The organism is Chitinophaga chungangae (assembly GCF_017742215.1).
Classification (GTDB): domain Bacteria; phylum Bacteroidota; class Bacteroidia; order Chitinophagales; family Chitinophagaceae; genus Chitinophaga; species Chitinophaga chungangae.
In genome coordinates, this window is sequence record NZ_JAGHKP010000003.1 from 540990 (window position 1) to 656332 (window position 115343).

A 115343-nucleotide genomic window follows, 5' to 3' on the forward strand; every position below is an offset into this window, starting at 1 on the left:
TCATCATTTTTAACGACGCGTCCGCGGGAAAACTGAATACCAGGTGCTGGGAAGGCGCTGCATTGCTGGTTTGGGCCCTGAGCCCGGCCGCCGGATAAAAGCATAGCCAGGCCACAGCCAGGAAGAGTAGCTGAATTGTTCGCATTTGGGTTGATTTTGGTAGTTAAACGAATTACACGTTGCTTATCACGCTCATCAATCTACCATTTCAAATGCTTTTTCGTATTGTACCTGTGTTTAATATGACATTCGTATGTCAGGCGTAAAGCCCCGGCGGGAAAAAGGGAGGCGTTTTGATACATTGGGGTGACAAACGGAAGATCTTCCTTCCCCGAACTGCGGACATGCCGCACCGTTATGTTTGCGGACCGGCCGGCCCCAGGAATTTCAGGTTCCTTCGGATACCCGCGTATTTACTGCGTTTCAGCGGCGATTTGGCGAAGATCCGTTTAAATTCTTCCTCGGTCATTTCCTCCCACTGCGCGGTCGTGAAGTTAAGCACCTCGGGAATGGGGCTGAATTCGGTATTGGGACGTGAAAAACGGTTCCAGGGGCATACGTCCTGGCAAATGTCGCAACCGAACATCCAGTTCTCGAACTTCCCCTGCATGTCCGAAGGAATAAGCAGGTCTTTCAATTCAATGGTATAATAAGAAATACACCGGCTGCCATCCACCACCGTGGGCGATACCAGCGCGCCGGTAGGGCATGCGTCCAGGCAGCGGGTACAGGAGCCGCAATAGTCGCCCGCCGGGCCGTCGTACACCAGCGGAATGTCCACGATCAGCGTGGCGATAAAGAAAAAGCTCCCGGCCTGTTTATGGATCAGGTTGCCGTTTTTGCCGATCCACCCCAAACCGCTCCGCTGCGCCCAGCTTCGCTCCAGCACCGGCGCCGAATCCACGAACCCCCGGCCCTGGATGTCGCCGATCTCCGCCCGCAGCTCCGCCAGCAGGTTGTTCAGCTTTTCCCGGATAATGTCGTGATAATCCCGGCCATACGCGTATTTGGCCACTTTCGGCGCTTCCGGCTGCTGCATTTCAGCCGGGTAATAGTTCAGCAGCAGCGTGATCACGGACTGCGCCCCGTCTACCAGCAGCCTCGGGTCTATCCGTTTGTCGAAATAGTTCTCCATGTACTGCATATTCCCGTGCATACCTGCATGCAGCCACTGTTCCAGCCGGTAGGCGTCTTCCGTCAGCTGCTCCGCCCTGGCGATGCCGCAATGGTCAAACCCCAGGGAACGGGCCTTTTGCTTGATCAGCATGGTATTTTTCTCGGGCGTCCGCATTTCTGGCGCAAGTTACGATATTCGCCGCCGCCGGCCCGCGGCTTTGTGCACTCCGGAAAAAATATATACATTTACGGTTGTATATACACCACCCTTTACCTAATCTACGAGTAATGCCTCCAAGATCCTTATTACTGCTGTTGGGGATTTTCCTCCCTGTTTGTTTGGTTAACGCGCAGGATAAAACGCCCGTTTCCTTCGGAAAAATTAAACCGGAAGACTTTCAAAAAGCGCCCTATAAGATCGATTCCTCGGCCAGCGCCGTCGTGATCGCGGATGTAGGCTCCACTTCCTTCGAATCCGGCAACGACGATTTTATGCAGGTGTACAAAGTATACCAGCGCATCCACATCCTCAACAAAAACGGGTACGACGCCGCCAACGTTTCCGTTTACCTTCATTCCAACGGTACGGACGACGAGCGGATGGTAAACCTCAAAGCCGTGACCTACAACCTGGAAAACGGGAAAGTGGTGCAAACCAAACTGGAAAGTAAATCCGTGTTCACCGAAAAGCTGAACAAAAACGATATCGTTAAAAAATTTACCCTGCCCGCCGTGAAGGAAGGCTCCATCATCGAATACTCCTACACCATCAATTCCGAGTTCCCGATCTACCTGCGCCCCTGGGCTTTTCAGTCCACCTCCGCGCCCGTGCTCTGGAGCGAATACGAAGTAACCGTGCCCGAATATTTCGAATACATTTTCCTCAGCCAGGGGTATCACCCGTTTTTTATCAAAGACAGTGAGAACGACCGCAAAACCTTCAGCTTCCGCGTGCCCGAAGACGGCGGTTACGGCGGCAACAGCGGTACGCGTTCCAGCACCGTGACCGTTTCTCCCGGCATCACCCGCCACCGCTGGGTGATGAAAGACGTGCCAGCGCTGAAGGAAGAGAATTATGTGACCACGCTTTCCAACCACGTTAGTTACATCGAGTTCCAGCTCGCGGCCGTCCGTTTCCCGCAGGCGCCCGTGCGGCAGATCCTCGGCACCTGGCAGAAGTATACGGAAGAGCTGCTGAAAGACGAAGATTACGGCGCCGATCTCAGTAAAAACAACGGGTTCCTTTCAGACCAGGTGGAAGCGCTCACCAAAGACGCCGCCACGCCGAAAGAAAAAGCGGAAAAGATCTACAATTACGTGCGCGACAATTATACCTGCACCGATTACTCTTCCCTGTACACCTCGCAGCCCATGAAAAACGTGTTCAGCAAACGGAACGGCAACGTGGCGGATATCAACCTGCTGCTCACCGCCATGATGCGCAAAGCCGGGCTGGAAGCGGTTCCTGTGGTGCTCAGCACGCGTTCTCACGGCAAAACGTATCCCATCTATCCCATCCGTTCCAAGCTCAACTATACCATCGTAGAGCTGCGCCTGGACGGTAAGGAATATTTTATGGACGCCACCCGTCCTTTCCTTGGCTTCGGCAAGCTGCATTCTTCCGCCTATAACGGCCACGCGCGTATGGTAGACGCCGGCGCCACGCCGGTGAGCTTCGAATCGGATTCGCTCCGCGAAGCGGCGGTGACGGGCATTTTTATCACGCCCGACGAAAAAGGGGAAATGAACGGCCACTACCAGCGCCAGCTTACTTATTTTGAATCGTACGACCTGCGCCAGCGCATCAGGGAAAAAGGGGAGGAAGATTATTTTAAGGAAGTAGCGAAAGGGTTTATGACCGACATCGACCTGAAAAACGGCAAGATCGGTTATCTCAAAGATTATAGCGAACAGGCCGTGGTGGAATACGATTTTAAGCTCAACGGAACAGACGAAGGCGGCATGCTTTACCTGCACCCGATGTTCTCCGAATCGCTCCGCGCCAACCCGTTCAAATCCGCCGAACGCACCTATCCCGTCGAAATGCCTTCCGTGCGCGACATCAACTATACGCTCAGTTTCCAGGTGCCGGATAATTACACCATCGAAGAAGTGCCGAAGTCGGCCATCGTAAAATATAACGACGGCGAAGGCATCTTCCAGTACATCGTGCAGCAGCAGGGCAATCTCATCCAGCTGCGCTCCCGCGTGCGGCTCAGCCGCGCCCTGTATGCGCCGGAAGAGTACAATTCACTCCGCGACTTCTTCGATATGGTGGTGAAAAAACAAGCGGAACAGATCGTTTTAAAGAAAAAATCATGAGACTGACTGCCTTATTATTACTCATCGGCCTTTCAGCTTCCGCCGCTGATCCTGAGTTTCCCGTGAGCGCCATCCCGGCGGCATTGCTCAAAAACGCGGACGTGGTGCAGCGCCTCGAGGAAGTGACCATCAAAATGAACAGCCTCCGCGATGTGCGCATGACGCAAAGGATCGTGCTGACCATCCTCAACGAAAAAGGCGACCAATATTCCGGCTTCAGCTCCTGGTACGACAAAGAACGCACCATTACCGGCTTCCACGGCGCATTGTACGACGCTTCGGGCAAACAGATCCGCAAGCTGAAACAAAGTGAAGTGAGAGACGCCAGCGGCGTGAGCGACAATAACCTTTACGACGATAGCCGCATCAAATCCCACGACTTTTATTACAAAGTATACCCGTATACGATAGAATACGAAGTAGAGTTCCGCGACAGGAATTCCGCCATCTTTTCCCCCTGGGTGCCGCAAGGCACGGACAATTACGCGGTGGAGCAAAGCCGCCTGTCCGTGACCGTTCCGGCCGATTACGAGCTCCGTTTCAAACAGTTCAATTACAACGGCCAGCCCGTGCAGGTGCCAGGCAAAAACGATAAGACCTTCGTGTGGGAAGTAAAGGAAATTCCCGCAAAAAGGAAAGAATCGCTCGCCAGCCCCTGGAGAACGCGCTCCGTAATGGTATACCTTGCGCCCAGTGACTTTGCATACGGCAGCTACACCGGGAAAATGAAGTCCTGGGAAGATTTCGGGAAGTTCATCGGCGTGCTGAATGCCGGCCGCGACGTGCTGCCGGCCAATATCAAAACCAAAGTGCACGAGTTGACGGACAACGTGCAGGACCCCCGCGAAAAGATACGCGTGCTGTATGAATACATGCAGCAAAATACCCGCTACATCAGCGTTCAGCTGGGCGTGGGCGGCTGGCAAACCTTCGATGCGGCCTACGTTGCCAGCAACCGCTACGGCGATTGTAAAGCATTGTCCAACTACATGTATTCCCTTTTGAAAGAAGCGGGCATCCGCTCGCATTGGGCGCTGGTAAAGGCGGGAGAAGGCGAAACGGATTTTATGGAAGACTTCGCCGTGAACCAGTTCAACCACATGATCCTCTGCGTGCCGATGCAAAAAGATACCGTTTGGCTGGAATGCACCAGCCAGATCAAACCTGCCGGCTACCTCGGCGATTTTACGGACAACCGGCCCGTACTGCTCGTCACCGAAGACGGCGGCAAGCTGGTGCGCACGCCGGCTTATTCGCTGGACCAGAACCTCCGCTCCGGCATTGTAAAAGCCTCGATCGACGCGGAAGGCAATCTTTCCGGCATCTCGTCCACCCGTTTCACCGGGCCGCAGCAGGACTGGTACCACAGCCTCATCAACAGCGTGTCTCCCGAAAAGCAGCTGCAGATACTGAAAGAAAAACTCAATCTTTCCAGCTACGATATCCGAAAATTCAACTACACCCCGCACCCAGACGCGAAGCCCGTTCCCGAGATCACGGAAGAGCTGGAGATCACTGTTTCCAGTTACGCCAACGTGAGCGGCAAACGCCTGTTCATTACGCCAAACGTGCTGAACCGCGCCACGATCAAATTGTCGCAGGACGGCGAGCGCAAGTCCGACATATGGTTCCCGATCGACACCCGCGAGCTGGACACGGTGGAGATCACTATCCCTGACGGCTACACGCCGGAAAATATTGTGAAGCCCGTTGCCATCGAAACGCGTTTCGGCAAATATTCCGCCAACGTGAAGGTGGAAGGGAAAAAGATCCTTTACATCCGCAGTTGCGAGCTGCGGGCCGGGCAATACCCCGCAAAGGATTATCCCGTGCTGGAAGAGTTTCTCAACTCGATCTACAAAACTGACCGAAACAGGGTCATCCTGGTAAAAAAGGAAGCATAAAAAAGAGAGGGCCGCAAGCCCTCTCTTTCGTTTTTATCGGTCCGGCGGCGGAACTTATTTTTCCCGCACGCTCACGGAAATTCTCCTGTCTTTTTGCCTTTCTTCATCCGGCGCATCGGCCGCGGCTTTGGCGAACTGCGCGCCGTAACCTTCCGCGCCCAGCAGCTGCACCGGTTTTACATTGGCTTCTCCCAGCGCATGGTTCACCGCTTCCGCGCGTTCCTGCGACAGTTGCTGGTTAGCCTTCGCATCGCCGGTTGCGTCCGTATACCCGCCTATTTTAATTTTTGCTTTGGGGAAGGCATTGAGGATGGCGGCGAGATTGCTGATCTGCACCCGGCTTTCAGGGGTGATCTCGGCGCTGCCGGTCTTAAAGTTCAGGTTGTCGAAATCGAACCATTGGTCTTTGCCGCCCTGCGTGTTAGGGTCTTGCAGAAATGCTACCAGCCGGTCTTCGATGCCGCCTTTGTATGCTTCCAGCACCGCGCCGTTCGGCAGCGTCACCTTGATGGGCTCCCGTGTGGCTACCGGTTCGGTGCTCACTGCGCTCACGGCGGAATCTTCCATGCCCGTAACCGTCAGCGAATCTGCAACGGGCGTGTTATGCCCGCCCCCGCAGCCTTTAGCCAGCCAGATGATCAGCAGGATTATGGCGACGGCAACGATCAGCCAGGTGATCCAGCGGTTGCTGCCAGGAGTGCTAACGGTGCCGCCTACACTATTGACCGCATGTTTCAGGGAATCGGTGATGCCGGAAAGGCGGTTGCCGATATCGCCCAGGCTGGGCACGCCCAGCAGGCTTGCCAGGCCGAGGCCCGTAGGCACCGCGGCGAGTATTTTGTCTTTTTGGCTATTGAGAATGTCCATAATGCCGGAAGGGCCGGCATGCTGCGCGGCCGCCTGCTGCCCGATAACGCTCAGCGATGCGGGAGCGGCGGTTTGCAGAAGGGTTTCCGCAGATTGTACCTTGATGCCTGCATAACTGGCGATGGCGCCCGTCAGGTCGCCGGCCTTGTTGCCGAACAGGGAACGCAGGATGTCTGCCCCTTTGGCCAGCAGTCCCGCAGGTAAACCGCTGCTCAAATTGCCTGGCTGTGAAAGATTGACGCTGGTGGCGTCTTTGATCAGGGCGATCAGCCCGCCCGTATCGCCGCTGCCCGCTTTGTTAAGCAGGCCCGTCAGCACTGCCGGGATAATGCCGCCGATCGCCTTTTGTACGCTGGATTCATTTTCGCCGAGCTGCGCGGCCGCCTTATTACTGAATTCGTTGTTGAAAAGGTTTTTCAGGGTGTCGATCAGATCAAAAGCCATAAAATACAGGTTTTGTGGTGAATGATTAGGAGTGCTCAATCCAAGGGGGTACCGTTGTTGTAACTGAACTATAACAGGTTGAAATTCCATACAGTTCAATGTTGAGGACGATTTAATGTTACGGCCGTTGTAAAAGGTTAATAATGAGAGGAATAGACAAAATTACAGTCGAAACACATATAAACTGAAATTAATGCAGGCGCAATAAGGAAATCCTGTCAAAATAACCGGTAAAATAACGTTGGTGTAACATTTGATCACCCTAAACAAATTAAAAAACCAACCGTTAACCTAAAGGAGACAAAGCATAAAATATGAATCTGAATAACTTCACCATCAAATCGCAGGAAACGCTGCAAGCCGCGCAGCAGCTTGCTTTTAATCACCGGAACTCGGCTATCGAAACCGGTCATATATTAAAAGCTTTGTTGCAGGACGAAGACAACAGCGTTGAATACCTGCTGAAAAAAAACGATGTCAATACAGGATTCCTGGACGGCAAGCTCAGCGAGCAGGTGCAGAAATACCCGGTGATCGGCAACGGCGAAGGCGGACAGGTGTTGAGCCGCGAGGCGAACAATGCCATTCTCCGCGCAGGTTCCAGCATCAAGGAATTTAAGGACGAATTTGTGAGCGTGGAACATTTGCTGCTGGGCCTTCTCGGCGGCAGCGACGATACCGCCAAGCTGCTGAAAGACGCAGGGCTTACCGAAAAAGGCCTCAAGTCGGCCATCACGGAGCTTCGTAAAGGAGGCACCGTAAACTCGCAAACGGCGGACGCACAATATAACAGTCTTGAAAAATACGCCAAAAACCTCAACGAACTGGCCCGAGCCGGTAAGCTCGATCCCGTGATCGGCCGCGACGAAGAGATCCGCAGAACGCTGCATATCCTTTCCCGCCGCTCGAAAAACAACCCGATACTCGTGGGCGAGCCCGGCGTTGGTAAAACCGCTATCGCAGAAGGTTTGGCGCACCGCATCATCAACAGCGACGTGCCAGACAACCTGCACAACAAGATCATTTACGCGCTCGATATGGGCGCGCTGATGGCCGGCGCCAAATACCGCGGCGAGTTCGAGGAAAGGCTCAAATCCGTCGTGAAAGAAGTGAGCGAAAGCAACGGCGATATCATCCTGTTCATCGATGAGATCCACACCCTGATCGGTGCCGGCGCGATGGAAGGAGCGATGGACGCTGCCAACATTCTCAAACCCGCGCTGGCACGCGGCGAACTGAGGGCCATCGGCGCCACTACGCTCAACGAATACCAGAAATATTTCGAAAAAGACAAAGCGCTGGAACGCCGCTTCCAGAAAGTGCTCATCGACGAGCCCAGCGTGGAAGACGCGATCTCCATCCTGCGCGGCCTGAAAGAAAGATATGAGAACCACCACCACGTGCTGATCAAAGACGAAGCGATCATCGCCGCAGTGGAGCTTTCTCACCGCTACATCACCGACCGCTTCCTGCCAGACAAGGCCATCGACCTCATCGACGAAAGCGCGGCCAAACTGCGCCTCGAAATGAACTCCATGCCCGAAGAGCTGGACGAGCTGGAACGCCGCATCCGGCAGCTGGAGATCGAGCGCGAAGCGATCAAACGCGAAAACGATAAAGAAAAGCTCGGCGAACTGGCCGCCGAAATAGCGCGCCTGAGCGAAGAGCGCAATACCTTCAAATCCAAATGGCAGCAGGAAAAAGAGCTGGTAGATAAAGTGCAGAACGCAAAGGCCGCCATCGAAAACCTCAAACTGGAAGCCGAACAGGCCGAAAGGAACGGGGACTTCGGAAAGGTGGCGGAGATCCGCTACGGCAAGATCAAGGAACAGGAAAAACTGGTAAATGATCTTTCCCAGGAGCTCGGGTCCCTTTCTTCCAGCCATAAAAGACTGCTCAAGGAAGAAGTAGACGCGGAAGACATTGCCGAAAACGTGGCCAAAGCTACCGGCATCCCCGTTACCCGTATGCTGCAAAGCGAAAAAGACAAGCTGCTGCACCTCGAAGACGAGCTCCATAAAAGGGTAGTAGGGCAGGACGAAGCCATCGTGGCCGTGGCGGACGCCATCCGCAGAAGCCGCGCCGGCCTGAACGATCCAAAACGGCCCATCGGCTCGTTTATATTCCTCGGTACCACCGGTGTGGGTAAAACGGAGCTGGCGAAGGCCCTGGCGGATTTCCTGTTCGACGACGAAAGCATGATGACCCGCATAGACATGAGCGAATACCAGGAAAAACATGCCGTGAGCAGACTGGTGGGCGCGCCTCCGGGATATGTGGGATATGATGAAGGCGGGCAACTCACCGAGGCCGTTCGACGTAAACCATATAGCGTGGTGCTGCTCGACGAGATCGAAAAAGCCCATCCGGATACGTTCAACATCCTGCTGCAGGTGCTCGACGACGGCCGCCTTACGGACAACAAAGGCCGCGTGGTGAATTTTAAGAACACCATCATCATTATGACCAGCAATATGGGCAGCCACATTATCCAGGAAAACTTCGAAAAGATCAACGAAGAAAACCGCGACGAAGTAGTAGACGCAACGAAGGAAGAAGTAATGGGCCTGTTGAAACAGTCCATCCGGCCCGAATTCCTGAACCGTGTGGACGAGGTGATCATGTTCCAGCCGCTGCTGCGCTCAGAAGTGAGAGGAATTATTAACATACAATTACAACAACTGCGCGACCTCGTAGGTAAAAATGGCATGATATTGGAATTCTCCGAATATGCGCTGGACTACCTGGCAGAACAGGGATACGATCCCCAGTTTGGCGCCAGGCCGCTGAAACGCCTGATCCAGAAGGAGATCATCAATCTCCTCAGCAAGAAGATCCTCGCCGGGGAAATCGATAAAACGAAGCCCGTGCTGGTGGATGTGTTTGACGGCGTAGTGGTGATCAGGAACACATAAAATTTGTCTATTCTAATACGACGATATACAGTTACAGGTAATGCCCGGGTGAATCTTCGCCCGGGTTTTTTATTTCCCGCTGAATACTAACATATTGTAAAATGTATCAAATTAATAATTTGTTTAATCTAATATAGCGGGCTATATTGTGCGGAGTACGCAAACGTAACTGCCTCGGTCATTCGGCAAAAAACTTTACGGCTGGCAGTGCCAGTGGTTTATTGAAGATGTGTTGTTAGGATGATGGGGGTTAAAAGGCCTACAGGAAGGGCGCAGCGATCTGCGCCTTCCCCTGTACGGTTACGGAACGCCTTGATTTTCCGTACATTTGAAGTATTAACCCGGAAAAATGGCACGTTTATGTACGAAATCGGAGAAAGGGAAATAAAATTCATGGCGCGGGCGATCGAATTGTCTTTGCAGGGCATGCGCAATGGTGATGGCGGCCCGTTCGGCTCCGTCGTAGTAAAAGGAGACGAAGTAGTGGGTGAAGGCTGGAACCAAGTGCTGACGCACAACGACCCCACTGCGCACGCCGAAGTAGTGGCCATCCGCGATGCATGCAGGCGCCTCGGTACTTTCCAGCTCAGCGACTGCGAGATCTACACCTCCTGCGAGCCCTGCCCCATGTGCCTTGGCGCCATCTACTGGGCCCGCCCGCAAAGGGTTTTTTACGCCAACACCAAAGAAGAGGCCGCAGCCATCCTGTTCGATGATTCCTTTATTTACAGGGAAATAGAATTGCCGCACGGGCAAAGGAAAATACCTTTCATTTCCTTCCCGCAGGAAGCGGCAAGAGAAGTATTCCGCGAGTGGGACCGGAAGGAAAACAAAAAGCTCTACTAAGCCGCCGCTAACGGGCGGAGCCGAAATGGAAGATCCAGAAAAACGCCAGCAGCAGGAATATGACTATCAGCGTAACGATGGCGATGTAGAGATAGGATTCCGATTTCCTTCTTTTTCTTGATTTTTTACGGAGTTTTTGCAGCACGCTTAATTTCGCCTGCCGGAGCCAGTGGGGGATCTGGTCTTTTCTGTCGATAGCCGTCAATCCTTCCACCGCTTCACTGCAAAGATCGCAGTCCTGCAGGTGAAGCTCCACCTCGTGGCGTTCCTCCGCACTCAGTTCCCCTTTTACGTACGCCAACAGCTTATCCTGGCTGGGACAAGCGGTTTCAGTGAATATGTCGGCAAAATGTTCGTTCATATCTTAATGACCGCTACTGCATTTAATTGCAAGTTAGCGTTTATTTTTACTGTACTTTTCCAATAATATTTTGAGGTTCCTTTTTCCATTCTGTATGTAGCTTTTCACCTGTAAAAGGGTGAACCCGGTCTGTTCCGTTATTTCCTGGTAAGATTTTTTTTCGAGGTAAAACATCCGCACGCAAACGCCCTGTTCGCTGTTCAGTTCCCCCAGCGCCCGTTCCATGTTTTCGAGCATGGTATCTTTCTGCACGTAACGCTCCTTCGAAACGTCTTCCTGCTGGGCCGCCCCGGGCATATAATCTTCCTTCAGCTCCACGTCTTTATGATGCCGCAGCTGCATCAGGCAGTGATTGCGGGCCACCTGGTAGATCCAGGCTTTGAAGTACACCACATCGTGTTTGTTGATGTCAGACAATACTTTAAGGAAGATCTGCTGCACACTGTCCCGCGCATCTTCTTCATTTTTCAGGTATTTCATACAAAGACCCAGCAGCAGGATAGCGTACCGGTCGAACAAAATGCCGATCCAATCGCCATTCCCATCGGTTTTATACCGCAGCAGCAATTCCTGATCGCTGAGGCCCTGATATTGATGTTCGGAGGGATTCACCCCATTAAGATAGCTCCTTCTCCTTTTTCCATAAAATTTTCCCTTTTAAATTTTTTAAAAATGAAACTGGGCGTGGTATTCTTTGGCTGGGTGCTCAGTCATTTTAAAAAATTTAAAAGGGAAAATTTCCCATGGGCCAGCCAGGCTTTTATCTGAATGGGATGATTGGGTGTTGGCGGGATGGAGGATATTTTTGGTTTATCCGTTACTGTGATTTTCACTGGCAAAACGAAAGCACTATTATCAGTTAACTTCTTCCGCTTTTCCCTGGCAAAATGGAAACACCATACTGGTTTAACTTCTCCCGTTTTCCTGGATAGCGACGAAGGGGTAGAATTTCAATATCCAAATTTTTATAAAAAGCTGTGCCCGCAGCCACAAAAACCCCGACCCAAGTTCTTTTTATAAAAATTTGGATATTGAAATTCGGACGAAGCCCCTGAGGAGCGCCTAATTAATGTTGTTGAGCTGTGCGATGGCCTGCGCTTTCATATTCCCTTCCATTTTGATGATCTCTTTAAAAAGCCTGCGGGCTTTACCGTTCTGGCCTTTGGTTTTGTAGATCACGGCCAGCTGGTATTTGGCGCGCTCGGAATATTTTTCGTTGCCGGATAGTTTTTTGAACTGGTTGGCGGCTTCGTTGAGGTCGCCTTGCTGCTGGTAGCGCATGGCGGCGCGGAAGAGCGATTCGTCGCCGGAAATGGCGGGTTGTTCTTCTTTTTTGGTGTTGTTGGGTTTGGTGGTTGCGTCGGATTTGTCGGTGACGCTGCCGGTGGTGTTTTTCTCTGCTTCTTTGGTTTGCTGGTTTTCGTCGTCCCGGGCCAGGAATTTCTGGTCTTTGGGTTCGGTTTTGGGTTTAAGCGGATCTTCTTTCGGCGTGCTGGTGATCAGGCGTGTAGTCGTATCCGTGGTGCGTTTGATTACGCTGTCTTTCAGTGTTTTCTTTTTGAGCGCGGCGGTGTCTTTTTTGGGAGGCGCGGTGGGCGCTGCCGGTGGGGCGCTGCCGGCGGTATTTGTTTTATTGATGGTATCGCGGGCGGTGCTGTTGTATTGGGTGTGAATGACGAGCGGTTTCTGTTCCGGCTGTCCCGCTTTGTAATTCGGGTCTATGGCGGCTGCCGGCGCGGCCGCGGGAACGATCAGCGCATCGGAGGTGCGGGCGGGCAATGCCGCAAGGGCAGGCCTGTTCTTGAGATGCTGTTGCAGCAGGAACACGCCGCCTATGCCGATGGCCACGAACATGATCACCCAGAAATAGGAGAGCAGGCTGTCTGCGGTTCTACGCGCGGTGATCTGCCGCTGCTGCTGCTTTTTATCCGGCTGTGGCGGCGGGGCAAACTCCCGGCGGATGAACTGGCTCAGTTCGTGCGAAAGATGATTGTATTGTTCGTGCAGATGGTGGTTACCAAGGGTCTGCAGCGCATCATGACAAAGATCGCAGTCGATGATGTGCTGTTCCACCAGGTGTTTTTCCACGGGCGTCATGCTGCCGCGGTGATAACGCAGCAGTTGGTCCCTGTTGATGCAGCGTACAGGGGTAAAGATCTTAAGGACCCTTTCTTGTCTTGGAGTTTGATTATTCATAAGCCACGTCCTTCAGTTGTGTTGCTATTTTCTTCCTGATGCCTTTCAGGGAGTTTCTTATTTTATCTGCGGTTGTATGCTGGTGCATGGCAAGTTCCTGCAGCGTGAGATGTTCGAGATAAAAACCGGTGATCAGCCGGGCTTCTTCCCCGCTTAAGGTTTGCAGCGCCTGCTCGATGCGCTCGGTGAGCGCGGTTCTTGCTATCGGGTTGTTCCCGGCCTGCTCCACCTGCGATTCCAGCCTTTGGATGGTTTGCACGGGCGAATGGTAGGGAACGTTTGTTTTGTTGCCTTTCGAGAAATAACTTTGAACTATTGCATATACGGTTTCGTTTATTTTACCGAACGAAGAGGAGAGTTGGGCGAACAATTGCCGGGTTAAAACGGGGAATACGGTTTCGGCGGGTTTTTCCTTTGATAACTTCGGCAGGCAGACCGCTACCAGCAGATGACTGTACCGGTCCAGCAGAACGCCGGCGGCTTCGCGGTCCTGCAACTTCCGCATGCGGAGCAGCAATTCCTTGTCATTCAGGTTATTTAACTGGAGGTGCATATGCTTATTATTATATTTACGTAAAACCGGGTCAAATGTTCACCCAGCCCACATATTTCAAACAATTAACATGCCACTCGCCATTACTATCGTGCCGGTGATGCCACTGCGCGCCGAACCTTCTCACAAAAGCGAAATGATTTCCCAGGCGATATTCGGGGAATGTGTTGAAACAGAATCAGTTAATGCAGACGGTTGGATCAGGGTGCGGTTGCAGTACGACGGGTACGAAGGCTGGGTAACTTATTCACACCTGGAGACCATTACCGCGGAACTTTTCGATGCGCCGTACACGCACGTTGCCACCCAATGGGCATCGCGCCTCAGCCTGAACGGCCAGCCGGTGTACATTCCCTACGGCAGTTTGCTCAAACTGGGCAGCGGGCAATGGGGGAATGTGAGCGTTTCCGCGGAAACAGGCATAGAACTTTATACGGCTGCTAAATCACCGCATTTGTCATGGCGCCCCGTCGCGCATACTTTCCTGAATACGGCGTACCTGTGGGGCGGGAAAACGGTTTTTGGCGTGGACTGTTCCGGGTTTACACAAACCGTGTATAAAATCCTCGGTATCCCTTTGCTGCGCGACGCTTACCAGCAGGCTACACAAGGTGAAACGGTATCGTTGATCCAGGAAACAAAGCCCGGCGATCTCGCGTTTTTTGATAACGAAGCGGGAAAGATCACGCATGTAGGGCTGATGCTCAGCGAACAGGAGATCATTCATGCTTCCGGCAAGGTGCGCATCGACCCGATCGATCACCTGGGCATCGTGAATGCGGATACAGGGCTGAGAACGCACAAGCTGCGGCTGATCAAAAGGATGTTCTGAAAAAGATGCATCGCATAAAAAAACGGCCGGGAATTGTTCCCGGCCGTTTTTATAATTGTTTGTAAAGGTTATTGTTTGTTTCCGAAGGTGGTATTGTACAGTTCGAACGCGTCGTTGATGATCTGTTCCGCTTTCGCCTTGTTCTGGAATTCTTCCACCTTTACGGTTTTGTTCTCCAGTTTTTTATATTCTTCGAAGAAGTGACGGATTTCCTCCAGCAGGTGTGGGGGAAGCTCGCTGATGTCGTTGATGTGGTTCACGCTCATGTCGTGCGCCGCAACGGCGATGATCTTATCGTCTGCCTCGCCGCCGTCGATCATTTGCATTACGCCGATCACTTTTGCGTCTACGATGCACAGGGGCACGCAGTCGATCTGTGAAAGGATGAGGATGTCCAGCGGGTCGTTATCGTCGCAGTATGTTTTGGGAATGAAGCCGTAGTTGGCCGGGTAATAAACGGACGAGTACAGCACGCGGTCCAGTTTCAGCAGGCCGCTTTCCTTGTCCAGCTCGTATTTGGCACGGGAGCCTTTCGGTATTTCGATAATGCCGGTTACGGTGTGGGGCACGTTATCACCGGGGCTTACGCTGTGCCATGGATTCGTTGTCGTCATTCAATGCTTCTTTTAAAAAATGAGTATGTGTTTCACGTTTACAATGTATGCATGTACGGGAGGCACGGATAAGGAGGGGATTGGAAACAGGAAGGCCGGTGTTTGGAAGTCAAAGGATCGCTTTGGACTGCCAAAAGCCGGCTCAGCCTTTCCAGGCGCCTGAATATCAGATACCTGCCGGTTTGTAAAGGCGCAAAATTACGGAACAAACCGCTAATAAAATAAAATTATGAAGGGAATCAGTGAGCTGTGGAAGAATCCGTGTTCTGCGGGGCCATTGAGTTCATGTCCATGGAGCCCGGGGCTACGTAGGTAGGCAGGATGCTTTCGAGTGTCAGGGATATTTTCCATTGACCGCTTTCCTTTACCAATTGCAGGGTTTCCTGCTGGCTGGCGGAAGAATTGAGTATGGTTACCGTGGCTTTATCTCCGTTTTCCTGGTGGTTTACCACTTCCAGCTTGGCATTTTTGATCTTTTCGCGTTCGTTCTCGTTGCGTTTGCCGTCAAAAATGGAGTAGAGCAGTATTACCTGTTGTGATTCTTTTGTAGCAAATTCCTTGGCGCGCTCGAAGTTAGATGCCTGAATGGCGTGCATAAATTCCAGCGCAACCTCCTGCGGTTCAGGTCTTTTTTTACAGCCAGTTAAAAATATTCCCGAGACACACATCAAATAAACAATTCGCCTGTAATAGCTCATGTGGTTGATAGGTTAAAGTTATAATGTCATTAACAAAATTAACAGGAATCGCTCAATTGCGCAACTTACGACAAATGGCTGTTAAAACCGTGTTAATTGTCGGTCTTCTTACCCCCTTCATGGTCTTCCGCCGCGGCGTCGTAAGCCCTGATGATGGCCTTTACGAGGCGGTGGCGTACTACGTCTTCCTCATCCAGCTCGAGGTACCCGATGCCGTCGATGTTCCGCAGGATGCGGGTGGCTTTGCCGAGGCCGCTCTTCTGGTTCTTGGGAAGGTCGATCTGGGTAAGGTCGCCCGTAATGATGGCCTTTGCGGAGGAGCCGATGCGGGTCAGGAACATTTTCATCTGCAGGTCGGTGGAGTTTTGCGCCTCGTCGAGCAGGATGAAGGAATTGTCCAGCGTACGGCCGCGCATATATGCCAGGGGCGCGATCTCGATGATCCTGTTGGTCATGAAGTAACTGAGCTTGTCCGGCGGGATCATATCATCCAGCGCGTCGTACAGGGGGCGCAGGTACGGGTCGATCTTTTCTTTCAGGTCGCCGGGCAGAAAACCGAGGCTTTCGCCTGCTTCCACTGCGGGGCGGGTGAGGATGATCTTCCGTACGGCCTTGTTTTTCAGCGCTCTTACGGCGAGTGCTACAGCAGTATAGGTTTTACCCGTACCCGCCGGGCCGATGGCAAACACGATGTCGTTTTTGTCTGCCAGCGCCACCATTTTCTTCTGGTTGGCGGTTTTGGCGCGGATAGTACGGCCGTTGGGGCCAAATACCAGCACATCGTTGGGATTCCGGTCTTTAAAATGATCGATGCCCGTGCCTTCTTCTTCGCCCAGGATCTGCTCGAAATAATTTTCGCTCAGGTGCCCGTTGCGCTCCAGGTAACTTACGATCTGCCCGATCTTTTCTTTAGCGGTGGCCACTTCTTCCGGCGCGCCCGAAAGCTTCAGCTGTGTGCCGCGGCTAAGGATCTTCAATAAAGGGAACTTCTTTTTTAATAAGTCCAGCTTTCCGTTATTCACTCCGAAAAACTCAATGGGATTTACGCTGTCCAGGTTAATGATCGATTCTGTCAAGTGCGGTTCAATTTAATTGTCTGCATTTCGGATCTGGACTGGAAATCCAGGATGCGAAGCCATGGGCCGCGCATCCTGAAATAAAGTGCTAGACCCGGTATCCGTTCTGTTTGAACGCTTCCACGCGTTCTGCAATGTTTTTGTTGCCAAGGGCGAGAATCCTTGCCGCCAGGATGGCCGCATTCCTCGCGCCCGCTTTACCTACCGCCAGGGTGCCCACCGGAAGGCCTGCAGGCATCTGCACGATGGAATAAAGGGCGTCGATGCCGCCGGGAAGGCCCCCGTCTAAGGGAACGCCCAGCACCGGGAGGGAAGTATAGGCAGAAACCACGCCCGGCAATGCCGCCGCCATACCAGCCGCCGCAATAATCACACCATAACCCTGGGGCTGGGCGTTGATCACCAGCTCGCGCACCTTGTCCGGGTTGCGGTGGGCGGATGCCACCACCAGCTCACTTTCGATGCCAAAATATTGGAGATAATTCTGCGATTCCTGCATAACGGGCTTATCGCTTTCCGAGCCCATGATAATTAAAACTTTCATCCTTTTTTTTGAATATTAATTTGCTATAGTTTAACGTAAAAATGAAACTATTGTTTCCTGCTCAAAGATATTTAAAAGTAAGGAGCCCACCGCAAGAAACCCCCTCCGATTTATTCACAAACCTTCATAACCCGCTTTATCACATAATAATAGCATGAATTTGTATAATATAATCCCTACATTTGGCCCATTCCAACCGCCTATGCCAAATTGAACAATTCCATGAACATCGCCCTGCTGAGCCAGGTGGTGGAGGCGCTGCCGGACCCCGTAGCCGTGTTCGACGCACAACTGCGGATCGTATTGCTGAACAGCGCTTTTATTGAGGAAAACAAAACGAACCTGGCGATAGAGCTTAGGGCAGGGGACAGCATGCTCCGCCTTTGTGATGCCGCTCCGCATGTCACAGACCAGGCAATCGGGCACTGGCAGCGCGCCCTCTCCGGCGAACGCTTCAGCCTCGTCGTGCCCTTCGGTCAGCCCCCCCTTCATTATAAAGTCAGCTACAGCCCGCTATACAACGAAACCGGCGACGAAGTACAGGTGATGATGATCATCCGCAACGTGCAACAGGAAACCGAAGCCCGCCGCAACGAACGGTTTTTCCGCAGCGTGCTCGAACACCTGCCCGTTGGCCTGCAGGAATTTACCCCGGACGGCTGGCACCGCAATATGAACCCTGCCCAGCGCCTCATCCTCGGAGACGAACATCCCGCCAGCCACGGCCCCTACAACGTGTTCAACGACGGCATTAATCAACGCAGCGGCCTCACCCGCCTGCTCGAAGAGGTAAAACAGCGCAAAGGCCCGGTGAAACGCGAGATGCTGCTCGGCTACAACGAAGTGCACGACGATAACGTGACCCGCATCCAGCCGCTGTATTACGAAGTAACGGGTTTTCCCGTGCTGGACCTCCAAGGGGAGATCGCCTGCCTGTTCATCATCCTGAGCGAGATCACCGAAAAAAAACTGGCCGTGCTCAGCCTCGAAAAAAGCGAGCGCCTCCTGTACACCATCGTGGAACATCTGCCCGTTGGTTACATCCAGTTCGACAATTTCGGGTTCATCCGCCGGGTGAACCAGACGCAGCGCCGCTTTTTCGCGAGCACCGGGCTGGAAGAGCAGCCAGGCAGCAATCTTATTCAAGACCCTTTCGCACGGCTTTTCGAGCTGGACCAGCTGTTTATCCAGGTGTTGCAGAAAGGCAAAATGATCCGGCTGGAAAAAAAGCTCGAGTTCCAGGTGCTCAGCAACGGAGCCAAAACCGACCGCGAAGTGTTTCTCGACCTTACCCTTTTTCCCGTGGAAGACCCGGTGGACAAAGACCAGATCGTGGTAGCGCTGGTGAACGACATTACCGAGAAAAAACGCCAGGAGCTGGAGAACGTCAAAACCCACGAATTCCTCATGCAAACCGGCGAGATCGGCAAGATCGGAGGCTGGGAAGTGGACATGACGACGCGGCAGATGCGCTGGGGCGCCCAGACCTACAAGATCCACGAACTTCCGCCGTTCACGCATATGACGTACGAAAAGGCCATGTCGTTTTTTTCGGAAGAATCGCGCGAACGCATGGAACAGGCCGTGGGCGCGTGCATGCAGCGGGGCAAGGCTTTCGATCTGCAGATCACCGTCAACACCGCGCGCAACAATACGCTGCAATGCCGCATCATCGGCAAGCCCGAATACCGCAACGGGCGCATGGTGCGCGTATACGGCGTGATCCAGGACGTAACCGAACAATACAGGATCCGCAACCAGCTCACGCGTAACGCGGAACTGATGCGGCTTTTTTTCGATACCATCGATATGGGTTATGCCGTGATGGACAAAGACGGCAAAGTGAATTTCATCAACCGGAAAGCCCAGGAGATCGTGGACCACGGCAAGGTGATCGGCCGGAATATCTTCGAAGTGTTCCCCACGCTGGTGGGCTCCACTTTCGACGCGCGGGTGCGGCAGTGCATGGCGTTGCAGGCCCCCGTGTCTTTCTCCAACTACCTGCCCGCTACGGACAAATGGTACGAGTTCCTGCTGGCGCCGATGCAGGACGGCAACATTTCCATCTTCACCCGCAACATTACCGACAGTAAAAAAATGCAGCGGGAACTACGGAAAGCTAACGACCAGCTGTCGTCGCTCAACAAATACCTCGTAAACCAGAACAAGCAGCTGGAAGATTTCGCGCACATCACTTCCCACAACCTCCGCGCGCCCATCGCCAACCTGAAAGCGCTGATGCAGATCATGAACGACACGGACGGCGAGCAGGAAAAAGAGCTGTACCGCGGCATGTTCCAGGAAGTGATCCGCAATATCGACGAAACGCTCAACGACCTGATCGAGATCGTGCAGATCCGGAAAGACCTGAACGTGGAGCGCGAACGGCTGGTATTTTCCGAAAGGCTGCAGAAAATAAAGGACATTTTGTTCGTGGACATCGAAACGAGCGGGATAGAGCTGCTGGCGGATTTCAGCGAAGCGCCTCATATCGAGTACCCGCGCATTTACCTGGACAGCATCCTGCAAAACCTGCTCACCAACGCCATCAAATATCGGTCTGCCGAAAGAAAGCCGATGCTGAGGCTGCAAAGCCGGGTAGTGGAAGGGGCGGTGATGCTGACGGCGGAAGACAATGGCATGGGGATCGACATGGAACGCTACGGGGCGAAACTTTTCGGGTTCAGGAAAACGTTTCATAAGAACAAGGACGCCAAAGGAATAGGCCTTTTTATTACGAAAACACAAATAGAAGCCATGGGCGGAAGCATTCATGCCGAGAGCCGGCCTGGCGCAGGAACCAAATTTATCATTACCTTCAGCCCCGAATAGTAAATCTATGAAGCCGCTACGATCGATCTTTATAGTAGACGACGACCCCATTCACCAGCAGATCACGGAGATCATGCTGGACAGGTTGCGGGTCACCAACGACGTAAAAAAATTCTCCGATGCCCAGGATGTGCTCGATCACATCCGGCAGCACCTTGCCGAGCCGGCTTCGCTGCCCGACATCATCCTGCTCGATCTCAACATGCCTGTGATGGACGGCTGGGAATTTCTCGAAGCTTTCTCCGTCCTTCGCGGCTCGCTTCCCAAACCAGTGAAAGTGTACGTATTGACCTCATCGATCGATGAAAGGGACCGCCAGCGGGTAAGTATGTTCGACTTCGTGGAGGGTTACCTCACCAAGCCGCTTACCAACGATATCATTCTCGGGCTGGCGCGTTAAAAGGGGAATTTATTCGTTATGCGCCGTGTTTCAGCGCACGGATCATGTCTGCCGGGTTGCCGGCGGAAAACACCGTGTTCCCGGCCACCAGCACGTCCGCGCCCGCTTCCACGATGGCTTTGCAATTATCCATTGTTACGCCGCCGTCCACTTCTATCAGCGCTTTCGATCCGGATGCGTCTATCAGCGCTTTGGCCTGCCTGATCTTTTCATAAGTTCTCTCAATAAAATGTTGCCCGCCGAACCCCGGGTTCACGCTCATCACCAGTACCAGGTCGATGTCTGCAATGATATTTTCCAGCTGGCTTACGGAGGTATGCGGGTTCAGCGCCACGCCGGCCTTCATGCCCAATGTTTTTATCTGCTGGATGTTGCGGTGAAGGTGGCGGCAGGCTTCGATATGCACGGTGAGCACGTTGGCGCCCGCTTTGGCAAAGGCTTCCGCGTATTTCTCCGGCTCTTCGATCATCAGGTGCACGTCGTTCACTTTTTTGCACACTTTGGTAACGGCGGAGATCACGGGAAAACCGAAACTGATATTGGGAACAAAACGCCCGTCCATCACGTCGAGGTGCAGCCAGTCGGCTTCGCTGTTATTGATCATGTCCACGTCTTTGCCGATTTCAAGGAAATTGGCTGAGAGCAGGGAAGGGGCGATAATCGGTGTTTTCATGTCCGGGCGTTGATTTTTAAAGATTACAAACCTAGTGATTTTTAACCGAATCGAGCAGGTGGCGGGCTTCGGGGAAATCTTTCCTGAAAGAAAGCGCTTTGGTAAGATCGTCGATGCCGGCGGGTTTGTTGCCCAGCGCCAGCAATGCGCGCCCGCGCAGGTAAAACGCGTCAGCATTGGTCGGGTCTGCTTTGGCCGCCATGTTGAAGTGAGGCAGGGCTTCTTTCCACTTTCCGTATTTAGATAACAATTCACCTAATGCGATGTAAGCCGGGCTGTACGCCGGGTCGCGCTGCAGGGCGGTCACGAACTGCTGCTTTGCCTGTGTTTCCCTGCCTTGTTTGACGTACACTTCGCCGATGGCATAGCTGGCCTCGGCGGCGGAAGAATCGATGAAAGCAGCCAGGGCATAGAGCTCCATGGCTTTGTTGTACGACCGGGTTTTGAACAGCAGGTCTGCCGTGAGCATCACCGCTTCGTATTCGCTGCTGTCTTTACGGATGCTGATGGCTTTTTCGAGATGATCGATCGCCGCCGCAGTGTCTTCCCGGTTGAGCGCGGAAAGACCGTAAATGTAATATGCATTGGGAAGGGTGGCGGGATGTTTTTCGAGAACGGCCGCCTGGCTGTCTGCCGCGGCATAATTCCCCTGTTCGATGAGCGCGTTGGCGAGATAAATGCGTGTGGCCGCATCCGTTGGCCTCACCTGGAGGTCTTTGCGCATATTGGCGATCGCTACGCTGAGGGAATCAACCGCTTCCGGTGTTTTTTGCTCTGTGCCGCTTTGCTGGCAGGCTGCAAAAAACACCGGGAGACATAACAGTAGAAAACGTTTCATGATCCCAAACATAGGGAATTTTTATCGCATCAGCCATTCCTTCATGGCCGCGTAATCCGCGTTCATCAGCACGGATTCCTTGCCATGGCCGTTCATCTGCTGCACGCGTTCCGGCACGGCGATGGCTTCTTCCAGGCCTTTGGGCATTACGTTGGCGAACTTCACCGGGTGGGCGGTTTCCAGGAAAATACCGGTTACGCCGGGATGCTGGTCCATATACCTTTTCAGGCCGAGATAACCTACCGCGCCGTGCGGGTCCATGAGGTACTGGCTTTCTTTATACACTTTTTTCATAACGGCCACGGTTTCTTCGTCGGTAAAACGGTAGGCAGACAATGTCGCTTTCAGCGCGCGTTCGTTTTGCGAGAACAATTGCAGGATGCGCACGAAATTGCTCGGGTCCGCCACGTCCATGGCGTTAGACAGTGTGGCTACGGCCTGGTGCGGCTCGTATTTGCCGTTTACCAGAAAACGCGGCACCGTGTCGTTCACATTCGTGGCGGCCACGAAATGCTGGATGGGCAGCCCCATGGCCGCGGCCATCATGCCGGAGCAGATGTTGCCGAAATTGCCGCTGGGAACGGAGATCACGGTTTCGCGTTTCCACTGTTTTATTTTGCGGTAGGCCATGAAATAATAAAACATCTGCGGCAGCCAGCGCGCCACGTTGATGGAATTGGCGGAGGTAAGCGGGCGGCGCGCCTGCAGCTCGCTGTCGAGGAAAGCGGTTTTGACCATGCGCTGGCAATCGTCGAAAGTGCCTTTGATCTCCAGCGCGCGGATGTTGCGGCCGAGCGTGGTGAGCTGTTTTTCCTGCAGTTCGCTCACTTTCCCCGAAGGGTACAGTATCACCACTTCCACGCCGGGAACATCGTAAAACCCATGCGCCACGGCGCCGCCTGTATCGCCGGAAGTGGCTACCAGTACGGTTACCGGCTGTTCCGCCGAACGCCTGAAATAACCCAGGCAGCCGGCCATGAATTTTGCGCCCACATCCTTAAACGCGAGGGTAGGGCCGTGGAATAACTCCAGCGCATATACGTTTTCTTCCACTTCGCGCAGCGGGAACGGGAAGGTGAGGGTTTCGCGGATGATCTGCGTGAGGTACTGCACGGGTATGTCTGCCCCCACGAAAGGCTGTATCACTTTACGGGCGATGTATTGCGGGTCGTATTCGTCCAGCCGCTCGATGAAATCCTTGTCCAGCTTCGGTATTTCCGAAGGAAAATACAATCCTTTATCCGGCGCCAGGCCCTGGATCACGGCTTCCCGGAAGGAGGCGCGGTGCTGGTGGTTCTGTAAGCTATAATACTGCATAGGTTAAATGTTTATGGCTTTTACGCCGGCGTTGCCGATGCGGGATACGTAGATCCTGTAATCGACGCCCAGGGGCGCGTAGATGTTCTCCATCATGGCGGCCACGGAGCGGGCGTTGTTTTCGCCTTTGCTCAGCATGAATACGGAAGGGCCGCTGCCGGAAATTCCTCCGCCGAGGGCGCCGGCTTCCTTGCAGCGTATTTTCAGGTCGTGGAAGGCGGGGATCAGGATGGAACGGATGGGCTCCACGATCACGTCTTCCAGCGCGCGGCTGATCAGGTTATAATCTTCGGTGTACAAACCGGATACCAGCGCGCCCACGTTGCCCCATTGACGGATCGCGTCTTTCAGCAGCACCTGTTGTTTCAGGATGCCTCTCGCGTCGGAGGTCTTTACTTCTATCTGCGGATGTATCACGGTCACCCAAAGGTCTTGCGGCGTATGCAGCTTGATCACGTCCAGCGGCTGATAACTGCGCACGAGCGTGAAACCGCCGAGGATGGCGGGGGCCACGTTGTCCGCATGCGGGGTGCCGCAGGCCAGCCTTTCGCCTTCCATGGCAAAACGCACGAGCGCGTCGGTGGAAAAGTAGTTGTCGAGCAGGATGTTACCGCCTACTACCGCGCCTGCCGCGCTGGCCGCACTGGAACCGATGCCACTGCCGGGATGGATGTGTTTTTTGATGGCGATCTCGATGCCGGTCCCCGGTTTGCCGTATTCCTGCAAAAGCGCCGCCAGCGCCACTCCGGCCACATTCTGTGACGCTTCCAGCGGGAGCTCCGCGCCTTCGATGGAAGTGATGCGCACGCCTGGCTGGTCGCTCAGGCGCAGCTCCATTTCGTCGCCCACGCCTTCCAACGCCAGGCCGATCACATCGAAGCCACAGGCCACGTTGGCTACGGTGGCGGGAGAAAATACCTTAACGGATCTGTTGTTTGCTTGGCTCATATCTTTATTTATCGAACGGTTCTGATAATGTCTGCGAATATGCCGGAAGCGGTTACGTCCGCACCGGCGCCCGCGCCTTTTACGATCAGCGGCTGCGCGGAATAACGGCTGGTGGTGAACAGCACGATATTGTCCTTGCCTTCCAGCTGGTAGAAGGGGTGCTGCGGGTTAACGGACTGCAGTCCGACGGACGCTTTCCCGTTATGGTAACGGGCAACGAACTTCAGGCGTTCGCCCTTGTCTGCGGCGGATTTCAGCAGTTGTTTAAAATGGCCGGCGTGTACGTCCAGCTGCTCGTAAAATGCGGGCACGTCTTTGGCGTTCAGGCATTCGTCCGGCAAAAAGGAATGATTCTCGATATCGCCCATTTCCAGCACCGCCCCGCTTTCCCTTGCCAGGATCAATATCTTGCGCATCACGTCTTTCCCGCTCAGGTCTATCCTCGGATCAGGCTCGGTGTATCCCTCATCCTGCGCGGCTTTCACTACCTGCCGGAAGCTGGCGCCGTTCACGAAATGATTGAATACGAAATTGAGACTGCCGCTCAACACCGCTTCGATAGTCTGCACTTTGTCGCCGCTGCGTACGAGGTCGTTCAGGGTGTTGATCACGGGTAAACCTGCGCCCACATTGGTTTCGAAGAGGAAAGAAGCATTGAACTTCCTTGCCAGGTCTTTCAGTTTTTTATAAGCGGCGTATTCAGACGAACAGGCGATCTTATTGCAGGTCACCACCGAAATGCCATGCTGCAGGAAAATAGCGTACATGCCCGCAACGGTGTCGCTGGCGGTGTTATCTACAAACACGCTGTTGCGCAGGTTCAGGTCGAGGATGTGTTTGGCAAAGACTTCCTGGTCCATTTCATGCCCCGCCTCCAGTTCTTCCTTCCAGTTTTCCAGCGCGATGCCGCTTTCGGAGAAACGCATCTTGCGGCTGTTGCCCAGGGCGATCACGCGCACCTGCAGGCCCAGTTCGCGTTGCAGGTAATCCTGCTGGAGCTGCAGCTGTTCGAGCAGCTTGCCGCCCACGTTGCCGGTGCCGGCCACGAATACGTTCACCTGTTTGGTTTCCGATTCGAAGAAAGCTTCGTGTATCACGTTCAGCGCCTTTTTTACATCGCCTTTGTTGATCACGGCGGAAATATTTTTTTCGGTGGAGCCCTGCGCGATAGCTCTTACGTTGATGGCGTTGCGGCCCAGCGCGCCGAACAGTTTGCCGCTCATGCCATGGTGGTTCTTCATGTTATCGCCTACCACGGCCACGATGCAAAGGTCTTTTTCCACGTTCAGCGGCTCGATGCGTTTGTCGTGGATCTCCTGTACGAACTCGCTGTCTACCGCGGCTTTGGCGGCCAGCATGTCGCTTTCGAGGATGCCGACGGTGATGGAGTGTTCCGACGAGCTTTGGGTGATGAGTATCACGTTCACCTTTTCGCGCAGCAATGCGTCGAACAGGCGTTTGGAAAAACCGGGAATACCTACCATGCCGCTGCCTTCCAGCGTAAGCAGGGCGATCTTCTGGATGCCGGAAATGCCGGTAACGGGAAAGGGTTTTTCGCCGTTGTCCTGTATCAGGGTGCCATAATCGTCCGGTGCAAAGGTGTTTTTGATCCAGATGGGAATGCGGCGGTTCATAACGGGCTGAATGGTGGGCGGGTAGATCACCTTGGCGCCGAAGTGGGAAAGCTCCATCGCTTCTTCGTAAGAGATGCGCGGGATGGCGATAGCCTGCGGCACGAGGCGCGGGTCGGCGGTCATCATGCCGCTCACGTCCGTCCAGATCTCGAGCACGCTGGCGTCCATGGCCGCGGCGATAATGGCCGCGGTGTAATCGGAGCCGCCACGGCCAAGGGTGGTGGTGTCTTTATCGGCATTGGAAGCGATGAAACCGGGCAGCACGACGAAGTTGGCGGACTGATGCTGAAAAAAAGCAGTGATCTGGTGATCGGTAACGTCGAAATCCACGAGGGCATGGCCGTGCTGGGCGTCGGTGAAAATGAGGTCGCGGCTGTCTTTCCAGGCGGCGTTAAGCCCCATTTGTTTCAGTTTTTCGGCTACCATCCAGGAGGAGAGCAGTTCGCCGAAACTCATGATCTTGTCCTGGCAGCGTTTGCTGAGCTCGCCTACCTGGAAAATACCGTCGCAGAGGGCTTCCAGCTGGTTGAGCTGTTTTTTCACTTCGCTGAGCAGGCTGCTTTGCACGGTGATAGGAAATAGTGAGCGGATGGTATCGAGATGTTTGGTCTCTATTTCCTGCAAAACGGATTTGTATTGTTCCTGGCATTGCCCGGCCAGCTGCCCGCACTGGATGAGTTTGTCGGTAATGCCGCTCATGGCGCTCACTACGATGGCCATGTCGCCTTTACGTTTGTATTGTGCTACGATGCTGCAAACCTGTTCTATGGCCCTGGTACTGCCAACGGAAGTGCCGCCGAATTTTAAAACCTGCATGTAAAAAGGATGTTGAATGGATATAAAAGGGACGTTCCCTGCTTTGCGGTGTGCCAGTGTAACCTGGCCGGTGGACGATATAAAAAATTAACCCCGCGATGGGGTTGTGGTGGTTGTGGTGGTAATAATAGTGCCGTGCACTCCGGAGGAGAGGGGAGCAATACGGATAATATGTGAGTTGAATAAATGCACTATTATTTTATGACTTTTGTATTACAAAGGTTAGAAATTAAAAGCGGAAATACAAATAGGTTGGGCAAATTTAGAAAACGTCTAAATGCGGGAAAGGCAAGTGTTTTCCTGTTCATTTTTCAATGAAAGTCTTTTCTGTTGCGGGTTTATGGTATGGAGGCCGGGATCGGGAGTTTTTATCTTGGCTTACACTATGTTACAATATTGTGACAAATGTGCTTATTGGTGGATGACGGCTTTGGTTTCTTTTTCCAGTTCGAAGTCTGGTTCTTCTTCGTAAAAGGCGCCGCAGATTAGCCATGTCCAGACGCCGGCGGCGGCAAGCACAATGAAGATGACGAAGAGGGTAGAAGGGACGTGCCAGTTTATGCGAAGGAACTCCCATACCAGATCGAGTATCACGATATTGATATTGTAATACAGCGAACCGGCTGTTGTTAGCATCAGGAAGCCCAGTAGGGCGACGGTAACGATCTGCCGGCTATAGAGCCTTGCTCTTGTGGCTCCGGCGGCTTTAACGAACAGGAGGCCGGCAAGCAGTGGTGCAATGAAAGCGTTGATATTGTAAAGGATCGTCATTAGCCAGAAAAAGAATGCCCGCATGTTTTCCGTATCGTCTGCACCAAGCAAGGAACTTAATGGCCCGTCTGTATAAAGGGAATTCATCCTGTACTGAAAATACATTTCCATCATAATGGGCAGGGTAATAAAGACGGAAAAGCTGAGAAATCTGATCCAGGCGGCGCGCGGCGTTTTTGCGGCAAACTCGCTGAAAGTTGCCGGCGTCTGCGGATGCCTGCTGAAGGCCGCGGCAAGCAGTCCACAGCCGATGATCATCACATGAAGGCCGGTACGCAGGCTGTAGTTCAGCCAGATCCCGGTATCCTCTTCCTCAATTTTCACTGTCAGCGGGAGAAAATAGAGGATCTTCATCGCTAACATTCCAATGCCGGTACCCAGCAGCAGCAGGATGAGGGTGCCTCTGAAGATCAGCCCGGCCCAGTTTTTATAATGCTCACGGGCCAATTTGGCAAAACCGTTGATTGTGTTAATGAAGGATGTCCACATGCTGGTTTAAATTTTTATTCTTGTTTCGCCGGAAGTTTCCGTTTCAAATTCTATTTCTTCTGCTTGCTGTGGGAAAGAGCAAATGAGCAGGCGACTATAGCAAGGCATAGTGATGGAGGTGATAAGAGTGAGTACGATAAAGTCCAAATGAAAAAATATGGGAAACATGATGCCAAACAGGAACCGCGAACGAAAATTGCGGAAAAAGCAATTTAAAAGCCGAGCCGATCGAGCTAAAGATCTGACGCCACATAGGTAATAGGTATATTCACACCAAGTTATAAATTAATTTGCACCGTATCTGAAAAAATACATAATTTTAGCCCGTACAATCCTCGTGCACAGTTCGCTTACATACAAAAACCAGTGCAATTACTGCTTCCTCATGGCCACGCTCGCCATGGATTCGGCTTTATAATCCTCCCCCTTTTCCGGCAGCCCCTGGGCTAAATCCCTGCGAAGTCATCCAAATGGCCGGATACTTGTTATTGATATTATAAACCTGATTATGCCTCATTATCACACATTAGGGCAAATTCCGCATAAGCGGCATACGCAATTCCGTAAGCCGGACGGCAAATTATATTCGGAACAGCTTTTTTCGACGGAAGGTTTTTCCTCGCATTATTCCCTGCTGTACCATTGCCATCCGCCCACCGGGATCATCAAAGTGGACGAACCTTACAGCGCCGCGCCGTCCATAGCGGAAGAAAAAATGCTGAAACACCGCAGCTTCCAGGGCTTCAGCATCCAGCCGGAAACGGATTTTCTTAAAAGCCGCAAACCCGTGCTGGTCAACAACGACTGCCATATTTCACTGGCAGCGCCGCAACACAGCACCAAAGATTATTTCTATAAAAACGCCGATGCCGACGAACTGCTGTTCATTCACGAAGGCAGCGGCATCCTGCGCACGCAATACGGGCAGCTGCCCTTTGGTTACGGCGATTATATCGTAATTCCGCGCGGCACCATTTACCAGGTCGAGTTTTCCAATGCGGGCAACCGCCTGTTTATCGTGGAATCGTTCAGCCCGCTGCGTTTCCCGAAAAGATATCTCAGTCCTTATGGCCAGCTGCTCGAAAATTCGCCCTTCTGCGAACGAGATATCCGCCAGCCGCAGAACCTCGAAACCATCGACCAGGCGGGCGATTTCGTGATACTGGTGAAAAAGAAAGGCGTGATGTACCCGATCCATTACGGGCATCATCCTTTCGACGTGATCGGCTGGGACGGCTGCGAGTACCCGTTCGCGTTGTCTGTCCACGACTTCGAACCCATCACCGGGCGTGTGCATCAGCCGCCGCCGGTGCATCAGACCTTCGAAGGGCACAACTTTGTGGTATGTTCCTTCTGCCCGCGTTTGTTCGATTACCATCCGCTGGCCGTGCCCGCGCCTTACAATCACAGCAATATAGACAGCGACGAAGTGCTGTATTATGTAGACGGTGATTTTATGAGCCGCAAACACGTTACCCGCGGCATGATCACGCTTCACCCCGCCGGTATCCCGCACGGGCCGCACCCGGGCGCGGTGGAAAAAAGCCTCGGCGCGAAGGAAACCAAAGAGCTCGCGGTAATGGTAGACACGTTCCACCCGCTGCAGATCACCAACAACGCGCTGGGCATCGAGGATAAACAATATGTGATGAGCTGGGCAGAATAATTTTCCGGTATTACTTTTAGGGAAAATTTATAAGCATGGAATACAGACAACTCGGAGAAAGCAATCTGAAAGTATCGGCCATCACCTTCGGCGCATGGGCTATCGGCGGCTGGATGTGGGGCGGCACGGAAAGGAAGGACGCGAAAGAGGCCATCAGGGCTTCTGTTGACCTCGGCGTTACTTCCATCGACACCGCGCCCATTTACGGGCAGGGCACCAGCGAAGAGATCGTAGGCGAAGCGCTGGAAGGCATTCAGCGCGATAAAGTGCAGCTCCTGACCAAATTCGGCATGACCTGGGAAGGGACCAAAGGCACCTTTATTTCTAACAGCACCGACAACAACGGGAAAGCCATCGACATTTACAGGTACGCCGGCAAAGAAAGCGTGATCCGCGAATGTGAAGACAGCCTCCGCCGCATGAAAACGGATTACATCGACCTTTACCAGATCCACTGGCCCGACGTAACAACGCCCATCGAAGAAACGTTCGAAGCCGTGCTGCGCCTGCAGGAACAGGGAAAGATCATCGCGGCGGGCGTATGCAACTACAGCGTGGAGCAGATGAAACAGGCGGACGCCGTGATCAAACTCGCTTCCAGCCAGGTGCCGTACAGCATGGTGGAACGCACGATCGAAAAAGAACTGGTGCCTTACTGCATCGAAAATAAAAAAGGCATACTGGCCTATAGCCCGCTGCAGCGCGGTATTCTCAGCGGAAAGATCAAGCCAGATCACCAGTTCGAGGCAGGCGACCACCGGCCCACGACGAAGTTCTACCAGCCGGACAATATCGCGCGCATCAACGCATTCCTCAGCCTCATCAAACCGCTGGCGGAAAGTAAAAACGTTACGCTGGCGCAGCTGGTCATCCGCTGGACCATCGACAGGCCGGGCATTACCGTGGCGCTCGTTGGCGCGAGGAACGCCGCGCAGGCCATTCAGAACGCCAAAGCGATCGATATCAAACTGGCGCCGGAAGAGATCGATTTCATCAACAAACATCTGAACGCATTAACATTAGTATAATCAGAATAATCAAAAAACAACCATCATTACCAAAACAATCTTTTTATGAACAGTGCAGCAGTAAAACCAACACCAGCGCAGGACGAACAGGATTTTCTCCCGCTGCTCGGTACGGATTACGTGGAGTTTTACGTGGGCAATGCCAAACAGGCCGCGCACTTTTACAAAACCGCTTTCGGCTTCCAGTCCCTGGCTTACGCCGGCCCTGAAACCGGCGTGAAAGACCGCGCATCGTACGTGCTGGTGCAGAACAAACTCCGTTTTGTGCTCACCACGCCGATGCGGCCAGGAAACGATATTGCCAGGCATGTAGACGATCACGGCGATGGCGTAAAAGTGCTCGCCATTTGGGTAGACGATGCGCGCAAAACCTTTGAAGAGACCGTAAAGAGAGGCGCAAATCCTTACCTGGAGCCGGTTGTGGAGAAAGACGAATTCGGCGAAGTAGTGCGCAGCGGCATTTACACCTACGGGGAAACCGTGCACATTTTCGTGGAAAGGAAAAATTACAACGGTCCCTTCCTGCCGGGCTACAAAACATGGGAAAGCAAATACAATCCCACCAGCACAGGCCTGCAGTATGTAGATCATTGCGTGGGGAATGTAGGCTGGAACGAAATGAACACCTGGGTGGACTTTTACAGCCGCACCATGGGTTTTCACAACCTCGTGTCTTTCGACGATAAAGACATTTCCACCGAATATTCCGCCCTCATGAGCAAGGTGATGAGCAACGGCAACGGCCGCATCAAATTCCCGATCAACGAGCCGGCGGAAGGCAAGAAAAAATCGCAGATCGAGGAATACCTTGATTTCTACGGCGGGCCCGGCGTGCAGCACATCGCCATCGCCACGAACGACATCGTGCATACCGTAGGCGAACTGCAGCACCGCGGCATCGAATTTCTGACCGTGCCGGCTTCCTATTACGAAGACCTCTCCGCAAGGGTAGGGGACATAGACGAAGACATTGCGCCGCTACGCGACCTCGGCATTCTTGTAGACCGAGACGAGGAAGGATATCTTTTGCAGATATTCACCAAACCGCTGCAGGACAAGCCGACGCTTTTCTTCGAGATCATCCAGCGCAAAGGCGCTAAATCTTTCGGGAAAGGCAACTTTAAGGCCCTGTTCGAATCGATCGAAAGAGAACAGGCGCTGAGGGGCAACCTCTAAATTTTTTTCGCTCAGGTTACAACAAAATCAATTCGGCCCCCGCCGCTCCGATGTATGTCGGGGCGGTTTTTTATTGTTGGTATACGCGGATGTAATCTACCTGCAGCTGCGCCGGAATATGCGCATCGGGTATTGCTTCGCCGCCCTGGCCGAGCGCGAGGTTCACCAGCAAAAAGAAATTTTCGCGGAAAGGATTGTTGCCTTTTTTGTGATTGATGGTTTGGGCGAGGTCCTGCGAATTGATCACTTTCCCGTCGAGCAGGATGTCCATTTTATTTTCGTTCCATTCCAGCGCCCATTCGTGGAAACTTTCCGCCCATTTTTCGCCGCCCCAGGGCGCTACGGGAAATTTGCCGGTGTTCCATTCCACTTTGTTGTTGCCTTCCCAGCACCAGTTCGCCAGCAGGTCGCCGCGGTAAAACTCCATGATGTCTACTTCGCCGCAGGCAGGCCACCCGCCCGCGCCGCGATCGGCGCCCAGCATCCAGAAAGCGGGCCACATGCCTTTGCGCACGTCTATCTTCGCCCGCATTTCCACGCGGCCGTATTTAAAATCGAATTTGCCTTTGGTGATGAGGCAGGCGGACGTGTATTCCGCGTATTCGCGGTTGCGCTGCCAGGCGCTGCTCGAAGGATCGTAGTTCGTGTTCTTCACCTTTTCCCTCCGCGCTTCTATCACCAGCAGCCCGTTGCGGCATATGGCGTTTTGCGGCTGGTACCATTGCGGCTCGCGGTTGCGCACGAACCCTTTTTCGTAATCCCATTTGGTAGGATCGGGCGCGCCGTCGGTATTAAATTCGTCGTTCCAGACCATTTTATAACCCGCGGTACCGGCGGGCAGGTGGGAAGATGCGGCCATCAGGGCGATCAGGAAGGTTGGGAGCAGCATGCAGGTTTGTTTTAGGGTAGACAAAATAATAAAAATCCCGGAAGGCTGTTTATAAGCAAAATATGCGTTTTTACGGCAGTTTTATTGAAGTTTTACCATATTTAACCCCCTTTTACCCACTAAATCTTTATATTTGACGTTAATATTTATGAGTTTAAGAGATCTGTTCGGATATTTATTCATCCTGGCCGGTTTGCTGCAATTATTGACGGCTTACCTGATTTTCGCGGGCCAACGGCATTACGCGCTGCGCTTCGCCAACCGGAAGGTCGGATCAATAATATATGTTATTTTTGCATTTGTACTGTTCTACCTGGCGTATTATTTCCTGGTATGAATTTGGAAAGTTATAAGAATATGAAGCGTTTAATTATCGGTATTTTATCCCTTCTGGGCGCTATGAATGTTCACGCACAGCAATCTTTCCTGGAGAACCAGAAGATGTTCCCGCGGGTTGGAGAAGCTTTCCGTGAAAAAGAACTTGCCCTCAAACAGGAATTTGCCAAAAAAGGCATTGCTTACCCGGCTAAACAGATGTTTATCCGCTCCTTTAAGCTGGACAGTGAGCTGGAGATCTGGGTACGCAACAATGTGGCGGACACCTTCACCCTGCTCAAAACCTACCGCGTATGCTCCCTTTCCGGTAAAATGGGGCCGAAACGCAAGGAAGGCGACCGCCAGGTGCCGGAAGGATTTTATTACATCAACGATTTCAATCCGAACAGCAGTTTTCATTTGTCACTGGGCCTCAACTATCCCAATTTCTCCGACAAGATCCTCAGCGATCAGAAAAAACCGGGCGGCGACATTTATATTCATGGCAACTGCCTGACCATCGGTTGTATCCCTTTAACGGACGAGTTTATCGAAGAAGTATATATAATGGCCGTACACGCCAAGAACAACGGGCAGGATTTTATTCCCGTGCACGTGTTCCCGGTGCGTTTCGGCAACTCCAGGTCTATGGATTACCTCGGCAGCGTTTCCCTGACAGACAACGATTCGCAGAAATTCTGGATCAACCTGAAAGCCGCTTACGATTACTTTGAGAAATACCGCAAATTGCCGGTAGTACTGGTAAACAGCCAGGGCAAATACGTGTATACCAACCCGCAGCAGGCGCCTTCCCTGGCACAGAGCAACGGGACGAAAACAGCCAACGGCAACTGATCGTCAAATATCATTTGAAAAGGGCGTTACTCCGGTAACGCCTTTTTTTTGATGGTATATTGGCCGGCTGCAACCCCGCTGACCCTACTTTGCGTCTCTTCTACACTTTATTTTGCCGATACCCCGATTTTATTTGAAAATCTCAGTATTTTTTCGAAACTTACCATGAAGGTCAAATCAATTTACTAATATGAACAGAAGAGATGCCATCAGGAATGTCGCGATCCTTATGGGAACCGCGCTTTCCGCTTCCACGTTAGCGGCTTTGGAGGGATGTAAATCCAAGCCCGCTACTTATACGTTACAAACGCCGGAAACCAAGGCCCTTTTGGCCGAAATAGCCGAAACCATCATCCCGGAAACCACTACCCCCGGTGCGAAAGCAGCCGGCGTACAGGATTTCATCCAGGTTATGATCAACGACTGCTACGACGAAAAAGCGCAGAAAGTGTTTGAAGCCGGGCTGAACAAGCTCAATGCAGACAGCAAAAGCAAATTCTCCGGGAAAGATTTCATGGAGATCACGCCGGAACAGCGCACCGAACTGCTGACGGCGATCGACAAAGAGCGGTTGGATTATAACAAGAGCAAAAAGAAAGACGATCCGACCCATTACTTCCAGTATATGAAGGAGTTGACCCTGCTGGGTTATTTCACTTCCGAGCCGGGCGCTACCAAAGCGCTGCGCTACATCGCGGTGCCGGGCAGGTACGAAGGCTGCGTGCCTTACAAAAAAGGCGACAAAGCCTGGGCATAACCCATTTCTCTGAACTACTAAACACCAACTCGACATGAACCTGAACATAAAAGCGCATGACCAGAACACGTATGACGCCATCGTAATCGGATCGGGCGTGAGCGGCGGATGGGCTGCCAAAGAACTGACTGAAAAAGGGCTCAAAGTATTGCTGCTCGATCGCGGTAAAAACCTCGAGCACGGCAAATATCCCACCGCCACCAAAGATCCCTGGGAATTTGAGCACCGCGGCCGCATCACGGAAGAACAGCGCAAGACGCATGAAAAGCTCAGCCGCGACTATCCCTACAGCGAGCACAACGAATCTTACTGGATCAACGATAGCGAAAGTCCTTATAAAGAAGACAAACGTTTCGACTGGTACCGCCCTGATATCGTAGGCGGCAAATCCATCATGTGGGGCCGCCAGAGCTACCGCTGGAGCGACCTCGACTTCGAAGCGAACCTGAAAGACGGCATCGCCGTAGACTGGCCGATCCGTTATAAAGACATCAAACCCTGGTACGAATACGTAGAGAAATTCGTCGGCATCAGCGGCCAGGCCGAAAACCTGCCCCAGCTGCCGGACAGCATCTTTATGCCGGCCATGGAAATGAACTGCGTGGAGAAAGATGTGAAAAAACGGGTGGAAGACGCGTTCAAAAGCCGTACGATCACCATTGGCCGCGTGGCCAACATCACGCAGGACCTGCCGGGCCGTACCAAATGCCAGTTCAGGAACCTGTGCAGCAGGGGATGCCCCTTCGGCGCTTATTTCAGCACGCAGTCTTCCACGCTGCCCGCTGCCATGGCTACCGGCAACCTCACGCTGCGCCCGGATTCCATCGTGAACAGCATTGTATACGACGAAGGTAAAAAGAAAGCCACCGGCGTTCGCGTGATCGACAAACACACGAAAGAAATGATCGAATACCATGCGAAGATCATCTTCGTGAACGGTTCCACCCTCGGTTCCACTTTCGTGCTGATGAACTCCATCAGCAACCGCTTCCCCAATGGTTTGGGCAACGACAGCGGCGTGCTCGGCAAATACCTGATGGACCACCATTTCCGTACCGGCGCCTCCGGCGTTGCGGAAGGATATGAAGATAAATACTTCTACGGCCGCCGTGCCAACGGGCTGTATGTTCCCCGTTACCGCAACATCGGTTCCGACAAACGCGATTACCTGCGCGGTTTCGGTTACCAGGGCGGCGCAAGCCGCAGCGGCTGGAGCCGCGGCATCGCGGAAATGGGCGTGGGCAAAGACTTCAAGGAAATGCTTACCGAGCCCGGACAATGGACCATGGGCCTTGGCGGTTTCGGCGAATGCCTGCCTTATGAAGACAACTACGTTGCGCTGGACAACAGCCAGAAAGATGCATGGGGCCAGCCGGTGCTGCGCTTCAATGCGGAGTTCAAAGAAAACGAAGCGAAAATGCGTAAGGACATGATGAACGATGCGGCAGAAATGCTGGAAGCAGCGGGCATCAAAGACGTAAAAACTTACGACCGTGGTTCCTGGCCCGGTATGGCCATCCACGAGATGGGCACCGCGCGTATGGGCCGTGATCCAAAAACGTCTATCCTCAACGGTTTCAACCAGGTGCATTCCGTACCGAACGTATTCGTGACGGATGGCGCGGCCATGACGTCCGCATCCTGCGTGAATCCTTCGCTTACCTATATGGCGCTGACTGCAAGGGCGGCAGACCATGCGGTGAAAGAACTGAAGAAAGGCAATATCTGATCCCCGTAAGATCGGTATATATTTTTACAGAAGAGCCGCCACCAAGTGCGGCTCTTCCTGCTTGCAACATGCATAACTGATAAGTGAACAATTAAATCCACGCTACATGAATCTGAACATCAAGGCGGAGAAGGAACATACCTACGACGCCATCGTGGTTGGCTCCGGCATCAGCGGGGGCTGGGCCGCGAAAGAGCTTTGCGAAAAAGGGCTCAAAACTATCGTGCTCGAGCGAGGCCGCAACGTGGAGCACGTGAAAGATTACACCACCGCCAACTGGAACCCATGGGATTACAAATACCGCGGCTGGCATTCCCCCGAAATGAAAGAAAATCACCCCATTCAAAGCCGCTGTTACGCCTTCGACGAAGCCACGCAGCACTTCTGGGTGAACGATAAAGAAAATCCGTATAACGAGATCAAACCGTTCAACTGGCTGCGCGGTTACCACGTTGGCGGCCGCTCGCTCATGTGGGGGCGGCAGGTGTACCGCTGGAGCGACATCGATTTTGAAGCCAATGCAAAAGACGGTCATGGTACAGACTGGCCTATCCGTTACAAAGACATCGCGCCCTGGTACAGTTATGTGGAGAAGTTCGCCGGCATCAGCGGCCAGGCCGAAGGTTTGCCGCAATTGCCTGACGGCGAGTTCCTGCCGCCGATGGAAATGAACTGTCTGGAAAAACACGTAGCAGCAAGGATCAAAGAAAATTATAAGGACCGCATCATGACCATCGGCCGCGTGGCGCACGTCACCCAAGCGCACAATGGCCGCGGCCCCTGCCAGTACCGCGACCTCTGCGCCCGCGGATGCCCTTTCTCCGGCTATTTCAGCAGCAACGGCGTAACGCTGCCCGCCGCGGAAAAAACCGGTAATCTCACGCTGCGGCCATATTCCATCGTGCTCGAAGTGATCTACGACGAAAACACGCAAAAAGCCAAAGGCGTGCGCATCATGGACGCCGAAACCAAAGAAGTGATGGAGTATTTCGCGAAGATCATTTTCGTCAACGCTTCCACTTTAGGCACCACAGCCATTTTGCTCAACTCCGTGTCCAACCGTTTCCCCACCGGGCTCGGCAACGACAGCGACCAGGTAGGCCGCAACCTGATGGACCATCATTTCGGCGTAGGCGCCGGCGGATCGTTCGACGGGTTTAAAGATCAATACGTATACGGCCGCCGTGCGAACGGCATTTATATCCCGCGTTTCCGCAATGTGAGCGAGGCCACCAAACGCAACGATTATGTGCGCGGTTACGGCTACCAGGGCGGCGCTTCGCGCGGCCGCGCCAATCCATGGGAAGGCATCGGCGTTGAGCTGAAAGAAGGCCAGACCGAAGCCGGTGATTGGGGCATGTGGATCGGCGCCTGGGGCGAGCATTTGCCGTACCAGGACAATACCGTCCGCCTCAACAAAGAGAAAAAAGACATGTACGGCCTGCCCACGCTCGACATCGACTGCAGCTTCCGTGAAAATGAAATGGCGATGCGGAAAGACATGCTGGAAAGCGCGAAGGAAATGCTCGAAGCGGCCGGCCTGAAAAACGTTGGCGGGAACGACGATATGCCGCCTCCCGGCCATTGCATACACGAAATGGGCACGGCGCGCATGGGCCGCGATCCGAAAACCAGCGTGCTGAACGGTTTCAACCAGATGCACGCCGTGAAGAACGTGTTCATCTCAGACGGCGCGTGCATGGCCTCTTCCGCCTGCCAGAACCCATCCATCACGTACATGGCGCTCACGGCGCGCGCGGCGGACCATGCGGTGAGCGAGCTGAAGAAAAATAATATCTGATAAAACAATGGATAACGAAAGCCGCCCGGGGGACTGCCTCCGGCGGTTTTGTTTTGGCGGTCACCAGCCGAAATCCTATCTTTATTCAGACCCTGACAACCCTGCTTATGCCGATACAAAAACAAAAACTTGCGGAAGCCGAAAACATTGCCTCAAAATTGTTTGAAGCCGTAGTGGAACGCGGCCTGATCGTGCCCGGAAAATCCGAGAAAATCCTTAATAGCGAAGTATTCCAGCTGGCTGAAGAATTGTTCGGCATCAAAAAATACTGGCATAAACGGATCGTGCGCGCGGGTGAAAATACCTTGTTGCCTTACGACGAAAACCCACCCGACCTGGTTTTGCAGCCGGACGATATTCTGTTTTTCGATTTCGGGCCAATCGTGGAAGATTGGGAGGCGGATTTCGGGAGAACGTACGTGATCGGCAACGATCCGCTCAAACACAAACTCTGCAACGATATCGGAACCGCATGGCAGGAAGCGAAGGAATGGTTTCACCGGCATTCGTCTTTAACCGGCGCGGCGTACTTCGAATATGTGGCGGGTCTTGCCGCGAAATACGGCTGGGAATTCGGCGGTGAAATAGCGGGCCACTTGGTAGGGGAGTTTCCCCACGAGCGCCTGGAACCGGGTAATTACGGCCTATATGTGCATCCCGGGAACCCCAACGATATGTTCCTTCCGGATGCGAACGGGAACCCGCGCAATTGGATACTGGAAATTCATTTTGTGGACAGGAAAAGGAAGATCGGCGGTTTCTTCGAGCAGTTGCTTACCTGAGCTTAAAACATACAACTATGCATAAGATCGTATTCCTTACCCTGGTCCTGGCGCTGCTGCTGCCGGGAATTTTACTTGCACAAAAAACAGAGGTGGTTTACCTGGATGCGAAAGACAGCACCGCGAATATGTACGTCGCCGTTATCCCCGAAAGCCAACCGAAGGCGTTCCTGTTTCTGCTGGACGGTTTCGGCGCATCCCCCGGGGGCGTGCTGCGGGAGACGGAGATCCCCCTGCAGGCGGCCAGCCAGGGCATCATCACCATCATCCCCCTTCTGAAAACCGGGGCTTTGTATTTCGGTACGGACGATGCCTAGCAGCAATCGTTAAACGAACAGATCGCGCACGTGATAAAACGGTATCACCTGGAAGGAAAAGATTTTTATATCGGCGGGTTTTCCATCGGCGGCGCCTGCGCGGTAAAATATGCGGAACTGGCCGCAGAGAACGATGCGATGGTAAAACCCAAAGCAGTGTTTGGCATAGATCCGCCGCTCGACTGGGAAAGGTTTTACAACTCGGCCAAACGAGTGGTCCGCATTTCGGCGCCGGGGCAGGTGAACCCTGAAGTGACCTATATGATCGGGCGGATCGAAAAGGAAATGAAAGGAACGCCGCAAACCGCGCTGGAAAATTTCCACAACAATTCACCCTATTCATTTTCGGATTCCACGCAACGCGCCGTAAAAACGCTGGTAGACACGCCGCTGATGCTGATCAACGAGCCGGACATTCAATGGTGGATGGCGCAAAGAGGATATGATTATTCTTATCTCAACATGCCCGATCACGCGGCGATGATCAACGAACTGCAGCGTCTCGGAAATAAGAATGCCCAGCTGGTAACCACGACAGACAAAGGTTACCGGATGCCTGGCCATACAAAACACCCGCATTCGTGGAGTATCGCCGAGCCGGCGGCATTGATCGGCTGGCTGCTTCAGCCAAAGCTGTAACCGCCCGGCACGCCGCTTTTCGACAATACCACCTGCCACAACTGGTTGCTGCGCGAACGGAATGCGCCCGCGCAGGACAGCAGGTAATATTTCCACATCCTGAAGAAAGTCGCGTCGTATTTGCCTTTCAATCGTTCCCAGTTGGCAGTGATGTTATCGTACCAGGCCATCAGCGTTTTGTCGTAATCCACGCTGAAATTTTCCCAGTGCTCCATCACGAACAGCCCTTCGATGGCCTCGCCGATCTGTTTGATGGACGGGATCAGCGAATGAGGGAAGATGTATTTGCTGATCCAGGGATCGGTGAGGGTAGACGTGCGGTTGGAACCGATAGTATGCAGCAGGAACAGCCCGTCTTCCTTCAGGTTCTGATGCGCCATTTTCATATACGTGCGGTAGTTTTTATAACCGACGTGCTCGAACATGCCGATAGACACCACCGCGTCGAACTGCTCATGCAAGGATCGGTAATCCATGATGCGGATATCCACCGGCAGCCCGTTGCATAACTGCCGCCCCAGTTCCGCCTGTTCTTTCGAAATGGTGATGCCGGTTACCTTCACGCCGTAATTTTCCGCGGCGAACTTCGCGAAGCTGCCCCATCCGCAACCGATGTCCAGCACATGCATGCCGGGCCGGAGCCTGAGCTTGCGGCAGGTGAGGTCGAGTTTGTTCTCCTGCGCTTCGTTGAGCGTGCGCGCGTTGTTCCAGAAGCCGCAGGTGTAGGTCATGCGTTTGTCCAGCATCAGCACGAACAGGTCGTTGCCGATATCGTAATGCCGGCTGCCGTTGCGGAAAGCGGCGGCGGGCTGCTGGCGGTTGAAGAGATGCGAAAGCATCACGTCCATCTTCAGTTTGATCCCGGGTTTGATCTGGTGTTCGAGGTCGCTGCGCAGGATGCGGGTGATGAACTCGTCTGGCTTCGGGCTTTCCCACCACTGCGACATATACGCCTCCCCAAGTCCCAGCGAGCCTTCGGTCAATGTTTTGCGGTAGAAGCCCTCATGGAGCACCTGTATGTCCCATGCCTCGTTTCCGTTCACCGTAACGCCGGCGGTGGAGAGCAGCCGGGTCAGGATGTTTTTGAACATTTCTTTTCCCATAAATAAGAGTTAACAGCAGGTATCAATGCAAAAATACGTATTCCACGGGAATGAAATGAAGTTACGCGGGTAAGTAAATACGGCTGCCAAAAGCGGCGCATTCATTACTACATTGAGTAGTAAAATCCAGCACGGCCATTGGTAACTTTACGGATATGAAAACCTCCCGCGTATGAAAATCCGTTATTTTCCCCTGTGTTGCCTGCTGCTGGCCGGCTGCATCAAAGATCACGGCCCGGAAGCGCCGCCGGTGCCCGCAAAACCGCAGTGGCTGATCAGCAGGGTCACGATGCTGCACCGGTCCGGCTCGGCCAACCCGCTGCCCGGGGAATCTCCGCAGCGTTTCCTCAAACAGGTGTTCGAATTGCATTACAACCGTTATTTCAAGCCCGAAAGCCGGCATGTTTATTCGGCGGACGGCGACACGCTCAACCTGCAGCTGGCAGAAAGGGATTCTTTGCTGTACGATGCGAATTACCGCGTCAGGCAGGTGGATGCTTACGTCGGCAGCAGCGCAACGGTACGTGAACGGCGGGTATTCGCCTATGCCGGCAACGATACGCTGCCATCTTCCTTTGAAATATGGTACGGCCGGAGCGATTCGCTCTACCGCAGCGGAACGGTAAACTATGCCTACCGGCCGGATACGACGATAGAGACCGGTCTTAACGCGCACGGTGGACAAGACACGACCTGGTACGTTTACACCGGCGGCAACTTTACAAAGCTGATCTCCACCATAGGGTTTGAAGAAGAGCCCTTTAGTCAATACGACAATTCGCCCGGGCTGGAACGTTTGATGAACCTTCAGCATGGCCTGGCATTCCGCATGCCGATGGATTACCGGAGCCTGCCGGTGCTTTCCCGCAACAACTGGATCGGGCAGGGGCCGCAATCCTGGGAGAAAAACGTTTTTGCATATACCGCGGGCGGCACGCTGATCAGCGAGTACGTGATCATTGAGCCATACCCGGAACCGAATTACTGGACTTTTCGCATCGAGTTTTTCACGCCCTGATACATTTCAACCATAAAAAAACATTGCCATGAAAAGCCGTTATCTCCCGTTGTTGTGCCTGTTGCTGACGGGCTGTATCAAAGACCACTGGCCGGGAACGCCCGACCCCGAAGTGCCGCCATTCCTCATCAGCAGGATGATCGCGGTGCAGCATAGCGGCACGCCCGACCCATTGCCTGGCGAGCATCCGGAAAGGTTTTTCAAAGAAGTGAACGAATTTCATTACAACGCCTTTTTTAAACCCGAAAGCCGTTACAGTTACGTGGCCAGCGGCGCAGATACGCTTGCTCTCCGGCTACAGGTGCGCGACACGCTGTATTACGATACCAAACACCGCGTGGTGCAGGTGGACGGTTATATTCCCTCACAGTCAGGCGTACGGGAAAGAAAAAAATTCACCTACGAGGGAAACGACACGCTGCCCGCTACAATGCAGGTGTGGTACAGCGGCATGCCCGAACCGGATTCGTTATACTTCCAGGGCACCACCCGCTTCGCTTATAAGACGGATACGGCGCTGATGATTTCAGTGAATGCACACGGGGGGCTGGATACGATGTTTTATATCTACGCCGGCGGCAATTTCATGCGGCAATATGGCACCACGGGGTATGAAGTCGACGTTTACACCACCTATGATAACGCCACCGGTATCGAGCACCTGATCGGCCTCAGCCATGGCCTGGTTTTCCGCCTGCCGGTGGACAACGTGAAACCGCCGGTGCTGTCGCGCAACAACTGGACCGGTGAGGGACTGCTAACACAGGTAAAAACGATCGCATACCTGCCGGGAGGCAATCTTGTAGACAGCTACACCGTCACTCAAAATGACCAGGTACCTTTAACATGGAAGGTGCGGTTCGAATATTTCATACCCAATCCCTGACAGGGGAAATTGCCATAAGGATGAGAGGGCTTACGTTCGTATGCCCTCTTTTGTTTTTCCGAAATGTTTGTTATCTTCACCCTGCTCTCATTAACCAATAATCCGTTTTTTATTCGTCATTACCCGCCGCCCCCGCCCATGCGCGGATGCAGCGTCGTATGATTATTGGCCATCATCATTTTTTAATTCATGAAACATTTGTTACTGGCTGCGTATATCGTGTTCGTAGCCGCCCTTTCCCTCGCCTGCAAAAAAAGGCCGGAAGAACAGAAAGCTGAAAATCTGCCACAGCTGCGCGTGCTGGGCTACCTGCTCAGCGATAACGACTGGCATACCGCCGTTAATTCCATCGATCTTACGAAGATCACCGATCTTAATCTCGCGTTCCTCAACCCGGAGGCGGATGGTAGTTTTAACATCGATCCCGCTGTGAAACAGGTGACAGACAAAGCGCGGGCGAAGAACGTGCGTGTGTTTATGTCCATCGGCGGCGGCGGCGCACCTGCTTATCTCGCGGAACTGATCAAACCGGGTAAACGCAGCGCTTTTGTGGCGGGCATTCTCGCACAGCTGGAGCAGCATGGTTTCGACGGGGTGGACGTAGACCTGGAAAACGATCTCATCAATGCCGATTACCCCGCTTTTGTAGCGGAGCTGCGCACGGCGCTTACCGCGAGGAACAAACTGATGACGGCCGCGCTCGCTTCCTGGAATGCGGACAAAATTCCGGATGCCACCATCAAAAGTTACGACTTCATTAACATCATGAGCTACGATAAAACAGGCCCCTGGAACCTCAGCCGGCCCGGTCCGCATTCCCCTTATGAAATGGCGGTGGAAGACTTCACGTATTTCAGCCAGCGGCGCGGCGTTGCAGCTGAAAAACTGCTGGTGGGCCTGCCTTTTTACGGGTATGGTTTCGGCGTGAATGCGCCTTCCGGCATCCGGTACAACGAGCTGATCGTGCAGTACCCCGGCGCGGAGAATGCGGATGAAGTAACGGTGAACGGGGGAGGAAAGATCTATTACAACGGCATCAACACGATCCGCCAGAAGGTGGCTTTTGCGCTTAGCAGCAAAGCCGCCGGGGTAATGATCTGGGAACTGACGCAGGACAGCGGCGATGCAAAATCGTTGCTGGGCGCGATCCATACGGAAATGAACAAATAGGGATGGATAAAGGTTCCATTCCCGGCGCGGCCATCGGCCTGGATTCCGGCGGGTCAGACGATGCATTTGCGGCCGAGTGTTCGGCCTGCCGATGGACGAAACGTTCGCAAAAGACCTGCAGCCTTCGAAAGCGGAAGCAGGCAAACCGGGACAGTTCTTTGCCGCAAAGTTCAACCTTGAAAAAACAGGCGATACCTTCATCGACATGAGCGGCTTCAAAAAGGGCGTGGTATGGGTGAACGGCCATAACCTGGGCCGGTATTGGGAGATCGGCCCGCAGAAACGGCTGTATTGCCCGGCAAGCTGGCTGAAAACGGGAGAGAACGACATCCGGGTGTTCGATCTGCATCAAACGGAAGCGGCGGCAGTGTCCGGCTACGCACGGATGGAATAACCATCGCAGCGGCAGTTAACAAACGTCGAAAAAATGTCAAGTATAGATCATTAACTCATAAAAGAAAAAGAGATGAACGCAAAAAAGCGCCCGTCTTTTTTCCTTTTATTTTTTCTTTATGCAGAAAAAAACAGTTAACTTAAAGTTAGGTTTTTCGCACATCGTATTGTTTCACGTTAAAAACAGCTTACCATGGGCAGAGTCAGAAATATCTTGGTGGGCAAAGGTCACGCAGTTTACTCCGTACATCCTGACAGCACAGTTTATGAAGCCCTGAAAGTGCTGGTGGATAAAAATGTGGGAGCCCTCGTAGTTTTAGACAAAGACAGATTTTTAGGTATATTTTCCGAGCGGGATTACGCCCGCAGGGTGATCCTGAAAGGCCGTGCCTCCAAGGAAACGACCATTCGCGAGATCATGACGGAACATCCTATAACCGTTACCGAAGACGAGACCATCGAAAACTGCATGTGCAAAATGACAGACAAAAGGATCCGTCATCTGCCCGTGGTAGACGAGGGCGGCAGGCTGATCGGCGTTATTTCCATCGGGGACGTTGTGAAATACATGATGGACGAGCAGAAGCACATTATTGAAAACCTCGAATGTTACATTAACGGCACTCACCACTAGCCAGGCCATTCCATTCACCGCATTTCAGCCTTTTTATTACTAACCCGGTTGTTTTTTGTTTTATCGTCGGCATCCGGTGCGATGCAGCGCAGCATGGACATACAAAAACAACAAATCGGCTATTGATACCGGATCATACAGATCGACTATAAAACAATCACCATGAACCCAACCTGGCCTTTCCTTGTATTCGGAGCCATCGTGCTTGTATTGGTACTGGCTATCCTGGGTCTGTCCTACATTCTGGGCCAGCGCCATAAAGACCGCGCCACGGGCGAAGCTTACGAATCCGGCATTCTTTCCACCGGTTCCGCCCGCCTTCGCTTCCCTTCGCAGTTTTACCTCGTCGCCATGCTGTTCGTGATATTCGATATCGAAACGGTGTTCATCGTGTCGTGGGCCATCGCGTTCGGTGAACTGGGCTGGCCGGGGTTTATCGGCGTATCCGTATTCATCCTCATCCTGCTGGCGGTGCTCGTGTACGAATGGCGCAACGGCGCGCTCGATTTCGGGCCGGACGGTAAAAAAATACTCAAAGCTTACCGCAAACTGCGGAAAGAAAAAGGATCAACCGCTAAAACAATCTCTCATGAAGTGGTGGTTAACTGAACCGAAAGAAGCGGCCGCGCAGCGTTCCGGCAATTACTCCATGGAAGAATCCGTGAGCCAGGCCGTGATGCTGACCTCCGTAGAGCGGCTGGTTGCCTGGGGCAGGAAAAATTCCATGTGGCCTTTTCACTTCGGCCTGAGCTGCTGTTTCGTGGAAATGGCCACCGGCATGACGCCCAAATACGACCTGGCGCGTTTCGGCGCGGAAGTGATCCGCGGCACGCCGCGCGAGGCAGACGTAATGATCATCGCCGGCACCGTATTCATCAAAATGGCGCCGGTCATTCAACGGTTATACGAACAAATGATGGAGCCGCGCTGGGTGATTTCCATGGGCTCCTGCGCCAATTCGGGCGGGATGTATGATATTTACAGTGTGGTGCAGGGGGTGGACAAATTCCTGCCGGTAGATGTATACGTACCGGGCTGCCCGCCCCGGCCGGATGCTTTCATGCACGGGCTCGTGCTGCTGCAGCAGTCCGTCGGAAAAGAAAAACGCCCCCTCAGCTGGATGATCGGGGAACAGGGCGTCATCAAACCCGAAAAAGTGAGCATGCGCGACCTGAACCGCGAAAAACGCCAGCAAATGACCGAATTCAAAACGCCGGACGAAATATAAAACCTTTCGGCCGGAGCGTTATAAAACTATTAAATGCCGGAAAGCCGAACAGCCTTCCGGGGCTCTATAAAATCATGTACGGATGAGTATCAGGCGGATCACAGAAAATGTGTATGAACTGCAGCTCGGGAAAGTAAATGCTTTCCTGCTGGAAGACGAAAAGCTCACGTTGATAGACACGGGAGTGCCAGACAGCACCGGCCAGATCATTGAAATGATCCGGGAGGTGGGGAGGCAGCCGGAAGAGCTGAAGCACATTTTGCTCACCCACAGCCATCCCGATCATGCGGGAAGCGCAGCGCAGCTGAAAATGATCACCGGCGCGAAAGTGTACATGCACGCTGCGGAGAAAATGAATTTGGAAAAAGGTTTCGTGGCCAAACCGCCCGTGCCTTATTTCACGAGCCTCGCCAATAAACTGATGTACAACCTGTTCATCAAAAACGCGCCGGGGCTGATACCGTCTGCAAAGGCAGATGTGTTGTTGCAGGACGGGGACTGGTTGCCCATAGCGGGCGGCCTTCACGCCATCCACATTCCGGGCCACAGCGCGGGCCAGCTGGCCTTCTTTCTGCCCGGAAGAAAAAATGTGCTGTTTGCCGCGGATGCCGCTGATAACCTGTTCGGACTGGGTTACAGCTGCTTCTACGAAAACTTCACGGAAGCCGAGCGCAGCCTGGAACGGCTGTCTACCTTCGATTTCGACATTGCCTGTTTCGGCCACGGCAAGTCCATTATGCGGGGCGCTTCCGAAAGGTTCAGGAACAAATTCCTGAAACACAAACACAAAGCCCCGACCGTAAAAGAAGCACGGCCTTACCTGGTGGTGGAGAAAGATGCGATCGTGCGGATACAGGAGCCGGAAGAAAAAAATTAATTGCGAATTACAACTGATACAACAAATCTGATCTACCACAGGCTCATTAAAAGCAAGGGACCCAAAAGCTAGGAAAAGCTAAGCATCATGGCGCATTGATACAATCAAAAATGTAATCATGCCAGCTAGCATTTTTTCTGCCCTCTGCTCCCGGTTCGGTGAGAATATCTTCCACGAACAGCTCACCCGGGATGAGACGCCCACCATCTGGACGCCACAAGGGAAAATTATTGCCGTACTGGAATACCTCCGCAGCGATGCGGAACAACCTTTCCGCATGCTCTATGACCTCACGGCCATCGACGAGCGTGCCTGTAAAAGTAAATACAACGGCACCTGCGAATTCACCCTCGTTTATCACCTGTTTTCATTTGAGCGGAACGCCTTCGTAAGACTGAAAGTCGCCCTCCGCGGAGAATTTCCCAACACGCCAAGCTGCACGCACATCTGGCCCGCCGCCAACTGGTACGAAAGGGAAGTGTTCGACATGTTCGGCATCCGCTTCGACGGCCACCCGCTCCTGAAACGCATCTTAATGCCTGTGACCTGGGAGGGTCATCCCCTCCGGAAGGAACATCCGGCCCGGGCTACGGAGATGGGCCCCTTCCGGTTGTTTGCGGCGAAAGAAGACAGGGAACAGGAAGCGCTGCAATTCAGTCCGGAGGAATGGGGGCTTAAACGGCACAGCGAGGATTCGGATTACATGTTTCTCAATATCGGCCCGCAACACCCGGGCACTCACGGCGTTCTCCGCATCATACTCCAGCTCGACGGGGAAGACATTGTAGACGCCGTTCCCGATATCGGCTTCCACCACCGCGGCGCCGAAAAAATGGGAGAACGCCAAAGCTGGCATACCTACATCCCTTATACAGACCGCATCGATTACCTCGGCGGCGTCAACAACAATCTTGCTTATTTACTGTCTGTGGAAAAACTCGCCGGCATCCGCATCCCGGAACGCGCCGAAGTGATCCGCGTGATGCTTTGCGAACTGTTCCGCATCGCCAGCCATCTCGTGTGGTACGGCACCTTCGCGCAGGACGTGGGGCAGCTGTCGCCCGTTTTTTACATGTTCACCGACCGCGAAAAGATATTCAACATCATCGAAGCCGTTTGCGGCGGGCGCATGCACCCCAACTGGTTCCGCATCGGCGGCGTCGCGCAGGACCTGCCGAACGGCTGGGATAAGCTCGTGCGCGATTTCGTGAATTATTTCCCGAAAAAACTCAAAGAGTACGACAAGATGGTGATGCGCAACGCGCTGTTCAAAGCCCGCACCGTTGGCATCGGCGTGTTCACGCAGGAAGAGGCCATCGACTGGGGCGCCACCGGGCCCAACCTGCGCGCCTGCGGCATGGAGTGGGACATGCGGAAAAAACGGCCCTACAGCGGTTACGAAAATTATGAGTTCGACATACCCATTGCGCAGAACGGCGATTGTTACGACCGCGCCGTGGTGCGCGTGAACGAAATGTGGCAAAGCCTGCGCATCGTGGAGCAATGCCTGAACAACATGCCGGCAGGGCCTTACAAATCGGATCACCCGCTGGCCACGCCGCCGCTGAAAGAAATGACGATGAAAGACATCGAAACGCTCATCCACCACTTCCTGCACGTCAGCTGGGGCCCCGTAATACCCGGGGGCGAAGCGATGATCGTAACGGAAGCCACCAAAGGATGGAACAGTTATTACCTCACCAGCGACGGCAACACCGCGCCTTACCGGGTGCGCGTGCGCACGCCTTCGTTCGCCCATATGCAAATGATTCCGTACATCAGCCGCGGGTACACCGTAGCCGACCTGCTGTCTATACTCGGCGCCATGGATTATGTACTGGCCGATATCGACCGCTGACAACGAAAACCTAAAAGCAACCGTTATGCTCAGTACCGCAGAAAAGGAACAGATAGAACACGAGATCGGCATGGTGCCGGTCAAAAAAGCCGCGTGTATCGAAGCGCTGAAGATCGTGCAGCATCACCGCCGCTGGGTGTCTGACGAAGGCATACAGGACGTGGCGGGCATCCTGGACATGAGCCCCGAGGAAGTAGACAGCGTGGCTACTTTTTACAATCTCATTTTCAGGCAGCCCGTTGGCCGGCACATCATTTTATTGTGCGACAGCATCAGCTGTTACGTAATGGGCCTCAACGACCTGCACGAAGAGCTGGTGAGCCTGCTGGGCATACAGTACGGGCAAACCACGGACGACGGCAGGTTCACGCTGCTGCCCAATCCCTGCCTCGGCACCTGCGATCATGCGCCGGCGCTGATGGTAGACAACGACCTGTACCGCGACCTGCGGCCCGAAGCGATTGCAGACATCCTTGAAAAATATTTATGACATGGAACGCCCCCTCACACAACATATCACCTTTCCGCCGCTGGGCCTTCGCCAGTACGAAGCCATAGGCGGCTACCAGGCGGCGCGCAAAGCCATCAAACATATGCAGCCGGCGGAAGTAACGGCGCTCGTGAAAGATTCGGGCATGAAGGGCAGGGGAGGCGCCGGTTTCAGCACCGGCATGAAATGGAGTTTTGTGCCCATGAACGTTCCCGGCCCGAAATACCTCATCTGCAACGCCGATGAAATGGAACCCGGTACCTTCAAAGACCGCTGGCTGCTGGAAGGCAATCCGCATCAGCTCATCGAAGGCATGATAGTGGCCGCTTACGCCATCCAGGCTACGGAATCGTTCGTGTTTCTCCGCTGGGCCTACAAAACAGCCGCACAGGAGATCCGCAAAGCGATACAGGAAGCCTACGACGCGGGATATCTCGGCAGAAACATTCTTGGTACCGGTTATTCGCTCGAAATGCATTTGCACACCGGCGTGGGCCGTTACATGTGCGGCGAAGAAACGGCATTGCTGAACTCGCTGGAAGGCAAACGCGCCACCCCGCGCTCCAAACCGCCGTTCCCGCAGGTAAGCGGGCTGTTTGGCAAACCCACCATCGTGAATAATGTGGAAACACTGAGTTATATCCCGCACATCGTGAACAAAGGCGCGGACTGGTTCCAGAAACTTAGCCTCACGGCTGACGGTGGCACCAAGATCTACGGCGTGAGCGGCCGCGTAAAAAATCCCGGCGCCTGGGAACTGCCCATGGGCATCACGTTGCGCGAACTGCTCGAAGAACATGCCGGCGGAATGCAGGACGGGTATAGTTTCAAAGGCGTATTGCCCGGCGGCGCTTCCACCGATTTCCTGGTGGAAGAACATATGGACGTGAAACTCGATTTTGCAGGCGTAGCCGCGGCGGGCAGCCGTTTAGGCACCGGCACCATGATCGTGCTGGACGATAAGACCTGCCCCGTCGGGTTCGTGCATAACCTCGAGCATTTTTTCGCGCAGGAAAGCTGCGGCTTCTGCACGCCCTGCCGCGAAGGTTTGCCATGGACGGAAAAGCTGCTCTGGGCCATCGAACAGGGCAACGGGCGGATGAAAGATATTGAAATACTGGCTTCGCAAACGAAGCTGCTCGGCCCGGGCAACACTTTCTGCGCGCTCGCGCCCGGCGCTATGGAACCACTGCAAAGCGCGCTCAAATATTTCAGGGAAGATTTTGAAAGGCACATCATAGAAGAAGGCTGCCCGTATAACCATCACCATCACCTTCATTCCACCAGTCATGAACATTTACATCGATAATAAAAAATACGAGATAAAGGAAGGGAAGAACCTGCTGGAAGCATGTTTGCAGCTGGGATTGAACCTCCCTTATTTCTGCTGGCATCCCGCCCTGGGTTCGGTGGGCGCGTGCCGGCAATGCGCTATCAAGCTGTATAAAGACGAAGACGATACAAAAGGCAGGCTGGTAATGGGCTGTATGGAACCGGTGCGCGACAATGTGCGCATTTCGCTGGAAGACCCGGACGCAAAGGGTTTCAGGGAGCAGGTGATCGGCTGGCTGATGACCAACCACCCGCACGACTGCGCCGTGTGCGACGAAGGCGGCGCCTGTCATTTGCAGGACATGACGGTGATGACCGGCCATACTTACCGCGACTATCGTTTCTCCAAACGCACGTACAACAACCAGGACCTCGGCCCGTTCCTGAACCACGAAATGAACCGCTGCATTCAATGTTACCGTTGCGTACGGTATTACAAAGACTACGCCGGCGGAAAAGACCTCGACGTGTTCGCCGCGCACAACCATGTATATTTCGGCCGTTGCGGCAACGGCAAGCTCGAAAGCGAGTTCAGCGGCAATCTTGCCGAAGTATGTCCTACGGGCGTATTTACGGACAAAACCCTGCAATCGCATTACACCCGCAAATGGGACCTGACTTATGCTCCATCTATATGCCAGGGCTGTTCGCTCGGCTGCAACACCAGCGCCGGGGAACGGTACGGCACTTTGCGGCAGATCGCCAACCGCTACAACGGCGACGTGAACGGTTATTTTCTTTGTGACCGCGGGCGTTACGGGTATGAATTCGTGAACAGTCATCAACGTATTTACGAGCCCGCCGTGCGCCCGCATTCCAACGGCGCCGTCAAAAAAGAGCAGGTGGTGGAAGTGGTGGCGGAGAAATTGAAAAAAGGAAGAGTGATCGGCATCGGCTCGCCGCGCGCCAGCCTCGAAAGCAACTTCGCGCTGAAGCAGCTGGTGGGCGCGGAACATTTTTACATCGGCATGTCTGACGCAGACCACGATCACACTGCGCTTGCGTTGAAAATTTTGAAGGAAGGTCCGGCCCGCACGCCGTCGCTGCACGAAATGGAACATGCGGACGCAGTGCTGATACTCGGCGAAGACCTTACCAACACCGCGCCGCTGATGGCATTGGCGGTGCGGCAGGCGGTGCGCCAGCAGCCCATGCACGAAACGGAACAAACGCTGCATCTCGCCCCATGGCAGGATGCGCCGATGCGCGAAGCCATCCAGGACAAAAAAGGCCCGCTGTTCATCCTCCACACATTCCCCACCAAACTCGACGAACTGGCCACGGCCATTCACCGCGGCGCGCCGGACAATCTCGCCCGCATCGCCTTTGCGCTCGCGGCTAAATTAGGGGCGGACGTTGCGCCGGTAGACGACCTGCACGACGAAGAAAAAACGCTCGTGGCCCAAATGGCGGACGCATTGCTGGCCGCGAAAAACCCGCTCATCATCAGCGGCTACGGTTCCGGCTGGGACCACTTCATGAAAGCCGCCGCCAATATCAGTTGGGCTTTGCAGCAGCAGGGCCGTGCGCCCATGCTCAGTTTCACGCTGCCGGAATGCAACAGCCTGGGCCTTGAAATGCTCGGCGGCCACCGCCTCGATTCCGCGATAGACCTGATGGAGAAAGGCGGGGCCGATACGGTCGTAGTGCTGGAAAACGACCTTTACCGCCGCGCGGACGAACATGTGATCGACGCATTGTTCGCCAACGCCAAAGAAGTGATACTCATAGATCACCTGTATAACCAGACCGCCGAAAAAGCGACCGTGTTATTGCCCGCGGGCACATTCGCGGAGGCAGACGGCACCATCGTGAACAACGAAGGACGCGCCCAGCGTTTTTTCCAGGTGTTCGTGCCGAAAGGCTCCGTGCAGGAAAGCTGGCGCTGGCTGTTGCAGATCGCGGAAAAGGCGCAGGTGCCGCGGCTCAGCAGCCTGCAAAACCTCGACGACATCGTGTGGGCCATGTGTGTGGCCGTTCCTTTCTTCGAAAAAGTGCAGCAGATCGCGCCGCATGCGGATTTCAGGATCAACGGGCAGAAGATCCCCCGCGAATCCCACCGCTACAGCGGCCGCACGGCTACGCTGGCCAACGAGAACGTGAGCGAGCCGAAACCCGCGGACGATATCGATACCCCGCTTTCCTTTACCATGGAAGGTTTCAGGGGCGAGCCGCCCGCACCGCTGATCCCGTATTTCTGGTCGCCGGGCTGGAACAGCGTGCAGGCCGTGAACAAATACCAAACAGAGATCGGCGGGCACCTGCATGGCGGCGATCCCGGCCTTCGCCTGCTGGAACCGCACCTGAACGGAAGACCGCATTATTTCAGGGAGGCGCCGGACCGTTACATCCCGATGCCGGGGCATGTGCACATCATGCCGGTCTACAGCATATTCGGCTCCGAAGAACTGAGCATGCACACAAAAGGCATCGCGCAAAGCGCGCAGGATTTTTTCTGCATTTACATGAACCCCGAAGATATGCACCAGTGGAGCATTTCGCCAGGCATATGGGTGAGCTTCGACGTAGACCATCATTCTTACCAGATGGTGGCCGTGCCGAACCATTGGTTGCCGAGAGGCATTGCCGCGCTAAATGCCGGGCTGCCCAAATCGAAGATCATCGACCTGCCGCAATGCGTAAAGCTGAGCGGGGCCGAAGCGTTGCACGCAACACGGTAACGAAAGATTCCATCATGCTGCCCCGGCAGCGTTAAAAATATTGGATATGGAAGCAAATTTCTGGTGGGTGATAGGCGGAGTGCTTTTTGTACTGCTCAACACGGCGGCCGGCCTCATCTGGCTGGAACGGCGCATGCTGGCGCTCTGGCAGGACCGTTACGGCCCCAATCGCGCGGGGCCGCTGGGTTTGCTGATCGTATTGGCGGATACCATCAAACTTTTTTTCAAGGAAGACTGGATACCGCCTTTTTCCGACAAGGTCGTTTTTGTGTTCGCGCCCGCCGTGGTGGTGGCTTCCGTGCTGATGAGCTTTACGGTGATACCGTTCGGGCCGAACGTGGTGGTGGCGGACTGGAATATCGGCCTGCTGTTTTTCCTGGCCATGTCCTCGCTCGGCGTGTACAGCATCGTGTTGGGCGGATGGGCGTCTAACAACAAATACGCGCTGCTGGGCGCCATGCGCGGCGCTTCGCAGATGATCAGCTACGAAGTGTTTATGGGCCTCGCCCTGATGGGCGTGGTGCTGCTGAGCGGCACGTTTAACCTGCGCGAGATCGTGGAAGCGCAGCGCGGGCTGTGGTATTTTATCCCGCAGTTTCTCGGCTTCATCATTTTCCTGATCGCGGGCATCGCCGAAACGCACCGTTTGCCGTTCGATATTCCTGAAGCGGAAAGCGAGCTGGTGGCGGGTTTTCACGCGGAATACTCGGGCATGAAGTTCGGCATGTTCTTCATCGGCGAATACCTCGGCATCACGCTGGTATCGTCCATGATCGTGACGCTGTACTTCGGCGGATGGCTGGGCCCCGCTTTCCTGCCGGGCATCATCTGGTTCGTGATCAAAACCTTTGTTTTTATCTCGCTGTTCATCCTGCTGCGGGCTTCCATGCCCAGACCGCGGTACGACCAGCTGATGGAATACGGATGGAAAGTATTGTTCCCGCTGTCGCTGTTGAATTTGCTGGCGACGGCCGCCATAAAATTAATCCTGACTGACAATTGAAATTACGCGTATGTTCAGTTTAATCAGAAGCATGTGGTTGGTATTCCTGCATATGTTCCACAAGCGGGAGACTTACCAGTACCCGGAAGAAAAAGCCCCGCTGCCCGCACGCTGGCGCGGCCGCATTGCCCTCACCCGCGACCCGGACGGCGGGGAGCGCTGTGTGGGTTGTTATCTCTGCGCCGCGGCATGCCCGGTGGACTGCATCAGCCTGCAGGCCACCGAAGCGCCGGACGGCAGGCGTTACCCGGGATTTTTCCGCATCAACTTTTCCCGCTGCATCTTTTGCGGTTTTTGTGAAGAGGCTTGTCCTACCTACGCCATTCAACTGCTGCCCGATTTCGAAATAGCGGAGTACGACCGGCAGAACCTGGTGTACGAAAAAGAAGACCTCCTCATCAACAGCCAGGGTAAATACCCCGGCTACAACTATTACCGCGTGGCGGGCATGGCGATCGATGGAAAAAACAAAGGCGAAGCCAGCAAAGAAGAACCGCCGGTGGACGTTAAAAGCCTGCTACCTTAAAATATGCACGTATGGGACCAGCATTTTACATCGCCGGGGCGGTAGCCGTATTGTCTACCCTGATGGTGATCACCCGTTACAACATCATGCACGCGCTGTTGTACTTCATCGTGTCGCTGCTGAGCGTGGCCGTTATTTTTTACGTGTACGGCGCGCCGTTCATGGCCGCGCTGGAAGTGATCGTATATGCGGGCGCCATTATGGTGCTGATCATATTTTTCGTAATGATGTTAAACCTCGGCCCGCAGACCGCCGGCGACGAAGCCCGTTGGCTTACGCCGCGTATCTGGATCGGGCCTTCCATCCTTTGTCTTGTTTTACTCGCGGAACTGGTGTACCTCATCCTTCAACCCACCGGCCAGGCCGGGGATGTAATAACGGTGGACCCGAAAGCAGTAGGCATGAGCTTATTCGGTCCTTACATCCTGGCGGTGGAGCTTGCGGGCATGTTGCTGATGGCCGGGATCGTAGGGGCCTATCATCTTGGCCGGCAGAAGAAAAAAATATTGCACAGATTTCTTGAAAGAACTACGGAATGATGAATACAACCATGGAAGGGCTGGTGCTGGCCGGCATTTTATTCGTGCTGGGGCTGATCAGTATGCTGATCAGGCGGAACATTATTTTTATGCTCATCAGCGTGGAAATTATGCTCAACGCGGCCGGGCTGGCCTTTATAGTAGCGGCCGCGCGCTGGGGGCAGCCGGAAGGGCAGGTGATGTTCATGTTCATTCTCGCAATGGCCGCAGCCGAAGTATCGGTGGGCCTTGCGCTGATCCTGCAGATCTATCACCAGCTCAAAACGCTCGACAGCGATGAGGCCAGCAAAATGAGAGGATAATCAAGCTTTAAAACATTCAGCTATGCAGTGGATTTACCTGATACCGGCTTTGCCTTTCCTGGGCGCACTGCTCCTGGTGCTCGCATCGGGGCGCATCGGCAAAACGGGCGTGACCCTCATCGGCTGCGGCAGCGTGGGTATTGCCGCGCTGGTTACCATCGTCGCCGGCCTGCAGTTCATGAACAGCGGGCAGGCGGGGTATGTGCAGCATCTCTGGGACTGGGTCAGCATCGGTACTTTCCGCATCGGCATGGACTTACGGCTGGATGCGCTTTCGCTCGTGTTTACCTTCGTGATCACTTTCGTTGGTTTTCTCATTCATGTATATTCCACGGGTTATATGGCAGACGATCCGGACTTCGCCCGGTTCTTCGCCTGCATGAACCTGTTTGTCGGCGCCATGCTTTTGCTGGTGTTGGGAGACAACCTGCTGCTGTTGTACTTCGGCTGGGAAGGCGTGGGGCTTTGCAGTTACCTGCTGATCGGCTTCTGGTATAAAGATCCCGCTAACGGCGCCGCCGCGCGCAAAGCGTTCATCGTTACGCGCGTGGGCGATACCGCCATGGCCATTGCATTGTTCCTGCTCGTGCAGCATACCGGCAGTTTGCAGCTCGGAACAGTGCTTGCAAGAGCGCAGGAATTATGGACTACGGGCGACCCCACGGTAGTGCTGATCGCCTTTCTTTTACTGGGCGGCGCGGTAGGCAAAAGCGCGCAATTGCCGCTGCAAACCTGGCTGCCAGACGCTATGGCCGGCCCGACGCCCGTGAGCGCGCTCATTCACGCCGCCACGATGGTAACGGCGGGCGTGTATCTCATCGCGCGCACCAATGCGCTGTTCGTGCTTTCTCCTTCCGCGCAGGCGGCCGTGGCCATCGTTGGCGCCATTACCTTATTGCTGGCGGGCTGCAGCGCATTTGTGCAAACGGACATTAAACGGGTGCTGGCGTATTCCACCATCAGCCAGATCGGGTATATGTTCCTCGCGCTGGGCGTGGGCGCATGGAGCGCGGCGATCTTCCATTTTATGACGCACGCGTTTTTCAAAGCATTGCTTTTCCTTGGCGCAGGCGCTATTATCGTAGCCCTGCATCATGAACAGGATATGTTCAAAATGGGCGGTCTCCGCAAATCGCTGCCCGGTGTGTTCCTCGTTTTTTTGATCGGCTCCGCGTCGCTGGCGGCGCTGCCGTTCGTGACCTCCGGTTTTTACAGCAAAGACCAGATCGTTTGGCTGGCGGGCGCCGCGGCGGGCGGTAACGCGTTTTATTCGCTGGCGGCTGTGCTCGGGGCGTTCATCACGGCCGCATATACCGCGCGCATGATCTTCCTCGTGTTTTTCGGGCAGGAAAAAACGCATGTGCATCACAAACCCGGGCCGGTGATGATGGCGCCGTTGTATATACTGGCGGTATTGTCCACGCTCGCGGGTTTTATTGAATTGCCGCATACGCTGGGGCATCTCACGCTGCTTAGCGACTTCGTGTCGCCGGTATTGCCCGGCGTAGTTACCGTTCACGGCGGCGTTGCGCTGGAATGGGGCATGCAGGCGCTTACGCTCGGTCTGGTTGCGCTCGCCACCTGGCTGGCCTGGCGTTTGCTGGCCGCGCCTTTCCCGGACGGGCTGAAACAGTTCCTGAAAAACGGCTGGGGTTTCGACGATGCGTACAATGTGATGTTTGTACAACCTTTCGTGAAACTGGCGAAAATAAACAGGAGGGATGTGATCGATAAAATATACACCGGCCTGGCTGCCGTGACGCGCGGTTTTCACCGGGCGATGTCCGCCACGCAAAGCGGCATTCTCCGCTGGTACGTAATGGGCATCGTGATGGGGGCGGTCATTATTTTGTCCGTGATCATCTGGCGCGAATACGCGGTGTAACGAACGTTAAACAGTACTTAAACTTTTTCTGATATGATGCTTCCCGTATTCATATTATTGCCCGTCCTGGGCGCGTTCCTCGCCTGGCTCGCTTCGGCGGTGAACAAAACGTTGCCGCGCTGGGTGGCCCTGCTGGTGATGCTCGCCGGGCTGGCGATCTCCGCGGGCATGTGGTGGCAGGTGCAGGACGATATCTATTTCATCGGCGACCGCTGGCTGCAAACCTACGAGCTGCCCTGGATGCCACGTTTCGGTATCAGTTTCTCGCTGGCACTGGACGGGCTCAGCCTGCTGATGCTGGTACTTACGTTTTTCCTCGGTGCGCTGTCTGTAATGGTGTCGTGGAAGGAAATAAAGGAACGGTCGGGATTCTTTCATTTTAACCTCCTGTTCGTGATCGGCGGCATTGCGGGCGTGTTTCTCACCATGGACCTTTTCCTGTTTTATTTTTTCTGGGAAGTGATGCTCATTCCCATGTATTTCCTGATCGGCATCTGGGGCCATGGCAACAGGTTGTACGCCGCGCTCAAGTTTTTCCTGTTCACGCAGGCGGGAGGGCTGCTGATGCTGCTGGCGATACTCGGGTTGTATTTCGTACATGCGTCCGCCACCGGCACGTTCACCTTTTCATATTTCGCATTGCTCAATACGCCGATGGCCGTGGAAACGGGCCGCTGGCTGATGCTCGGTTTCCTGGTGGCGTTTATCGTAAAGCTGCCGGCATTTCCTTTCCACACCTGGCTGCCCGATGCGCATACCGAAGCGCCTACCGCCGGTTCGGTGATACTCGCGGGGCTGCTGCTGAAAACAGGCGCTTACGGCATTTTGCGTTTCGTGATCCCCATATTCCCCGAAGCGTCGCAGTTCTTCGCCACCTGGGTGATGCTGCTCGGCGCGATCGGCATTTTGTACGGAGGGAAACTCGCGTACGCGCAAACCGATTTCAAACGGCTGGTGGCCTACACCAGCGTGAGCCATATGGGATTCGTGCTGGTGGGCGCGTTTGCGTTCAACCCGCTGGCCTACCAGGGCGTGGTGATGCAGATGATCACGCACGGCATCAGCACGGGCGCATTGTTCATGATCGCCGGTTCGCTGTACGAAAGGCTGCATACGCGCGAGCTGGAGCAAATGGGCGGCCTGTGGCCGGCGTTGCCGAAGATGGGCGTGGTAACGATGGTATTCGTAATGGCTTCGCTGGGTTTGCCGGGACTGGGCAACTTCATCGCGGAGTTCCTGATACTGGCCGGCAGCTGGCAGGCCGCGCCATGGATCACCGTGGCCGCTACGGCCGGCCTGGTGGTGGCCACCATATACAGCCTGCGCATTATGCAGAAAGTATTTTTCGGCACTTCGTTGCGCGAATACAAACTGCCCGACCTCAGCCTCCGTGAAATGCTGATGATGGCGCCGCTGATCGCCGCCATCATTTGGCTGGGCGTGTACCCGCAACCGGTGATCAACGTAGCGCAAAGGGCGATGCCTTCCGTGGCCGTTCATTCCACCAAATAAAAAAAACAAGCGTATGTCCGCATCAGACCTTCTCAGTTTACTTCCCCTGCTTATTATCAGCGGGGCGGCCGTGATCGCGATATTGCTGGTGGCCATACGCCGCAATCACCGCGTGATGCACGCTTTTACGGTGTTCGCTTTTATCTGCGCGCTGGCGGCTTTGTATTTCCAGCCGTACGCCGTGCCGTACGTGATCGCGCCGCTTTTCGTGGTGGATGCGTTCGCGTTGTTTAATACGGGGCTCATCCTGCTGGCGGGGCTTAGCGTGCTGTTCCTGTCTTACAGTTATTTCGAGCAGCGGGAAGAACGGAAGGAGGAGTATTACATTCTTTTGCTGCTGGCTACGGTGGGCGGCATGGTGCTGGTGATCAGCCAGCATTTTATTTCGCTGTTCCTCGGGCTGGAAACGATGAGCATCAGCCTGTACGGGCTGATCGCATACCTGCGCGCAAGGGAGCGGTCAGACGAAGCGGGGATCAAATACCTGCTGCTGGCGGCGCTTTCTTCCGCCTTTTTGTTGTTCGGCATGGCGCTGGTGTATGCGGAATCGGGGAAGATGGATTTTACCGGCATCGGGGCTTACCTCGAAACGATACATTCCGCCCCCGTGGCCGTAGTGGCCGGTTTCGGGCTGATGGTGATCGGCGTGGGTTTCAAGCTGGGCATTGTGCCGTTCCATATGTGGGCGCCGGATATTTACGAAGGCGCGCCGCTGCCGGTGGCGGCGTATATCGCCACCGTGTCCAAAGGCAGCATGCTGGTGCTGCTGATGCGGTTTTACAGGGATATTAACGGGTATGAATACACGATATTATGGTGGGTGTTCGCCATCATCGCGATGGCGAGCATGTTTGCCGGCAACTGGCTGGCGCTGATGCAGCAGAATGTGAAGCGCCTGCTGGCGTATTCGTCCATCGCGCATATGGGTTACATCCTGATCGCGTTCCTGGCAGGCCAGGAAGCGGGGCAGGAGGCGGTGATATTTTACCTCGTGGCGTACGTGATCACGAGCATCGGTGCATTTGGCGTGCTGGCCCTGATGTCTGACGAAAGGAACGATGCGGAGAACCTGCAGGACTTCAGCGGCCTGTTCTGGCGGCAGCCCTGGCTGGCGGCCATTTTTACGGGCATGTTGCTGTCGCTCGCGGGCATACCGCTCACCGCGGGTTTTATCGGCAAGTTTTACGTAGTGGCTGCCGGCGTGGATGCGGAATTATGGCTGCTGCTGGTGTTGCTGGTGGTGAACAGCGTCATAGGCCTGTTCTATTACATCCGGCTCGTCGCGATCATGTTCCAGCCGCTGCCCGGGCCGGCGGTACGCAAAAGGATGCCTTTTTTCGGCATTTTCGCGCTTTCGGCGCTGATGGTGCTGCTGCTGTGGCTGGGCGTGTATCCTTCCGCCTTGATCTCCGTGATCAGGAATATGATGCTGACCATGGGGTAAACGCAGCCTGCATAAATTAAAATTCGGCACTCATCATACACCGCGCCCGTTCCCCGGAACCGGCTTTTTTATGGCGGAGCGTTCCGGGAGACCTGTAACGACCGGCTCAAGGTGGACATAAGGCCGATCCGGAAGGATTCAAGGCCGATTCAAGGCCGATTCGAGGCCGACTAGAGGCCGTTATGGGCCAATCCATGTGTCGGCTTGCTTCCAGTATCATCGTTGCTTTACGTTCCCTGCACACGGCCTTGCCCTGGTTGCGTTTTACCTGGCTACCGCTCGCGGGTGGCTTAAATGCATTTTTAGACGGCTGAATTTCCCCTCCGGCGTCCGGTTCCGGACATCGATGCCTGCCAACGCCCTTCGTCCTGTTTTTCCGGCCATTTGTCCCAAATACAGCCGTGCGCCTGCCCGTTGGAACCGCTTTTTCCATTATTTTGCACCATTGCCAATTTGATTTTTACCATAACCCAAATCTGCTTATGCTAAATCGACTATTGAAGTTATCCGGCTGGGCGCTGCTCGCCGCAGGTTCCCTTACCGCACAGGCGCAGTCCGGTACGAAACTGCTCCGGAACCCCGCCGTCAGCGAAAAAAACATCGCTTTTATGTACGCCGGGGACATCTGGATCGCTAACCGCGACGGCTCGTCGCCCCTGCGCCTCACCGTGAATCCCGCCTTTGAGCAGGACCCCTACTTTTCGCCCGACGGAAAATGGATTGCATTTACCGGCAACTACGACGGGAATTTCGACGTGTATGTGATACCCGTTGAAGGCGGAGACCCGCAGCGCGTAACGTATCATCCTGCGCGAGACCTGGTGCGCGGCTGGATCGGCAACGACCGCATCCTGTTCGCATCCGGCGCCATTTCGCCCACCATGCGCACCACCCAGCTGTTTTCCGTGAGCATCAAAGGCGGCCTGCCCGAGGTGCATGCAAAGATCCCGGAAGCCACGCAGGGCGCCGTGTCGGCAGACGGCAAGTTCACCGCTTACATCAAAAATCCCGATCCCACCGAAGGCAGCACTACCACCTGGCGGCCGTTCAAACGTTATCGCGGCGGTTATATGCCGAAGATCTGGATCTTCAACAACGCCACCACGCAGATCGAAGAGATACCCGCGGCCAATTCCAATAACGTTCGCCCCGTGTGGGTCGGCAAAAGCGTCTATTTCCTCAGCGACCGTAATCATACCATGAATATTTTCCGGTATGATACGGACAGCAAACAGGTAACGCAGGTGACGAAGTTTACCGGCGCCGATGTTAAAACCCTTACCTCAGACGGTAAAACGCTGGCGTTCGAACAAAACGCGACCATTCACCTGCTGAACCCCGCCGGCAATAACGTCACCGATGTGCCCGTGCTGATCCGTGCGGACATTCCCTACAAACGCCCGCATTATGAAAAGATCAGCGCTTTCGAACGCGTGAACATTTCGCCGACCGGCCAGCGCCTGCTGGTGCAGGGAAGGGGCGAGATCTTCAGCATCCCGAAAGAAAAAGGCGATGTGCGCAACATTTCCAATTCTCCCGGTTCCCACGAACGCGAGCCCGCCTGGTCGCCGGATGGCAAATGGATCTCTTACCTTTCCGATAAAGACGGCAATTATAAACTCGTATTGCGCGATCAGAAAGCGCTGAAAGACCCGGTGGAGATCGAGTTGGGGAAAACCGTGTATTATTTCGGGCCCACCTGGAGCCCGGACAGTAAAAAGATCGTGTTCAGCGACGCGCATTTCAACCTGTTTTACCTCGACGTGGCTTCCAAAAAAGTAACGAAGGTGGACACCTATTCCAACGGTTCCATTCCTTCCGGCAGCTCCAACGTGTTCGCGCCCAGCTGGAGCCCCGATTCTAAATATATTACCTACGTGAACGTGCAGCCCAACGGCTTCGACGCGGTGTATCTCTACAGCATCGCATCCGGCAAAAGCGCCCGGGTGTCCGACGGGATGAGCGACGCCGGCAACCCCACGTTCAGCGCGGACGGCAAATATTTGTTCTTCCCTGCCAGCACCAACAGCGGCATGGCCATCAGCGGGCTGCACATGCTCACCTACGAAAGGAAAGTGACCTCGAATATTTACGCCGCATTGTTATCCAAATCCACCCCCACCATCTTCACCCCCGAAAGCGATGAAGAAACGGTGAAGGATGCGGACAAAGACAAAGAAAAGGAGAAAGACAAAGACAAAAAAGATACTTCCAAAACCGCCAAACCTGCGCCTTCAGACGTGGACTTCGACGGCATCCAGGACAGGATCATCGCCCTGCCGTTGCCCGCGGGCAATTACCGCTCGCTGAATGGGCTGGTGAAAGACAAACTCTTCTTTATTTCCGACGACGAGATCCGTTATTACGACCTGAAAGAACGCAAATCCGAAACCTTCGCGAAAGGTTACGGCTTCATCGTTTCGGCGGACGGTAAAAAGATACTGCTCGCTTCCGGCGGCAATTATCATATTGTGGATGCGGGCCGCAAACCCGGCGCAGGCGAGGGAAAAGTAGACGTTTCCGGCGTAAGCCTGCTGGTCGATCCCGTTGCGGAATGGAAACAGATCTTTGACGAAGTGTACAAGATCGAAAAGGACTTTTTCTATGTAAAAAATATGCACGGCGTAGACTGGGACGCAAACAAAAAACGCTACGAACAGCTGCTGCCGTACGTAAGCAACCGCGCGGACCTTACGTACCTGCTCAACGAAATGATGAGTGAAATGGTGGTAGGCCACAACTACGTTGGGGCAGGCGATTTCCCGCAAGGCCCGAACGTAAGCGGAGGTTTGCTGGGCGCGGATTACGAGATCAGCAACGGCAAATACCGCATCAAAAAGATATACGGCACCGAACGCTGGTACCCCACCAACAAAGCGCCGCTGAGCGTTCCCGGCCTCGATGTGAAAGAAGGCGATTATATCCTGGAAGTGAACGGCAGGGCGTTGACGGAAGACATGAACATTTCCCAGTTGCTGGAAGGCAAAGTAGGCAACCAGGTGTTGCTGAAAGTGTGCGGCCAGCCGAACGGCTCCGGTGCGCGGGAGATCGTGGTGGAGCCGGTTTCGCTGCAGGGCGAACTGGCGCTGCGTTTGTCTGACTGGGTGGAAAGCAACCGCCGCAAGGTAGACCAGCTCAGCAACGGCAAGATCGCTTATGTGTACATGCTGAATACCGGCCAGGAAGGCTACACTTCTTTTAACCGCATGTATTTCGCACAAACGGACAAAAAAGCGTTGCTGCTGGACGAGCGTTTCAACGGCGGCGGTTCCGTGGCGGATTACGTGATAGACATCCTCGACCGCGAAGTGCTCAGCTACTGGGGCGTGCGCGACGGGCGCAGCTTCACCACGCCGGGCAATTCCATCTATGGCCCCAAAGCCATGCTGATCAACGAATACGCGGGCTCCGGCGGCGATATGATGCCCTGGATGTTTTCGCAGAAAAAACTCGGCAAGCTGGTCGGCAAACGCACCATGGGTATTTTGGTGGGCATCAGCGGTTATCCTTCGCTGATAGACGGCGGTTTTGTAACCTCGCCGAGCTTCGGCATCTACGATACCAAAGGCAACTGGATCATCGAAAACTATGGTACGCCCGCCGATGTGGAAGTAGAACAAACGCCCGCGGACGTGATCGCAGGCCGCGACCCGCAGCTTGAAAAAGGCGTGCAGGTATTGCTGGAAGAACTGAAAACAAAATCTTACGAGCCCGTGCCCAAACCGGCGGACCCTGTGAGAGTGAAATAACTGATTGTATTGGTTAGAAAATGAAAGAGGCCGTCCCACGCTGGAGACGGCCTCTTCGTATTATTGACACGCGGGATTTTTACAGCCCGTCAACCCAATTCGGATTCTGGGAGAGATTGGTGTTCAGCTGTCTTTCCTGGATGGGAACAGGCTGAAGGTAATCCCTGTCTTCATTAAAGGTTTTGGTGGTACTGCGGTTGATGATCACATTACCGCCAGCGGCGCCGTTTTCCAGGTCGATCTCGGAGCCCAGTTTGAAGTACTGAACGCCCGCTACCGGCGTGGGTTTGGTGCCTTCATAAATATACACGTCGGTTTTCCCGTTGCGGTCGAGGTCGTACTGGCCAACGCCGGGGAAATACATGCCTTTGAACTGGCGTACCAGGCTTTGGCCGGATTTCCACCGCATGAGGTCGTTCCAGCGGTAGCTTTCCATCACCAGCTCGATCCTCCTCTCGCGGCGGATCTCGAGTATCACGCCTCTGTTCGCGCCCGTTACGCCGGGATATTGCGCTGCCATGTACGGGTCTGCGCTTGCATTGGCGGCGGCAAGGTCCAGGTTGGGCATGCCCACGCGGTCGCGCAGCAGCTTGATGGATTTGTCGATATCCGCCTGTGTGAGCGTGCCCAGTTCCGCTTTGGCTTCAGCAAAGTTGAGCAGCACTTCCGCGTAGCGGAAAATAGGCATGGAATTGATGGAACGGTTGTAAGAATCGAAAGACATGTCCGTTACGAACTTGATCAGCTGGTAGCCGGTCACGCTTGCGCCGAAGTCGGGCACCAGCGGGTTGGTGGTGCCGATGCGGGCGTAACCCGGGGTGCGGATCGTTTGTGACAGGCGCGGGTCGCGGTTCTGGGTTTCAGCGTAAAAAGTGATGGTGTCGTAACGGGGAATGTCCGTAAAACGGGAACCGTCCGCCATCAGGTAGCTGTTCACCAGTTGTTTGTCCAGGCCAGGTTTGCCGTAGGAAGACGTGATCGTATAGTAGTTCACGTTATGCCATACAGACAGCTCGTTGCTGAAATTTTTCGCGAGAATGATCTCGTCCTTGATCGGGGCGATGGAAGCGAAAAGCTCCAGGTACGCTTTTTCCGGCGTAGACGTGTAGATCTTGTATTTTCCGCTCGACATCAGCTGCTCGGCTGCCGCCGCGCCTTTCGTGAGCAGGGCTTCCCAGCCGGTTTCGCCGCGGTATTTTCTCCAGGTGCCTTCGAACAGGCATACGCGGCTCAGCAGCGCCATGGCCGTGTATTTGGTCACCAGCTCGGTGGTGGGGCCTGATATGCCGGGATAGGTAAGGTCGTCTATTTTTTCGATCGCATACTCAAGGTCTTTAACGATGGAATCCACCACGAGGTTACGGGGATCTCTTGCTTTGGTAAGCATCGCCTTGTCTGTTTGCAGAATGGCGGAAGAATACCAGGGCACATCGCCGAAACGCTGCACTTTGTCGAAATAGAAATAGGCGCGGAAAAATTTGGCTACGCCTGCGTAGCGGCCTGCCTGGCTTTCGGGCATCACGCGGTTATAGTTGTCGAGGAAGAAGTTGATCTTGCGCAGCTCCGTCCAAGTCCAGTTGCCGCCGGTAAGCGGTACGGTGCGGCGGCCGGTGATGTTGTCGCCGAGGGACTGTTTTACGACGTTGTCGATGTCTTCGTTATATACGCCTTCCGCGCTGGGAAATGCGCTGTAAAAGGAGTTGAGGTAAAACCTCAGCTCGTTGTCGTTGTTGAAATACTGGTCCGGCGCGATCTGCGACTGCGGCTGACGGTCCATGAATTTCTCGCAGCTGCTGAATAAACCCGCCGCGGCTATTGCTAGTATGGATAATTGCTTTTTCATTTCAATTGCTCGTTTAAGTGATTAGAAAGACAGGTCCAGACCGGCGGAGAATGTTTTGCCGAACGGATAAACGCGGCCGTTTGCTTCGGCGTTGGCCTGCTCCGGATCGATGTATTTGGATTCCAGTTTGGTCCAGGTTACCAGGTTGTCGCCGCTCACATATACGCGGAAGCGGTTTAGCTTCAAGCGTTTGAGCATGTTGTCCGGCAGTGAATAACCGATGGTGAGGTTTTTCAGGCGGAGGTATGCGAGGTCCTGCATGTACCTATCGTTTACGTTGGTGAGCGGGTTGTTGCCATTGAGGGCGATGTAGCCGCGCAGACGGGGGAAGTAGCTGTCCTGCCCTTTCTCCGGTGTCCACACCAGGTCGGGGAAGTTGGTGGGCAGGAAGGAGTAGTAAGGACGGCTGTAGGGGCCCCAGAATTTATCCGCGTTCGCACCGGGGTACCAGTTCCTTTTGCCGATGCCCTGGAAGAAGAAAGACAGGTCAAAGCCATTCCAGCTGGCGCTGCCGTTGAAAGCGTAAGGGTAACGCATCTGGCTGTTGCCGAGGTAAACGAGGTCGCCATGATCCGCAAGGGTGTTCAGGCCCGGACTGATCTTGCCGTCTCCATTGAGGTCCTGGAATTTCAGGTCGCCTGCGCGCAGTTTGTTCCACTGGCCGGAAGCGCTCTTGATGTTGGAGCCAACGAGGTCTTGGTTCACTTTCGCCTGCCATGCGGCTGCTTCTTCATCGCTGTTGAAGTAGCCGTCTGTCATGTAACCCCACATGGCGCCGTATTTCTGCCCAACGTAATAAGTGCTGAGCAAGTTGGTCGGGTTGTCGAACCTGGTGATCACGGACCTGTAGTCGCTCAGGTTAGCGCCGATGCTCCAGATGAAGGGTTTGCCCGCAAGATCGAACTGGTCGTTGTAGCTGATGTTGATCTCAAAACCTTTGGTGCGGAGGTCGGCGGCGTTTTCCTGCGGCTCGCCGGTACCGAATACCACGGGAAGGGTCGGGCCTTTGGTAAGCATGTCTTTCGTATCGCGGATATAATAATCCAGGCTTAAGCTCAGTTTGTTATTGAACAGTCCCGCGTCGATACCGAAGTTTTGCGAAGCCGTTTTTTCCCAGGTAAGAGAGGGAGAAATGGCGTTCGGCGAAGTGAGGTATTCGAGTTTTTTGCCGCCCGCGATCCAGTCCAACGTGCCGCGGTTCAGCAGCGGGATGTAAGGGTAGGGACTGGAAGTTACCTGGTTGCCGAGCTGGCCATAGGAAGCGCGGAATTTCAGGTCGCTGACGATATTTTTAAGCGGTTCGAAGAAATTCTCTTCACTGATTCTCCAGCCTGCGGATACAGAGGGGAAAAAGCCGAAACGCTGGCCTTTCGGGAAACGCGAAGTACCGTCGTAACGACCGTTCGCTTCGAACAGGTATTTGCCTTTATAGTCATAGTTTACACGGGCGAAGAAGCCGAGCAGCGCCCATTCCTGTTGCAGGCCGTTGGTGGTGAAGTAACCGGAGCCGAGGCTGATGTCGTTCAGGTCCTGTGAAAGCAGGTCGCCGCGCTCGGTGTTGATGCGCTTGAACTGTTTCAGCTCCTGGTTGTAACCCGCCATGAATTTTACATTGTGTTTGCCGTAGCTCTTCTGGAATTCGCCATAGGCGTTGGCAACGTGATAATAATCCTGGTTGGTCTCTTCACGCAGGAAGTCCGGCCTGGGCACTTTGCTGATCACGCCGGGATAGATGGAGTACGGGGAAGACGTTTGCCTGAAGCTGGCGGAAGTGGGGTTGTCGTTATCCCTGGCTGGGTTCAGCGTGAAGGTATAGTTAGCGTACAGGTTGATGTTGTCGTTCACCCTGATGGTGGCGCCCCAGGTGCTCATCAGTTCGTTCCAGCGGTCGGTGCCTTTGTTTTTGCCGTACAGCAGGTCGGAGAACAGGCCGTCGCCGATCTGGTAGTTGTTCAGCGCGGTGATGTAGGTGGCCGTGCCGTCCGGGTTCTTGGGAACGTAGGAGGGAAGGGCGTGTACGGTAGTGTTCACGAAGTTCGTGTTCGGGTTCCACCCGGGATAGGTGTATTTGCCGATCATGAACTGGGTGTTGTTCGTGAAGGTCAGCCATTTGTTAGCGCGTACGGTGAGTTTGGTGCGCAGGTTGAATGAATTGTATTCATCGCGGTTGTAGCGCATCATGCCTTTTTTGTTGTACATACGGCCGGAGATCAGGAAGTCCACTTTTTCGGTGCCGCCGGATACGCTCAGGCTGTGCTCCATCCCGTCCTGCGAAGGCAGGAAAAATTCTTTCCACCAGTCCGTGTGGCCGTAATAGATATACTGCTCGCGGCCGTTGCGGATATCGGTTACCACGGTGGGCAGCGATTTGTCCGTCTGGCGTTTTTTCAGCTCTTCCATGTCTGCCGGCGTGTAACGCGTGTAGGTATTACCGGTGGTAACAAGAAACGCTTCGTCGTTCAGCATGGCGGAAGTATAACCGTCTGTGATATAATCTGTACTTACGGTGCTGTACGATTTGGAGAAATTGTTGCCGTAATTCACCGTGAGCTTGCCTTTTTTGGCGGCTTTGGTGGTTACCAGTACTACGCCGAAGGCTGCGCGGGCGCCATAGATGGCGGAAGCGGCTGCGTCTTTCAGGATGGTCACGGTTTCAATATCGCGGGGGTTCACATTGTTCATGGAACCGGGCACGCCGTCGATCAGTACCAGCGGGGTGGCGCCGGAGCTGAGCGGGTTGGTGCCGCGAATGTTGAAGCGGCCGTTGGCGCCGGGGCGGCCGTCGGTGAACGTAATGTTCAGGCCGGGAACCGCGCCCTGCAGGGCCTGCGTTACATTAGCTACAGGCCGGTTTTCCAGCACTTCCGAGCCTACCTGCGAGATCGCGCCGGTAAGGTTCACTTTTTTCTGGGTGCCGTAACCAACCACTACCAGCTCATTGAGCTTCTGGTCCCCTTCTTTGAGCTGAACGGACAGCGTGTTGCCGCCGTTGTTGAGTACTTTGTCCTTGATCACTAAGGGCTCAAATCCGATGAATGAAAAGGTGATCTGCAGGGGAACGCCCGCGGGCAGGTTGGCAATAGAATATTTGCCGTCGGAAAGAGAAGCAGTGCCTTTGCGCTGGCTGCCTGTTTTGACTTCCACCGAAACCCCGGGAAGCTGTTCGCCTTTAGAGCTTGTAATTACGCCGGATAAGCTGGCGCCGGTTTGCTGGGCATTGGCTAATGCCGGGAAAAGGCATAGCAGCAATAGTAACCAGCCGCTGAGTGATCGAAGCGTGGTGAGCATGTTTGAAGGTTTTATAGTTATACAAATACAAAGAGTATGGAAATGTCATGTCCGTTCAGGGCAGGAGCCTGCGCTGTCATTTTTAAAGCGTCAGCAAATACAAGATTGCGGGCGCAAGTTGTGAATAAAAGGAGAGTTTACGCCTCCTTTCAGGTTAAGTAACCATTAAAGAATTGTTAAGGAAATGAAATGCCTTGCTGATCATACGTTTTCACTGTTTTTAGTGGAATTAGATAGTCTGTTAAACCGAGTTTTGGTTGAAAATCCCTTGTATATCGTTTTGGAATATGGTATCGATGTCCAAAATAGTAAGAATTTCGACATTTTAATAAAAAAATAACAAACAAAATGGAAGTAAATTGAAATAAAATGCAATTGGGCGAAAGAACCGTAAAACCTGGGAGAAACCACCGCCTGGCCCCACGGAACCCGTTTTTCAGTGTTTTTGTTTCCGCATAGCCGCTTTTCCGGGTTTTGGCCGGCATGACTTTTACACATGCAGCATCTGCATGCACCGTTCGTTGACTGGTGGATTTGAGGGGACGTTATCTTGAAATTAATTGTAGCGGCAAGGCCCGCCGGTTCGGCCATCCGGTTATGCTGATGGAAAATTTACGCCGGCAGCGTGCTTTCGTTATTTCATAACGAGCTGCACCGTACTGTCCGACCGCTGTTCCAGCAGCACTTTCCTTCCTTTGGTGAGCTCTTCCAGCAAACCGTTTTTGTAATGCCTTACCGTGAGCAGCTCAAGGCCTTCGTTGTAGGAGATCTTGAAACCCTGGTGCAGGGCTTTGATGAGCAGCTCGATCTTTTCGGGGTTATTGTCTATACAGCAGGAAAATGTGATCGCCGCATTTTGCGTGAGGTTGATCTTGATCTTTTTATCGTGGAAGATCTCGTAGATGTCGCTGATCTTGTCTTCGGTGATAAAAGAAAAATCGCGGGAGGTGATGGAAATAAGCACCTGGTTTTTCTTCAGCACGATAATGGGCGGCAGCTTGCGGTTGTCCGCATCCTGACGGATCACCGTGCCGGGAAGTTCTTTGTCCAGGAAACATTTTACGTATAAGGGGATCTGTTTGTTCTGCAACGGTTTGATGGTTTTGGGGTGGATCACCTGCGCGCCGTAATACGCCATCTCGATCACTTCGCCATAGGCGATCTCCGGGATGTTGATGGTGTCTGCGAACAGTTTTGGATCGGCGTTTTTAAGACCTTCCACGTCTTTCCAGATGGTCTGGCTTTCGGCGTTGAGCAGGTTGGCGAACACGGCGGCGGAGAAGTCGCTGCCTTCGCGGCCGAGGGTCACGCTTTCGTTCTGATCGGTGCTGCCGATGAAACCCTGTGCGATCACGATGTTCACGGCGTTGAAGAGCGGCATCACCTTCTGGTTCACCTGCAGTTCGGTCACTTCCCAATTGATGTTCGCGTCGCGGAAATTATCGTCTGTGCGGAACACGTCGCGCACGTCTACCCAGGTGTTGATAATGCCGGCCTGGTTGAAGTAGGCGCTTACGATGGCGGTGCTGAGCAGTTCGCCGAGGCCTACCAGCTGGTCGTAATAATAATCGTAATTGCGGAGGGGTTTTTCGCCGAGCGTCCATTCCGCTTCGGTGAAGAACTGCTGCAGCTGCGTGAACAGCGGATGCTCGCGGGTGCCCAGCAGGTTTTCGGCGGTTTGGATATGCTGCTGCTCGATGTTGTAGAGCAGCTGCGCGGCGATCTCCCTTTTGCGCATAAAATAGTTCCGCGCCACCTTTTCCAGTTCGTTGGTGGTTTTGCCCATGGCCGAGATCACGACCAGGAGTTTGTCGTCCGGGAAAGACTGGATGATTTTGCCGACCTGTTGTATGCGCTCAATAGTTTCTAAACTTGCGCCGCCAAATTTGAAAACCTTCATAAGGAGAATCCTCTTCTTTTAAAAAATATCCCGCAAAATTACATCAATTGTAGAATTGTTTAAAAATCTCTTTGCCGGAAAATGACCGTTTTCTTATAAAACCCAATGTTTTAGCGTTTTAGCTTAATTTAGCGCACCCAAACCTAAACACGTATATGAAAATGAACAACCGAGTGATGACGCTGGATGAATTTACGATCCAGGAACTGCGCAATTACCCCGGCGCCACGGGCCAGCTTTCCGGCCTGCTGCGGGATATAGGCCTGGCTTCCAAAAGAGTGAACGTGGAAGTGAACAAGGCCGGCATCGCGGATATTTTGGGGGAAGCCGGCAAAACCAACGTGCAGGGCGAATCCGTGAAGAAGCTGGATGAATTTGCCAACGACCAGCTTATCAATTCCCTGCGCAACAGCATCTACTGCTGCGGCGTGGCTTCCGAGGAAAACGAAGATTTTATCGCTTTCGACGACGAGCTGTCGATGAACTCCAAATACGTTGTGCTGATGGACCCGCTGGACGGCTCCGGCAATATCGACGTGAACGTTTCCATCGGCACCATTTTCTCCGTATACCGCCGCCTGTCGCCCAACGGCACGCGCTGCACGCTGGAAGACTTCCTGCAGCCGGGCAGCCAGCAGATCGCCGCGGGTTACATCATCTACGGTTCTTCCACCATGCTCGTATACGCCACGCGGCGAAGCGTGCAGGGCTTTACGCTCGATCCGAGCATCGGCGAGTTCTGCCTCAGCCATCCCAATCTCAAAGTACCCGACGACAGCGATATTTTCTCCGTAAACGTGGGCTATTATCATCTTTACGAAGAAAAAGTAAGAAAGGCCATCGACCTGTTCATGGCGAAAGACGCCAATCAGAAAATATACCGTCACCGCTTCGTAGGCTGCATGGTGTCTGAAATACACCGCACGCTGGTACAGGGCGGCATTTTTATGTATCCCGTTTTCGGAAAATACACCCAAGGCCGTTTGCGCCTTTGTTACGAATGCAACCCGATGAGCTTTCTCATGGAAAAAGCCGGCGGAATGTCCATCGCAGACGGCGAGCGGCGTTTGCTGGACATCAAGCCCACCGAGCTGCACCAGCGCATTCCCATTTTCATCGGCTCGCGTAAGATGGTAGAAGCCGTGAAAGAAACCCTCCGCTAAAACTGGCCTGATATTGGATCATACAATTTTTAGCATTAAAAATCCGTTTTAAGAAACATGTTTAACCAGCATTATTGTAAGATCCTTGTACTGGCGGCCTGCGTATTCGCCGCCTCCCAGTCCGTGGCCTGCTCCAGGCCCGTAGCGCCTTCCGCTTCTTCATCCGCCGCGGCGAAGGACGGAGATGAGCGATCCGTGGAGGAAGACATCCTTTTTTACGTGAACAAGTTCCGCCGTTCCAAAGGCCTGAAACCGCTGGAGCTTAGCAACGTGGTCAGCATCGAAGCGCGCGACCACAGCAAATCCATGGCTACCGGGCGCAGGGGCTTCGGGCACGACGGGTTTGAATCCCGCGTGGGAGACATCTCCAAAAAACTCGGCACCGTCCGCGCCGCCGCCGAAAACGTGGCATACGGCAACCTCAGCGCCCAGGCCGTGGTAGACGGATGGATCAAAAGCCCCGGCCACCGCAAGAATATGCTGGGCGACTTTAACCTGATCGGCATCGGCACGGCCAAAGGAAAGGGCAACATCGTTTATTTCACGCAGATATTCATCAACAAGCCGGCGACCACGGCTAAAAAATAACTGCTTACTAACTGTTTATTTGAGTGTAGGGGCGCGGGAAACCGCGCCTTTACGCATTTTAAGGCCAGGCATACGCTGCAATGTTTTTTGCCGTATTTTGGCCCCATGGAAAAACGAAAGATCATTGAAGTGAAAGACCTGGTGAAGAAGTACGGGGATTTCACCGCCGTGAAAGGGATCAGCTTCGACGTGTACGAGAACGAGGTGTTCGGCCTCCTGGGCCCCAACGGGGCGGGCAAAAGCACCACCCTCGAGATCATCGAGACGCTCCGGGAAAAAACCTCGGGCAGCATTGTGGTAGACGGGATCAATCTCGACGAAGACCCCGAAGCCATCAAACAGCGCATCGGCGTGCAGTTGCAGACTTCCGGTTATTACCCCGGCCTCAACCTGCTGGAGCTGATAGAAATGTTCGGCGGCCTGTATAACCGGAAAGTAGACGGAAAGGCGCTGCTGCGGCAGTTTAACCTGGAAGACAAGGCCGCGGAGAAATACAAATCCCTGTCCGGCGGCCAGAAACAGCGTTTTTCCATCGCCACCACGCTCATCAACCGCCCCCGCATCATTTTCCTCGACGAGCCCACCACCGGCCTCGACCCGCAGGCGCGCCGCAATCTCTGGACGCTCATCCAGCAGGTGCGCGAACAGGGCACCACAGTGGTGATCACCACGCATTACATGGACGAAGCCGAGTTCCTCTGCGACCGCTGCGCCATCGTAGACAGCGGGAAGATCATCGCGCTTGATTCGCCGGACGCGCTGATCGATCAACTGGTGGCGGGAGGTTTCGAGCGGAAAAAAGAAGTGAAGCTGGCCAACTTGGAAGATGTGTTCATTCACCTCACCGGTAAGGACCTGCGCGAAGAATAATCCTTCAAAACGCCCGTATAATGGAAGATTTACGCTACCCCATCGGCCGCTTCCATGCGCCCGCCGTGATCACCGCAGAGATGCGGAAAAAATTCATCAACGATATCCGGCACCTGCCTTCGCTGCTGGAGCTGGCCGTGCAAAACCTGGACGCGCACCAGCTGGAAACGCCATACCGCCCCGGCGGCTGGACTGTGGCGCAGGTAGTGCACCACGTGGCCGATTCGCATATGAACGGCTTTATACGGCTGAAGCTAGCCCTCACGGAAGATAATCCTACCATCAAACCCTACGACGAAGCCGCTTTCGCGGAGCTGCCCGATGTGCAGTACACGCCCATCAACATTTCCATCACGCTGCTGCATGCCCTGCACGCCCGCTGGGTAGCCGTACTGGAACATATGGACGCGCGCGCCTGGGACAAAACTTTTTTTCATCCCGGTAACAACGCCTCCTACAATCTTGCCACGCATCTTGCCAACTACAGCTGGCATGGCCTGCATCACTTCGCGCACATCGAAAAGCTGAAAGAGCGCGAAGGCTGGCAATAACCCATCACTATAAAACGACACCGCTTTGCATTGGAAAACTTTAGGATCGGAATACCTGTTTAGAGAACCATGGCTCACCGTGCGGAGAGATATCTGCGAAACGCCGATGGGCAAACATGTAGACGCTTATTACGTGCTCGAATACCCCGATTGGGTGAACGCCATGGCGCTCACGGAAGACGGGAAAGTGCTGCTTATCCGCCAATACCGCCACGCTATCGGGCGGGTGCTGGAGGAAATTCCCGGCGGCGTGATGGACCCGGAAGATGCCGGCCCTGAAGTGGCCATCCGCCGCGAACTGCTGGAAGAAACCGGTTATGCTTTCAGTGAAATATACGGTTTGGGAGAAGTGTCCGCCAATCCATCCACCACCACCAACCTCGTGCATATGTTCCTCGCCGTGGGCGGTAAAAAGGTGCAGGAGCAGGACCTCGACGATAATGAAGAGATCGAAGTGCTGACGGTGAGCATTGAAGAATTGCGGGAGATGCTGAAAAAACGCGAGTTCCTGCAGGCGCTGCACGTTACCTGCCTGTATTACGGCCTTGAAAAACTCGCTGAATTGCAGGCGAAACAATAACTAGATCCTGCCGCTGCCAACAGGCATTTCGCCGACGATAAACACGCTTCCGCAAACCAGGATCATATCGTCTTTTCCCGCATGGGCCTGCGCCGCGGCATAAGCGGACGGTACATCGGGATAAGCTGTGCCTTGTAAATCCTCTTCCCTGGCTAGTTTCAGCAGATCGTTCTCATGCATGGCACGGGGTATCTGCGCTTTGGTGAAATAATAGGTTGCATCGGGCGGCAGCTGCCGCAGCGAGGCGGCCACATCTTTATCTTTCACAAAACCGGTAACGATATGCAGTTTGCGATAACTCACCAGCGCCAGCTGTTCCATGATGGCGTGGATGCCGGCTTCGTTGTGCCCTACGTCCAGCACGGTGTAAGGGTTTTGCGCGATCACTTCCCAGCGGCCGCCTAAACCCGTAAGGCGTTTTACGTTGGAGAGCGCCGCGCGGATGGTTTCCTGCGGCACGGGAAAACCTTTCAGCTGCAGTATTTCCATGGCGGCGAGCACGCCGATGAGATTTTTTTCCTGGTAATGCCCCGGCAGGTCGAGCACGTAAGGCTCCACGTCTCCGGTGGGAATGTATTCAACGGAAAGATGCAGCGCGTTCGCCCCCGGCTGGCGGTGGATCACGCGGTATTCCTTGTCCGCAAAACGGATCGGCGCGTTCCGTTTGTCTGCTGTGTCGCTGAACACGCGCACCGATTCGGGCTGCGTTTCGCTGATCACCACGGGCGTGTCCGGTTTGATGATCCCCGCTTTTTCAAACGCGATCTGCTGCAGGGTATCGCCCAGGATGTTCATGTGGTCGTAACTGATATTTGTGATCAGGGAAAGTAGGGGAGAGATGATGTTGGTACTGTCCAAACGACCGCCCAGACCGGTTTCTATCACTGCGATATCGATCTGTCGTTCAACAAAATATTCGAAGGCCATGGCCACCGTCAGTTCAAAAAAAGAAGGCTGTATGGTGGCGATGCTGGGCTTCATGCGCTCCGTAAAACGGACCACCGCTTCTTCCGGTATCATTTCCCCGTTCACTTTGATCCTTTCCCTGAAATCGTGCAGGTGGGGAGAAGTGTAAAGGCCGGTTTTGTAGCCCGCCTGCTGCAAAATGGCGCTGAGCATATGGCTGGTAGAGCCTTTGCCGTTGGTGCCGGCGATATGGATGGAAGGGAATTTTTGTTCAGGATGGCCGAGTATGCCGCACAGCTCGCGGATATTGAGCAGGTCGTTTTTAAATGCGGACGCGCCCACTTTGCTGAACATGGGCAGCTGGCTAAAGAGGAATTCGATGGTTTGCTGATAATTCATAAAATCGCCTGGCTATATGTCAGGGCAACCCAGCTGGTTACGCTTCTTTCTGAAGATGCCGCCGTTGCCTTTATCCCAGCTCCATTTGTTGAAACGGATCGGAATTATGCGCAAAGCTACGAATACATCCGCATGATTAATTGTTTCACGGAAGAGGTTAGTGAAGATAGAGGCGGAGCCGATTACGAGCGGGCCCGCGCGCAGCACCACGCCCGCGTCTGCCTGTCCGAAACGGTTCACCTGGAAAGGAAGGTACGCGCCCAGGTAAGTGCTTTCCCAGCGCGGCGTGATCTGCAATTGTGTGAGGGCGGTGGTTTTATTGTCGTCTTTTTTGCCGCCGTTGAGCGCCACGGTAGCGCCCGCGCTCACGAAAAAGCGCCCGTCGATATTGTAATCGCCCATCAAATTAAGACTGGTGGGCAGGTTCATATAAAAATTGTCTTCGGTTTCGAGCGGGGTGAACATGCCGGCCAACCTGCTGGTCCAGCTGCGGATGCTTTCTTCTTTTCTTTTGTTGAGAAGATTGACGGGTATGTCCTGCCCGCGCATATCGAGATTGGCGCTGGTAGCCGATTTTGTATACCGGATGCCGCCGATGTCTACGATAGACACGCCCAGTCGTGCTTTCCAGGTATCGGCGTCCGGGTTCCAGTCGCCGCCTTCGTGAATGGTGTTAAGCCCGTCGTTGTCCGGCCGCCATTCGTACACCACGCCAATGTCCGCACCGATGCCGGGGTTCTGGAACGGGCTGAAGTTGGCCATCACGTTGTCTTTATCCCAATCGTCCTGCCCTTCGTCGTACGCGAAAAAGAACTGTCCGCTGTTGATGTCCGCTTTCGTCCGGTCTTCAAAAAGAAAAGAAGCATCCCGGCCTACGCCGTAAGCGGCGGCCTGCCCGCCGAGATATTTCAGGGTAATGCCTGCTTTCCAGCGATGATCGCCCTGGTCTTTGATCACCCGTGAATAGCTGAAACCGAACTCGTTCCACGAATGGCCGAAAGCGGCGCCGTATTCGTCTGCGAACGTTTGGTCGAAATAGCGGGGATTCGGGTAGTCGAGCATGAAGAAATTAGTGGTGGTGGTTTGCGCCCCGCCGCCCCATGCGGAGCCGCGCACGCGCCAGGTGAAGGCGACGGACTGCCGTTCGTCTATCGAATACAGCACGGAAGGCAGCATCAGGTCTGCGCTGCCCCAGGCGTATTGTTTTTGGGAAGGCGTGGCGTTGCTGTCCGGGAAATAATCGACGTTCCTGACCAGTTTTTCACCTGAAAGCAAAGAGGATTTCAACGCGCGGATGTAAGTGTTGCCTGCCTTTACGTCGGCGCCAACAATGTTTACGTCCCAGCGGTAGCGGGTACCGGCGCCGAGGGCGGGGTTAAAAGGAATGGCGTGTACGCCTGCATAATGGCTGGTATTGTAACCGGGGAACGTCTGCGCCTGTGCCGCAGTTGCAACGCACAGTATCAGCATGGCCGTTAGAAGTCGTTTAAGCAGCATAGAATAGTCCGCAGATTAGTTCGCATTAGTTCTTATAACGGGAAATCGGGCGGAATATTCTGCCTTGCCGTTATCTTGATTTGAAATAAAAACGGATCGTGCCGAATTGTTCTTCCGGCGCATCCGTGCTGGAATTGTATTTGATCTTCATGGCCGCGTCGCGCGCAATGCGCACCGCTGTAGGATTACTGATGGTTGAGCGGTTTAAGGTATGCGTAGCGCTGATCACATTGCCGTTTCTGTCTACTTTAATGTTTATGGCAACATACCCTGTTTCGTTGCCTTCCCATTCTACAGAAGGCCGGTTCACAAGATTACGGCCGCTCAGCCTGAAGTCCGACGCGCCCCTGCCTGCGCCGGGCGTGCCGGTGTAGCCGGTGGCATTGGGATCGCCGCCGATCACGCCACGGTCGCCGGGCCTGCCGGTATTGCCTTCGCCGGTGGAATTGTTGCTGCCGTTGGCCCCGTTACCGCTGTTGGCGCTGGTAGACGAACCGCCGGTGAACACGGCTTTCGGTTTCGCCGGAGCGGGCGGTGTGGGCACGGGCGGCTGCACCGCTTTCGGTTTGCGTGTTTCCTTTGGGGTTTTCGATGTTATCGTTTTGGCAATTTCTTTCGGTTTGGGAGCGGGTTTGGGCGGCTGTTCCACTTCCGGGGCCTCCTCTTCGTTCTGCGTGGCCAGTTCCTGCGTATTGCCCTGCTCTTCCGCCTGCGCGGGCGCGGGTGGCGGCGTGGAAGGAGCAGGCTGCGCGGCTGCCGGAGGGTTCGGGTTGAGCGGCTGTTCGTCGCCCATGCCATCGTTTGACGTGCCGAGATTCACTTCCATTCCCAGGTCCTGGTCAGGCAGGGGCGGAGGCGCGGAAAAACTGATGAGGAACAGACCCACTAACAGTAACGCATGCACGGCGATGGTGACGCCGGCCGCTTTTACGTTCTTTTCTTTTTTTTGTTCAGCCATGGTGTTCCAAAGTTAATATTTTTTTGTTACGGCAATAGCCCGGCCGTTTGCTGCAAATTTCCTGCCGTTTCGCGTGGTTCGTCCGCTGCTAATGCGATTCATCATTTCGCTTTTGGAAAATGTGCCGCCCCAATGTAGTTTGCGGGCAAATGTTCCACAAAACGCTTTCCCTGTATAGAAGCGCCTACGGCGGCATCCCGCGCCGCGTCTGGCTGCTGGCCGCCGTGTTGCTCATCAACCGCAGCGGCGCGATGGTGATCCCTTTTCTGACCATTTATCTAACGTCGAAACTGGGGTTTTCATTGGAACAGGCAGGGCTTATTGTGACCGTTTACGGTTCCGGCGCCATCGCGGGCGCCTGGCTTGGCGGAAAATTGTCGGACGCCATCGGTTTTGCGCCCGTGCAGTTCTGGAGCCTGGTCATGAACGGGCTGCTGTTCTTTTTGCTCGGACAAATGCACACTTTCCCGCAGGTGACCGCCATGATGTTCGTCACCGGGGTGTTCGCGGAATCTTTCCGGCCGGCCAACATTGCGGCCGTAGCCCATTACAGCGACGTGGCCTCCCGCATGCGGTCTTATTCGCTGCTCAGGCTCGCGTCTAACCTCGGTTTTTCCATCGGCCCGGCCATCGGCGGGTTATTGGCCACCATCAGCTACAACCTGCTGTTCTGGACGGACGGTTTCACCTGCATCACCGCGGCCATCCTGCTGCGCGTGTTCCTGAAACCGGTGCGCAGCATAGGCGGAAAAGGAACGGTGGCCGTAAAGCCGGTACACGGCGGGGTTTCGGCGTACACAGACAAAGTATTCCTTTTCTTCATCGTGCTTGTTTCGCTATTTGCCATTTGTCTTTTCCAGCTGTTCAATATCGTACCGGTGTATCTGAAAGAAAAAGTCCGGATGTCTGAAGCGCTTATCGGCGTGATGATGTCGGTGAACGGTATATTGATCGCGCTGATCGAGATGGTGCTGGTGTACAAACTGGAAAACAAACGGCCGGACGTGGCGTACATGAGCATGGGCAGCATTTTGCTGGGCATGGCTTACCTGATGTTCAACATCCTGCCGCCGGTGTACGCGGTGGCGTTCGTGTACATCGTGACGTTTACGGCGGGGGAAATGCTGAGCATGCCTTTTATGAACAATTTCTGGATACACCGCAGCAAAGAGCATAACCGCGGGCAATACGCCGGGCTGTACACGATCGCGTATTGCGTGGCCACCATCGCGGCGCCAACGCTGGGGGCTTTTACGGTGGAAAGGATCGGGTTTGATAAATGGTGGTATATCGTGGGCGGCATCTGTTTGCTGGCCAGCATCGGTTTCAGGGTGATGCTGAAGCGCGGGAACGCCACGCCCGCGCCCGGCCCGCGCCCTGTAATGGAAAACGCCGCGGTGGAAGTGTAACCTCCGCCGCGGCGTTGCCGTATTATTTTTAAGAAGCGCTTACGCGTGCGCGAAATCCGCTTCGTAATTCCCTTTAATCCTTTCTATGGGCGGGTTGAAATACCCGAATTTCAGATCGGGGAATTCATCGCGCAGCAGTTCCATCATCTGTTTCATGCCCAAACAATCTCCCGTTTCCGTAACGCCCAGTTTGCCCAGGTACCAGTCCGGATCGATATTGAAGTTCCGCCACTGGATCATGTTCAGCCCCGTTTCGATGATCACCTGGCGCAGCGCTTCGTATTCCTCCACACTGTCCGTCATGCCCGGGAACACAAAGTAGTTGATAGACGCCCATCCACCGGATTCACGCACCACTTTGATGCTTTCGATGATGTCTGCGAACGTATAATTGTTCGGCCGGTAATACGGCGTGTAAATATGTTCGCGCACGGAGTTCATGCTCACGCGGATGCTGTTGAGCCCCGCTTTGCAAAGCTCGCGCACGGCCGCCGGTTTGCTGCCGTTGGTGTTGATATTGATGCTCCCTTTCGGGGTGTGTTTGCGGATCTCGAGAATGGATTCACGGATGGTTTCCCACATCAGCAGCGGCTCTCCTTCGCAGCCCTGGCCGAAGCTCACGATCGGGTAAGGAGCGGTTTCGAGGTGCGGCACGGTGAACTCGACGATCTCCGCCGCGGTGGGCTTGAACGTGAGACGGTCCTGCGTGCTGACGATCGTTTCTTCTTCCGGCTGGAACGAAATGCAGCCAACGCAATTGGCGTTGCACGCGGGGGAAGAAGGGATGGGGCATTCCCAGCGGCCCATGAAGTAGTTGCGGGCGGCGGGACAATGATACGTGAGCGCGCAATTGTTCGCCAGGTGCTGCACCAGCCGGTTGTGCGGGTAAGCTTCCAGCATGTGGCTGACGCCGCTTTTCACTTTGTTGTCGCTGAAGCCGGCGCATTCCTGCCGGATGTCTTGCTCGATGCGTATGGCCGGAACATAAAATTTATCGCCGTGCCAGCCTGCCGCGGTGTAGCAGAACAGGGGCAGGGTAGGCGCGTCGGGCGCGGTTTCGTACGCGGCGAGGTAAAAGCCGGTGTGCGCGGGAGGAATAAAAGCCGCTACGGCCCATCCTTTTTCGCAAAGGCGCATTTCGCCGGTATTTACGTCGATGCCGATACCGCGTCGGCCCGGCAGCTCGTAGAGGTTGCCGCCTTCGGGCAGCTCGATCCACTCGTCTTCAGGGATGGGAATAGCGTCCCAACCGCTGCGGCCTACCACGTAAAGGGAAGTATCTTCAAAAATATTCCCTTTACCGTCTGAATACATTATATAAGGCGATACATTCATGCGTTGATCCTTGATTGAAAGAAAGCGTTCATTTCTGCTGCTTCCACCGGGCCAAATTCGTCCAGCACTTCGAGCTGCAGCAGTTTATTGTTTTTAAAATCGAGCGTAAGCAGGTCGTTCCGCAAAATTACGTTTTTCATTTCGTTCCATCCGTGGCGGCGCGAGCCGAATATGGTGGGCAATGTAATGGCCGTATTGTCTGCCGTTACGTACGAAGGCTGCAATATCCGGTATTCGGCATAACCGATGTAGGCCACGCCCAGCCCGGCGAGCAGCAGGGTGAAGCCGATGATGGGCTGCATATGCGATAAAAAGAACAGGCAACCGCTGAGCATGGTGAAAGCCTGCAGCATGCGCAGCACCGTATTCGTTTCCGCGATCTTGCGCACGCGGCGCAGCATGAAGGGGAACAGCAGGCTGGCCACGCCCATCACTACGAACAGCGCGGCGATGAACCAGTTCGGGTTGGGCATTTTGTACACGCCGATCACGTTGAACAGGAAAAGTATCCCGATCATGCCGTGCATGACCGGCTGCAAACGCAGGCGCGTCATAGCGTTGGGATGTAGTATGCGGAATTTGTACATGTTTATTTCACCATCAGGTTACACAATTTGAAAAGCATACGGGCGCCTACGTTAGCGTCCCATTCATCGTGCCCGGCGCTTACTTCGTTCAGGTCGAAACCGATCAGCCTGCGGCCGCTTTCCACCAGCTTTTTGAAAAGATAGAACACCTGCGGCCCTTCGAGCCCGCCGGCCACGGGCGTGCCGGTATGCGGGCACAGCTTCGGGTCGAGGCCGTCTATGTCGAAACTGATGTACACCTGCTGCGGCAGGTGGTCGATGATGCTGTCGCAGATGCTTTTCCAGGTTTCGCCTTCGTATTGCCGTTCTTTGATGTCCTGGTCGAAGAACGTTACCACGCGGCCTTCGCTGTTCTTAATATAATTCACTTCCTCGTCGCAATAATCACGAACGCCCACCTGTACCAGCTTTTTGAGCTGAGGCACTTCGGCCAGCGCGTTGTACATGATGGAAGCGTGGGAATATTTGAAACCTTCATAACTGTTGCGCAGGTCTGCATGCGCATCGATCTGCAAAATGCCGAAATCGCCCTTTTGTTCGCCGAGGGAGCGGTAATAACCCAGCGGGGTGCTGTGGTCGCCGCCCACGAGGCCCACCAGCTTGCCTTTTTCGAGCAGCTCTTTGGTTTGGGCGTATACCCATTCGTTCATTTTCTCGGTGCCGCGGTTCACATCGTCTACCGAGCGCCGGAGGAACTCGTTCTCGGAAATATCCCCGCCTTCGGAAAGGAATTTGAGATAAAGCTCGGCTTCTTTGCGGAGATAATCGCTTTTCAGCAGCAGCTGGCGGTTGCTTTCCCGCATAAAAAAGCCCTGTTTCCAGCCGTCTTTCACGTCCGCGTCATAAATATCCACCTGCAGGGAGGCCTTAAAGATCTGTTCCGGGCCACGGGCGGTACCGTTGCTGTAGGAAACCGTCACTTCCCAAGGCACGGGCAGCAATACCAGCCGCGCGTCCTCCTCGCTGAAAGGCAGCCCAAATATGTTATTGGACAGCAATCCCGGCGAATTGGGGTCAAATTGCGATAAATCAGCCATGATAAATCATTACTTTGCTTATTTCGGCGCAAAGGTACAGGTAAAAATTGGATTACCCGGCGCGGAAACCTGACGAATATCAGCCGTTTGTCATGGTTTTTTTGGCTACCTTTGTTCACTACTAATTGCTAATCTGGTAAGGATGAAGAAAACAAGTATTATTCTGCTCATTGTAATAGCGGTTTGCGTTGCCGGTATGGTGATGATGGTGGGGGACTTCAGTACCTATGAAACCTTTGCCACCGCAAGAAAAAAAGAAGGCAAGGAGATCCACGTGATCGGCGCGCTGGACAAAGGCAAAGCCGTGGTGTACGACCCCGTGGTGAACGCCGATTTTTTCAGCTTCCATATGAAAGACAAAAGCGGGGATATCGTGAAGGTGGTGTTTAACGGCACCCGCCCGACCGATTTCGAAAAATCAACGGAACTGGTGCTGACGGGGAAAATGGTGGGGAACGAGTTCCATTGCAGCAAGATACTCATGAAATGCCCTTCCAAATATAAAGATGAACAAACGGCCTACAGCGCCTCGAAAGATATTTAGCAAACTGTAACTGTATACCGTCTGCCTTTGCCTCTCATACCCGGCCACGGCGCGATTTCATAACGTCTTACGGATCAAAAATTTGGAACAGATCAAATATGCAGGGGAGCATTTACTTCCCGGACAATTGGGGCATTTTTTCACGATTCTCGCTTTTGTAGCTTCCATGGTGGCTACCGTTGCATATTTCTGCAGCGTTCAGCAGAAAGATGAGCTGAAAAAAGCTTCCTGGCTGAAAATGGGCCGCTGGGCCTTTATCGTCCAGGCCTTTTCGGTATTCGCCGTTTTCGGCATTCTCTATTACATCATTTCCCATCACTATTTTGAATACAAATACGCCTGGCAGCACTCCAGCCGCGATCTTGAAGTGCAATACCTCCTCAGCTGTTTCTGGGAAGGGCAGGAGGGCAGCTTCCTGCTCTGGAGCGTGTGGCACAGCGTATTGGGGCTTATCCTGATCAGGACCGGCAAAAAATGGGAAGGCCCGGTGATGACCGTGCTGGCCTTTGCGCAGATCGGCCTGGGCACCATGCTGCTCGGCATTTACCTCGATCTTCCCTGGTTCGAGTACAAAGTAGGCAGCAGCCCCTTCATCCTCATGCGCCAGGACGCGCCGGATTCGCCCATCTTCATGAACCCGAACTACCTGCAGTTCAAACAATTCGTAGACGGCAACGGCCTCAACGTATTGCTTAAGAACTACTGGATGGTGATCCACCCGCCGATCCTGTTCCTGGGCTTCGCTTCCTGCATCATACCTTTTGCATACGCCGTAGGCGGCCTCTGGACGCGCAATTACGGAGACTGGGTGAAACCCGCCATGCCCTGGGCACTGTTCGCCACCATGGTGCTCGGCACAGGCATTATGATGGGCGCCGCATGGGCTTATGAATCGCTTACATTCGGCGGTTACTGGGCCTGGGACCCCGTGGAAAACGCTTCCCTCGTGCCCTGGCTTACGCTGGTGGCCGGCGTGCACACCATGCTGGCATACCGCAGTTCCGGCCACGCGCTGCGTTCCACCTTCTTTTTCTTTATCATTTCCTTCGTACTGATCCTGTATTCCACCTTCCTCACACGCAGCGGCATACTGGGCCAGACTTCCGTGCATTCGTTTACGGACCTGGGCATGAGCGGCCAGCTGCTCATCTTTATGGGCATCTTCACCATCCCTGCATTCTGGATGCTGATCGCGCGGAATAAAGACATTCCGAAGATCGTGAAGGAAGAAAGCACCTACAGCCGCGAGTTCTGGCTGTTCGTGGGCGCACTGATCCTGATGGTGAGCGCCGTGCAGATCACCTTCACCACTTCTATTCCCGTGTGGAACAAACTGCTGGACCTGTTCGGCCTGAAAAAACTCTTCAACCTCGAAGACTTCGCGCCGCCCACCGATCCCGTGTTCCACTACAACCAGATCCAGATCTGGCTGGCCGCCATCGTGGGCACGCTCACGGCGGTGGTGCAGTACATGAAATACAAAGACACGCCGAAAGGCACGCTCTGGAAAAAACTCGCCTGGCCCACCATCATTTCCGCGGCGCTTACCGTGCTGATCGGCTGGCTCGGCAAGGTGAACTACAACGAATTCGGCCCTGGTTTCCTCGTGGCCATCTACCTGATGCTGTTTGCCAGCGTATACGCCGTGGTGGCCAACACCGGTTATATTTTCGCGGTGCTGAAAGGCAAGACCAAAGCTGCGGGCGCTTCCGTGGCGCATATCGGATTCGGCCTCACGCTGCTGGGCATCCTGATCTCCTCTTCCAAAAAAGAAGTGCTGAGCGTGGACAAAATGAACATGCTGGCGGGATATTTCACCAAGGAAAGCGGTCAGAAAAGCCAGGAGAACACCCTGCTGCCCAAAGGCCTGCCCGTGCAGATGGGCCCTTATTTTGTGACCTATCGTGGCGATTCCATCGGCACGGCGGATAAGGAAAAGACCTTCTTTATCGTGGACTACGAAAAGAAAGAAAGCCTGAATGCCGCTCCCACAGAGCGTTTCACTCTCTACCCAGACGCGTATCTCAACGTGAAAGGCCAGGAAGGCCAGCTGTCGCCCAACCCGGATTCCAAACATTACCTCACCCGCGATATTTTCACCTACGTGACCCTCGCGCCCATGAAAGGCGCGGTAACAGACACGCTGCCGTATGAAAAACACACCATCGCGCAGGGCGATACCATTTTCTTTTCCAAGGGCTTTATGGTGCTTACCGCGCTAAAAACCGGCCCCGAGCAAAAAAATTACAAACCCGAGCCGGGAGACATTGCCGTGGGAGCCGAAATTTTCGTGCATACCCGCGAAAACGGCGATTTCAACATGCGCCCGGTATATTTTATCCGCGACAGCACTTTCCAGGGCAACGTGCCGGACACCATCGCTCCCCTGAGCCTGGCCGTGCGTTTCACGAAGATCCTGCCGAACGACAACAAAGTAGAGCTGGAAATAAAGGAAAGCCGCGACCCGATGGATTTCATCGTGTTAAAAGCGCTGGTTTTCCCGTACATCAACGTGTTGTGGATCGGTATCATCGTGATGATCATCGGTTTTGTGATGAGCATCCGCCAGCGGATGAAAGGCGCCAAATAAAAGATTTTACGATATGATCGTACAGGGCGGCCTCCACGGGCCGCCCTTTTTGTTATCTTAGCGGATAAACCCTACATCCTATGCGCCGCATTATAAGAACAACTTTTGTAGTCATCGCTTTACTCGTGATCGTGTATTTTCTCGGTCCCAAACCCGCGCCGCCGGCCCTTGGCGGCGCCCTTCCCGGCGTGCCCGGCGAGCCGGAGCGGCTGGAGGCCTATATCGGTCAGAAAGAAGCCCTGCACCGCCTTCGCCCAGGCAACGAGGCGCGTATTGTATGGGCAGGGGAAGAAGGGCTTAAAACGCCTTACAGCGTGGTGTACCTGCATGGTTTTTCCGCCAGTGAAAAAGAAGGGGACCCCGTTCACCGCGATTTCGCTAAACGAAACGGCTATAATCTTTATCTCTCCCGCCTCGACCAGCATGGCATCGATACGACCGACGCGCTGGAGAACATGACCGCGCAGGGCCTTTGGGAAGACGCGAAGGAAGCCCTCGCCATCGGCAAACAGCTGGGCAACAGGGTGATCCTGATGGGCACTTCCACCGGCGGCACGCTGGCATTGCTGCTGGCCGCCCAATACCCGAACGACGTGGCAGCGGTGATCAACCTGAGCCCGAACATCGCCATCAACGAACAAATGATCGGTATGCTCGATGAACCCTGGGGACTGATGGTTGCGCGGCTGGTGAAAGGCGGCAAATACAATGAATACAAACCGGAGAACCCGGAGAAAGCGAAATACTGGTATACCAAATACAGGCTGGAGGCCGTTGTAGAACTGGAAAACCTGGTGGAGCACACCATGAAGCCGGAAACCTTCGCGCGCATTCACCAGCCGGTGCTGAACCTGTATTTTTATAAAAATGAAAAGGAACAGGACCCCACCGTAAAAGTGTCCGCCATACTGGACATGCATCGCGAGCTGGGCACGCCGGACAGCCTGAAGCGCGCCGTGGCCATCCCGAACGCCGGGGCCCATGTGCTCGGCTCCAGCATTACTTCCGGCGATGTGCCGGGCGTGGAAGCCGCCATCAACAGCTGGTGGGAGGAGGTTAACAGGAATCGGAACTAATTCGTATCTTGGGAAAGATCAGGGTTTATTATTAATCGTCTTTTGACCGTGCTTCGCAATCTGCTCATCATTTGTACATGTCTCCTGTGCCTGGCAGGCTCCGCTGAGGCCCAGCGGCGCACCGCCACAGACACCGTGGCCGTAGCGGCGGTATTGTACGGCAGCGACACGATCCCTTCCATCACCCTCCGCATTTTCGACGTTTACGACAAACTGCCCAAACGCCTGCGCAAACAGCGCGAGCGCTGGACGAGGCTACGCAATGCCGTGTACGTAACATATCCCTACGCAGTGTCTGCGGGGCGCGTTCTTAAAGACGTGAACCGCGATCTGCAAACCATGCCCAACAAAAAACAGCGCAAAGCCTACCTTGCCTCGAAAGAAAAACTGCTCAAAGCAGAGTTTGGCGATAAACTTGAGAACCTGTCCGTATACCAGGGCAAAGTGCTCATGAAACTCATTCACCGCGAAACCGGCGAAAACTGCTACGACATTGTGAAAGAGCTGAAAGGCGGTTTCAGCGCGCGGATGTACCAGACCGTCGCTTTTTTCTTTGGCGGCAACCTCAAAAGCGAGTTCAATACGCAGGACGACCGCGATATCGAGCAGATCGTGCAGGAGATCCAGTTATACAACCGTTTTTACTGATAGTTTGCTGATTTGGAACATCTCCCCATATACCCGACCTTTGCACCGGCAAAATTTTAAAGGAACATGAAACTGGATATACTGGCGATAGCCGCACACCCGGACGATGTGGAATTGTCCTGTGCGGGCACACTGATGGTACATGCAAAACAGGGCCTGAAAACGGGCATTATAGACCTTACCCGCGGCGAGCTGGGCACCCGCGGCACGCCCGAAGGCCGCATCCTGGAAGCGCAAGAAGCCTGTAAAGTAATGGGCGTGGACGTAAGGGAGAACCTTGGCCTGGCGGACGGTTTTTTTCAGAATACCCGCGAAGACCAGCTGAAAGTAGTGGCCGCGATCCGCAAATTCAGGCCGGAGATCGTGCTGGCCAATGCGGTAGACGACCGGCATCCCGACCACGGCCGGGCGGCGCAGCTGATCAGGGACAGCGCTTTTTTGGCGGGGCTCCGCAAGATCGAGACGTTCGACGGGAACGGCCAGCCGCAGCAGGCCTGGAGACCGAAGCAGGTGTATCATTTTATCCAGGACCGCTACAGCCAACCCGATTTCGTGGTGGACATCAGCGGGGTGATAGAACAGAAGCTGGCGGCGATCAAATGTTTTAAAACGCAGTTCCTGGCTGAAAAAGACCACGAGCCGCAGACCTACATCTCTTCCCCCGAATTTTTCGACAGCGTGGTGTACCGCGCCAAAATGCTCGGTAAAATGGTGGGCGTGGCGTATGCGGAAGGGTATACTTCCGCGAAAATGCTGGGAGTGAAAAGTTTGATGGATTTCATCAACGAAACGACCTGATCTTGTCTGATTGAATTATTCGGCCACCGGGAAGCTCCGGTGGCTTTTTTATTGGATGAACGTGAGGGGAGGAAGGAGGTATAAAAACACCCGGGGCCGGCCACCCGGTTTGCACCTGTTGGCCAGCCCTTAATTTTATGGCTGGCTGAACGCCTTTTGAAATGTTAAGTTGTGATAGGGGCGAAAAAGCCCGTTTGCTGATGCCGGCGGTCCGCCGGGTGTGGCAAATGGTTTCCTGTTCCGCTTTTTCAGGCGGAATTTTTCAAAATACGGTACAATGGGACCCGCTGCAGGGATGGTACATTGACAAAGAGGGGGCGCTCTTTTGGGTTGTACTTGTCACCTGCCTAAACTAGATGAATAAATCCTGTGTAGCGTCAAATTCATCTTGTTTGTTGATGCTGTTTTTGATAAACGGAATCAAAGCAAGGCCAACCGTAAGGATCACTAAGAGTATGTTCTTCAATTTCATAACCAGTCGTTTTATTCTTGCTGTATATATAACTAAATAACGTGCCAAAAGGTTACGTGTTTTTACGGAAAACAACCATGATTTTTTATATGGAAAAGCTTGTAAATCCGCAAGTTGTTGCTGGTTAAGGATTTGCTTGTACAGACATCTATGGAAAGTTAAAATAGTATAGATGAAATCGATATGATATCTTTATAAATCTATTTGATTTTACCCTTTTTGAACAGGAACTTTGCGCCGGCTTTACGAAATAGCGTAACATTTCGCGAAATAGCATAGCAAAAATCAATAAATCAGAGATAGTATCATGAAAAATGCAGTTTTATCAGTAGGGGCGCAATTCCCGGAATTCGCAAAAAAGGCAGTTGTTTCCATCGAGAAAGGCAAAGAGTTTTACGAGATCTCTTCCGAAGAGATCAAGGCATCCGGGAAATGGATGGTGATGTTCTGGTGGCCGAAAGACTTCACATTCGTATGTCCTACCGAAATCGCTGAGTTTAACAAACATTACCAGGACTTCGCAGACCGCGATGCGGTGCTGATCGGCGCCTCCACAGACAGCGAGTTTGTGCACCTGGCCTGGAGAAAAGATCACGACGACCTGCGCGGCCTGCAGTTCCCCATGCTGGCGGACACATCCAAATCCCTGGCAGACGAACTGGGCATCCTGGAAGAAAATGAAAAGATCGCTTACCGCGCTACTTTCGTGGTAGACCCTAACGGCATCGTTCGCTGGACTTCCGTGTACGACCTCTCCGTAGGCCGCAACGTAAAAGAAGTGATCCGCGTGATGGACGCCCTGCAAACGGACGAGCTGTGCCCCTGCAACTGGCAGAAAGGCGAGGCAACCCTCAACGCTTAATCCAACGACGGAATTTTTACCGGGCAGTGCGCTGCCCGGTATTTTTTAAACTGAAACAACATCGAAATATGTTTGCTACCAATACGCAGGACACTGCGCAACAAATACTGCAGGCCGTAGGTCTGCCTTCCGCCGAAGTGCCCGCCAAGCTGGCCGCCCTGGCCGCGGTGGATGCGCGTTACCTGAAAGACCTGAAGATCAACGTTACCAATGCGCTCGAAGCGGCTACGCTGAGCAAAAAAGAGGCGTACCTGCTGGGTTTTGCCGTAGCGGTGAACGAAAAACAGCCCGCGCTGCAGTCCGGCTTCGAGCAGCTGGCCCTGGCCGCCGGCGCAACGGACAAGGAAGTGGCCGAAGTGGCGAGCTGTACGTCGCTGATGAACGCGAACAACGTGTTTTACCGTTTCCGTCATTTCGTGAACAAGGAATTTTACACGAGCGCGCCTGCGGGCATCCGGATGAGCATTATGGCAAACCCGGTGATAGGGAAGGAGTTTTTCGAGCTGGTGAGCCTGGTGATCTCGGCGCTGAACGGTTGCGAGATGTGCGTGACCTCTCACGAGGACGCTTTGCTGAAACACGGCACGGAGCAGCAGCGGATCATGGACGGGGTGCGCCTGGGCGCGGTGGTGAAGAGCCTGGTGGTATTGCTGTAAGGATAAAATCGTCTAATTTATTAGACAGTTCCGAATTATGTGAATAAAAAGAATTCGCATAATTTGATATTTACATAAAATAGTGCGACTTTTGCAGTCCAAAATTTTTTAGAATCATGGCTAGAGTATGTCAGGTGACAGGGAAAAAACCGATTACAGGTCATCATGTTTCCTTCTCAAACATCAAGACAAAAAGAAGGTTTCTGCCCAATCTGCAAACCAAGCGTTTCTTTTTGGCGGAAGAAGATCGTTGGATCACTTTGAAAGTGTCTGCCGATGGTCTGAGAACCATTAACAAACGTGGCCTGTACGCCGTAGTGAAAGATCTGCGCGCTGAAGGTAACAAAGACATCTAATTCATTAAGGATCAACTTAATAAGAATAAAAAATGGCAAAGAAAGGAAACAGGGTGCAGGTAATCCTGGAGTGTACAGAGCATAAGAACTCTGGTATGCCCGGCACTTCCCGCTACATCTCCAACAAGAACAAGAAAAACACTCCGGAACGCCTGGAGCTGAAGAAGTACAACCCTATCCTGAGGAAGGTGACTGTACACAAAGAAATCAAATAAGGTCAACTTTAATTGTTGGCAGTTAATCGATTAAGGTTCTTACGATTAGCTCCTGAATGATTAACGACCTACGATTAACGCTTAACTTTTTATAATATGGCAAAACAAGCTTCTAAAAACGCGAAGGTAAAAGATACAAAGGCCGCAGCTGAGGCTAAAGTGTGGACGAAAGTGATCAAAGCTGCCCGTTCTCCCAAGACCGGCGCTTATACCTTTAAAGAGCAGATCATCCACAAGGATAAAGTGCAGGAGTTCTTTAAGTAATTAAGTAATTCGGCTTTACTAAATATACTGCAAAAGCTGTCCTTTACCGGACGGCTTTTTGTGTTTTGACGAAAATGTACATTCAACATTTCCCGCCTTTCTCCGCTACATTCTGTATTTTCGCCTACATTTATTATTCAAGATCGTTTTGTTATGGGTTTTTTTGATAAACTCTTTTCCCGTGAAAAGAAAGAAAGTCTGGACCAGGGCCTGCAAAAAACAAAAGAAAGTTTCCTCTCAAAAATAGGCCGCGCCATCGCCGGCAAATCCACCGTAGACGCAGAAGTGCTCGACAATCTCGAAGAAGCGCTCGTGGCAGCGGACGTAGGCGTGGATACGACCGTCCGGATCATCAGTCAGATCGAGGCGCGCGTTGCGAAAGATAAGTACTTGAATACGAGTGAATTGAACAGGATATTGCAAGAAGAAGTGTCGGCCATACTGGTAGACGCGCCAGATAGCGGTTTCCGTGACTTCGACGTGCCCGCAGGGAAAAAGCCTTACGTGATCATGGTGGTAGGCGTAAATGGGGTGGGGAAAACCACCACCATCGGCAAACTTGCCTATAACTTCAAAAAAGCGGGTAAATCGGTGCTGCTCGGCGCCGCCGATACCTTCCGCGCCGCCGCCGTGGATCAGTTGACCATCTGGAGCGAAAGGGTAGACGTGCCGATCGTAAAACAACAAATGGGCTCAGACCCTGCCGCCGTAGCGTTCGACACCGTGCAAAGCGGCGCCGCCCGCAATGTGGACGTGATCATCATCGACACGGCCGGCCGCCTGCATAACAAACTCCACCTGATGGACGAGCTTAGCAAGATCAAACGCGTGATGAACAAGGTGATCCCGGACGCGCCGCACGAAGTGCTGCTGGTGCTGGACGGTTCCACCGGTCAGAATGCGCTGGAACAGGCACGGCAGTTCACGGCCGCAACGGAAGTTACCTCGCTGGCCATCACCAAACTCGACGGTACGGCCAAAGGCGGCGTGGTGCTTGCCATTGCCAACCAGTTCAAGATCCCGGTGAAATACATCGGTATAGGGGAGAAAATGGAAGACCTGCAGGTGTTTCATAAAGAAGCGTTTGTAGATACGCTTTTTAGTATAAATGACTGATTTTTAAATTTTTATAGTAAGGGCCGGGAGTTTTGCTTCCGGCTTTTTTATGTTTATGGATTTCCCCCCTACCGCATCTTTCCTGAAAGCCTAAACCTATGAAGATGATTCCCCTTTTTCTACATGCTGCTTAAGTCAACTTCGGGGACATGCCCCGGGAGCGGCGCGACAGCGTGATGGCAGCCATAGTCCCATGGCCCTGACCCTTCCGCTAATTATCAACTATTTATACACCCTGCACTACGAATGCATCTATTTGTTAAATTTGGTATCATTTTTTCTCTTTTTGTATTGTTTATTGTTTCACCCTTTAACAATTCGCGTTTATGCAGTTGCAATCCATAGATCGAGTTGAGCATATTACAGCAGAAGAATTCAGGACCCGCTACTACGAACCGCGTAAACCCTTGATCATTACCGGATTGTCCAAATCCTGGCCCGCCTTTCAAAAATGGACTTGGGCTTACTTCAAATCGCTGGTGGGAGACAAGACCGTAGGCGTTTACAATAACGAGCGCGCCGGCGCCAAAACCCTGGTGAACGGGGCAGACGATTACATCACCTTCGGCGAATACCTGGACATGATCCAGCAAGGCCCGGTACAGCTCCGCATTTTCCTCTTCAACATCTTTCAGCACGCGCCCCAGCTGGTGAACGATTTCACCTGGCCGGACGTGTTCGTCAAAGGGTTCCTGAAAAAATACCCGATGCTTTTCGTGGGCGGGGCCGGCTCCATCGCTCATATGCATTACGACATTGATCTCAGTCACATTTTCCATACCCAGTTCATCGGCCGCAAACGTGTGCTACTGCTCGAAAACAATCAGTCTGACCTGATCTACCGCATGCCCATGACGGTGGAAAGCGCCGCCAGTTTTGTGAACTGGAGCGAACGGCTGGACGAGCAGAAATATCCCGCGCTGCGTTACGCCAAAGCTTACACCACCGTGCTGGAGCATGGGGAAACCATGTTCATGCCCGGTGGTTACTGGCACCATATGGAATACCTGGACGGCGGTTTCGCCATGAGCCTGCGCGCGCTCGACCAGAGCATCAGCGGCAAGCTGAACGGTTTGTATCACATCGCCGGCCTGCGCAGCATGAACAACCTGCTGATCAAAATGGCGCCGGAATGGTGGTACCATTACAAAAGAAGAGTGGCCAACGAACGCGCCGAAAAAGCCATGCGACGTGTGCTCGCCTGAAAAATCATGTTATAACAATAAATTAACCCCCGGGTAATGGATAAACCTGTGTAATTCAAATTATTTCATTACCTTTGCAACTTCTCAAGACCTCCACTTAGGCTCATAGTCACTCCAAACAGCTTGCCTGCTGTATTTCCCGAGCGTGTCTGCGTGTCTTCGTGGCAAATTCTAAAAATTGCTATTTGAAGACAAGAACTTTAAAGAAAGACAAGGTTAATATTATCACGCTGGGGTGTTCCAAGAATATGGTTGATTCCGAGGTTTTAAGCGGTCAGCTTAAAGCGAACGACATCGATGTGGTGCACGAAAACGCCAAACGCGATCATAACATCGTGGTGGTGAACACCTGCGGCTTTATCGACAAGGCCAAGGAAGAATCGATCAACACCATTCTCGACCAGGTGGAGCTGAAAAGCCGCGGCAAGCTGGACAAGGTTTTTGTGACCGGCTGCCTCAGCGAGCGTTACCGCGGCGACCTGGAAAAGGAGATTCCCGGTGTGGACGCATGGTTCGGCACCATGGAGCTGCCCCTCATCCTCAAAAAATTTGACGCGGACTATAAAGCCGAGCTGGTGGGCGAGCGTTTGCTGAGCACCCCGTCTCACTACGCTTACCTGAAAATTTCCGAGGGCTGCAACCGCACCTGCGCTTTCTGCGCCATCCCGCTGATGCGCGGCCAGCACGTATCCAAGCCCATCGAACAGGTGGTGGCGGAAGCGGAAAAGCTGGTGAAAAGCGGTGTGAAGGAGATCATGCTCATCGCGCAGGAACTTACCTATTACGGTCTCGACCTGTACAAACAACGCCGCCTGGCCGAGCTGCTGCACGCGCTGGCGGACGTAAAAGGGCTGGAATGGATCAGGCTGCATTACGCCTATCCCACCAAATTCCCGCTCGAAATACTCGACGTAATGCGCGAAAGGGACAATATCTGCAAATACCTCGATATGCCCCTCCAGCACATTGCCGACCCGATGCTTAAAGCCATGAAACGCCAGATCACCCGTAAGGAGATATTCGACCTGGTGCAGACCATCCGCGAAAAAGTGCCCGGCATCTGCCTGCGCACAACGCTGATAGCCGGCTTTCCCGGTGAAACGGAAGAAGACGTGGAAGACGTGAAACGTTTCCTGGAAGAAGTTAGGTTCGACAGGGTAGGCGTGTTCACTTACAGTCATGAGGAAAACACTTCCGCGTACGAGCTGGAAGACAATATCCCCGCCGAAGAAAAAGAACGCCGCGCGCAGGATATCATGGAAACGCAGCAGGAAATTTCCCTGGAAAAGAACCAGGAAAAAGTAGGAAAAGTATTTAAAGTATTAGTAGATAAAAAAGAATCCGGCCGATACCTGGGCCGCACGGAGTTCGATTCGGTAGAGGTGGATAATGAAGTGATCATTAACACGGACAGGAAGTTGAAACCCGGAGATTTCGTACAGGTTAAAATTACCAAGGCGTTCGACTACGACTTGGAAGGAGAGCTGGTTTAAAAGTTTCACAACTGATTGTACCGGCGTATTGATCACCCGGCCTGTTAAAAAACAAGCGGGCCACCGAAAAAAATTAAATGACAACATTCGAATCATTAGGACTGCAGGAAAACCTGCTCAAGGCAGTAACGGACCTCGGTTTTGTGAACCCCACCCCGATCCAGGAAAAAGCCATCCCCGTATTGCTGGGCGGCGACCGCGATTTTGTGGGCCTGGCACAGACCGGCACCGGTAAAACCGCTGCTTTTGGTCTTCCCCTGCTCCATCAGCTGGACCTTAAAGTGCGCCAGCCCCAGGGCCTTATTTTGTGCCCTACCCGTGAGCTTTGCTTACAGATCACCAACGATCTCAAGAATTTCTCCAAATATCTCGGCGAAGTAGGCATCGTTGCCGTATACGGCGGTACTGCCATCGGCCTGCAGCTGCGTGAGCTGAAACGCGGCGCCCACATCGTAGTGGCTACGCCCGGCCGCCTGCTCGACATCATCGAGCGCGGCGCCATCAACTTCGACAATGTGCGTTATGCTATTCTCGACGAAGCGGACGAAATGCTGAACATGGGCTTCCAGGAAGACATCAACAGCATCCTTTCCAACACGCCCGAAAGCAAGACCACCTGGCTGTTTTCCGCCACCATGCCCGCCGAAGTGCGCAGGATCGCCAAAAACTACATGGAAGATCCTTTCGAACTGACCGTAGGCAGCAAAAACAGCGGCAATGTTAACATCGAGCACGAATACTATGTGGTTCGCCCCCGCGACAAATACGCCGCGCTGAAACGCATCGTAGACTTCAATCCCGAGATCTTCGGCATCATCTTCACCCGCACCAAGATAGAATCACAGGAAATCGCCGAATCGCTCATCCGCGACGGTTACAACGCCGACGCGCTGCATGGCGACCTTACCCAGCAGCAGCGTGATAAAGTGATGAAACGTTTCCGTGAAAAATCCATCCAGGTGCTGGTAGCTACCGACGTAGCCGCCCGCGGCATCGACGTGGATAACGTGACGCACGTGATCAACTACGAGCTGCCGGACGACGTGGAGAACTACACCCACCGCAGCGGCCGTACCGCGCGTGCTGGCCGTTCCGGCGTGTCTATCGCCATCATCGGCGGCAGGGACATCGGGAAGATCCGCCAGATCGAGCGCGTGCTCGGCAAAAAATTCGTGAAGGCCGAAGTGCCTGACGGATTCGCCGTTTGCGAAAAACAACTTTTCGCGCTCGTGCATAAAGTACACAACGTAACCGTCAACGAAGAACAGATCGACCCCTACCTGGGACGTATATACGAAGAATTTGCAGACCTGTCTAAAGAAGACCTGATCCGCCGCTTCGCTTCCCTGGAGTTCAACGAGTTCCTCGAATATTACGAAAACGCACCTGACCTGAACGTGAAGGAAGAACGCCGCGGCGACGAGAACTCCATGAGCAACCGTTTCTCCGGCAAGTTCACCCGCCTGTTCATCAACCTCGGTTCCGTAGACAATTTCACCCGCGGCGACATGCTGCGCTTCCTCTGCGACAACACCGGGCTGCGTGGCAACAAGATCGGCCGCATCGACCTGAAAGGCGTATACTCCTTCTTCGAAGTGGAGAACGATGTCGTTGAAAAAGTACAGCAAAGCTTCACCAAAGTGGAATACAACGGCCGTTCCGTAAGGATCGAAACCAGCCAGGACGGCGACAAACGCAAGTCCGGCGGCAGCGGTTACCGTTCTTACGGCGACAAGCCCCGCAAAACCTGGTCTGGCTCCGAAGACGGCGGTTTCCGCCCCCGTCGCGAGTTTTCCAAGAGCGGCAGCGGCGGTGGTTTCCGCAGCAAACGCTCGTAATCCCGGTCACGGATAAATAAATTCAACCCGCAGGCGATAGTTTGCGGGTTATTTTTTACCTTGTATGAAAGCATTTCAGCAAGGTATGGCGACCCAACAAAAGAAAAACATCATTCCACGCGACGAGGAACCCTTCCGCAAGCTGGAAACAGTAGAACCCTTTTCATTATTCTCGGCGAAGGACATCCAGTTATTCCAGGAAGGCGCGCACGACCGCCTTTATGAGAAATTCGGATCGCATATGCTCAGTTACGAAGGGGTGGACGGCACCTATTTCGCCGTTTGGGCTCCCAATGCCGCCTTTGTGTCCGTCATCGGCGACTTCAACGGCTGGAATACTTACAGTCATACCCTTTTCCCCCGTTGGGACAAATCCGGCATATGGGAAGGTTTTGTGCCGCACCTCAAGGAACACACGCTTTACAAATACTTCATCCGCTCCAATTCCGGCGAAGAGCTGCGCAAGGGCGACCCTTTCGCCAACCATTGGGAAGTGCGGCCCAAAACGGCTTCCGTGACCACCACGCTGCAATACAAATGGAAAGATTCGGCCTGGATGAAAAAACGCGCCTCGAAGAACAGCCTGATGAGCCCGTTTTCCGTCTACGAAGTTCACCTCGGCTCCTGGCGCAGGCCGGACGCGAACGACCATGAAGTGTTTTATACCTACCGCGACATGATCGCCATGATGGTGCCCTACGTAAAAGAGATGGGCTTTACCCACGTAGAGTTCATGCCCGTGATGGAACACCCCTTCGACGGCTCCTGGGGGTACCAGCTTACAGGCTTTTACGCACCTACCAGCCGTTACGGCTCGCCGCAGGATTTTATGGCGCTGATAGACGCGTTCCACCACGCCGGCATCGGCGTGATCCTCGACTGGGTGCCTTCCCATTTCCCGTACGACGATCATGGCCTGTACCGTTTCGACGGCAGTCATTGTTACGAATACGCCGACATGCGAAAAGGTTTCCACCCGGACTGGAACAGTTACGTGTTCAACTATGCCCGCAACGAAGTAAAGTCGTTCCTCCTCAGCAACGCCTGTTTCTGGCTGGACAAATTCCATATAGACGGCCTGCGTGTAGACGCTGTGGCCTCCATGATCCACCTCGATTATTCCCGCAAGGCAGGCAGCTGGGAGCCGAATGTGCATGGCGGCAACGAAAACCTCGAAGCCATTGCCTTCCTGAAAGCGCTGAACTCCATCATTTATTCCCGTTTTCCAGACACGCAGACCATCGCGGAGGAATCCACTTCCTTCTACGGCGTATCGCGCCCGGTGTTCATGGGCGGCCTGGGTTTCGGTATGAAATGGATGATGGGCTGGATGAACGATACGCTGGACTATTTCAAAAAAGACCCGCTTTTTCGCAAATGGTACCATAACCAGATCACTTTCAGCATCATGTACGCCTTCAGCGAGAACTTCATGCTCCCGCTCAGTCACGATGAAGTGGTACACGGCAAAAGCCCGCTGATCTATAAAATGCCCGGCGACGACTGGCAGCAGTTCGCCAACCTGCGGCTGTTGTACAGCTACATGTTCATGCATCCCGGCACCAAACTGCTGTTCATGGGCGGCGAGTTTGGCGACACGAAGGAATGGAACTTCAAGTCCGAGCTGGGCTGGCACCTGCTGCAGCACCCCACGCATGCGGGTTTACAGCAGTACGTGAAAGCGCTGAACCAATTGTATACCTCTGAGCCGGTTTTGTACCAGCTGCAGTTTGACGCGAAAGGTTTTGAATGGGTGCACCTGGCGGACCAGGAAAACAGCATCCTGGTGTTTGCGCGTAAAAACGACAAAGGAGAGGTGCTGCTGGTGGCGTTGAACATGACGCCCATTCCCCGGGAAAATTACCCGATCGGTATTCACTGGGGGGAAGATTTTGAGGAAATTCTCAACAGCGATGCCCCGGAGTTTTACGGCAGCGGAGTGATCAATACCGGCAAGCTGAAACCTGTTCCGGGGAAATTCGGCAAACCCTACGATATCCACCTGCGCCTGCCACCCCTCGGCGCTTCCATTCTCAAGAAAACAGGGCGCCAAACGAAAACTGGCGCCTGATGAAAACCGGCGCCTGATGAATGTCTCGCATGAAAAAATAAACTGGGCAATGGGTTTCGTGGCAACGGGCTCAGTATTTTTTCATGCGAGACATTCATCAGGCTGTGAGCTGGGAAAACTAGGTATTTCACTGACTGGATAATTGGAATGGTGAATTTGGTTGTCGTTTGTCTTGATGGAGATTACCGGCTTGCCTTCCTTTTTTATTGAACTTATTGACAAAGCAACGTTCCTTGCCTCGGGTGTTAACATGTCGGTTTCCTTTCTTTCTGATCCTCTCCAATCCTCCCCAATCAATTTATTACCAATCCATTATTATAATATTAGCAGGCTGCTAGGCATAACAAGCCATAGCCAATAACCTCTGCTTTCTACTATTCAGCCCCGGTTGTTAATGCTTTTGGGGAGGAAAAAATACTGAGCCCCTTGCCCGGAAGCATACAGCCCAGTTTATTTTTTCCTCCCCAAAAGCATTAACAACAAAATTATTAACGGAGATTAAACTTTTGCGAAAACGCAGGGTCGAAGTAGGTGCCGCAATAAGGAACTGTGAGAATGCGTTTTATAGTACCATTATTTTCAATGACCATTATTTCGAAATACAACACGGACATCATTTGTTAGTAACCGCCTGTAAGTAACCGTAATGATGCCGGACCATATAAGAGCTTTAACCGGGTTGAAAAACTATCACTCTTAAACCATTCTTTATTATGAAAAACATGTTCCGTAAAATGGGCCTGCCGGTGTTGTTGTTGGGCGCCTTCTCCATTATCATTTACGCATGTACAAAAAACAATTCGGCTGAGCCCGAAAAAGTACCCGACGGGATGCAAAGGGTAAGCCTCAAGCTCACAGACGACCCCGGCCTTTTCGACAAAGTAAACATCGACATCCAACGGGTGGAAGTGCTCGTGGATACCTGCAACCAGGGCAGGGGAGACGATGACGACGACGACGACCGCTGGAACGACCGCGACCGCTGCGGATGGTGGGAAGACTGGAGAGACAGGGAAAGAAACAAGGAGTGCGACGTTTGGGACACGCTCGACATCAATCCCGGCGTATATGACCTGCTGCAGCTCCGCAACGGGGTAGACACCAGCCTCGCCAACGGCATCGTCCGCAAAGGGCGCATCGAAAAGATCCGCATCACCCTCGGGCCCAACAATTCACTCGTTAAAGACAGCATAACCTATCCACTTAAATCCATCAACGGCCAGGTAAAAATTCTCATCAAAGTAAGGCATGAAGAATGGGACGAAATCACCCCGGACAATCTCCAGCTTTGGCTCGACTTTGACGTTCAACGCTCCATCATCCAGGTAAGCAGGGGCAAATTCATCCTCAAACCCGTCATCCACGTATGGACGGTTAAACAGACCGGCTCCGTTTCCGGTAAGGTATTACCCGCAGACGCCGAATCGGTGATCACCGTGTTCAACAGCCTCGATTCCCTGTACGCCATACCGGGCAGACAAGGGGAATTTAAGGTACGGGGCCTCAAAACAGGCACTTACAGCGTATTTGTGAACGCCGGCAACGGTTATATGGACACGACCATCACAGACGTGAAAATAGAACGCAACCGCGATACGAAGTTGCCAACCATCACGTTAAGAAAGTAAACCCATACAACCTGAATTTTTCCTAAATAAAAGGCCCCGGGTATGTCTGGGGCCTTTTATCATTTGAAGAAAAAGACTAATTTGTGATCAAATCCATTCTTCCTGTGAAAAAATTATGCTTCCTGATCATTTGCAGCTGCTTCGCGCTGCTGGCCGCGGGGCAAACCACCGGCAACCAGACGGACGCCAAGAACCGCAAACAAGGCCCCTGGGTGGAACAGGTGCCCTCTATCCGCGGCGAGCCCGGCTACACCTGGGAAGGCATTTATAAAAATGACCGCAAGGAAGGCGTCTGGAAAAAATACACGACAGACGGCGACGTGATGGCCGAAGAAACTTTCAAAAACGGTGTGCTCGACGGTCTTTGCAAATATTTTTACCCCAACGGCAAGATCAGCGCCATCGGCAATATGCTGTCTGTAGACATCGACGGGCAGAAAGATACCATTGTAGTGATAGACCCCGTCAGCGGCCAGGAAAACCTTACCGAAGTAACGCGTAAAGGATATTCCGTGAAACACGGTGAATGGAAAGTGTACGACGAAGACGGTACGATGATGCGAGAAACCTACGACAAGGGCGAGCTGAGCAATTCCGTGATGGGCAACAGGCCCCGCTCGCAGGCTGCGCCGCTGCCACATGAAGCCGCCGAAGCGGCCAAAAAGAAGAAAGGGAAAAACTAGATCCGGGGGAGCATTTTATTCGTATATAAACGCCAGGACAGAAAATCTTTTATTTTTAGTAAGTATTGATCAACCTTATCCGACTATTTGACCAAAACTAAGTTGCACCCGGCAGAATCACCTACTGGCCTGTGAAATGAAAAACCGTTGTAATTGGCCGGGTTCGTAATTCCAAGCTGTTTGTTTTTTAAAACCTATTCGATGACAAGTATTTTGTCCCAATCATTGCGTGCCCGTATGCAGCAGATATACAGGACAGGTATCCTGCAGATATCAGGAAAAGAGGAAGCAAGAAGGATCAAAGTAGTGAACGTGGTTTGTTTTGCCTCCGGCATCCTAGTGGCGATCTACGGCGTTGCTTTTTACCTTTTGCTGCATTCGCTGCTGATATTGGTGCCGGCGGTATTTTTTTTCTGTCCTGCTTTTTTCGGCATGATCTTTCTGAACGCGCGGCGCCGGTACAATGCTTCCCGTATAGGCATGCATGTTTTATACATCCTTATCATTTTGTATTACGGCAGCATCCTGGGCAGGGTCACGGAAGTACAGCTGTTGGCGGTGTTTATGATGAGCGTGGCTTTGCTGATCTGGCGGCCGCAGGAAAAGGCCCAGCGCATCATTTGCGCGTCCATGCCGATCATCTGCCTGATCGTGCTGGAGTTTATTTATTATTTTGATCTTGTAGAACCATTGCCCTTAAGCCAGACCACGCAGAATATTTACCGCTGGATGGTGATGCCGGTGGTGCTGTACCTCAATTATCTCGCCATCAGTCTTTACCAGGACAATATCATGGACCTGCTCCGCGCGCTGCGCAGCCGCAATACGTCACTTTCCGGCAGCAGGCGGGAAATAGAACGGCAGCGCCGGGAGCTGGAAAAATATAACAAAGAGCTGGAACAGATCGTGCGGGAACGTACCTTTGCGCTTGTAAAAGCCAATACGGCCAAAACGCAGTTCATCGGCGAGCTGAGCCACGAGATCAGGACGCCGCTGAATACGCTGGCGGGTTTAAGCGAGTTGCTGAGCGACGAGCTAAGCAGGCTGAACACGGCCACAGGAGCGGAAGCCAGGCAAATGGCCCGCAACATGAACGCGCTGAGCCGTAACATTATGGAAATCGTAAACAGTGTTTTAGAATTGTCAAAGATAGAAGCAGGCGCCACGGAAGAGCTCAGGCCGGAACCCTTTTCCCTCAAGGAATGGCTGCGGCATACCGTTGGCATCTATCAAAGCATTGCCAGCAAAGAATCCATCTTTATACACCTTGAAATAGACAGCCGTTTCCCCGAAATGGTGCTTTGTGATAAAATGGCGCTGGGCCAGGTGGTGAACAACCTCCTGTCTGCCTCCCTCAAATCCACGCCCTCCGGCAAAAACGTGCGCGTGCGTTGTTTTCATAAACAAACAACAATGTTCCTGCAGGTATGCGACGAGGGTAAAGGCATTACCGACGGCCAGATAGACGCCATCCTGGAGCCTTTCCAGCAGGGCGACCGTGAAATGTACCGCCAGTTCGGCGGAAGCGGTCTTGGCCTGGCCATCGCCAAACGCAAGGCGGAAGCCATGGGCGGTAACCTGCAGGTAAGCAGCATGCCCGGCGAAGGCAGCAATTTCCTGATAACGCTGCCTCTGCTGGTAAGTGAGGAAGTAAAAGAGATACCCGCCGCGCCGGCTGAATTACCCGGCCTTCCGGCGGATTCAAGGATACTGGTGATGGACGATAACGACATCGACCATACCATCATGAAACATTTCCTGGCCCGCCTGGGCATCACGCAGGTATGGTTCGCCCACGACGGCGCCGAAGGCGTGGAAATGGCCCGCAAACTGAAGCCGGACGTGGTGCTGATGGACCTGCATATGCCCGTGATGAACGGTCACGATACGTTTCTCTATCTCCGTAAAGACCCCGAACTGCAGCATATTCCGGTAGTGGCCGTATCGTCGGACGCGTTCAGGGAACAGGAACTGGAGTTCATCCGCCTGGGGATGGACGGCTATCTCCGTAAACCCGTGGAGCCACAGGTGCTGCACGGCGTACTGGAAAAACTGCTGCGTTTCGACACCCGGCATCCCCGCACGGCCGTCAACGGGCAAAAGGTAGAACAGCCCGACCCGGCACTGTAGCGGGTTTTAGCATTTCTCCCATTTTTATTTGCCCGTTTCCATATGCGGCGCATCCACCGGTTTCGACTCCGGCGAGCCCCATTGCCGCAGGTAGATCGAAAGGAACACGATGGAAGCAACGGATAAAAATTCGCTTTGCCAGTTCTGGAACGATTCGAACCAGAACTTGGAGTTCAGCAGGTATTCCGCCGCAGTGGCCGTGGGGCGGTGCTCGCCGGTCTGCTCTATGTTGTAGTGCGCGAGGCTGCCGCTGAAATGCAGGGCGAAGGAAATAAGGAAAAGCCCGAGGAACGCGATAGACAATGAATGTTTGTACAGCTTCAGCCAAAAGCCGCCTTTGTTCACCGCCCAGGGCGCATCCGGGCCGGGTTTCGGTTCCCTGTCCACTTCCTCTTTTTCATCGGGGTCTTTCGATTCGGCGGAGCCGATCTGCCGCAGCCACACGGTAAGTACCACGTACATCGCCATTTGCAGGAATTCGCTTTCCCAGTTTTCGAAAGTGGCTTCCATAAAATGCGGGCTGATCAGATAGGCTGCGAAAGAAACCTCTTCCATGCCCATCTTTTCCAGCTCATCGTTGTACTGTTTGTGCCCGGTGAAAGCTTGCGCCGCGAGGCATACCACCAGCATGGCTACAAAGGCGATGGTCAGGCCGTTGAGATAAAGCCAAGAATGTTTTTTCTTCATGTAATGATGTTTAAATCAATTGCAGATGCGGGCGGATCTTCACTTCCACCACGTCGCAGCGTTTAGGCTGCGTGAGCACGTACAGCACGCATTGCGCGATGTCTTCCGATTTCAGCATTTCCATGTTCTTTATTTTTTCGCGTTTTTCATTTTCGCCGCCAGGCTGCATATCCGTATCAACAGCGCCCGGCTCGATCAGCGTTACCTTGATGCCGAGCTCGTTCACTTCTTTTCGGAGCGTTTCTGAAAACCCCTGGATGCCCGCTTTGGTGGCGACGTAAACGGAACTGCCTTTCTCCCGTTTGTCCGCGCTCATGGAGCCGATATTGACGATATGCCCGCCGCCTTTGTCTTTCATGCGTTTTACCGCTTCATGCACGCAGGCCATGTACCCCAGCATATTTACCTGGAGAATGTATTGCCAGTCTTCGTACTTCCCGTCCATAATGCTCTGGTAGCCGAGAGCAGCGTTGTTGACGAGCACATGCAGCTGCCCCAGGAAGCCGTCTCCCTGCTGGAAAATAAATTCGATGTCCTCTTTTTTCGAAACATCCGCAATAATGCCCATCACATTTTCTTCCAGCGCGTTGACATTAAATTCTTCCAGTACTTCGTTCAGCTCTTTTTCATGCCGCCCGAAGATGAGCACTTTCGCCCCGTGCTGCGCCAGCAATAAGGCGGTGGCCCTTCCGATACCGGTGGTGCCGCCGGTAACGAGCACCGAAATGTCTTTCAGTATTTTTCCGTGTATGTCAGGAGCGTTTTCCATGTTTGATCGTTTTATTCAGTTCAACAATTATTTTCTGATTGCCGTGCACCTGTACGCTGATGCTGCCGTCTTTCTCCCTGCGGGGCTGGTATACGGACGTGTGTTCGTTCCGCCTTCCCGTTACTTTCACCGGTCCCGTTTTTTTCCCGTTCAGGGGAAGGAAGATCATACGGCAGGTAAGCCGCTGGTCGCCCTTTACATCGAATTGCAGGCTGCCGCTGCGGGTGTTTTTATGGTTGAAGGTGGGGTAGTCGATAAACAACATAATATCCGCATGCGGCAGTTTAAAATAATGCCGTGGCACCATCGCGAATGCAAGCCCCGCGCCATATACTTCCTGGCCAACGGTGCCGGACTGGTTAAAGCCAAATTGCAGGTCTTCCAGCGGTATCCACAACCGTTTATCGATCTCGCCGGTTTTCGGTTCCTTGCTGATCATATCTTCCGGCAGCGCTGGCGGGTAATAATAGATGGCCCTGTGCAGCATGTAACGCACGTATTCCGCCAGCAGCAGGGAAATGGAGGGTAATATGTCTACATCCTGCGCCAGCCGGATGTATTCGTGGAACGAGCTGAAACATTCCAGCTCTTCGTAAACAGCCGTGTAAGGCGCATCGTCCAGCGGGAAAAGGGTGAAGAACGTGCTGATGTTTTTGCCGTTGCCGTACTGGCAATCCCAGATGGCGGTGTTGCGTAGCAGGTTGGCAAGACAGAGATAGCTGAGGCGGAGGTAATTTTTATCGCCGGTGAATTTGAAGAGTTTTAACAACGCTTTGGCAGTGAAGGCGGTATTATTGGCCTGGTAGAAAAGATCGAAGCCTTTACCGTTGAGTGAACGGGCGGCCTTTTTTGCTTCGGTGAGATACCGTTGCAGGCCCGTCAGCTCGTAAGCCTGGAGGAGGATATGCGCATAGATGCCCGCTACATCCTTTTCCCCGCCTTTGCCCGGCTGCGTTTCGGCCTTGACTACCTCCAGCGTGTCGAGGTTATAGAAAACGGGCCATTCATATTTAAAATGCCGCGCTACTTTGATGACGAATTCCAGCGAGGTCAGAAAAATGTCTTTCGCCATTTTATCTCCTTTCTCCGCGAGCCTGCTGAGGTTCAGCAGAGGATGATGGAGGTACCACGAATCCATCACGCGGGTTTTTTTATGTTCTTCGGACTGGTCCAGTTTGTCTTCCTGCGATGTCAGCCAACGGCCTATCGCGTCGATCTGGTCGTCAAAAAATGCGGGGATGCCTTTTTTCATTACGTCTACCAGTGCAATTTCGGTGCGGCTCCATTCGGCATAATCCATCAACGGCAGCAATACCGCCATTTGCACCATGATCTCGGGCGGTGTTTTGTAATCGCTTACGTACGCGTTCAGAAAAGCATTTTGTTCGAATTGCTGCCAGCAGCCCGGGTTGTGCTGAAGGTTGTGTAACGATTTCTGCAAAATGTCCGGCCAGTTGTGGTAGTCGGTGCCGGGTTTGGGCATATGCAGATATATTTCGGAAAGCATTTGCAGGAACTGCTCCGCTTTTTCGAATTCGGTTTTGGGGATCGCGTCGCTGAGGAGCAATGTAACGTTTGACAGCATATAATTTTTCCCGGTTTTCAACGGTTTGGTGCCCGCTGGCAATGCAAACCCGATCTCCGGCCACTGACCGCCCACGGTGTCCGCTGCTTCAGTATGCGTGTCTTCGTTGTAGTCTTTCAGCGAGCCGAGATGCTGGAAATACAGCACGGAGCCGATGACGGGTTTGGTAAGGCTGAAATATAACAGCCCTGAACGATGGCCCTTTTGGGAAATATGCACGTGCCCCGAAGGATGGGCCGATTTGCCCAGCATCACAAGGTCCCGCGGCCAGAACGGGAACATCAGCGGCTGTGTGGGCGTAAAACTTACCGAACAATGAAATAACGGCAGGTCGGCGGGATCGAACTTCAAATCCACCACATGCTCACCCAGCGGCGATCCCAGCAGGAACCGGATGCCGCCCGCGGATGTTTTCGTGCCGGTGAGCTGCAGCGCCTGGTCCGGTGCATATGCCGTGCGCAAGGCGATGCTTCCGCCTTTCGGCCAATCGATCACCAGCCACAGCGCATGTTCCGATAGTTTTGCCTGAACCGAATACCCGTGCAGGGAATGGTTGTATAAAGTTTGTACAGCCCCGTCCGTTAAAGACTGGTAAACAGACGCGTACCATGGTGAAAATCCGTTCATATTGTCCTCTTGTTATGCCATTAGCTGATTAAAAATGATGCCAATGCAGCATCGGCGAGGGTTTACAGCTGTTTATATGGCATAGTTTTCTCTTTTTATATCCTAAAGCAGGATGTATGGAAACCATTGATATCACGAATGCCATTCCGCCGCAACTAATCGGCAACAGCACCAACGATTGTGAATCGATCATTCTTCCGAGCACGGACGAAGCGCGGCTGCTGTTTGAAAAAGCAATGAACAGGTTATTGTCCGTCAATCTCTGGAAAGATCTCAGCGGCATGGCCAGCGCGTCTTTCCAGTTGGTGAACAAAGCGGGGCGCCCGCAAGACAGGATGGCGATGCCGGGAGATTATATCCGCATCAATGTTCCCGGCCCGGGCAACAGCGAAGGCGATGGTTTTGACTGGGTAATGGTGGAAGATATCCGCGAACAGATCTACGTGCCCGACGACAGTTTTTCCTTTATCATGCGCGTAAGGCCCGCTGCGCGGCCGGGAGAGGAGAAAAAACGCATTTCCCATTTCTTCAAACAATACGCCACCAGTTCGTTCATGGTAGAATTGAAAGGCCGTGAAGTGAAAGCCGGCGTGTACGGGCGGAACGAAGTGCCGAACACCGGCGCACGGTACCTGTGGGACAAGATCCGTAACCTGTTCGCCGCTATTACCGCCATGCTCGGTTATTCCCATTTCCAGTGGAAAAAACTGGTGAACGGCATTCTCAAAACGCCGACTGATTCATCACAAAAAATCTGACCGATATGGAACAGCAGCAAATCGACAACAGGAACCGTTATGCGCTGATCACCGGTGCTACCAGCGGCATCGGTTACGAGCTTGCGAAATTGTTTGCCGCAGACGGTTATCATTTGATACTCGTGGCGCGGAACGAAGAACGTTTGCAGGAAGTGGCCGATGAGTTGAAAAATGCATATAGTGTGGAAATCACGCCCCATGCGAAAGATCTGTTTGCGCCCGGCGCCGCTGAAGAAGTGTACCAGTTTGCGAAGAACATGGGCATTACCGTGGATGTGCTCGTAAACGACGCGGGACAGGGCGAATGGGGTCCGTTTATCGATACAGAACTGAAACGGGATATCGATATTGTACAGCTGAACATTATCGCGCTGATCTCGCTTACCAAACTGTTCCTGCGCGACATGGTGCAGCGAAACGAAGGAAAGATCCTGCAAGTGGGCTCCGAAGCGGGCGCCACGCCCATGCCGCTGCTGTCTGTCTACGCCGCCACCAAAGCTTTCGTGCTTTCTTTCAGCGCGGCGCTGGCCAATGAAATGAAAGATAAAAACATCACCATTACCGTACTGCTGCCTGGCCCAACGGATACCGACTTCTTCCATAAAGCGCATCAGCAGCATACCGTCACCTACAAGGAAAAGAAACTGGACGATCCTGCCACGGTCGCAAAAAACGGCTACGAGGCGCTGATGAAAGGGGAGAACAAGATCGTTTCCGGTTCAACGGCCAAAATGCACGTATTTTTGTCTGATCTGCTGGGCGACGAAATGGCCGCCGGTAATGCAAGAAAACAGAACGAGCCGAGCGACAAGGAAGGCCGCACCACAATCACCCACGAGCCGTCGCGCAGGGAACGCGAAGCGATCCACGCTACGGAAGGAGATTATCAAAAAGGCGTCAGGCCGGATGAAGAGATCAAGCCATTCTAAAAAATAAAACGGCGGACACGATAAATGCCCGCCGTTCTTTTATGATGAAGGGTGTTCTAATGCCCGTAGGACAGCACATTGGCGAAAGCCGTCAGGGCCATGTCCGCATACCATTCCTGCACGGCGGCGGGCGTTGCGGAAGAAGCGTGCAATTGCTGGGAAAGCATCAGTTCATCCCCATGCGCGATAGCATACCACGCAAAAAGTTTATGGTCCGATTCGGGAACGGGCGTGGCATAACCGGTAACAGCGATGCCCCAGTGGCTGGAAAACAGCCTGCAAACGTTCTTCGCCATTTCGATGGCCACCTGTTCGTCCACACAATCGCACTGCGCCGCATGAATAGGCTCTACGCGCAGATGCCGGTATTTCTGCCCGAGATTATACACGGTAATGCCGCCCTGGAAAAACTGCGCCGCATCTTCGGCGCCCGCCAGCGAGAACTGTAAAAGCCCTGCTGTAACGCTTTCCGCCACGGCCACGGTTTTTTTGTTGCGTAATAGTTGATCTCTGATAACCTGGATATTTGCCATAACGGGGAATACTAAAAATATTATGCCAAACCGCACAAAAAAGAGGAAGACGCACCGTCTCCCTCTTTTTAACGTAATGGCTGGATAGCCGCGGATGGATTCGAACCATCGTAAAAGGCTTTGCAGGCCTTTACCTCACCACTCGGCCACGCGACATTGACTTTACTGTATGCGCTGGAAAAGCCAGCGTTTGAACGAACGTTCGATCCTTGAGAAATAAAAGGTGACCAGCGCAGCGAAGAATAATACGCTCACGAATACGTACAGGTGCTGGAAATACACCATGCTGGTGACGGCCAGTAGCATCATGCGCGCGTATTCGAGGTAAAAGAACCATTTTTTCTGTTCCAGGATGGCGCCGGTGTTCACCAGGCTGATGAGAATGAACAATACGATAAACAGGGCCAGCCCCGGAGGAATGTATGCTTCCAGCAGCGTGGCGGCGAACAGCAGGCTGATGCTGACCGCGGTTTGGATAACGATGTAAATGCGTTGCCCTTTTGTTTGTTTGCGCGTAACGGTCTTCCTTAGCCAAAATTCTTCCAGCTGCCCGCGGATAGCCGGATCAATGTCGTCAGGTTTGCCGAAAAGCACGTTCCACTTTTGTTTCCAGTCTTTGGCGCGACGAAAGGCGGTGCCAAGCTCGAGCATAAAATGGAATTGCTGCCAGAGGAAGCTGTGACTTTTCAGCGGCGAGGTCAACCCGTACACACAAGGCTCCTTATGGTCTTCTTTTACGAATGTGCCGAACATTTTGTCCCAGATGATCAGCACATCGCCGTAGTTTTTGTCGAGGTATTTTTCGTTGGAAGAATGATGCACGCGGTGATGCGAAGGCGTGACCATAAAATATTCCAGTATGCCAAGCCTGCCGATGGTTTGCGTATGGATGAAAAAAGGATACAGCCCGTGCACCAGCAGCAAGGCCGTGATCATGGCAGGAGGGAAGCCCATCAGCGGCAAAATGGCCCAGAACAAACTGCGCGCCGCCGCCTGGAACACGGTGATGCGGGCGGAAACGGTGTAGTTGAAATCTTCGCTCTGGTGATGCACCACATGTGCCGCCCAAAGAATGTTCACCTCATGCGCCAGCCGGTGATACCAATACCACACGAAATCCGTCGCCAGGAACAGCAGGAACCAGGTGAGCCAGTTCGGCTGAATGTCCCATATCGCAAAATTGCGGTAGATGTAATCGAAAAAGAAATAAAACAGCCCCGTTACAAAAATGTCCAGCAGCCGCTCGGCAATGCCGACATTCAGGTTGGCGACCGATTCGGCGAATTGGAAATAATTCTTCCCCGTTCTCCGCGAAACAAGATATTCCAGCCCGATAAAGAACAGGAAACCGCCGATGGAGAGTGCAATCCAGTTCAGGTGATGCATGTGGTTGGTATTAGTCTACTAGTTTTGTAGACAAATATATACGTTCGTGTTTTAACCTGCAAATTTTTTTACGCAAAAAAAACGGGGCCGTTGCCAGCCCCGTTTCCGTATCATGTTTGAGAAATATCATCGCAGGATCAGCTCCTCGAATTCGCGTTCGAGTTTCAGCTCTACCACGCCCTGCACGAAATGCTGCGGCAGGAGGGGCTGAACGGCGCCATCGAGCACATATTCTTTTGGCGTGAAAGGCAGTCCGTGCACGCGCACGCGGTGATGCGTGTAATCGGCTTCGTACCGGCCCACAAATTTTTTCTTCAGCCGGAATTGTTTTGCGTCGGCGGTCTGTTTAAAACGGATGAGGTTGTACTGGCCGGTTTTGTATGCGTAATGATCGCCCGCGTCCTCGTACAGGATGCTATGCGTGGTGCCTTCGCCGTGGTAGACCTGGAGGATCATTTCCATGATCTTTTTCTGGCCCACATATTCCATGTCCGGGTATTGCGCCACTACCGACCCGCCTTTGACGAACAGCGGCATTTCGGCGAGCGGCGTGGGAACGGTAACGGCCTGGCCGCCGGTAAAACGTTCGTCGTTGAAATAATAGAACCAGGTGCCTTCGGGGAGGTACACGGATTTGGATGTCATGCCGGGCTCGCTTACGTGGCTGATCAGCAGGCTGTCTCCCAGCATCCACTCGTGGTTGAGGTCGTGCGTGTTGGGATCGTTCTGCGCCACGAATGCCAGCGGGCGAAGCATGGGCGTGCCGTAAGCGGCATATTGCCAGAAAGTGGTGTAGATATAAGGCAGCAGCCTGTAACGGAGCTGGATAAACGATTTTACGACGGCTTCATATTCGGGGCCGAAGCTCCAGGGGTCCTGGTTAAAACCCGTTTCGTTGCTGGCGGAATGCGTGCGCATCAGCGGGTGGAAGGCGCCTAGCTGTATCCAGCGGGTGTACAGCTCGCCGTCGGGCTCGCCGATAAAACCGCCGATGTCGCTGCCGGCAAAAGAAAGGCCGGAGACGGAAAGGCGCTGGCATTGCACGGAAGCGAGCCAGAGATGTTCCCAGGATGAAATATTGTCGCCCGTCCACACCGAGGTCCAGCGCTGGGTGCCGGAATAGGCGGAGCGGGTGATCACGAAGGGGCGGTGCGGCATCAGGTGCCTTTTGAGGCCGGCCGCGGTGGCTTTGCTCATCAGGTGGCCGTATACGTTGTGCGCTTTGCGGTGACTTACATTTTCACCATCGTAATCGTGCCGTACGTCTTCGGGGAAAGTGCCCAGCTCGAACACGGCGGGCTCGTTCATATCGTTCCATACGCCGCGTACGCCGTTGGCGGTAAGGTCTTTGAAAAGACCGCTCCACCAGTCGCGCACCTTGGGATCTGTGAAATCCGGGAAAACGCATTTGCCGGGCCATACGTCGCCTTCCATCGGCGCGCCGTCCGCCCGTTTGCAGGCATACCCTTTTTGCAGGAGTTCCTGGTAAACGGGATAATCCGGGTCTACTTTAATACCGGGATCGATGATCACCACGGTCTTGAACCCGTCTGCCGCCAGGCCGGCCAGCAGCCCTTTCGGATCGGGGAAATATTCCCTGCTCCAGGTGAAGCAGCGGAAACCTTCCATATAATCGATGTCCAGGTACAGCGCATCGCAGGGAATGCCCTTGTCTCTGAAGGTTTTAGCGATCTCTTTCACCTTGGTGTCCGGGAAATAGCTCCACCGGCACTGGTGATAACCGAGTGCCCACAGAGGGGGCAGTTCTGCCGTACCGGTGATGCGGGCGTACGATTCGGCCACTTTCAGCAGTTCCGGCCCGTAAATGAAATAGTAGTTCATTTCCCCGCCGCGCGCCCAAAAGCTGGTCACGTCCTCTCTTTCTTTGCCGAAATCGAAGAGGGTGCGAAAGGTATTGTCGAAGAAGATACCGTACCCGATACCGTTGTGCAGCCCGTAATAGAAGGGGATGTTGCGGTAAAGGGGATCGGTGTCTTTGTTATAACCGTAAGCGTCCGTGCCGAAATTTTCCAGGCGTTTGCCGCGCAGGTTGAGGTCGGTGGGCTTGTCGCCGAGGCCGTAAAAGGCTTCTCCTTCCTGCACGAGTTTGGTGCAGTATACGATCTTGCCGCCTTTCTGGAGATAATATTGCCAGTGGAAGCCGGTTTCGTCCTGGTTGATGATCCGCCCCGCGATGTCGGTGATGGTGATCCGCAGGTTCTCCCGGGCTACGAACACCCGGATGGCGGTGGTAATGATCTCAAAGGAATCCGCCCATTCGCGGATCTCGAAATATTCCGGCGATTCTTCCAGCTTTTCGCTGACCGCATAGGAAAAATCCCGCTGGAATTGCCCGTCTGCGGCATAGCGGAAACGGACGATCTTGTCCGAGATGACCCGCAGTTCGAGGATGGTAGTGGATGTATAGAAATAAAAGTAGTTTCCCTCTTTTTTCCATTTCTGAATTGTGTCCGGAAAATGTTTTACCGAGTATTTACCCGATGTGGTTGTCACTTGCATCGCGCCGATCTGTTTCTTTTTTCTTAAAAATAAAGCCTGGCCCTGGGGCCGGATTCAATCTAAATTAGTCAAAAATTATTTTTTTCCTGCATTAAACGGGGTAATTCCCGCATTCACAAAAAAAATCCGGGCCTTGGCGAATTTCTCCCAAAATATTGCAGTGAGATAAAGTAACTTGTAGTATATGTACTTTTTGCTTTAACCTATTGTTCCGGTTGTGATACAATAAGCGTATTAAACTCCAGGCGCTCCTTTCCAGGGCGCCTTTTCTTTAGCGGCCGTCTACATCGTCTCCCGCAACACCGCGATCCTTCCTTTAGCGCCCGCCAGGTACACTTTACGTCCTTTTTTCGCCTTCCGCACCGCGTGGAAACCCTCGTCTGTCAACGCCTGCCAGGTTCTGCCGCCGTTGACCGAAAAATCGGTGCCCGTCGGGCCGGTAGCGATCACATTTGATCCGTTAAGGTATTCCACCGCCGAGCGGTAGCCGCGGGGGGACTGTTCCGGCGCAGACCAGGTTTTACCGCCATCGGAGGTCAGCACGCAATTGCCTTTCTGCTGCCCGGCGTTCATGTAATCGCCGCCTACGGCCACGCCGTTTTTTCCATGGAAGGCAAAGGAGAAAATGCCCGTGGAGGCGATGCCTTGTATGGCAGGCCATTCTGAAACCGTCCAGCTCCCGCCGCTGTAGCGGAAAAAGCGGCTTTTGACGCCGCCGGAGGCGATGGCGAAGGTATTTTTCCCGTCCAGTATGCGCAACGTAGTGCCGCTGGCCGCAAAACAGGCTTCGCCTTCTGCGGCGGGCGGCATGTCGAGGTCCTGCCAGGTTTGCCCGCCATCGTGCGTTTGCAGTCCTTTGAAACGGCCATTGATCGCGTCTCCGACGATCACGCCTTCTTTTTCGCCGCGGAAGTCCATGGCGTCGAGAAAAATGCCTTTTGTATCGTTGAAATATACCTGTTTCCAGTTTTTACCGGCGTCTTCCGTCAAAAAAATACGCGCCGGCTCCGCGATGCCGATGATCACGGCGCGGTCGGCCGAAAATGCTTCGATGTCGCGGAAATCGCAGCTGTCGCAGCCGGGAATGCTGAACCATTCCCAGTTTTTGCCGCCGTCTGTGCTGCGGCCGGCCTTTCCCTGCGTGCCCGACACCCACACCACTTCGTCATTCACCACGCTCAGCCCGCGGATGCTGGAGATCGGCGCGGTAACGAGCAGCTCAACCTTCCGGAAAATACGCTGGGCCCGCGATTCGGCGAAAACAACTGTAAGCAGCAGCAAAAACACGCATCTGAGTTTCATAAAACATCAATTTGCAGCATTAATAAATAAGAAAAATGCAAATTTGTTACAAAGTGTAAGGTAGAATTATATATTTGCATTCACCGCAAACATGCTAATAC

The 115343-nt window shown here is 53.7% G+C and carries 100 protein-coding genes and 1 tRNA gene (1 of these 101 only partly in view); 64 read left to right on the forward strand and 37 right to left on the reverse strand.

What is annotated here, in order from left to right; genetic code table 11:
- Both J7I43_RS16570 and queG read right to left on the reverse strand, forming a co-directional pair.
- Positions 1 to 145, reverse strand: partial view of a DUF3472 domain-containing protein gene (locus J7I43_RS16570; protein WP_209146966.1) — the start only. It extends 1718 nt beyond the left edge of the window; 145 of the gene's 1863 nt are visible here — the first part of the coding sequence; the start codon lies at positions 143 to 145; the stop codon falls past the left edge of the window.
- Between the two features lie 210 nt (positions 146 to 355).
- Entirely contained in the window at positions 356 to 1267 is a 912-nt protein-coding gene (gene queG, locus J7I43_RS16575) for a tRNA epoxyqueuosine(34) reductase QueG (RefSeq protein ID WP_209146967.1), read from the reverse strand.
- Between the two features lie 137 nt (positions 1268 to 1404).
- Between queG and J7I43_RS16580 the strand changes: the two genes are divergently transcribed.
- Together J7I43_RS16580 and J7I43_RS16585 are read left to right on the forward strand one after the other, a co-directional pair.
- Positions 1405 to 3438: a transglutaminase domain-containing protein gene (locus J7I43_RS16580; protein ID WP_209146968.1), complete on the forward strand. Its 2034-nt coding sequence runs from the start codon at positions 1405 to 1407 to the stop codon at positions 3436 to 3438.
- Positions 3435 to 5342 carry a DUF3857 domain-containing protein gene (locus J7I43_RS16585; RefSeq protein ID WP_209146969.1) on the forward strand — a complete coding sequence of 636 codons (1908 nt, stop codon included), beginning with the start codon at positions 3435 to 3437 and terminating at the stop codon, positions 5340 to 5342. The genes J7I43_RS16580 and J7I43_RS16585 overlap by 4 nt, the downstream gene beginning before the upstream one ends.
- 54 nt (positions 5343 to 5396) lie before the next feature.
- Here J7I43_RS16585 and J7I43_RS16590 read toward each other — a convergent pair whose 3' ends face one another.
- Complete coding sequence (locus J7I43_RS16590) at positions 5397 to 6653, reverse strand: OmpA family protein (RefSeq protein WP_209146970.1); 1257 nt, start codon at positions 6651 to 6653, stop codon at positions 5397 to 5399.
- A 314-nt stretch (positions 6654 to 6967) separates the two neighbouring features.
- Here J7I43_RS16590 and clpB point away from each other — a divergent pair, with 314 nt between their 5' ends.
- Positions 6968 to 9568, forward strand: a complete 2601-nt coding sequence (gene clpB, locus J7I43_RS16595; RefSeq protein WP_209146971.1) for an ATP-dependent chaperone ClpB — start codon at positions 6968 to 6970, stop codon at positions 9566 to 9568.
- A 360-nt stretch (positions 9569 to 9928) separates the two neighbouring features.
- Entirely contained in the window at positions 9929 to 10414 is a 486-nt protein-coding gene (locus tag J7I43_RS16600) for a nucleoside deaminase (protein ID WP_209146972.1), read from the forward strand.
- A gap of 7 nt (positions 10415 to 10421) precedes the next feature.
- On the opposite strand, the gene J7I43_RS16605 is transcribed toward J7I43_RS16600, so the two are convergent.
- The 4 genes from J7I43_RS16605 to J7I43_RS16620 form a co-directional block, all read right to left on the reverse strand.
- Positions 10422 to 10775, reverse strand: a complete 354-nt coding sequence (locus J7I43_RS16605) for an anti-sigma factor family protein (protein ID WP_209146973.1) — start codon at positions 10773 to 10775, stop codon at positions 10422 to 10424.
- 33 nt (positions 10776 to 10808) lie between these two features.
- Positions 10809 to 11387 carry an RNA polymerase sigma factor gene (locus tag J7I43_RS16610; RefSeq protein ID WP_209146974.1) on the reverse strand — a complete coding sequence of 193 codons (579 nt, stop codon included), beginning with the start codon at positions 11385 to 11387 and terminating at the stop codon, positions 10809 to 10811.
- A 450-nt stretch (positions 11388 to 11837) separates the two neighbouring features.
- A complete protein-coding gene (locus tag J7I43_RS16615) occupies positions 11838 to 12971 on the reverse strand; it encodes a tetratricopeptide repeat protein (RefSeq protein WP_209146975.1) in 1134 nt (377 codons plus the stop codon).
- Complete coding sequence (locus tag J7I43_RS16620; RefSeq protein WP_209146976.1) at positions 12964 to 13524, reverse strand: sigma-70 family RNA polymerase sigma factor; 561 nt, start codon at positions 13522 to 13524, stop codon at positions 12964 to 12966. The genes J7I43_RS16615 and J7I43_RS16620 overlap by 8 nt, the downstream gene beginning before the upstream one ends.
- Positions 13525 to 13594: 70 nt before the next feature.
- Here J7I43_RS16620 and J7I43_RS16625 point away from each other — a divergent pair, with 70 nt between their 5' ends.
- Positions 13595 to 14356, forward strand: a complete 762-nt coding sequence (locus J7I43_RS16625) for a C40 family peptidase (protein ID WP_209146977.1) — start codon at positions 13595 to 13597, stop codon at positions 14354 to 14356.
- 68 nt (positions 14357 to 14424) lie between these two features.
- On the opposite strand, the gene J7I43_RS16630 is transcribed toward J7I43_RS16625, so the two are convergent.
- From J7I43_RS16630 to purE, 4 genes are all read right to left on the reverse strand, one after another.
- The gene (locus tag J7I43_RS16630; protein WP_209146978.1) at positions 14425 to 14970 is read right to left on the reverse strand and encodes an inorganic diphosphatase; all 546 of its coding nucleotides are present in this window, start codon (positions 14968 to 14970) and stop codon (positions 14425 to 14427) included.
- Positions 14971 to 15209: 239 nt separating this feature from the next.
- Positions 15210 to 15566: a nuclear transport factor 2 family protein gene (locus J7I43_RS16635; RefSeq protein ID WP_236023408.1), complete on the reverse strand. Its 357-nt coding sequence runs from the start codon at positions 15564 to 15566 to the stop codon at positions 15210 to 15212.
- Positions 15567 to 15760: 194 nt separating this feature from the next.
- The gene (locus J7I43_RS16640) at positions 15761 to 16744 is read right to left on the reverse strand and encodes a PhoH family protein (protein ID WP_209146980.1); all 984 of its coding nucleotides are present in this window, start codon (positions 16742 to 16744) and stop codon (positions 15761 to 15763) included.
- Positions 16745 to 16832: 88 nt separating this feature from the next.
- Positions 16833 to 17288: a 5-(carboxyamino)imidazole ribonucleotide mutase gene (gene purE, locus J7I43_RS16645; RefSeq protein ID WP_209146981.1), complete on the reverse strand. Its 456-nt coding sequence runs from the start codon at positions 17286 to 17288 to the stop codon at positions 16833 to 16835.
- 222 nt (positions 17289 to 17510) lie between these two features.
- On the opposite strand from purE, the gene J7I43_RS16650 reads away from it, so the two are divergent.
- Together J7I43_RS16650 and J7I43_RS16655 are read left to right on the forward strand one after the other, a co-directional pair.
- Positions 17511 to 20120: a PAS domain-containing protein gene (locus J7I43_RS16650; RefSeq protein WP_209146982.1), complete on the forward strand. Its 2610-nt coding sequence runs from the start codon at positions 17511 to 17513 to the stop codon at positions 20118 to 20120.
- A 7-nt stretch (positions 20121 to 20127) separates the two neighbouring features.
- Positions 20128 to 20520, forward strand: coding sequence for a response regulator (locus J7I43_RS16655; RefSeq protein ID WP_209146983.1), 393 nt, complete (start codon positions 20128 to 20130; stop codon positions 20518 to 20520).
- Between the two features lie 16 nt (positions 20521 to 20536).
- Here J7I43_RS16655 and rpe read toward each other — a convergent pair whose 3' ends face one another.
- The 6 genes from rpe to J7I43_RS16685 form a co-directional block, all read right to left on the reverse strand.
- Positions 20537 to 21193 carry a ribulose-phosphate 3-epimerase gene (gene rpe, locus J7I43_RS16660; RefSeq protein WP_209146984.1) on the reverse strand — a complete coding sequence of 219 codons (657 nt, stop codon included), beginning with the start codon at positions 21191 to 21193 and terminating at the stop codon, positions 20537 to 20539.
- 31 nt (positions 21194 to 21224) lie between these two features.
- Positions 21225 to 22031, reverse strand: a complete 807-nt coding sequence (locus tag J7I43_RS16665; RefSeq protein ID WP_209146985.1) for a tetratricopeptide repeat protein — start codon at positions 22029 to 22031, stop codon at positions 21225 to 21227.
- 21 nt (positions 22032 to 22052) lie between these two features.
- A complete protein-coding gene (thrC, locus tag J7I43_RS16670; RefSeq protein ID WP_209146986.1) occupies positions 22053 to 23348 on the reverse strand; it encodes a threonine synthase in 1296 nt (431 codons plus the stop codon).
- A gap of 3 nt (positions 23349 to 23351) precedes the next feature.
- Entirely contained in the window at positions 23352 to 24296 is a 945-nt protein-coding gene (locus J7I43_RS16675) for a homoserine kinase (protein ID WP_209146987.1), read from the reverse strand.
- Positions 24297 to 24304: 8 nt separating this feature from the next.
- Positions 24305 to 26746, reverse strand: coding sequence for a bifunctional aspartate kinase/homoserine dehydrogenase I (gene thrA, locus J7I43_RS16680; RefSeq protein ID WP_209146988.1), 2442 nt, complete (start codon positions 26744 to 26746; stop codon positions 24305 to 24307).
- A 411-nt stretch (positions 26747 to 27157) separates the two neighbouring features.
- Positions 27158 to 28006: a hypothetical protein gene (locus J7I43_RS16685; RefSeq protein WP_209146989.1), complete on the reverse strand. Its 849-nt coding sequence runs from the start codon at positions 28004 to 28006 to the stop codon at positions 27158 to 27160.
- A gap of 508 nt (positions 28007 to 28514) precedes the next feature.
- On the opposite strand from J7I43_RS16685, the gene J7I43_RS16690 reads away from it, so the two are divergent.
- From J7I43_RS16690 to hppD, 3 genes are read left to right on the forward strand one after another with little or no spacing between them, the layout of a single operon-like run.
- Entirely contained in the window at positions 28515 to 29672 is a 1158-nt protein-coding gene (locus J7I43_RS16690; protein WP_209146990.1) for a homogentisate 1,2-dioxygenase, read from the forward strand.
- A 35-nt stretch (positions 29673 to 29707) separates the two neighbouring features.
- Positions 29708 to 30700, forward strand: a complete 993-nt coding sequence (locus J7I43_RS16695) for an aldo/keto reductase (RefSeq protein WP_209146991.1) — start codon at positions 29708 to 29710, stop codon at positions 30698 to 30700.
- Positions 30701 to 30745: 45 nt separating this feature from the next.
- Positions 30746 to 31876: a 4-hydroxyphenylpyruvate dioxygenase gene (gene hppD / locus J7I43_RS16700; protein ID WP_209146992.1), complete on the forward strand. Its 1131-nt coding sequence runs from the start codon at positions 30746 to 30748 to the stop codon at positions 31874 to 31876.
- A 70-nt stretch (positions 31877 to 31946) separates the two neighbouring features.
- Here the strand turns inward: hppD and J7I43_RS16705 are convergent, their stop codons facing one another.
- Entirely contained in the window at positions 31947 to 32765 is an 819-nt protein-coding gene (locus J7I43_RS16705) for a glycoside hydrolase family 16 protein (protein ID WP_209146993.1), read from the reverse strand.
- Positions 32766 to 32913: 148 nt separating this feature from the next.
- Here J7I43_RS16705 and J7I43_RS16710 point away from each other — a divergent pair, with 148 nt between their 5' ends.
- The 8 genes from J7I43_RS16710 (at position 32914) to J7I43_RS16745 (ending at position 39960) form a co-directional block, all read left to right on the forward strand.
- On the forward strand, positions 32914 to 33102 hold the full coding sequence (locus tag J7I43_RS16710; protein WP_209146994.1) for a hypothetical protein: 189 nt from the start codon (positions 32914 to 32916) through the stop codon (positions 33100 to 33102).
- A gap of 20 nt (positions 33103 to 33122) precedes the next feature.
- Positions 33123 to 33935, forward strand: coding sequence for a L,D-transpeptidase family protein (locus J7I43_RS16715; RefSeq protein ID WP_209146995.1), 813 nt, complete (start codon positions 33123 to 33125; stop codon positions 33933 to 33935).
- 190 nt (positions 33936 to 34125) lie between these two features.
- Positions 34126 to 34692, forward strand: coding sequence for a gluconate 2-dehydrogenase subunit 3 family protein (locus J7I43_RS16720; RefSeq protein ID WP_209146996.1), 567 nt, complete (start codon positions 34126 to 34128; stop codon positions 34690 to 34692).
- A 34-nt stretch (positions 34693 to 34726) separates the two neighbouring features.
- Entirely contained in the window at positions 34727 to 36421 is a 1695-nt protein-coding gene (locus tag J7I43_RS16725; protein ID WP_209146997.1) for a GMC oxidoreductase, read from the forward strand.
- 106 nt (positions 36422 to 36527) lie between these two features.
- Positions 36528 to 38222 carry a GMC oxidoreductase gene (locus J7I43_RS16730; protein WP_209146998.1) on the forward strand — a complete coding sequence of 565 codons (1695 nt, stop codon included), beginning with the start codon at positions 36528 to 36530 and terminating at the stop codon, positions 38220 to 38222.
- Between the two features lie 107 nt (positions 38223 to 38329).
- Positions 38330 to 39004, forward strand: a complete 675-nt coding sequence (locus J7I43_RS16735; RefSeq protein WP_209146999.1) for a M24 family metallopeptidase — start codon at positions 38330 to 38332, stop codon at positions 39002 to 39004.
- Between the two features lie 17 nt (positions 39005 to 39021).
- The gene (locus J7I43_RS16740; protein WP_209147000.1) at positions 39022 to 39321 is read left to right on the forward strand and encodes a hypothetical protein; all 300 of its coding nucleotides are present in this window, start codon (positions 39022 to 39024) and stop codon (positions 39319 to 39321) included.
- A gap of 30 nt (positions 39322 to 39351) precedes the next feature.
- The gene (locus J7I43_RS16745; RefSeq protein WP_209147001.1) at positions 39352 to 39960 is read left to right on the forward strand and encodes a hypothetical protein; all 609 of its coding nucleotides are present in this window, start codon (positions 39352 to 39354) and stop codon (positions 39958 to 39960) included.
- On the opposite strand, the gene cfa is transcribed toward J7I43_RS16745, so the two are convergent.
- On the reverse strand, positions 39945 to 41063 hold the full coding sequence (cfa, locus tag J7I43_RS16750) for a cyclopropane fatty acyl phospholipid synthase (protein ID WP_209147002.1): 1119 nt from the start codon (positions 41061 to 41063) through the stop codon (positions 39945 to 39947). The genes J7I43_RS16745 and cfa overlap by 16 nt on opposite strands.
- A gap of 172 nt (positions 41064 to 41235) precedes the next feature.
- Here cfa and J7I43_RS16755 point away from each other — a divergent pair, with 172 nt between their 5' ends.
- The 19 genes from J7I43_RS16755 (at position 41236) to J7I43_RS16845 (ending at position 60841) form a co-directional block, all read left to right on the forward strand.
- Complete coding sequence (locus J7I43_RS16755) at positions 41236 to 42081, forward strand: hypothetical protein (protein WP_209147003.1); 846 nt, start codon at positions 41236 to 41238, stop codon at positions 42079 to 42081.
- A gap of 28 nt (positions 42082 to 42109) precedes the next feature.
- A complete protein-coding gene (locus tag J7I43_RS16760) occupies positions 42110 to 42967 on the forward strand; it encodes a hypothetical protein (protein ID WP_209147004.1) in 858 nt (285 codons plus the stop codon).
- 189 nt (positions 42968 to 43156) lie between these two features.
- Positions 43157 to 44137: a glycosyl hydrolase family 18 protein gene (locus tag J7I43_RS16765; RefSeq protein ID WP_209147005.1), complete on the forward strand. Its 981-nt coding sequence runs from the start codon at positions 43157 to 43159 to the stop codon at positions 44135 to 44137.
- A 91-nt stretch (positions 44138 to 44228) separates the two neighbouring features.
- Positions 44229 to 44531: a hypothetical protein gene (locus J7I43_RS16770; protein WP_209147006.1), complete on the forward strand. Its 303-nt coding sequence runs from the start codon at positions 44229 to 44231 to the stop codon at positions 44529 to 44531.
- A gap of 192 nt (positions 44532 to 44723) precedes the next feature.
- Positions 44724 to 45164: a CBS domain-containing protein gene (locus tag J7I43_RS16775; protein WP_209147007.1), complete on the forward strand. Its 441-nt coding sequence runs from the start codon at positions 44724 to 44726 to the stop codon at positions 45162 to 45164.
- 162 nt (positions 45165 to 45326) lie between these two features.
- Positions 45327 to 45773 carry an NADH-quinone oxidoreductase subunit A gene (locus J7I43_RS16780; protein ID WP_209147008.1) on the forward strand — a complete coding sequence of 149 codons (447 nt, stop codon included), beginning with the start codon at positions 45327 to 45329 and terminating at the stop codon, positions 45771 to 45773.
- Positions 45754 to 46392 (forward strand): NADH-quinone oxidoreductase subunit B, encoded by a 639-nt coding sequence (locus J7I43_RS16785; RefSeq protein ID WP_209147009.1) that lies wholly within the window; start codon positions 45754 to 45756, stop codon positions 46390 to 46392. The genes J7I43_RS16780 and J7I43_RS16785 overlap by 20 nt, the downstream gene beginning before the upstream one ends.
- 82 nt (positions 46393 to 46474) lie before the next feature.
- Positions 46475 to 47269: an MBL fold metallo-hydrolase gene (locus tag J7I43_RS16790; protein ID WP_209147010.1), complete on the forward strand. Its 795-nt coding sequence runs from the start codon at positions 46475 to 46477 to the stop codon at positions 47267 to 47269.
- 118 nt (positions 47270 to 47387) lie between these two features.
- The gene (gene nuoC, locus J7I43_RS16795; protein ID WP_209147011.1) at positions 47388 to 49127 is read left to right on the forward strand and encodes an NADH-quinone oxidoreductase subunit C/D; all 1740 of its coding nucleotides are present in this window, start codon (positions 47388 to 47390) and stop codon (positions 49125 to 49127) included.
- Between the two features lie 25 nt (positions 49128 to 49152).
- Positions 49153 to 49617, forward strand: a complete 465-nt coding sequence (nuoE, locus tag J7I43_RS16800) for an NADH-quinone oxidoreductase subunit NuoE (RefSeq protein WP_209147012.1) — start codon at positions 49153 to 49155, stop codon at positions 49615 to 49617.
- A gap of 1 nt (position 49618) precedes the next feature.
- A complete protein-coding gene (gene nuoF, locus J7I43_RS16805; RefSeq protein WP_209147013.1) occupies positions 49619 to 50926 on the forward strand; it encodes an NADH-quinone oxidoreductase subunit NuoF in 1308 nt (435 codons plus the stop codon).
- Positions 50907 to 53630 (forward strand): NADH-quinone oxidoreductase subunit NuoG, encoded by a 2724-nt coding sequence (nuoG, locus tag J7I43_RS16810; RefSeq protein ID WP_209147014.1) that lies wholly within the window; start codon positions 50907 to 50909, stop codon positions 53628 to 53630. Before nuoF ends, nuoG begins: the two co-directional genes overlap by 20 nt.
- A gap of 46 nt (positions 53631 to 53676) precedes the next feature.
- Entirely contained in the window at positions 53677 to 54633 is a 957-nt protein-coding gene (gene nuoH / locus J7I43_RS16815; protein WP_209147015.1) for an NADH-quinone oxidoreductase subunit NuoH, read from the forward strand.
- A 10-nt stretch (positions 54634 to 54643) separates the two neighbouring features.
- Entirely contained in the window at positions 54644 to 55159 is a 516-nt protein-coding gene (gene nuoI / locus J7I43_RS16820; RefSeq protein ID WP_209147016.1) for an NADH-quinone oxidoreductase subunit NuoI, read from the forward strand.
- 11 nt (positions 55160 to 55170) lie between these two features.
- The gene (gene nuoJ, locus J7I43_RS16825) at positions 55171 to 55698 is read left to right on the forward strand and encodes an NADH-quinone oxidoreductase subunit J (RefSeq protein WP_209147017.1); all 528 of its coding nucleotides are present in this window, start codon (positions 55171 to 55173) and stop codon (positions 55696 to 55698) included.
- On the forward strand, positions 55695 to 56000 hold the full coding sequence (nuoK, locus tag J7I43_RS16830; RefSeq protein WP_209147018.1) for an NADH-quinone oxidoreductase subunit NuoK: 306 nt from the start codon (positions 55695 to 55697) through the stop codon (positions 55998 to 56000). Before nuoJ ends, nuoK begins: the two co-directional genes overlap by 4 nt.
- 22 nt (positions 56001 to 56022) lie before the next feature.
- Positions 56023 to 57885, forward strand: a complete 1863-nt coding sequence (gene nuoL, locus J7I43_RS16835) for an NADH-quinone oxidoreductase subunit L (protein ID WP_209147019.1) — start codon at positions 56023 to 56025, stop codon at positions 57883 to 57885.
- Positions 57886 to 57918: 33 nt separating this feature from the next.
- Positions 57919 to 59397, forward strand: coding sequence for an NADH-quinone oxidoreductase subunit M (nuoM, locus tag J7I43_RS16840; protein WP_209147020.1), 1479 nt, complete (start codon positions 57919 to 57921; stop codon positions 59395 to 59397).
- A gap of 13 nt (positions 59398 to 59410) precedes the next feature.
- Complete coding sequence (locus tag J7I43_RS16845; protein ID WP_209147021.1) at positions 59411 to 60841, forward strand: NADH-quinone oxidoreductase subunit N; 1431 nt, start codon at positions 59411 to 59413, stop codon at positions 60839 to 60841.
- A 302-nt stretch (positions 60842 to 61143) separates the two neighbouring features.
- Here the strand turns inward: J7I43_RS16845 and J7I43_RS16850 are convergent, their stop codons facing one another.
- Positions 61144 to 61308 carry a hypothetical protein gene (locus J7I43_RS16850; protein WP_209147022.1) on the reverse strand — a complete coding sequence of 55 codons (165 nt, stop codon included), beginning with the start codon at positions 61306 to 61308 and terminating at the stop codon, positions 61144 to 61146.
- A gap of 15 nt (positions 61309 to 61323) precedes the next feature.
- On the opposite strand from J7I43_RS16850, the gene J7I43_RS16855 reads away from it, so the two are divergent.
- Positions 61324 to 64590: a S41 family peptidase gene (locus tag J7I43_RS16855; protein ID WP_209147023.1), complete on the forward strand. Its 3267-nt coding sequence runs from the start codon at positions 61324 to 61326 to the stop codon at positions 64588 to 64590.
- 79 nt (positions 64591 to 64669) lie between these two features.
- On the opposite strand, the gene J7I43_RS16860 is transcribed toward J7I43_RS16855, so the two are convergent.
- The 3 genes from J7I43_RS16860 to J7I43_RS16870 form a co-directional block, all read right to left on the reverse strand.
- Positions 64670 to 66433, reverse strand: a complete 1764-nt coding sequence (locus J7I43_RS16860) for a RagB/SusD family nutrient uptake outer membrane protein (RefSeq protein WP_209147024.1) — start codon at positions 66431 to 66433, stop codon at positions 64670 to 64672.
- A gap of 21 nt (positions 66434 to 66454) precedes the next feature.
- Positions 66455 to 69721: a SusC/RagA family TonB-linked outer membrane protein gene (locus J7I43_RS16865; RefSeq protein WP_209147025.1), complete on the reverse strand. Its 3267-nt coding sequence runs from the start codon at positions 69719 to 69721 to the stop codon at positions 66455 to 66457.
- A gap of 634 nt (positions 69722 to 70355) precedes the next feature.
- Positions 70356 to 71621, reverse strand: a complete 1266-nt coding sequence (locus J7I43_RS16870; protein ID WP_209147026.1) for an aspartate kinase — start codon at positions 71619 to 71621, stop codon at positions 70356 to 70358.
- Positions 71622 to 71776: 155 nt separating this feature from the next.
- Here J7I43_RS16870 and fbp point away from each other — a divergent pair, with 155 nt between their 5' ends.
- The 5 genes from fbp to J7I43_RS16895 all read left to right on the forward strand — a co-directional run bounded on the left by fbp (position 71777) and on the right by J7I43_RS16895 (position 75373).
- Positions 71777 to 72784, forward strand: a complete 1008-nt coding sequence (fbp, locus tag J7I43_RS16875) for a class 1 fructose-bisphosphatase (protein WP_209147027.1) — start codon at positions 71777 to 71779, stop codon at positions 72782 to 72784.
- Between the two features lie 57 nt (positions 72785 to 72841).
- Complete coding sequence (locus tag J7I43_RS16880; protein ID WP_209147028.1) at positions 72842 to 73372, forward strand: CAP domain-containing protein; 531 nt, start codon at positions 72842 to 72844, stop codon at positions 73370 to 73372.
- Between the two features lie 105 nt (positions 73373 to 73477).
- Positions 73478 to 74242 carry an ABC transporter ATP-binding protein gene (locus J7I43_RS16885; protein ID WP_209147029.1) on the forward strand — a complete coding sequence of 255 codons (765 nt, stop codon included), beginning with the start codon at positions 73478 to 73480 and terminating at the stop codon, positions 74240 to 74242.
- Between the two features lie 20 nt (positions 74243 to 74262).
- Complete coding sequence (locus J7I43_RS16890; RefSeq protein ID WP_209147030.1) at positions 74263 to 74793, forward strand: YfiT family bacillithiol transferase; 531 nt, start codon at positions 74263 to 74265, stop codon at positions 74791 to 74793.
- 25 nt (positions 74794 to 74818) lie between these two features.
- On the forward strand, positions 74819 to 75373 hold the full coding sequence (locus J7I43_RS16895) for an NUDIX hydrolase (RefSeq protein WP_209147031.1): 555 nt from the start codon (positions 74819 to 74821) through the stop codon (positions 75371 to 75373).
- Here the strand turns inward: J7I43_RS16895 and J7I43_RS16900 are convergent, their stop codons facing one another.
- The 3 genes from J7I43_RS16900 to J7I43_RS16910 all read right to left on the reverse strand — a co-directional run bounded on the left by J7I43_RS16900 (position 75374) and on the right by J7I43_RS16910 (position 79133).
- Positions 75374 to 76678 carry a bifunctional folylpolyglutamate synthase/dihydrofolate synthase gene (locus J7I43_RS16900; protein ID WP_209147032.1) on the reverse strand — a complete coding sequence of 435 codons (1305 nt, stop codon included), beginning with the start codon at positions 76676 to 76678 and terminating at the stop codon, positions 75374 to 75376.
- A gap of 12 nt (positions 76679 to 76690) precedes the next feature.
- The gene (locus tag J7I43_RS16905; RefSeq protein ID WP_209147033.1) at positions 76691 to 78148 is read right to left on the reverse strand and encodes a DUF5723 family protein; all 1458 of its coding nucleotides are present in this window, start codon (positions 78146 to 78148) and stop codon (positions 76691 to 76693) included.
- 97 nt (positions 78149 to 78245) lie between these two features.
- The gene (locus tag J7I43_RS16910) at positions 78246 to 79133 is read right to left on the reverse strand and encodes a hypothetical protein (protein WP_209147034.1); all 888 of its coding nucleotides are present in this window, start codon (positions 79131 to 79133) and stop codon (positions 78246 to 78248) included.
- 149 nt (positions 79134 to 79282) lie between these two features.
- Here J7I43_RS16910 and J7I43_RS16915 point away from each other — a divergent pair, with 149 nt between their 5' ends.
- A complete protein-coding gene (locus tag J7I43_RS16915; RefSeq protein WP_209147035.1) occupies positions 79283 to 80542 on the forward strand; it encodes an MFS transporter in 1260 nt (419 codons plus the stop codon).
- 39 nt (positions 80543 to 80581) lie between these two features.
- Here J7I43_RS16915 and J7I43_RS16920 read toward each other — a convergent pair whose 3' ends face one another.
- From J7I43_RS16920 to J7I43_RS16930, 3 genes are read right to left on the reverse strand one after another with little or no spacing between them, the layout of a single operon-like run.
- On the reverse strand, positions 80582 to 81877 hold the full coding sequence (locus tag J7I43_RS16920; protein ID WP_209147036.1) for a radical SAM protein: 1296 nt from the start codon (positions 81875 to 81877) through the stop codon (positions 80582 to 80584).
- Positions 81874 to 82464 (reverse strand): hypothetical protein, encoded by a 591-nt coding sequence (locus tag J7I43_RS16925; RefSeq protein ID WP_209147037.1) that lies wholly within the window; start codon positions 82462 to 82464, stop codon positions 81874 to 81876. The genes J7I43_RS16920 and J7I43_RS16925 overlap by 4 nt, the downstream gene beginning before the upstream one ends.
- Before the next feature lie 2 nt (positions 82465 to 82466).
- Positions 82467 to 83501 (reverse strand): agmatinase family protein, encoded by a 1035-nt coding sequence (locus J7I43_RS16930; RefSeq protein WP_209147038.1) that lies wholly within the window; start codon positions 83499 to 83501, stop codon positions 82467 to 82469.
- Positions 83502 to 83643: 142 nt separating this feature from the next.
- On the opposite strand from J7I43_RS16930, the gene J7I43_RS16935 reads away from it, so the two are divergent.
- From J7I43_RS16935 to J7I43_RS17020, 18 genes are all read left to right on the forward strand, one after another.
- A complete protein-coding gene (locus tag J7I43_RS16935; protein ID WP_209147039.1) occupies positions 83644 to 84045 on the forward strand; it encodes a cytochrome c maturation protein CcmE domain-containing protein in 402 nt (133 codons plus the stop codon).
- 82 nt (positions 84046 to 84127) lie between these two features.
- On the forward strand, positions 84128 to 86635 hold the full coding sequence (gene ccsA, locus J7I43_RS16940) for a cytochrome c biogenesis protein CcsA (RefSeq protein WP_209147040.1): 2508 nt from the start codon (positions 84128 to 84130) through the stop codon (positions 86633 to 86635).
- Positions 86636 to 86715: 80 nt separating this feature from the next.
- Positions 86716 to 87711, forward strand: a complete 996-nt coding sequence (locus tag J7I43_RS16945; protein ID WP_209147041.1) for an alpha/beta hydrolase — start codon at positions 86716 to 86718, stop codon at positions 87709 to 87711.
- Between the two features lie 48 nt (positions 87712 to 87759).
- Positions 87760 to 88359: a DUF4294 domain-containing protein gene (locus J7I43_RS16950; protein ID WP_209147042.1), complete on the forward strand. Its 600-nt coding sequence runs from the start codon at positions 87760 to 87762 to the stop codon at positions 88357 to 88359.
- A gap of 66 nt (positions 88360 to 88425) precedes the next feature.
- A complete protein-coding gene (bshB1, locus tag J7I43_RS16955) occupies positions 88426 to 89157 on the forward strand; it encodes a bacillithiol biosynthesis deacetylase BshB1 (protein ID WP_209147043.1) in 732 nt (243 codons plus the stop codon).
- A gap of 779 nt (positions 89158 to 89936) precedes the next feature.
- The gene (locus J7I43_RS16960) at positions 89937 to 90491 is read left to right on the forward strand and encodes a peroxiredoxin (protein ID WP_209147044.1); all 555 of its coding nucleotides are present in this window, start codon (positions 89937 to 89939) and stop codon (positions 90489 to 90491) included.
- A 68-nt stretch (positions 90492 to 90559) separates the two neighbouring features.
- Entirely contained in the window at positions 90560 to 91147 is a 588-nt protein-coding gene (locus J7I43_RS16965) for a carboxymuconolactone decarboxylase family protein (RefSeq protein ID WP_209147045.1), read from the forward strand.
- Between the two features lie 116 nt (positions 91148 to 91263).
- Positions 91264 to 91503: a 50S ribosomal protein L28 gene (rpmB, locus tag J7I43_RS16970; protein ID WP_209147046.1), complete on the forward strand. Its 240-nt coding sequence runs from the start codon at positions 91264 to 91266 to the stop codon at positions 91501 to 91503.
- Positions 91504 to 91535: 32 nt separating this feature from the next.
- The gene (rpmG, locus tag J7I43_RS16975) at positions 91536 to 91718 is read left to right on the forward strand and encodes a 50S ribosomal protein L33 (RefSeq protein WP_120514459.1); all 183 of its coding nucleotides are present in this window, start codon (positions 91536 to 91538) and stop codon (positions 91716 to 91718) included.
- 96 nt (positions 91719 to 91814) lie between these two features.
- On the forward strand, positions 91815 to 91982 hold the full coding sequence (locus tag J7I43_RS16980) for a DUF4295 family protein (protein WP_209147047.1): 168 nt from the start codon (positions 91815 to 91817) through the stop codon (positions 91980 to 91982).
- A 153-nt stretch (positions 91983 to 92135) separates the two neighbouring features.
- Positions 92136 to 93098, forward strand: coding sequence for a signal recognition particle-docking protein FtsY (gene ftsY / locus J7I43_RS16985; protein ID WP_209147048.1), 963 nt, complete (start codon positions 92136 to 92138; stop codon positions 93096 to 93098).
- A 326-nt stretch (positions 93099 to 93424) separates the two neighbouring features.
- Positions 93425 to 94303 carry a cupin-like domain-containing protein gene (locus J7I43_RS16990; RefSeq protein ID WP_262898757.1) on the forward strand — a complete coding sequence of 293 codons (879 nt, stop codon included), beginning with the start codon at positions 93425 to 93427 and terminating at the stop codon, positions 94301 to 94303.
- Positions 94304 to 94488: 185 nt separating this feature from the next.
- Positions 94489 to 95796 carry a 30S ribosomal protein S12 methylthiotransferase RimO gene (gene rimO, locus J7I43_RS16995; protein WP_209147050.1) on the forward strand — a complete coding sequence of 436 codons (1308 nt, stop codon included), beginning with the start codon at positions 94489 to 94491 and terminating at the stop codon, positions 95794 to 95796.
- 77 nt (positions 95797 to 95873) lie between these two features.
- A complete protein-coding gene (locus J7I43_RS17000) occupies positions 95874 to 97634 on the forward strand; it encodes a DEAD/DEAH box helicase (RefSeq protein ID WP_209147051.1) in 1761 nt (586 codons plus the stop codon).
- A gap of 85 nt (positions 97635 to 97719) precedes the next feature.
- Positions 97720 to 99705 carry a 1,4-alpha-glucan branching protein GlgB gene (glgB, locus tag J7I43_RS17005; protein ID WP_209147052.1) on the forward strand — a complete coding sequence of 662 codons (1986 nt, stop codon included), beginning with the start codon at positions 97720 to 97722 and terminating at the stop codon, positions 99703 to 99705.
- A gap of 713 nt (positions 99706 to 100418) precedes the next feature.
- Positions 100419 to 101333, forward strand: coding sequence for a DUF4382 domain-containing protein (locus tag J7I43_RS17010; RefSeq protein WP_209147053.1), 915 nt, complete (start codon positions 100419 to 100421; stop codon positions 101331 to 101333).
- Positions 101334 to 101437: 104 nt separating this feature from the next.
- The gene (locus J7I43_RS17015; RefSeq protein WP_209147054.1) at positions 101438 to 102016 is read left to right on the forward strand and encodes a toxin-antitoxin system YwqK family antitoxin; all 579 of its coding nucleotides are present in this window, start codon (positions 101438 to 101440) and stop codon (positions 102014 to 102016) included.
- Between the two features lie 237 nt (positions 102017 to 102253).
- Entirely contained in the window at positions 102254 to 104146 is a 1893-nt protein-coding gene (locus J7I43_RS17020; protein WP_209147055.1) for an ATP-binding protein, read from the forward strand.
- Positions 104147 to 104170: 24 nt separating this feature from the next.
- On the opposite strand, the gene J7I43_RS17025 is transcribed toward J7I43_RS17020, so the two are convergent.
- The 3 genes from J7I43_RS17025 to J7I43_RS17035 are packed head-to-tail and all read right to left on the reverse strand — an operon-like array spanning position 104171 to position 107814.
- Entirely contained in the window at positions 104171 to 104833 is a 663-nt protein-coding gene (locus J7I43_RS17025) for a DUF6766 family protein (protein WP_209147056.1), read from the reverse strand.
- 10 nt (positions 104834 to 104843) lie between these two features.
- Positions 104844 to 105602, reverse strand: a complete 759-nt coding sequence (locus tag J7I43_RS17030; protein ID WP_209147057.1) for an SDR family oxidoreductase — start codon at positions 105600 to 105602, stop codon at positions 104844 to 104846.
- Positions 105586 to 107814 (reverse strand): glycoside hydrolase family protein, encoded by a 2229-nt coding sequence (locus J7I43_RS17035; RefSeq protein WP_209147058.1) that lies wholly within the window; start codon positions 107812 to 107814, stop codon positions 105586 to 105588. Before J7I43_RS17035 ends, J7I43_RS17030 begins: the two co-directional genes overlap by 17 nt.
- 116 nt (positions 107815 to 107930) lie before the next feature.
- Here J7I43_RS17035 and J7I43_RS17040 point away from each other — a divergent pair, with 116 nt between their 5' ends.
- Positions 107931 to 108572, forward strand: a complete 642-nt coding sequence (locus tag J7I43_RS17040) for a hypothetical protein (RefSeq protein ID WP_209147059.1) — start codon at positions 107931 to 107933, stop codon at positions 108570 to 108572.
- Positions 108573 to 108577: 5 nt separating this feature from the next.
- Entirely contained in the window at positions 108578 to 109501 is a 924-nt protein-coding gene (locus tag J7I43_RS17045) for an SDR family NAD(P)-dependent oxidoreductase (protein WP_209147060.1), read from the forward strand.
- Between the two features lie 56 nt (positions 109502 to 109557).
- Here J7I43_RS17045 and J7I43_RS17050 read toward each other — a convergent pair whose 3' ends face one another.
- The 5 genes from J7I43_RS17050 to J7I43_RS17070 form a co-directional block, all read right to left on the reverse strand.
- Positions 109558 to 110034, reverse strand: a complete 477-nt coding sequence (locus tag J7I43_RS17050; RefSeq protein ID WP_209147061.1) for a CinA family protein — start codon at positions 110032 to 110034, stop codon at positions 109558 to 109560.
- An 81-nt stretch (positions 110035 to 110115) separates the two neighbouring features.
- Positions 110116 to 110190, reverse strand: a tRNA-Cys gene (locus J7I43_RS17055).
- Positions 110191 to 110196: 6 nt separating this feature from the next.
- Entirely contained in the window at positions 110197 to 111420 is a 1224-nt protein-coding gene (locus J7I43_RS17060) for a sterol desaturase family protein (RefSeq protein ID WP_209147062.1), read from the reverse strand.
- A gap of 126 nt (positions 111421 to 111546) precedes the next feature.
- Complete coding sequence (locus J7I43_RS17065) at positions 111547 to 113940, reverse strand: glycoside hydrolase family 31 protein (protein WP_209147063.1); 2394 nt, start codon at positions 113938 to 113940, stop codon at positions 111547 to 111549.
- A gap of 282 nt (positions 113941 to 114222) precedes the next feature.
- Positions 114223 to 115242, reverse strand: a complete 1020-nt coding sequence (locus J7I43_RS17070; RefSeq protein WP_209147064.1) for a WD40/YVTN/BNR-like repeat-containing protein — start codon at positions 115240 to 115242, stop codon at positions 114223 to 114225.
- Positions 115243 to 115343 lie beyond the last annotated feature (101 nt).

Bases quoted from the DNA above. Each gene is read 5' to 3' on its own strand.
- queG (WP_209146967.1), bottom strand. From the start codon at position 1,267: ATGCTGATCAAGCAAAAGGCCCGTTCCCTGGGGTTTGACCATTGCGGC.
- J7I43_RS16580 (WP_209146968.1), top strand. From the start codon at position 1,405: ATGCCTCCAAGATCCTTATTACTGCTGTTGGGGATTTTCCTCCCTGTT.
- J7I43_RS16585 (WP_209146969.1), top strand. From the start codon at position 3,435: ATGAGACTGACTGCCTTATTATTACTCATCGGCCTTTCAGCTTCCGCC.
- J7I43_RS16590 (WP_209146970.1), bottom strand. From the start codon at position 6,653: ATGGCTTTTGATCTGATCGACACCCTGAAAAACCTTTTCAACAACGAA.
- clpB (WP_209146971.1), top strand. From the start codon at position 6,968: ATGAATCTGAATAACTTCACCATCAAATCGCAGGAAACGCTGCAAGCC.
- J7I43_RS16600 (WP_209146972.1), top strand. From the start codon at position 9,929: ATGTACGAAATCGGAGAAAGGGAAATAAAATTCATGGCGCGGGCGATC.
- J7I43_RS16605 (WP_209146973.1), bottom strand. From the start codon at position 10,775: ATGAACGAACATTTTGCCGACATATTCACTGAAACCGCTTGTCCCAGC.
- J7I43_RS16615 (WP_209146975.1), bottom strand. From the start codon at position 12,971: ATGAATAATCAAACTCCAAGACAAGAAAGGGTCCTTAAGATCTTTACC.
- J7I43_RS16620 (WP_209146976.1), bottom strand. From the start codon at position 13,524: ATGCACCTCCAGTTAAATAACCTGAATGACAAGGAATTGCTGCTCCGC.
- J7I43_RS16625 (WP_209146977.1), top strand. From the start codon at position 13,595: ATGCCACTCGCCATTACTATCGTGCCGGTGATGCCACTGCGCGCCGAA.
- J7I43_RS16630 (WP_209146978.1), bottom strand. From the start codon at position 14,970: ATGACGACAACGAATCCATGGCACAGCGTAAGCCCCGGTGATAACGTG.
- J7I43_RS16635 (WP_236023408.1), bottom strand. From the start codon at position 15,566: ATGCACGCCATTCAGGCATCTAACTTCGAGCGCGCCAAGGAATTTGCT.
- purE (WP_209146981.1), bottom strand. From the start codon at position 17,288: ATGAAAGTTTTAATTATCATGGGCTCGGAAAGCGATAAGCCCGTTATG.
- J7I43_RS16650 (WP_209146982.1), top strand. From the start codon at position 17,511: ATGAACATCGCCCTGCTGAGCCAGGTGGTGGAGGCGCTGCCGGACCCC.
- J7I43_RS16655 (WP_209146983.1), top strand. From the start codon at position 20,128: ATGAAGCCGCTACGATCGATCTTTATAGTAGACGACGACCCCATTCAC.
- rpe (WP_209146984.1), bottom strand. From the start codon at position 21,193: ATGAAAACACCGATTATCGCCCCTTCCCTGCTCTCAGCCAATTTCCTT.
- J7I43_RS16665 (WP_209146985.1), bottom strand. From the start codon at position 22,031: ATGAAACGTTTTCTACTGTTATGTCTCCCGGTGTTTTTTGCAGCCTGC.
- thrC (WP_209146986.1), bottom strand. From the start codon at position 23,348: ATGCAGTATTATAGCTTACAGAACCACCAGCACCGCGCCTCCTTCCGG.
- J7I43_RS16675 (WP_209146987.1), bottom strand. From the start codon at position 24,296: ATGAGCCAAGCAAACAACAGATCCGTTAAGGTATTTTCTCCCGCCACC.
- thrA (WP_209146988.1), bottom strand. From the start codon at position 26,746: ATGCAGGTTTTAAAATTCGGCGGCACTTCCGTTGGCAGTACCAGGGCC.
- J7I43_RS16685 (WP_209146989.1), bottom strand. From the start codon at position 28,006: ATGTGGACATCCTTCATTAACACAATCAACGGTTTTGCCAAATTGGCC.
- J7I43_RS16690 (WP_209146990.1), top strand. From the start codon at position 28,515: ATGCCTCATTATCACACATTAGGGCAAATTCCGCATAAGCGGCATACG.
- J7I43_RS16695 (WP_209146991.1), top strand. From the start codon at position 29,708: ATGGAATACAGACAACTCGGAGAAAGCAATCTGAAAGTATCGGCCATC.
- hppD (WP_209146992.1), top strand. From the start codon at position 30,746: ATGAACAGTGCAGCAGTAAAACCAACACCAGCGCAGGACGAACAGGAT.
- J7I43_RS16705 (WP_209146993.1), bottom strand. From the start codon at position 32,765: ATGCTGCTCCCAACCTTCCTGATCGCCCTGATGGCCGCATCTTCCCAC.
- J7I43_RS16710 (WP_209146994.1), top strand. From the start codon at position 32,914: ATGAGTTTAAGAGATCTGTTCGGATATTTATTCATCCTGGCCGGTTTG.
- J7I43_RS16715 (WP_209146995.1), top strand. From the start codon at position 33,123: ATGAAGCGTTTAATTATCGGTATTTTATCCCTTCTGGGCGCTATGAAT.
- J7I43_RS16720 (WP_209146996.1), top strand. From the start codon at position 34,126: ATGAACAGAAGAGATGCCATCAGGAATGTCGCGATCCTTATGGGAACC.
- J7I43_RS16725 (WP_209146997.1), top strand. From the start codon at position 34,727: ATGAACCTGAACATAAAAGCGCATGACCAGAACACGTATGACGCCATC.
- J7I43_RS16730 (WP_209146998.1), top strand. From the start codon at position 36,528: ATGAATCTGAACATCAAGGCGGAGAAGGAACATACCTACGACGCCATC.
- J7I43_RS16735 (WP_209146999.1), top strand. From the start codon at position 38,330: ATGCCGATACAAAAACAAAAACTTGCGGAAGCCGAAAACATTGCCTCA.
- J7I43_RS16740 (WP_209147000.1), top strand. From the start codon at position 39,022: ATGCATAAGATCGTATTCCTTACCCTGGTCCTGGCGCTGCTGCTGCCG.
- cfa (WP_209147002.1), bottom strand. From the start codon at position 41,063: ATGGGAAAAGAAATGTTCAAAAACATCCTGACCCGGCTGCTCTCCACC.
- J7I43_RS16755 (WP_209147003.1), top strand. From the start codon at position 41,236: ATGAAAATCCGTTATTTTCCCCTGTGTTGCCTGCTGCTGGCCGGCTGC.
- J7I43_RS16760 (WP_209147004.1), top strand. From the start codon at position 42,110: ATGAAAAGCCGTTATCTCCCGTTGTTGTGCCTGTTGCTGACGGGCTGT.
- J7I43_RS16765 (WP_209147005.1), top strand. From the start codon at position 43,157: ATGAAACATTTGTTACTGGCTGCGTATATCGTGTTCGTAGCCGCCCTT.
- J7I43_RS16770 (WP_209147006.1), top strand. From the start codon at position 44,229: ATGGACGAAACGTTCGCAAAAGACCTGCAGCCTTCGAAAGCGGAAGCA.
- J7I43_RS16775 (WP_209147007.1), top strand. From the start codon at position 44,724: ATGGGCAGAGTCAGAAATATCTTGGTGGGCAAAGGTCACGCAGTTTAC.
- J7I43_RS16780 (WP_209147008.1), top strand. From the start codon at position 45,327: ATGAACCCAACCTGGCCTTTCCTTGTATTCGGAGCCATCGTGCTTGTA.
- J7I43_RS16785 (WP_209147009.1), top strand. From the start codon at position 45,754: ATGAAGTGGTGGTTAACTGAACCGAAAGAAGCGGCCGCGCAGCGTTCC.
- J7I43_RS16790 (WP_209147010.1), top strand. From the start codon at position 46,475: ATGAGTATCAGGCGGATCACAGAAAATGTGTATGAACTGCAGCTCGGG.
- nuoC (WP_209147011.1), top strand. From the start codon at position 47,388: ATGCCAGCTAGCATTTTTTCTGCCCTCTGCTCCCGGTTCGGTGAGAAT.
- nuoE (WP_209147012.1), top strand. From the start codon at position 49,153: ATGCTCAGTACCGCAGAAAAGGAACAGATAGAACACGAGATCGGCATG.
- nuoF (WP_209147013.1), top strand. From the start codon at position 49,619: ATGGAACGCCCCCTCACACAACATATCACCTTTCCGCCGCTGGGCCTT.
- nuoG (WP_209147014.1), top strand. From the start codon at position 50,907: ATGAACATTTACATCGATAATAAAAAATACGAGATAAAGGAAGGGAAG.
- nuoH (WP_209147015.1), top strand. From the start codon at position 53,677: ATGGAAGCAAATTTCTGGTGGGTGATAGGCGGAGTGCTTTTTGTACTG.
- nuoI (WP_209147016.1), top strand. From the start codon at position 54,644: ATGTTCAGTTTAATCAGAAGCATGTGGTTGGTATTCCTGCATATGTTC.
- nuoJ (WP_209147017.1), top strand. From the start codon at position 55,171: ATGGGACCAGCATTTTACATCGCCGGGGCGGTAGCCGTATTGTCTACC.
- nuoK (WP_209147018.1), top strand. From the start codon at position 55,695: ATGATGAATACAACCATGGAAGGGCTGGTGCTGGCCGGCATTTTATTC.
- nuoL (WP_209147019.1), top strand. From the start codon at position 56,023: ATGCAGTGGATTTACCTGATACCGGCTTTGCCTTTCCTGGGCGCACTG.
- nuoM (WP_209147020.1), top strand. From the start codon at position 57,919: ATGATGCTTCCCGTATTCATATTATTGCCCGTCCTGGGCGCGTTCCTC.
- J7I43_RS16845 (WP_209147021.1), top strand. From the start codon at position 59,411: ATGTCCGCATCAGACCTTCTCAGTTTACTTCCCCTGCTTATTATCAGC.
- J7I43_RS16850 (WP_209147022.1), bottom strand. From the start codon at position 61,308: ATGGTAAAAATCAAATTGGCAATGGTGCAAAATAATGGAAAAAGCGGT.
- J7I43_RS16855 (WP_209147023.1), top strand. From the start codon at position 61,324: ATGCTAAATCGACTATTGAAGTTATCCGGCTGGGCGCTGCTCGCCGCA.
- J7I43_RS16860 (WP_209147024.1), bottom strand. From the start codon at position 66,433: ATGAAAAAGCAATTATCCATACTAGCAATAGCCGCGGCGGGTTTATTC.
- J7I43_RS16865 (WP_209147025.1), bottom strand. From the start codon at position 69,721: ATGCTCACCACGCTTCGATCACTCAGCGGCTGGTTACTATTGCTGCTA.
- J7I43_RS16870 (WP_209147026.1), bottom strand. From the start codon at position 71,621: ATGAAGGTTTTCAAATTTGGCGGCGCAAGTTTAGAAACTATTGAGCGC.
- fbp (WP_209147027.1), top strand. From the start codon at position 71,777: ATGAAAATGAACAACCGAGTGATGACGCTGGATGAATTTACGATCCAG.
- J7I43_RS16880 (WP_209147028.1), top strand. From the start codon at position 72,842: ATGTTTAACCAGCATTATTGTAAGATCCTTGTACTGGCGGCCTGCGTA.
- J7I43_RS16885 (WP_209147029.1), top strand. From the start codon at position 73,478: ATGGAAAAACGAAAGATCATTGAAGTGAAAGACCTGGTGAAGAAGTAC.
- J7I43_RS16890 (WP_209147030.1), top strand. From the start codon at position 74,263: ATGGAAGATTTACGCTACCCCATCGGCCGCTTCCATGCGCCCGCCGTG.
- J7I43_RS16900 (WP_209147032.1), bottom strand. From the start codon at position 76,678: ATGAATTATCAGCAAACCATCGAATTCCTCTTTAGCCAGCTGCCCATG.
- J7I43_RS16905 (WP_209147033.1), bottom strand. From the start codon at position 78,148: ATGCTGATACTGTGCGTTGCAACTGCGGCACAGGCGCAGACGTTCCCC.
- J7I43_RS16910 (WP_209147034.1), bottom strand. From the start codon at position 79,133: ATGGCTGAACAAAAAAAAGAAAAGAACGTAAAAGCGGCCGGCGTCACC.
- J7I43_RS16915 (WP_209147035.1), top strand. From the start codon at position 79,283: ATGTTCCACAAAACGCTTTCCCTGTATAGAAGCGCCTACGGCGGCATC.
- J7I43_RS16920 (WP_209147036.1), bottom strand. From the start codon at position 81,877: ATGAATGTATCGCCTTATATAATGTATTCAGACGGTAAAGGGAATATT.
- J7I43_RS16925 (WP_209147037.1), bottom strand. From the start codon at position 82,464: ATGTACAAATTCCGCATACTACATCCCAACGCTATGACGCGCCTGCGT.
- J7I43_RS16930 (WP_209147038.1), bottom strand. From the start codon at position 83,501: ATGGCTGATTTATCGCAATTTGACCCCAATTCGCCGGGATTGCTGTCC.
- J7I43_RS16935 (WP_209147039.1), top strand. From the start codon at position 83,644: ATGAAGAAAACAAGTATTATTCTGCTCATTGTAATAGCGGTTTGCGTT.
- J7I43_RS16945 (WP_209147041.1), top strand. From the start codon at position 86,716: ATGCGCCGCATTATAAGAACAACTTTTGTAGTCATCGCTTTACTCGTG.
- bshB1 (WP_209147043.1), top strand. From the start codon at position 88,426: ATGAAACTGGATATACTGGCGATAGCCGCACACCCGGACGATGTGGAA.
- J7I43_RS16960 (WP_209147044.1), top strand. From the start codon at position 89,937: ATGAAAAATGCAGTTTTATCAGTAGGGGCGCAATTCCCGGAATTCGCA.
- J7I43_RS16965 (WP_209147045.1), top strand. From the start codon at position 90,560: ATGTTTGCTACCAATACGCAGGACACTGCGCAACAAATACTGCAGGCC.
- rpmB (WP_209147046.1), top strand. From the start codon at position 91,264: ATGGCTAGAGTATGTCAGGTGACAGGGAAAAAACCGATTACAGGTCAT.
- rpmG (WP_120514459.1), top strand. From the start codon at position 91,536: ATGGCAAAGAAAGGAAACAGGGTGCAGGTAATCCTGGAGTGTACAGAG.
- J7I43_RS16980 (WP_209147047.1), top strand. From the start codon at position 91,815: ATGGCAAAACAAGCTTCTAAAAACGCGAAGGTAAAAGATACAAAGGCC.
- ftsY (WP_209147048.1), top strand. From the start codon at position 92,136: ATGGGTTTTTTTGATAAACTCTTTTCCCGTGAAAAGAAAGAAAGTCTG.
- J7I43_RS16990 (WP_262898757.1), top strand. From the start codon at position 93,425: ATGCAGTTGCAATCCATAGATCGAGTTGAGCATATTACAGCAGAAGAA.
- J7I43_RS17000 (WP_209147051.1), top strand. From the start codon at position 95,874: ATGACAACATTCGAATCATTAGGACTGCAGGAAAACCTGCTCAAGGCA.
- glgB (WP_209147052.1), top strand. From the start codon at position 97,720: ATGGCGACCCAACAAAAGAAAAACATCATTCCACGCGACGAGGAACCC.
- J7I43_RS17010 (WP_209147053.1), top strand. From the start codon at position 100,419: ATGAAAAACATGTTCCGTAAAATGGGCCTGCCGGTGTTGTTGTTGGGC.
- J7I43_RS17020 (WP_209147055.1), top strand. From the start codon at position 102,254: ATGCAGCAGATATACAGGACAGGTATCCTGCAGATATCAGGAAAAGAG.
- J7I43_RS17025 (WP_209147056.1), bottom strand. From the start codon at position 104,833: ATGAAGAAAAAACATTCTTGGCTTTATCTCAACGGCCTGACCATCGCC.
- J7I43_RS17030 (WP_209147057.1), bottom strand. From the start codon at position 105,602: ATGGAAAACGCTCCTGACATACACGGAAAAATACTGAAAGACATTTCG.
- J7I43_RS17035 (WP_209147058.1), bottom strand. From the start codon at position 107,814: ATGAACGGATTTTCACCATGGTACGCGTCTGTTTACCAGTCTTTAACG.
- J7I43_RS17040 (WP_209147059.1), top strand. From the start codon at position 107,931: ATGGAAACCATTGATATCACGAATGCCATTCCGCCGCAACTAATCGGC.
- J7I43_RS17045 (WP_209147060.1), top strand. From the start codon at position 108,578: ATGGAACAGCAGCAAATCGACAACAGGAACCGTTATGCGCTGATCACC.
- J7I43_RS17050 (WP_209147061.1), bottom strand. From the start codon at position 110,034: ATGGCAAATATCCAGGTTATCAGAGATCAACTATTACGCAACAAAAAA.
- J7I43_RS17060 (WP_209147062.1), bottom strand. From the start codon at position 111,420: ATGCATCACCTGAACTGGATTGCACTCTCCATCGGCGGTTTCCTGTTC.
- J7I43_RS17065 (WP_209147063.1), bottom strand. From the start codon at position 113,940: ATGCAAGTGACAACCACATCGGGTAAATACTCGGTAAAACATTTTCCG.
- J7I43_RS17070 (WP_209147064.1), bottom strand. From the start codon at position 115,242: ATGAAACTCAGATGCGTGTTTTTGCTGCTGCTTACAGTTGTTTTCGCC.